Genomic DNA, 115,343 nt, shown 5'->3' with positions numbered 1-115,343 from the left:
AACGGTCCGGGTCGAGGCCCGCCGCGAGCAGCTGGGCGGCGGCGAGCCGGGTGTTGGCCCGCAGCTCCGCCGGGTCCTGCGGGATCGTGATCGCGTGCAGGTCCACAACCATGTAGAACGCGTCGTGGGACTCCTGGAGCGCCACCCACTGGCGGACGGCGCCCAGGTAGTTGCCGAGGTGGAACGAGCCTGCGGTGGGCTGGATTCCGGAGAGCACACGGGGACGATCAGAGGCCATACCCACCATTCTCTCAGAGGGCGGGCTCCGCCTGGAACGGGTGGCCGGGCGGGGGTGCGGGACCCGCTCCCCCGCCGCCATCGGGCCCCGGGTCAGCCCAGGTCGATCTCCGGGTAGAGGGGGAAGCCCGCCACCAGGTCGGTGGCCCTCCGGGAGATCTCGTCCGCGATCTTCGGGTCCAGCACGTGGGCGGCCTTGGAGGGGGCGCCGGACTTCGTGGTGCCCGACTCCGTGGTGGTCAGGACGCGGTCGATCAGGGCCGCCACCTCGTCCATCTCGGCCGTGCCCAGGCCACGGGTGGTGAGCGCCGGGGTGCCGATACGGATGCCGGAGGTGTACCAGGCGCCGTTCGGGTCGGCGGGGATGGCGTTGCGGTTGGTGACGATGCCCGACTCCAGCAGGGCCGCTTCCGCCTGCCGACCGGTGAGGCCGTAGGAGGTGGCCACGTCGATCAGGTTGAGGTGGTTGTCGGTGCCGCCGGTGACCAGGGTGGCTCCGCGCCGCGTCAGGCCTTCGGCGAGGGCGCGGGAGTTGTCGACGATCCGCTGGGCGTAGTCGCGGAAGGCGGGCCGGCGGGCCTCGGCGAGGGCGACCGCCTTCGCCGCCATCACGTGCGGGAGCGGGCCGCCCAGCACCATCGGGCAGCCGCGGTCGACCTGGTCCTTGAGGGAGTCGTCGCACAGGACCATGCCGCCGCGCGGGCCGCGCAGCGACTTGTGGGTGGTCGTCGTCACGATCTGGGCGTGCGGGACCGGGTCGAAGTCGCCGGTGAGGACCTTGCCCGCGACCAGGCCCGCGAAGTGCGCCATGTCGACCATGAGGGTCGCGCCGGTCTCGTCGGCGATCTCGCGCATGATCCGGAAGTTCACCAGACGCGGGTAGGCGGAGTAGCCGGCCACGATGATCAGCGGCTTGAAGTCCCGGGCCGAGGCGCGCAGGGCGTCGTAGTCGATCAGGCCGGTGGCCGGGTCGGTGCCGTAGGAGCGCTGGTCGAACATCTTGCCGCTGATGTTGGGCCGGAAGCCGTGGGTGAGGTGGCCGCCCGCGTCCAGGGACATGCCGAGCATCCGCTGGTTGCCGAAGGCCCGGCGCAGCTCGGCCCAGTCGGCGTCGGAGAGGTCGTTGACCTGGCGGGCGCCGGCCTTCTCCAGGGCGGGCACCTCCACGCGCTGGGCGAGTACGGCCCAGAAGGCGACGAGGTTGGCGTCGATACCGGAGTGCGGCTGGACGTAGGCGTGACGCGCGCCGAACAGCTCACGGGCGTGCTCGGCGGCGAGCGACTCGACGGTGTCGACGTTGCGGCAGCCCGCGTAGAAGCGGCGGCCGACGGTGCCCTCGGCGTACTTGTCGCTGAACCAGTTGCCCATGGCCAGGAGGGTGGCCGGGGAGGCGTAGTTCTCGGAGGCGATCAGCTTGAGCATCTCGCGCTGGTCGTGCAGTTCCTGGCCGATCGCGTCGGCCACGCGGGGCTCGACGGCTCGGATCACGTCGAGGGCGGCGCGGGCGGCGGTGGACTCGGCGGAGACGGGCGCGGAGCCTGCGGGGGTGGTGGGATTCTCGGGCATCGGGACCTCCGGACGTGGCGTATGGCGTACGGCGTACTCGGTTGGCCCAGGCGCACGGCACTGTTTCCCGCACGAGCCGCTCCCCGATGGTCGGTCCCATCCCAGCGCGCCAGTCACGGCCCATCGGCCAGCCTACCGGCCGGGCCGTACGGCGCGGGCCGTACGTCCGCCATGCGGGCGGGGGCCCGCGCCCTCGCCCGCACGGCCCGAGGACCCCTAAAGGATCACGTGGGGCAGGAAGCGGGCGTACGCGTCGGTGATCAGGCCCGAGGACTCCCGGATGCCGAGTCCGGCGGCCTCGTCCCCGACGACCCAGGCGCCGAGGACGACGTGGTTGCCGTCGAAGACGGGCAGCGGGGCGAGCTGCTGGTAGCAGCTCGGTTCGGTGGGTGCGGCGGGCGGTGAGCCGGGTGGGTGGACGGTGACGCCCGCGCCCTCCCGGCCCAGCAGGGGCTTGGCGACGTAGCCGGTGGTGGCGGCCAGGTCGCGCGGACCGTCCAGGTGGGCGGGGAGCAGGTTGGGGTGTCCGGGGTACAGCTCCCAGAGGATCGCCAGCAGGGCCTTGTTGCTGAGCAGCATCTTCCAGGCGGGCTCGATCCACAGGGTGCTGCCGGTGCCGCCGCCGTTGTCGAGGGTGTCGAGGACGTGGTCCGCGAAGGCGTCGGTGGTGAGCCATTCCCAGGGATAGAGCTTGAAGATGCTGCGGATGAAGCGGAGTTCGTTGTCCACGAAGCGGCCGGACAGGGTGTCCCAGCCGATCTCCTCCATGGAGATCCAGCCGGTGGCCAGGCCGGCCTGCTCGGCGGTCTCCTTGAGGTAGGCGACCGTCATCAGGTCCTCGCCCAGCTCGTCCACGGAGGAGTGCGCGAAGTACAGGGGGCCGGGCGGGAGGAGGCCGGCCTGTTTCCGCCAGGCGTCGACGAGGCGTTCGTGGAGGGAGTTCCACTGGTCGGCGCCGGGGAAGCGTTCCTCCATCCAGAACCACTGGGGCGAGGCGGCCTCGACCAGGGAGGTGGGGGTGTCGGCGTTGTACTCCAGGAGCTTGGCCGGGCCGGTGCCGTCGTACCGGAGGTCGAAGCGGCCGTAGACGGAGGGGAGTTCGGCGCGGCGGTGCCATGCCTCGGTGACGGCGGCGGCGACCCGCGGGTCGGTGATGCCGAGGTCGGCGAGGCGGCCCTCGGTGACCATGTGCCCGGCCGCCGCGAGGCACATGCGGTGCAGTTCCTCGACGGTCTCCTCCAGCGCCTCGACCTCGGCGAGCGTGAAGGAGTAGTAGGCGCTCTCGTCCCAGTAGGGGCGCAGGGAGCCGTCGGGGTGGCGGGTGAGCGGGTAGATCAGCCCCTGCTCCTCGACCGTCCGCTGCCAGTTGGGGCGCGGGGTGATCGTGCGGCGTTCCATGTCCGCGGTCCGCCTCAGCCGCCGGAGCTGCCGTGGCCGCCGCCGAAGCCGCCGCGGTGGACTCCGCCGCTGCCGGACGAGGAGCCGCCGGAGCCCTTGCCGGGCTTGGTGAAGGAGCCGCCGTCGACCCAGCCGCGCTTCTTCTTGCCGCCGTAGTACCAGTCGCCGTCGACCGCGGTGACGGAGTCGCAGTTCTTGCCGGAGACCACCTTGTAGCCCTTGGTGACCCGGTAACTGTCGCGGTCGACGCAGCGCTTGTCCGGGGAGTCGGACGAGCAGGCGGTGAGGGTGGCGGCGAGGAGGCCCATCCCACCGAGGACGACCGTCCCGGAGCGGAGTCGTTTGCGTGTGTCTGTCATGTTCCATTCCCCCGTTGATCGTGTGCGCAGGCAAACAGGTTAGCGAGCCCCTGGCTCCCGCCCTCACCTAGAGTCACTTCGTGCTCTTCGGAATGGTTTGCGCGCTCGGCGCGGCGATCTGCTTCGGTACGGCGACGGTGCTGCAGGCGGTGGCCGCCCGGCAGGCGCTCGGAACCGGTCCGGGCGGGGAGGCCGCGCTGCTGCTGCGGGCGTTGCGGCAGTGGCGCTATCTGGCCGGGCTGGCACTGGACGGGCTGGGCTTCGTGTTCCAGGTCGCGGCGCTGCGCTCGATCCCGATCTACGCGGTCGGCGCGGCGCTCGCGTCCAGCCTCGCGGTGACGGCGGTGGTGGCGGCGCGGCTGCTGCGGGTCCGGCTGACCGGCCTGGAGTGGGGCGCGGTCGGGGTGGTGTGCGCCGGGCTCGCCATGTTGGGCCTCGCCGCCGGCCCTGAGGGCGACCGGACCGGCTCGACGACGCTGAGGTACGCGATGCTCGGGACGGCCGTGGTGGTGCTGCTGCTCGGCCTGGTCGGCGGGAAGCTGTCCGGCCGCCGGCGGGCGCTGCTGCTCGGCCTGGGCGCCGGGTTCGGCTTCGGCGTGGTCGAGGTGTCGGTACGGCTGATCGACTCCCTCCACCCGTCCGCACTGCTCACCAACCCGGCGACGTACGCTCTCCTGCTCGGCGGGGGCGCCGCGTTCCTCCTGCTGACGACAGCCCTGCAACAGGGCTCGGTGACGACGGCCACCGCCGGGATGGTCATCGGCGAAACGGTCGGCCCGGCGGCGGTCGGAGTGGTGTGGCTCGGCGACCACACCCGCGAGGGACTCGCCTGGCTGGCGGTACTGGGATTCGCGGTGGCCGTGGCGGGAGCCCTGACACTGGCCCGGTTCGGGGAGGCACCGGAGGAGACGGCGTAGACGCCTCTGTCGGTGTCGGTGCCGTCGTGCCCACCAGGAAGCCGTACTGGCGCTGGCACGCCTCGGTGACCTGCGGGCTCTGCCGGGCCTGCTGACAGCTTTGGACAGCGACGCCGACGCCTGGCGCGCCTTGCAGGTCGCCGATTGTCTGCGCCCGGCGGCCGGCGAACTGGTGCCGAGGCTGTCCCGGCGCCTCGCCGACGCCGACCTCTCGAAACAGTGGCCCGAGTCGAGCGTCGGCACCCTGGTGTCCACCCTGGGCCGACTGGGCGACCCGGCCGCCGTACCCGTGATCGTCGAGACCGTCGCCACCGCCGTCCGGCACGAGCAGTGGCATACCGCGGCTTCCGCTCTGGAGGCGCTCGCCTCCTTCGGGACCGCGGCCGCCTCCGCCCTGGAGGTGGTACGGCCTCTGGCCGACACGGAGGACGGCCGTCTCCGCATGCCGCTACGACCGCCCTCTGGGCACTCGAACCCGATGCGGACAATGTCGTGCCGCGGCTGAACGGCCTGCTCGACAGCCACCGGCACCACGAGGCGGCCGACCTGCTCGGCCGGATCGGCCCGCCTGCCGCCATGGCGCTGCCGCGCCTCCGGGAGATGCTGGCTGCCGGGTACGAGTGGACAAGGGTCCACGCCGCGACCGCCCTGTGGGACATCGGCGGCGAAGCGGAGGCCGTCGTCGTACAGACGCTGCTGGCCGCCTGGGAGACGAACGACGCGACCTCGAACCACGCCCTGGCCTGCCTGAACCGCGTGGGGCCGACCGCCGCCCTGCCCTCCCCCGCATTCGGAGGGAACTCGCACTGCCCCGACGCAGCGGTCGCTTCAGAAGCATCGCCCACGACGAAGAACTGCAGGGCACCTGCCACGCCGTCGTGGCCCGCCTCACCCGAGTCGGCGGATGACTCGCTCCGCCTTCAGGGATTGAGATCCAGAACGCGGACCGGTTCGCCGGTCCAACGGCCGGGAGCGGTGGTGGCGATGACGGCGCCGTCGGGACGGTCCGGGGTGGGCTGCGCGGCGTGCTGAGCATGTGCGGCGGCCCAGGAGTTCTGCTGGGCCACGGCCAGGACCGCGGGCAGGTCGAGGTCCAGGACGGTGATGCCGGGCAGAGCGACGAGGTGCTCCGCCGTACCGGGCCGGGAACGATCGGCTTCGACGAGCGCGCAGGCCGGGGCGTAGAGATACCAGCCGGCCTCCACGTGGGCGCGGTGGATCAACCGGGAAGCAAGGACGTTGCCCTGCCCCGCCGCGGTCATGGCGGTGTCGTCCAGAACGATGTGCATCGTGTCGCTCACGGGGCCGCCGCCCGGGCCAGTCGCCGATCGAGCTCGCTGTCGAGGTCCCGCTCCTGCGCCGGGGTCGGAGCGTAGCCGGTCCACTCCTTGAGGGCGGCGCGGGCCTGCTCGGCCCGTTCGGCCCGCTCAACGGGGGTGAGGAGGGTTTCCGCCAGCCGGGCCAGGTAAGCGCGCAGCGACATCCCCTCGGCTGCCGCTATGGCAGCGAGCCGGTCCCGGGCTTCCTCGGGGATGCGAACGTTGGCGTCGGACATCAGCGTGCTCCTCTCCACCCCTTCAGGGTACGGGTACGTACCCGCACCCATGCGTGACTCGGTGAAAAGAGCGGCGAAGAAGGCAGGGTCGGCTCAGGGCAGTACGCGGCACAGTGCCTCAAGCGCTCCGGCCCACGCGTGGTCGGGTGGGGTGCCGTAGCCGACGACCAGGGCGTCCAGGGGGTCGGTGACGGCGGCTTCGTGACGGAGGGCGGAGAGGCCGTGCAGGGCCAGGCCCTGCCAGGCGGCCGCCTGGATCACCGACTGTTCGGTGCCCGGCGGCAGGCGCAGTACGGCGTGCAGCCCGGCCGCGATGCCGGTGGCGCGGACCTCGGGCGCGCGGGCGGCGAGCGCCGCGACCAGGGCGTCACGGCGGCGCCGGTAGCGCAGCCGGGCGGCACGCACATGACGGTCGTACGCCCCGGAGGTCAGGAACTCCGCCAGGGTCAGCTGGTCCAGCACCCCGCAGTTGTCGACCTGGCCCTTGGCCGCCGCGCACTCCTCCACCAGGGCGGGCGGCAGCACCATCCAGGCCAGCCGCAACCCGGGGGCCAGGGACTTGCTGGCGGTGCCCAGATACACCACGTGGTCCGGGTCCAGGCCCTGGAGCGCGCCCACGGGCTGGCGGTCGTAGCGGAACTCGCCGTCGTAGTCGTCCTCCAGGACCAGTCCGCCGGTGCGCCGCGCCCACTCCACGACGGCGGCCCGCCGGCCGGACCGCAGGGCCGTGCCCATCGGGAACTGGTGGGAGGGTGTGATGAGCGCGGCCTGAGCGCCCGCCAGTTCCCGGGTGTCCGTGCCGAGTTCGTCGTACGGCAGCGGCCGGGTTCCCAGTCCGGCGGCCGTGAGCAGTTCCCAGTGGCGCGGGAGGCCGTACGACTCCACCGCGACCGTACGCGCGCCGCGTGCCCGGAGCACCGGGCCCAGGATGCGCAGCCCCTGCGAGAAGCCCGCGCACACCAGGACGCCGTCGGGGTGGGTGCGTACGCCCCGGGCACGGGAGAGGTATCCGGCGAGGGCGGCGCGCAGTTCGGGGCGGCCGCGCGGGTCGCCGTAGCCGAAGGCGTCGGAGGGGGCGCCGGTGACCGCGCGGCGGGCCGCCCTGAGCCACTCCGCACGGGGGAAGGAGGCGAGGTCGGGGGTACCGGGGACCAGGTTGTGGGTGGGGCGGCCGGGCTCGCGGCGGCGGGGGGCCGTGCCGGTGGGCGGTACGACCGGGCGCTCGGCGACCAGGGTGCCCGAGCCCTGCCGGGCGGTGAGCCAGCCCTCGGCGACCAGGTCCCCGTAGGCCTCGGCCACCGTGTTGCGGGCGATGCCGAGGTCGGCGGCGAGGGTGCGGGAGGAGGGCAGGCGGGTGCCGGGGGCGAGGCGTCCGGTACGGACCGCGTCCCGCAGCGCGTCGGTCAGCCCCCGGCGGAGCCCGCCCGCGCCGGTGGGTTCGAGGTGCAGGTCGACGCCGAAAGTGGCCCAGGATTTCGCCATGTAAATGGACCATACTCCTGGGCTGCCTGCTCCGTAGAGTCGAGGACATGAGCAACGAACCGAACGAGACGAACGACCCGACCGATGTCCAGTACGCCCCGGAGGTCCCTCCCCGTCTGCACTGGGCCGAGCACGCCCCGGGCGTCTACAAGGCCATGATCCACCTGGAGACCGCCGTCCGGCGCGGACTGGACGACCCCAAGCTGTACGAGCTGGTGAAGATCCGTGCATCGCAGCTCAACCGCTGCGCGTTCTGTCTCGACATGCACACCAAGGACGCCCTGGCGGGCGGCGAGAGCGTCGAGCGGATCATGCAGCTCAGCGCTTGGGAGGAGTCCCGGCACTTCTACACGGAGCGGGAACTCGCCGCGATCGAGCTGACCGAGGCGGTCACCGTCCTGACCGACGGGTTCGTCCCCGACGAGGTCTACGACCACGCCGCCAAGCACTTCGACGAGGCCGAGCTGTCCCATCTGATCGCCGCGATCATGATGATCAACGCATGGAACCGCTTCGGCGTGACCACCAGGATGGCTCCGGGGCACTACCAGCCGGGGCAGCACGGCTGACGCCGGACGCACCCCCACCGCTCAAAAAAGCCCCGCCACTCGGAGACGTGCAGTGGCGGGGCTCGGTCGTGCGCGGTGTCAGACGGTGCCGAAGCCTCCGGCCTTGACGCTCGCCACGAAGGAGGCGAAGGAGGCGGCCGGGAAGGCCAGCACCGGGCCGGTCCGGTGCTTGGAGTCGCGGAGGGGGACCATTCCGCGCGTGGCGACGAGGTTCACGGCGACCTCGACGCAGTCGCCGCCGTTGTTGCTGTACGAGGACGTGAACCAACGCGGGGTTTCGGTCGTCACGGAAGGTGCCCTTTCATAACTGGCTGATCATGGCCACGGACGCGGTATGCGACAGCGCCTCGGCCTGCAGCTGATGATAGGCCGTCAAGACGGGCACTACAGAAGCGGTTTCGCGATCAAGGTGTCCTTGAGTTTGGGCTTCGGCATAACACATCACGGACCGGTCAGACATCGTCAGCAAGTTGACAGGCAAGTCAAAGGGGCGACGTTCGGCTATGTCGAAGGGTGCCACTTGGAGCATGGTGTTCGGGCGGGCGGCGAACCTCACGAGTTCCTCGAGTTGGGCGGCCATAACCTCGGAACCGCCGACCGGTCGGCGGATGCAGCTCTCGTCCAGCACCACGAACACCATGGGCGGGCGGGCGCGTTCCAACGCGCTCTGGCGCTCCGCGAGGAAGGCGAGGCGCTCATCGGCGTGTTCGGGCGTGATGGCACCCCGCTGCACAGCGCTGTTGGCCAAAGCCCGTGCGTACTCAGGCGTCTGCAACAGCCCCGGGACGATCCCGATCTGGAACAGCCGGATCTCGACCGCCCGCCCCTCATACCCCACGTACTCCGGAAACCCCTCCAACAGCACGCCGTGGCGGAGCTCGCGCCACTGCCGTTCCAGGGACTCCGAGGTTTCGGCAATGCCGAAGATCTGATCGGCCTTGCGCGAGAACGGGAGGGTCGGCGGTTTGCGGCCAGTTTCGACAGCGGAAATGTGCTGACTGGAATACTCCATGCGCAGCGCCACGTCTTCCTGGGTCCACCCCCGCCCCTCACGCAGTCTGCGCAGATGCGCTCCGTATGCCGCTTGCGGGCTGGACTCCGGGGTCAGCTCTTTGCGGTTCACCACGGCTCGTCCTTCGAATCCGGCTAGTTGAAGGGAATTTGAGCGTAGGTCACGCTGAAGCTGCTTGGTAGCGGAATGGCTACGGAGAGGAGCGGCGAGTGACAAATGCGAACAGCTGTCCGGAAGTGCAGGAGCCCCCGGACCTACCCACCGTCGGAACGCTCCTCGTGGACAGACATGACCGGCTCGGCGAGTTCCGGGGCATGGCCTTCGGCTTCTGGTTCCTGCGCCCCATCACCGGCGGCGTCGAATGGTCCGTCGCCCCCGAGGACGTACGGCCGGCCACCCCCGAACAGCGCCTGCACGCCGAGACCGCCCGCGCGAACGCGCGTAGCCGGGGCGAGCTGCTGTGAACCGGAAGTTCGGCCGGTAACGGGGCACGGACTGCTTCACTCCGGGCAGTCGGCCGCGAAGCCGTTGCCCGGGAGATCGACGGCCACCGAACGGTGGCCCAGGAGCCCGAGTTCGGCCTGGAGCGGTGCGTAAGTGAAGGAGTTCGCGAACGCTCCGTGGACCAGTACGAACGTCGGTTCCATCCTTCTCCCTCTGTTCCCTCTGTCGATCAAGCTCAGGTCGGCCAACCCTTCCGCACCGGCGAGCGGCCCACCACTCACTTCTTCACCGTGTCCCCCCGGGGCATGCGCCCCACGCAACGGCGCCCGAGAACACGGGAAGAGCACGAAACGGTCAAGAAAACCCCGGCCGGTGACGGGCTGTTCGTCCCCCACGGTCCAGCGACCAGCACGGATACCCCGGGCGAGGCGGTTTGCCGTTCGCATGTGAACTTTGCGTGCGCATTGCGTACGCATAAGGTGTCCTTGCGCATGGCCGGTGCATGACTAGTCCGTGTCCGCGCGCGTCAATCAGCGACCGGGGGAACAACGTCGCTAACGGGGAGAAGGTGCGTCGTCATGTCGTCGCACCTGGTGTCAGGGCGTTTCAAGCAGCAGTAGCCATCGGCCGTACGGCTCGCCGGAGTCCGGCTTGCCGCAGTCCGGCTCGCCGCCGACGGCGACGTGCCTCACCCCTTCCTGCTCTTCGGCCGTTCTCCCGGCACGCGCCCACACTTGCACGATGAAAGGGATGCTCCTTGCGTTCCAAACCATGGTTCCGCATACCCGGATCCCGGGGATCCGGCGGCAGAGCGGGAAAGTTCACCACCTCCGTCACTTCCGTGGCCGCGCTGGCCGTACTGGCCGGCCTGGCGGTGCAGCCCGGTGCGTCGCCGTTGCGCAGTGAGCCGGTGAGTGACTCGTATCCCTGGTACGAGGACACGGCGGCCGAGCAGTTGCGGCAGGACCAGTGCCTGATGGCCGATGTGCTGCGGCTGGGTGGTTCGTCGATGGCGGCGACCGCCAAGGACGGTCTGAACCAGACTCCGGAGAAGCTGCATGTCGCGGCGAACCGTGAGCACTGGGAGCAGACGCCGCTGGCTGTCGCCTACCAGTCGGACAAGGACGCGGCGGGCAAGGAGAGCGCCGCGCTGTCGGCGTTGCAGGAGTCCTGGAAGAAGCCGCTCGACGGCCTGGCGACGCCGGGCGGGTTCACCGAGACCGGGTTCCACTGGCCGCCGAGCGGGGAGCAGTCGTTCCATGCGCAGACCGGTCTGACGGGGTGGATCTCCGACCGGTACTGGAAGTCCGACGGCGACTTCTACAAGGATGCGACTCCGGCGGCCGACGCGAAGATGCTCGCGGCCGTGGACCAGGTCGGCAATCCCCTGTACGGGAAGGATCCTGATCCGTCGGGTACGACGCAGCAGGAGTGGAACCGGGCGCTGGCCGAGCGCGCGGCGTTCGAGTGGATGCACGGCGTTCCGAGTGCGAACCCGGGCGCGGATGACGCCCGGATCTTCCTGGCCTCGGGCGGTTTCCCGCGCAGCGCCCCGCAGCCGGGCACGCCGGAGTACCGGATCGCGGTGGAGGACGTGAAGTCCCGTTTCGCCGCGTGTGGTTGGCGCGACCCGCTGGACCCGGACGGTGTGCTGGGTGACATCACCTCGGCCGCGGCCGGTGAGTGGCAGCAGGAGGTGTCCTCGCAGGCCGTCCAGCGCAACCAGATCCTGGACGCGAACAAGACCGCGGTGGACGCGCTGACGGCGGGCACGAAGGCGCTGGGCGAGATGCTCGGGCACTCCTGGGTCGCCGACCACGCCACCCGCTGGCAGGACTACTGGACGGCGGGCGGTCTCGGCTACATCGGCGACGCCCCGCTGACCATCCAGATCCCCGGCGCCTCGGGCAAGTGCCTCGACGTGGAGGGCGGCGGCACGGCCAACGGCACCCCCGTCCAGGTCTACACGTGCAACGACGGCGCTGCCCAGCAGTGGCAGCTGCGCGGCTCCTACGACGGCGGCTACGCGCTGGCCAACATCAAGTCGCAGAAGTGCCTGGACGTGTCGGGCGGCAACAGCGCCGACGGGACGAAGATCCAGATCTGGAGCTGCTCCGGCTCCAAGAACCAGCAGTGGGACTTCGACGTCCGTGCCGCGAGTGAACTGCGCAACGCGGCCACGAACAAGTGCCTGAATCTGCCGTCGTTCGACAACAGCAAGAACGCCACGCTGCTGACCTGCAACAACGCGTCCGCGCAGAAGCTGCGCATCGTGCCCAAGGGGCACACCGGTGACGGCAAGCCGAGTTACCCGACCGCGGCGCAGTTCACCAAGGCGAAGTCCAGTGTCGCTGCGGCGCAGACCGGTTCCGCCGCCAAGCTGGCCGTGATCAAGGCGCAGCTGGCCGTGGCCCAGAAGGCCGCGACCGGTTCGGACGCCGCGCTGCAGTCGGCTTACGGTATTGCGGACGCCAACGGTGCGCCCAGGGGCCGGGGTCTGCTGGTGGGTCAGCAGAAGGCTCAGGTCACCAACGGTGCGGTCGCGGCGCTCACCGCGTTGGTGAAGGCGGGTGAGACCGCTCAGGCGGCCACCCGTGCCTCCGCGGGTGACAGTGCGACGATCGCGCAGCGGGCTCTCGCTCAGGCGGCGCAGGCCAAGGCGGAGTTCCGCAAGGAGGCCGCGAAGACGGCGGAGTGGCAGGCGAAGTCCGCTGCTGACGCGGCGAAGGTGCACCGGGACAACGCGAAGAAGGCCAAGGAGCTCGCGGAGGCCAAGCTCACCGAGGCGCTGAAGGCGGAGGGTGATGCGAAGGCGGCTGCCGCCGACGCGCACGCCAAGCGGCTGACCGCGGAGGCCGAGGCGCTGACGGCCAAGTCCGAGATGGAGACGGCCGCCGCGAAGCAGGCCGAGGCCGCCCAGCACAAGACCAACGCACAGGCCGAGGCCACCAAGGCCAGTGAGGCCAAGGGCCGCGCCGAGAGCGCGGAGAAGACCGCCGAGGACCGGCGCGACGACGCGGTCAAGGCCAGCAACCACGCCCGGGACATGCGCGACGACGCCTGGGACGCCAAGCAGAAAGCCGACGCCAAACGGGCCAAGGCCGACGCCAAGACCGCCTACGCCGACTCCCTGGACTCCCACGAAGGCGCCGACGCCGCCCGTGCGGCAGCGAACGACGCGGACAAGGCAGCCGACGACGCGGAGACCGCGGCGGGCAAGGCGCGTTCCGAGGCGGATGCCGCCACCCAGGCCGCGGCCGAGGCCGACGCGGCAGCCACCCGCGCCGAAGCCGCGGCCAAGCGCGCCCGCGCCGCTTCGGATGCCGCGCAGGCGGACAAGCTGAAGGCCGACGCCGCGGTACGGACCGCGACAGCCGCGGTCGCCGACGCCATCAAGGCATCCCAGGACGCCTCCACCGAGGCCAACGCGGCGGTCAAGCTCGCCGACGAGGCCGAAGCACACGCCAAGAACGCCAGGACCCAGGCCAACGCCGCCCAGGCCGAAGCCACCAAGGCCCTCGCCGCGTCCGCGAAGGCCGCCGGTTTCGCGCACGTCACCGCACAGGCCGCCGTCGACGCGGGCAAGGCAGCCGAACAGGTCGCCGCGCCCGCCAACGACGCCATCCAGCTCGGTTCTCCCTACGTCGACACCGACTCCGCCGCCGGCCTGGTCGTGCTGACCGGACAGGCGTCGAAGTCGATCGCCGACCAGCAGCAGGCCGTCGCCGACGCGCACGCCAAGAACGCCGCCGCCGAGGCGCAAGCCGCGAAGAACCTCGCCGACCAGGCACAAGGTGATGCCAAGGAGGCCTACCAGCACGCGGCGAACGCCGCCCAGTACGCCGCCGACGCCCGCACCTACTCCAAGGAAGCCCTCGGCTACGCCGCCGACGCCGCAACCGCAGCCTCCAAGGCATCCGCCTCACTGGCCCGCACCATCGAGTACGACCAGCAGGCCACCGAAGACGCCGCAGCCGCCGACCGAGCGGCCGGAAACGCCGAAGGCTACGCCACCCAGGCCCGCGCCTCCGCCGACCAGGCCGAACTCGACGCCCAAGCCGCCCGCGCCGCGGCCTCCCAGGCCGAACAGGACGCCAAGGACGCCCGCGCCGCCGCCACCCGCGCCGACGCCGCCGCGACCGAAGCCGAACAAGCCGCCAAGGACGCCGACAAGTACGCCAAGGAAGCCCAACAAGCCGCCACGGAGACCCAGAACAAGAAAAACGGGCAGCAGATCCAGACGGGCACCATCCTCGACGCGGCCGGCCACATCGACAACGTGTTCTACGTGGTCGACCACTACGAGAACGTCGGCGAGCCGAAAACCCTGTCCAAGACGTCGGCGTGCGACGACTGGAAGAGCAACATCGTCTACACGGGCGACTGCACCATCACCGCGAGAATCACCTACAAGGCGATCCTCGACCTCTACCTGTGCACCACGAAGGACCTCAACCCGGCGTACAACATCTGCGCCACCGCTGACGCGGTCTACCTCGGCCAGCAGCCGTCCGAGGAGATGACCAAGGACGTCACCCACACCATCACGATCGCGGAATTCAACGCGAACATCGACCCGATCGACATCCTCTTCGGCAGCTGGATCGACTGCGGCAAGAAGATCGGTTCGATGCTCAAGATCTCGGGCAGCGGAGGAAACTGGGGCGGCTGCGGCTGGGCCGCCTTCGACGTCGCCACCCTGTTCGCGGGCAAAATCGTCCGGCCGATCGCCGAGGCGGTCGAAGCGGTCCACGCGGCCCTGATCTCCGGCATCAAAGTCGCCGACGCGCTGAAGGCGCTGCGCACGCTGCGCATCGACGCAGACGCGTTGGCGGGTATCGAGCGGTCGGCACGTCTCTCCGAGGAGTTCCGCGCCGCCTGCGAGACCAACAGCTTCCCCGGCACCACCGAGGTGCTCATGGCGGACGGCTCACGCCGCCCCATCAGCCAGGTGGGGGTGGGGGACCGTCTCGCGGCCATGGATCCGGCCACCGGCCGGCTGCAGACGCAGCAGGTGACCGACACGTTCAAACACGACACCCAGCGGCTGGTGGACATCACTGTCGCCGGCGGGGGCAAGCTGGCCAGCACCGCCGGCCACAGGTTCTATGTGGTGGACCGCGGGTGGACGCTGGTCTCCGACCTGCACGTCGGCGACCGGCTGCGCACACCGGACGGCTCCGTCCACCCGGTGACCGCCCTCCTCGACCGCTCGGGCCTGACTCCGCGTACGGTCTACGACCTCACCGTCGACGACCTGCACACGTTCTTCGTGCTCGCGGGCGCCACTCCGATCCTTGTCCACAACTGCAAGGTCGCCCTGGGGTGGCAGAACAACGGGAAGCTCGACGCGTGGGCCCGGCTCGCCGGGAACAAGTTCACCACCTTCTCCCTTGTACCCCCGGCGCATTTCGCTGCGATGGCGAGGCAGGCCATCCGCGACCCGAATGTGGCGTTGCACGTCAACATGACGGGACTGGAACTGAAGGGATCCTTCCTGGACGCTGCCAAGCGCGGCCTGAAGGGTGGCGAAACCGGGGCATACGCCACAGACTACGAGATGTCCTTGATCGCGAGAGCCGTCGCCAACGGTCAACGCACATGGGATTCGGTGAGGTTCTATTTCCCGACAGGCTCCGACGGTGCCATGGAATTCAGGAAACTAGACATGCCAGATCTGTCAGAGTTGGGGAAACTTGATCCTGTGGAGAAGACCAGTATGTTCGACTACTGCAACTGCTGAGGAACCCGAGGAAACATGGACCCTCACCGGAAGGACCTGTACCCGGACGTGACCGCCTCGGGTGGCCTCGGACCTGCCATGCGGGAGGCAGCACAGCTGCGCGAGTGCGACACCGGGGTGGCGCCGTGGGCCGTTGACGTCGTCTGCATCGAGACGACGAGGGGTTATCTGTCGGTCCGTCCCGCGACCGAGGAACGCCTTTTCCGGTTGAGTGTCGGCATTCCCGATTTCGACTGGGAGATCGGCTCCACGGGCGACCTCGGACTGCTTGTGGAAGCGGTCGCCGCATGGCGGGAGGGCATGCCGTTCGACGAACTGGCGGAGAGATTCGGGTTCATGGAGCTCGACGCATTCGCCGGGGCGCTCGAACGCGGAGAGCCCGCCTCTTCGCAGTGGGCCGAACTCCTGTCGGCCGACTTCCACCGGCGTCAATGGAACCTCCTGCGCCGCCTACACGCCGACGAGGTGTTGCGGGACATGTTCCCGACCATCACGCACGGTGCCGTTCGTCTTCGTGTGGATGCGATGGACTCAACGAGCCGTCAGGTTCTGGTGTATGAGGTGAGCAGGGAGCTCTACGAGGTCCTGCGCGTAGGGGTGCCCGGAGCCGCCTGGACCGAGGTGCCGAGCGGTGGTCTGATCGCCTGCCTGCGAGCTGCCTTGAACGAAGAGTGATCTCGACGGATCGATGAGATCGAGCCCCGCCGGACGGTCCCCGGCGGGGCTTCTTCGTGCGCGGCGAGAGAACCCGGCGGGCGATGAACGGACGTTGTTAAGGTCGGCTGATGTTCTCTCTCCGTGAGCCCGCGTTCTTCACCCGTCTGCGTGGGGCGGGTCGGGTCCTCGTGGCGGGGGCGGGGGGAGGCTTCGACGTGTATGCGGGGCTTCCGCTCGCGCTCGCGCTGCGGTCGGCCGGTGTCGAGGTGCATCTGGCGAGCTTGTCCTTTTCCGAGTTGCACGGGCTGGACCTGGACTCCTGGGTCGCGGAGGACGTCGCCGCCGTACGTCCGGACACCCCGCTGCGGGGCGACTACTTCCCCGAGCGGTCACTTGCCCGCTGGCTCCGTTCCCAGGAGCTGCCCGACACCGTGTACGCCTTCCCCCGCACGGGTGTCGAGCCGTTGCGAGCCGCTTACCGGACGCTGCTGGAGCACCTCGGCGGCGTGGACGCGGTCGTGCTGGTGGACGGCGGGACCGACATCCTGATGCGTGGGGACGAGCACGGCCTGGGCACTCCGGAGGAGGACATGGCCAGTCTGGCGGCCGTTGCCGGACTGGACGAGGTCGAGCACCGGCTCGTGGCCTGTCTGGGGTTCGGAGTGGACGCGTATCACGGCGTGAACCACTCTCTGGTGCTTGAGAACCTCGCCGCCCTGGACCGAGCCGGAGGCTCTCTGGGAACGTTCGCGCTTTCCCGTGAGAGCGTCGAGGGCGCCGCCTATCTCGATGCGGTGGCCCACGCCCAGCGCTGTCACGCGAGCCGTCCGAGCATCGTGCACGGGTCCGTCGAGGCCGCCGTGCGGGGGGAGTTCGGCGACGTGCGGTTCACCGACCGCACCCGCGGCAGCGAGTTGTTCGTGAACCCGCTGATGGCGCTGTACTTCTGTGTCGACCTGCCCGTCCTGGCGCGCGCGAACCTCTACCTCGACCGGCTGGAGGGCACGGTTCTGATGCGTCAGATCAGCTCGGTCATCTCCAGGTTCCACGAGGAGCTGCCCCGGCATCGGCCGCCCCGGGCCTATCCGCACTGAGGGATGCCAGTACGTCCTCGGCCCCCACGAGGTTTCTCGTGGGGGCCAAGGACGTGTTCGGGTTCGGGTCACCGCCCGGTCAGGAAAGCCACGGCTTCCACTTCGACTCGTTGGCGTCCACCCACTTCTTCGCCGCGTCCTGCGGACTCATCTTCTCGTCGGCGATCATCAGGGAGACCTCGTTCTGGTCCTCCGTCGTCCACTTGAACTTCTTCAGGAAGGACGCCGCCTTGCCGCCGGTCTTCGCGAAGTCCGTGTTGAGGTACTTCTGCAGCGGGGTCTTCGGATAGGCGCAGGTGATCTTCTTCGGGTCCGCGTCGCAGCCGTCCTTGTACGGCGGCAGCTTCACCTCGGTCATCGGGACCTTCTTGAACAGCCACTGGGGTGAGTACCAGTAGGTCAGGAAGGGCTTCTTCTCCTTGGCGAACTGGCGGATCTGGGTGATCTGGGCCGCCTCGGAACCGGAGAAGACCACCTGGTAGTCCAGCTTCAGGTTCTCCACCAGGGCCTTGTCGTTGGTGACGTAGGACGGGGAGCCGTCCAGGAGCTGGCCCTTGCCGCCGCTCTCCGCGGTGCCGAAGAGGGAGGAGTACTTGTTGAGGTTCTTCCAGTCGGTGATGTCCGGGTGCTGCTCGGCCAGGTAGGTCGGGACGAACCAGCCGATGTGGCCGGTCACTCCGAGGTCGCCGCCCCGCGCGATCGTCTTCTTGTCGGTGACGTACCGCTTCTCCTGGTCGGGGTGGCCCCAGTCCTCCAGGATCGCGTCGACGCGGCCCTGGCTCAGGGCGTCCCAGGCGGGGATCTCGTCCACCTGGACGGTGTCGACGCGGTAGCCGAGCTTGTGCTCCAGGAGGTACTGGGCGACGGCCACGTTGGACTGCGCGCCCACCCAGGACTGCTTGGACAGGGTGACCGTCTTCGCGCCCTGGGCGTTGGCGAAGGGCGACGCCTGCTTGGTCATGTCGGCCGCGCCGCAGCCGGTGGCCAGGGTCAGGACGGCCGCGGCGGCGGTCACGGTGATCTTCGTACGACGCATGTTCAGGCTCCCTTCTTCCCTCGGCGTTCCGTCGGCTGCGTCACCCGGTCGAGCATCAGGCCGAGGCAGACGATCGCGGCGCCGGCGACCAGGCCGGTCGCCAGGTCGCCCTGGGCGAGGCCGAAGGTGACGTCGTAGCCGAGGGCGCCGCCGCCGACCAGGCCGCCGATGACGACGACGGCCAGGACCAGGACCACGCCCTGGTTGACCGCGAGCAGCAGTGCCGGGCGGGCGAGCGGCAGCTGGACCTGCCAGAGCTGCTGCCGGCCGGTCGCGCCGAGCGAGCGGGCCGACTCCAGCGCGGCCGGGTCGACCTGACGCAGGCCCTGCGCGGTGATGCGTACGACGGCCGGGAGGGCGTACACCACGGCCGCGGCGACGGCCGGGGCGCGGCCGACGCCGAACAGGGCGACGACCGGGATCAGGTACACGAACTGCGGCATCGTCTGGAAGACGTCCAGGACCGGACGCAGGGCCCGCTCGAAGCGGTCGCTGCGGGCGGCGGCGATACCGGTCGCGAATCCGATGACGAGGGTGACGGCGACGGCCGCGAGCACCTGGGAAAGGGTGTCCAGGGACGGCTTCCACACGCCGAGCACGCCGATGGCGGCCATGGCGAGGACGGCGGTCAGGGCGGTGCGCCAGGTGCCGATCACCCAGGCCAGGGCGGCGACGATCAGCAGGACCGCCCACCAGGGCAGCCACTGCAGGCCGTCGCGGACGGGGTCCAGGACCCAGGTGGTGAAGTGACCCGCCCAGTCCGCGGTGCCGCCGATGTAGGGCACGCCGGAGTAGAGGTGGGCGGTCATCCAGTCGACGGCGCGGTTGACCGGTTCGGCGATGTTCAGGGTCCAGCCGGAGGGCCAGTCGAGGCGGCCGGCGAATCGCGCGGCCAGGGCGGCGGCGACGGTGGCGAGCGCGCCGTAGGCCCAGGGGCGCAGGTCGCGGTGGCCCTCGCCGAGTCCTTCGCCGGCCGCGCCGGTGACCCGGTCGAGGACGACGGCGAGCAGCACGATCGGGATGCCCGCGGTGAGCGCCGAGCCGACGTCGACCGAGGCGAGCGCCTGGTACACGCGGTCGCCGAGGCCGCCGGCGCCGATCATCGAGGCGATGACGGCCATCGACAGCGCCATCATGATCGTCTGGTTGAGGCCGAGCAGCAGTTCCTTGCGGGCCAGCGGGATGCGGGCGGTGAGCAGGCGCTGGCGTCCGGTGGCGCCGAGGGAGTCGACGGCCTCCAGGACCTCGGGGTCGGCGCCGCGCAGGCCGAGCGCGGTGAGGCGGGCCATGGGCGGGGCGGCGTAGACGACGGTGGCGAGGACGGCCGCGGGGACGCCGATGCCGAAGACCAGGACGACGGGCAGCAGGTAGGCGAAGGCCGGGAGCACCTGCATGGTGTCCAGGACCGGGCGCAGGGCGCGGTCCACGCGGGCGGAGAGGCCCGCGCCGAGGCCCAGCAGGACGCCCACGGCGACCGAGATGAGGACGGCCACGACCATCAGCGCGAGGGTCTGCATCGTCGGCACCCACATGCCGAGCAGGCCGCAGGCGAGGAACGCGGCGACGGTGCCCAGTGCGAGACGGGCTCCGGCCGCCCGCCAGGCGACGAGGGCGCCGAAGGCGGTGACACCGGCCCAGCCCGCCGCGAGCAGCGTCAGGTAGACGACCCGTACGGACAGTACGACCGCGTTGCTGATGTAGCCGAAGAAGTACAGGAACAGCGGGTGGCTGTCCCGGTGGTCGATGATCCAGTCACCGGTGCTGGTGAGCGGCCCGGACACGTCGACCGTCAGGGCGTGCGGCCAGCTCCCGCTGGCCCAGCGGGAGCTGGCGAGGGGGACGAGGACGGCCGCGGCGAGCGCGAGCATCAGCAGCTTGCGGGTGGCCGGGTGGCGCAGGAAGGCGGGCATCGCGAGGCGCGGCGCGGTGGTGGTGACGCTGGCCATTCACGCCACCTCCTTCAGCTGCTCCGTTCCAGCCACTACATCGAGCAGCCGCTGGTGGTCCACCACCCCGACGCATGTGCCGTTCTCGACGACGCAGGCGGGCTTGCCGCCGAGGCTGACGGTCCGGATGGCGTCGGCGACGACCGTGTTCGGCGGCAGGGCGCCGGGGTGGTCCGAGCCGCCGCAGTCGCCGCGCCGCATCACCTTGCCGACGGTGATGACCTGTTCACGCGGCACGTCACGGACGAACTCGCGGACGTAGTCGTCGGCCGGGGAGCCGACGATCTCCTCGGGGGTGCCGAGCTGGACGACGCGACCGTCGCGCATGAGGGCGATGCGGTCGCCGAGCTTGAGGGCCTCGGACAGGTCGTGGGTGATGAAGACCATGGTGCGGCCCTCTTCCCGGTGCAGCCGGATGACCTCTTCCTGCATGTCGCGCCGGATCAGCGGGTCGAGGGCGCTGAACGGCTCGTCGAAGAGCAGGACCTCGGGGTCGACGGCGAGGGCGCGGGCGAGGCCGACGCGCTGGCGCTGACCGCCGGAGAGCTGGCTGGGGCGGCGCTTCTCCATGCCTTCCAGGCCGACCTTGGCGACGATCTCCTGGGCCCGCTCGCGGCGTTCGGACTTGCCGACGCCCTGGATCTCCAGGCCGTACGCCACGTTGTCGAGGACGGTGCGGTGCGGCAGGAGGCCGAAGTGCTGGAAGACCATGGCGGCGCGGTGGCGGCGCAGTTCGCGCAGCCGGGCGCGGTCCATGGCGCGGACGTCCTCGCCGTCGATGACTATGTCGCCCGCGGTCGGCTCGATCAGCCGGGTCAGACAGCGCACGAGCGTGGACTTGCCTGAGCCGGACAGGCCCATGACGACGAAGACCTCGCCCTTGCGGACGTCGAAGGAGACGTCCCGGACGGCGGCGGTGCAGCCGGTGCGGGAGCGCAGTTCGGCGGGGTCGAGGGCGGACAGCTCCGGGTCGCCGGGTATGCGGTCGGCCTTTGGGCCGAAGACCTTCCAGAGGCCGTCGACGGAGAAGACGGGCGTGCCGTCGGTGGGCGGCTTACGGGTGGGGACAGTGAGAGCCATCAGGCCTCACCTCCGATCATTTCGGCGGCCTTCTCACCGACCATGAGGACCCCGATCATGGGGTTCACAGCGGGCATGGTGGGGAAGACCGAGGCGTCGGCGATCCGGATACCGGTGAGGCCACGGATCTTCAGCTCCGGGTCGACAACGGCGAGTTGGTCGTCGGCGGCGCCCATCCTGCAGGTGCCGGCCGGGTGGTAGACGGTGTGCGCGACCTTGCGGGCGTACTCGCTCAGCTCTTCGTCACTGGTGATGTCGGGGCCGGGGCATACCTCGCGCTTGAGCCATCCGGCGAGCGGCTGGGTCTGGGCGATCCGGCGGGCGATGCGAATGCCGTCCACGAGGGTGCGGCCGTCGTAGTCGTCCTCGTCGGTGAAGTAGCGGAAGTCCAGTGCGGGCTTGACCTCGGGGTCGGCGCTGGTGAGGTAGAGGCGGCCGCGGCTCTTCGGCTTGGGGATGTTCGGGGTCATCGACACGCCGTGCTCGGGGCGTTCGTAGCCGAGACGCTCCGGGTTGTCGGTGAAGGGGACCTGGTAGAAGTGGAACATCAGGTCCGGGCCCGCCGATTCGGGGTCGCGGCGGACGAAGAGGCCCGCGTCGGAGTCCATCGCGGAGTTCTCCGGGATGGGTCCGTCGGTCTCCCAGACGATCACCGACTCGGGGTGGTCGAGCAGGTTCTCGCCGACGCCCGGCAGGTCGGCGACGACGGGAATGCCGAGCCGCTCCAGGTCGGCCTTCGGGCCGATGCCTGAGTGCATCAGCAGCCGCGGCGAGTCGACCGCGCCCGCGCACAGCAGGACTTCGCGGCGGGCCTGCACGAGGGTCTCCTCGCCGTCCTTCGCACGCACCCGGACGCCCCGGACGCGCGTGCCGTCCAGCTCCAGCTTGTACGCCCAGGTCTCCAGAAGGATCGACAGGTTGGGGCGCTCGTCCATGACCGGGTGGAGGTAGGCCACCGAGGCCGACGAGCGCTTGTTGTTCTCGGGGTGGTAGGCGAGGTCGAAGAATCCGACGCCGTCCGTGAACGGCTTCTTGTTGAAGCCCTCGACGCGCGGGACGCCGAGTGCGCCCTGGGCGGCGTCCACGAAGTCCCGGGCGATGGCGTTCCGGTCCTTCTCGTCCACGGCGACGATGTTGTTCAGCAGCCGTGCGTAGTACGCCTCCATCGGCACCGCGCCCCACCCCTTGGCGCCGGCCTTCTCCCACTCGTCCCAGTCGGACGGCAGCGGCTTGAAGGAGATGAGGGTGTTGTGCGAGGAGCAACCGCCGAGGACGCGGGCGCGGCTGTGCCGGATGTGGGAGTTGCCGCGTGGCTGCTCGGTGGTCGGGTAGTCGTAGTCGAGCTCTCCGCCGAGCAGGCCCATCCAACGGCGCAGGGTGAGGACGTCGTCGCGGTCCACGTCACTGGGGCCGCCCTCGATGACGGCGACCGTGACGTCGGGGTCCTCGGTGAGCCGGGAGGCGATGACGGAGCCCGCGGTGCCGCCGCCGATGACGACGTAGTCGTACAGGTTCGGGTTCTCGAAGGTGTCGGACATGGGGGTACTTGCTCCAGAAAGCTCGGGGAAGCCTCGGGGGGGAGTGAAGCCTGGGGGTGAAGCCTGGGGAAGCTCCGGGGAGCCTGGGGGGAAGCTCCGGGGAGGGGGCGGGGGTCAGCCCCCGAACCAGCGCACCGGCTTCGGTGCCAGGTTCTGGTACACGTGCTTGGTCTCGCGGTACTCGGCGAGGCCGGCGGGGCCCAGTTCGCGGCCCACGCCGCTCTTGCCGAAGCCGCCCCACTCCGCCTGCGGGAGGTAGGGGTGGAAGTCGTTGATCCAGACGGTGCCGTGCCGCAGCCGTCCGGCGACGCGCCGGGCGCAGCCCGGGTCGGTGGTCCAGACGGCGCCGGCGAGGCCGTACTCGGTGTCGTTGGCGAGGAACACGGCCTCGTCCTCGGTGCGGAAGGTCTCGACGGTGAGGACGGGTCCGAAGACCTCCTCGCGTACGGCCTTCATCTCCCGGTGGCAGCCGTCGAGGACGGTCGGCTCGTAGAAGTAGCCGGACTCGGGGCGGGTGGCGTCGGGCTCGGGCCGCTTGCCGCCGCAGCGCAGCAGGGCGCCGTCGGCGAGGGCGGAGGCGACGTAGCCCTCGGTCTTGGCGCGCTGCTGCTCGGAGACGAGCGGGCCGCACTCCACGCCGGGCTCGGTGCCCCGGCCGAGGCGGATCCGGGCGGCGCGGCGGGCGAGTTCGGTGACGAACCGCTCGCGGACGGACTCCTCGATGATGAGCCGGCCGCCCGCCGAGCAGACCTGGCCGCTGTGGATGAACGCGGCGTTGATCGCCTGGTCGACGGCGGTGTCGAAGCCCTCTTCGGTGGCGCAGGCGTCGGCGAAGACGATGTTGGGGTTCTTGCCGCCGAGTTCGAGGGCGACCTTCTTCACGCTGGGGGCCGCGGCCTGCGCGACCTTGACGCCGCTGATCAGGCCGCCGGTGAAGGAGACCAGGTCGACGTCGGGGTGGTCGGCGAGGCGGGCGCCGACCGTGTGGCCCGGGCCGGTGACGATGTTGGCGACACCGGCGGGCAGTCCGGCCTCGATCAGCAGGTCGATCAGGGCGATCGTGGTCAGCGGGGTGATCTCGCTGGGCTTGATCACGAAGGTGTTCCCGGCGGCCAGCGCCGGGGCGATCTTCCAACTCGCCTGGAGCAGCGGATAGTTCCAGGGGGTGATCAGGGCGCAGACGCCGACGGGTTCGTGCACGACGACGCTGTGCACGTCGGGCGAGCCCGCGTCCACGACCCGGCCGGGGGCCTCGCCGGCGACGAGGTCGGCGAAGTAGCGGAAGGCGTCGGCGACACAGTCGATGTCGACGCGGCCCTCTTCGAGGGTCTTGCCCGCGTCCCGGCTCTCCAGCAGGCCGAGCTCCTCGCGGTCGCGGGTGAGGAGGTCGGCGACCCGACGGAGCAGCGCGGCCCGTTCGGCGACCGGCGTGCGGGGCCAGTCCCCGGCGTCGAAGGCACGGCGGGCGGCGGCGATCGCCCGCTCCGCGTCCTTCTCGTCACCCTCGGCAACCACGGCGAAGGGCTGGGCGTCCGCCGGGTCGAGGATCTCGCGCGTGGCTCCGGAGACCGCCGCCAGCCATTCCCCGCCGGCATGAATGGTCGCCGTCGCCTGTCGTTCCGTTCTGTCCGCCATGTCAGGTGTTGCCTTCCGTTTCCGTTCGAGTCCCCTCGGTCACCAGCATGTGGCCGTCGGGGACGGAGCCCGCCTGCCCCCAAGTTCGGATTGCATGCGCAATGAGGGGCGGAAAGTGCTGCGGGTCACTGAAGATACGGACAAAGCGGGAGGAACGTCTGGATGAGAGTACGGTCGGTCACCTGTGTGTCACCGCGCAGCGGCCCCCGGCTCCCAGGTCTGCCACCCCATGACGAGGTCCCGCACGCACCCCCGCAGCCAGGCGTGCGCCGGGTCCGCGTCGTGTCGGGGGTGCCAGGCCAGGCTCAGGGTGAGGACGGGCAGGAGCAGCGGGATCTCGAAGGTGGCAAGGCCCAGGGCGGAAGCCAGCGGGGCGCCCCAGGCGCTGACCATGCCGATGAGGTCGGTGTCGCGGAGCACGAAGAGCGACGCCGGAAAGGTGCCGATCGAACCCACCACCCGGCGCTTCAGGCCGAGTTCGGCCAGAGCCGCGTCGACCGGGCCGTGCAGCCTGCCGCGTCGCGAGACGGTGAGGTGATCGCCCGCCGCGGCGAACCGCTCGGGGGTCAGCTCCCCGGTGAGCAGGGGGTGCCCGGGCCGTACGGCGCCGATCATCCGGTCCTCGCGCAGCGGCTCCACCCGCACCTCGGGGGCGGTCGTGTCGAGCACGCCGACCTCCAGGTCCGCGGTGCCCTGGCGCAGGTGGGGCAGGTCCACGTGGCTCTCGGTGAGGAAGCGCAGCCGGATGCCGGGCGCCTCCTCGGCGGCACGGGCGAGCAGGGCGGCGCCGAGGGTCGCGGCGATCGAGTCGTTGCCGAGGACGGTGAACGTCCGGACGACGGTCCGCAGATCCGCGTCCCGGCCCGGCGCGAACAGGGCGCGGGCCCGCTCCACCACCGCGCTCACCTCGGCCCGCACGGCCAGCGCGTGCGGAGTGGGCACCATCTGCCGACCGGCCCGGACCAGCACGGGGTCACCGAGGGCCTTGCGGATCCGGCCGAGGGTGCGGCTCATCGCCGGTTCGGACAGGTGCAGGCGGCGGGCGGCGCCCTGGACGCTCTGCTCCTCCAGGAGCACGTCCAGGGCGACCAGCAGATTCAGGTCGAGGCCGGTGGATTGCGTCATGCGCAATTGTCCCTTGTGGAAGTTGCACTGGAAAGCAGGTCGGTGCCGAGCCTACGGTGAGGACACATCCCACTCCATCCAGCTCCCGGGAGGAGCCGTGCCCTCGCACGCCCTGAAGCGCGCGACCCTGCTGACCCTGTGCGCCTGTGTCCTGGTCGCACAGAGCATGGTCGCCGCCATCAATCTCCTCATCCCCGAACTGATCGCCTCGTCCCTGCACCCCTCGCACACCGAGATGCTGTGGACGGTCGACGCCTATGTCATCGCCTTCGCCGGACTGCTCGTCCCGGCCGGAGCGCTCGGCGACCGGTACGGCCGCAAGGGCGCCCTGCTCGCCGGTCTCGCCCTGTTCGCCACGGGCGCCGCCACCAGCGCGCTCGCCTCCGGGCCCGCCGTGCTGATCGCCGGCCGCGGCCTGTCCGGCGCCGGAGCGGCACTGATCACCCCGGCCACCCTGTCGATCCTGATGCACCTGACCGGCCCCGAGTCCCGGGCCCGCACCATGGCCGCCTGGACCCTGGCCCTCGGCCTGGGCGGAGCGGCTGGCAACCTGGGCGGCGGTCTGGTCGGCCAGTACCTGTCCTGGCGTGCGCTGTTCGCGGCGATGGTCCCGCTGGCCGCACTGCTGGCCCTCGCGGTGGCCGTCACCACCCCGCGCACGGAGCGTTCCACCCGCAGCAACCTGGACCCGCTCGGCACACTGCTGCTCACCTCGGGCCTGGTCGCGGTCCTCTTCGGCATCATCGAGGGCCCGGCGTACGGCTGGACCTCCCCGCGCATCCTCGGCTCGTTCACGGCGGGGGCTTTGCTGACCGCACTCTTCACCGCGCACGCCCTGCGCTCGCCCAAGCCCCTGTTCGACCCGCGCGTCTTCGCCTCGGCCCGGCTGCGCTCCGCCACCCTCGGCACGGCCACCGGGTTCTTCGGCCTGTTCTCCCTCTTCTACGTCAACTCGCAGTACCTGCAAGGCGTGAAGGGCTACGGCGCCGCCCTCACCGGCGTCGCGATCATGCCGCTGACGGTGGGCATGGCGCTGGTCCCGAGGTTCGCCGCCCGCTGGGCCAACCACCCGCGCCCGGTCATCGGTACCGGTCTCGGCCTGATCGGCGCCGGACTGCTCGGCACGTCCACCATCGACGCGTCCACGCCTTACTGGGCGTACGCCTGCTGGCTGCTGGTCATCTCCGCCGGCACCGGGCTGTCCATGCCCGCCCTGACCCTCGGCGTGGTCAACTCCCTCCCGCCGCACCAGGCGGGCCTCGGCTCCGGCCTCGGCACCACGGCCCGGGAAACCGGCGCGGCCCTGGGCGTCGCGGTCACCGGTACCGTGCTGTCCGCCCACACCGACCTCACCTCGGGCATGGGCCCGGCCCTGCGCACGGTCGCCCTGACCGTGCTGGCCTCGACGGCTCTGGTGATCGCCGGATACGGCGGCCGCAAGAGTGCCCGCCGCGCCGCGGGCACCGCGGACGTCGAGCGCGCCGAGGGCGCCGCGCCGTCGGGTACACGGCCGGCCGACGCGCTGCGGTGAGTCCCCGGCACCGCCGCTGCGGCGCAAACGGGCGCGGGCCCCGTACCGGAGGAGATCCGGTACGGGGCCCGCGCGGGCGTCGTATGACGAAGGCTCAGATGAGGCCGAGGGCGCGGACCGCGTCGCGCTCCTCCGCCAGCTCCTGGACGGACGCGTCGATGCGGGCGCGGGAGAACTCGTTGATGTCCAGGCCCTGGACGATCTCGTACCTGCCGTCCTTGCAGATGACCGGGAAGGAGGAGATCAGGCCCTGCGGGACGCCGTAGGAGCCGTCCGACGGGATGCCCATGGACGTCCAGTCGCCCTCGGCGGTGCCGTTGACCCAGGTGTGGACGTGGTCGATCGCGGCGTTGGCGGCGGAGGCCGCGGAGGAGGCGCCACGGGCCTCGATGATGGCGGCGCCGCGCTTGGCGACGGTCGGGATGAAGTCCTCGGCCAGCCACTTCTCGTCGTTCACGACCTCGGCGGCGTTCTTGCCGGCGACCGTGGCGTGGAAGATGTCCGGGTACTGGGTGGCGGAGTGGTTGCCCCAGATGGTCAGGCGCTTGATGTCGTCGACCGTCGTACCCGTCTTCTTCGCGAGCTGGGTCAGCGCGCGGTTGTGGTCCAGGCGGGTCATCGCGGTGAAGCGCTCGGCCGGTACGTCCGGGGCGGCGGCCTGGGCGATCAGGGCGTTGGTGTTGGCCGGGTTGCCGACGACCAGGACCTTGATGTCGTCCGCGGCGTTGTCGTTGATGGCCTTGCCCTGCGGCTTGAAGATGCCGCCGTTGGCCGAGAGGAGGTCACCGCGCTCCATGCCCTTGGTGCGCGGGCGGGCGCCCACGAGGAGGGCCACGTTGGCGCCGTCGAACGCGACGTTGGGGTCGTCCGAGATGTCGATGCCCTGGAGCAGCGGGAACGCGCAGTCGTCCAGCTCCATCGCCGTGCCCTCGGCGGCCTTCAGTGCCGGGGTGATCTCCAGCAGACGCAGCTTGACCGGCACGTCCGCGCCGAGCAGCTGGCCGGAGGCGATGCGGAAGAGCAGGGCGTAACCGATCTGGCCGGCCGCGCCGGTGACGGTGACGTTCACGGGAGTGCGGGTCATGGCGTTCTCCGTATGACAGCTGGCGGTGGGGCGTCCCTGCCCCGGGCAGATGATCGATCTCTTGATGCCAAGAGATCGATCCAGCGGTCAGGCTATCGCGCATCCGGCATGCGAGACGTCCGGGGTCATGTGGCCCGTCCCACAGAGTGACACAAGAAGGCGGCCGCCCGTCCGGGAGAGGTGGGACGAGAGCGGCCGCCGTCTTGGGGGTACCGGTTTCCGGACTCCCGTGGGGGTGACTTTCGCCTGCCCGGGACCCGGCGAGTCATGCACATCTCGTGGAGTCGTATTTTCGTTCGACCGCCGACGGGTGGTCACCGGGTGCACCCGGTCGCGCCGGACGCGAGCGTCACGCATGCCCTTGCCTCGCCCGCGTCGCGCACGGCCACCATCGGGGTGTACGCGATGGTGTCACCGGCGGCCGTGATGTCGCCGCTCCGCTCGACCCGGCCCACGGTGACCGTGACCCGGTCACCCCGGGCACCCCCGGTGATCCGCGCCCAGGCCGCGCCGCAGGGTTCGCTGTAACGGACTTCGAGCACGGTGGTGCCGACGCCGGCGGTCCTGACGGTGGTCACCAGGTCGCCGCCGCTGCACCCCGTGCTCTCCGCGTCCTTGCCGGTACAGCCGGCGCCCGCGCACTTGGCCCCGGCGCCCCCGGCGACCCCGGCGGGCAGGGCGGCACGGCTCGCGGAGGGCGAGGGCGCCTTTTGATCGTCGGCGCCGTTGCGCTTTCCGCCGTCGGCGCCGCCGGTGAGGAAGAGGAGGACGGCGGTCACGAGGGCCACGCCTGCGGCGACCGCGAGAAGCACGGGCGTCCGCCGCTTGCGTCCGCCCCGGCCGGACTCGCCGGGGGCGCCAGGGCCGTTGGGGCTGCCGGGGGCGCCGGAGGCGGCGCGTGGCCGGGAGACCCGGATGGCGTCCATGGTCGTGTCACGGTGCGCCTCCTCCCGGCTCCAGGCGCGTTCGGCACGTTCCCACAGGGTCGTCAGCCGGACGGGGTCGGTGCCGGTGGCCTCGGCGAGCGCGACGACGGCACCCTTGGGTGCGAGGAGCCGACCGCCGAGACAGCGCTCCCAGGACGTACCGCTGTAGCCGGTGCAGTCGGCCAGCGCGGCGACGCTCAGCCCACCGCGGTCCACGAGCCGCCGCAGCTCGTTCGTCAACTCCGCGAGCTGCGGATCGAGTTCATCGGGCAAGGCCTTCCAACGAGGCATCGGATCCCCCTCTTTCACGTCCTTCACGCGAAGGCTACGACCCCGGCCACCGCGATCAGGACGAGCACGAGGAGCAGCAGAACCGCGGAGAGCAGCAGCCGCCCGGACGACCGGGGCGGTGGTTCCTCGACCGGCCGCTCCCACCACGGGACCGTGGGGTCGTCCTCGTACCGCTCGGCACCGGCGGCCCCTTCGGGGCGGTCGGGTGCCACCGCCGGGCGGGGCCAGGCCTGGACGGCGAGCTCCCAGCGCACGGTATGCCGTTCCGCGTCCGGGCCGCCCACCCCGGCCACCCGGCACAGGGCGGCGACGGCCTGCCTGGGCGGCGGCTGGACGGCGTTGAGGTAACGCTGCCAGGAGGACTTGCTGTACGCCGTGCGGGCGCCCAGCGCGACCAGGCTGAGGCCGGTACGGTCCTTGAGGAGCCGCAGCTGCTCGACGAAGTGCCGTACCTCCGACGGTAGTTCGTCCGGCAGCGGCTGCCAGCCGCTCATCACGCACCTCCACGGCCTGCCTCGGCTCTACGGCTCGTCGGCTCTTCGGTCGGGTTCCCCCGTCGTTCCCTGCGAGGGACGACGGGGGACGGCCGGGCGGTTCCCGGGCTGTGCCGGACAACGGCCGGACGGCGGAAGCGTCACCTCCCCGACACGGCCGCATAAAAGCGTTGAACAGACCGTTCCTGTTACAGGAAGGTTGGTCGTGGCGGCGGTCCGCCCCGGCTCGGGGGTGGGGGCGGCCCGCCGTTCCCGCGGTCCCTGTTGGCCGGCGCTACTTCACCGTGAAGTGCAGTACGCCCTTGAGGAACGGGATCTCCAGCCAGGGCTTGGGCTGGGCGGTCATCGCCAGCAGAACGATCGCGAGGCCCAGCACTCCGTACGTGACGATGTCCGTGAACCGGGAACGTACGGCGAGCATGCCGACGCGGGGCAGCGCCCAGCGCATCACCGCGCCGGCCAGCAGGGCGGCCCCGATCAGCAGGGTGCCGAACCGGAACACGTCGAGGGCGGTCACCAGCAGGCCGACTCCGACCGCCGAGAGCACGACGAGCAGCGGCCACTGGCGGGCGGGCGCGGGGGCGTCGCCCGGCGCGGCCCGGCCACCGCCCTCGGGGCGCGCCGTGTCCCGCGTGAACAGCGGAAAACGGCGCGTGGTCCGCCTCGGGTGCCCCTCGGCGTCGGGAGCACTGATGGCGTCGATGACCGTCGGCTCATCGCTCGCCGGCTCATCGCCCGTGGGCACATCGTCCGTTGGTTCACCGGCCGCGGGCTCATCGGCCGTCGGCTCACCGTCTCTCGGCTCGTCGTCCGTGGGCACACCGCTCGTCGGCTCACCGACTCTCGGCCCACCGGCCGTGGGCACGTCGCCCGTTGGCTCACCAGCCGCGGGCACACCAGCCGTGGGCACACCGCCCGTCGACTCACTCGCCGCCGGCTCATCGCTCGTCGGCCCACCGGTCACTCGCTCACCGGCCGTTGCCTCATCGCCCGTTGGCACACCGCTCATCGGCTCACCGCGCGTTGGCTCACCGGCCGTCGGCCCGCCGCCACTCGGCCCGCCGCCACTCGGCCCGCCGTCCCTCGGCTCACCGCCTGTCAGCTCGCCGCCCCTCGGCTCACCGCCCGTCGACCCGTCGCCCGTCGGCCCGCCGTCCGTCGTGGGCGGGGGCGGTGTGGGGCGGTTGTCCTCAGCCGGCACTGCGCTCCGCCGCCTCGACCACGTTGACGAGCAGCTGGGCACGGGTCATCGGGCCCACGCCGCCGGGGTTCGGGGAGATCCAGCCGGCCACCTCCGCGACGCCGGGGTGGACGTCGCCCACGATCTTGCCCTCGGCGCTGCGCGAGACACCGACGTCGAGCACGGCGGCGCCCGGCTTGACGTCCTCGGGCCGGATCAGATGGGCGGAACCGGCGGCCGCGACGATGATGTCCGCGCGCTTGAGGTGGGCGGAGAGGTCACGGGTGCCGGTGTGGCACTGGGTCACGGTGGCGTTCTCGCTGCGCCGGGTGAGCAGCAGCGGCATCGGGCGGCCGATGGTGACACCGCGGCCGACGACCACGACTTCGGCGCCCTTGATCTCGACGCCGTGGCGGCGCAGCAGAGTCAGCACACCGTTGGGGGTGCAGGGCAGCGGGGCGGGCTCGTTCAGGACCAGGCGGCCGAGGTTCATCGGGTGCAGACCGTCGGCGTCCTTCGCCGGGTCCATCAGTTCGAGGATGCGGTTCTCGTCGATGCCCTTGGGCAGCGGCAGCTGGACGATGTAACCGGTGCAGGCGGGGTCCTCGTTCAGCTCGCGGACGATCGCCTCGATCTCCTCCTGCGTCGCCGTGGCCGGCAGCGTGCGCTGAATGGAGGCGATGCCGACCTCCGCGCAGTCACGGTGCTTGCCTGCGACGTACTTCTGGCTGCCGGGGTCGTCCCCGACCAGGATCGTGCCGAGGCCGGGCGTGACGCCCTTCTCCTTCAGCGCCGCCACACGGGCGGTCAGATCGGACTTGATCTCGGCTGCGGTGGCCTTGCCATCGAGAATCTGGGCGGTCATGGCCCCATCTTCCCGGATGACGCGCCCCTGGTTCCAATCCGGGTGCCCCCACGCCCCCGACCGACGATGTTGCTCTTGCACAACGCCTTGCGAATGCGGCTGGACAAGTAGGAGTGACCTAAAGAACGATGAGAGGACAGTGCCGCGGGCAGTGCCGGGGGGACGGACCGCATCTGTAGAACTCTCCTCCGATCCGTGCCTCGCGTCGTCCCCGCACTCGGACATCGGAGGAAAGACCGCCATGAGTTTCGGCGACCCGAACAACCCCTACGGCCCGCCGCAGGGCCAGCAGCCCGGATACCCGCCCCCGCCGCCGCCCCAGCCCGGCTACGGCTACCCGGCGGCTCCGCAGGGCCAGCCCGGCGTCCCGCCGCAGGGCTACGGCTACCCGCAGGCGCCGGGCTACGCCGCCTACCCCGGCGGCAACGCGCTGCCGCAGACCATGCCGGGTCTGATGATGACGTCGCGTGTCCTGCTCTTCATCGTCGGGGGCACGCAGATCCTCATCGGCATCTTGGCGATCCTCGGTGCCGCGACGATCAACGACGCGTCCAACGCGGGCGAGGACACCTTCGGCAACAACGGCTTCTCCGACATCGGGCACGCGAGCGCCGGCATCGCTCTCGTCTTCGCGCTGCTGTTCCTCGGCCTCGCCGCGCTGTCGATCACGCTGGGCGTCAAGTTCTCCCGTGGCGGCCAGGGGATCCGCATCACCACGATGATCTACGGCATTCTCGGCGCCCTCGTCGGCGTCTTCATCCTGATCGGCGCGGCGGGCGCCAACTCGTCGGCGGCGCTGGTCTGGGCACTCCTGTGGATCGGCTTCGGCGGCGTCATGGCCGCGTCCATGATCGCTCCGTCGGGCTCGGCCTGGTTCAACCGCCCGCGGTACTGAACCGACGCACGACCGCACGACGCACGAGGGCCGTGTCCCCCCACCGGTTGGCGGGAGACACGGCCCTCGTGCGTTTCGGGGTCCCTTGCGGGGGGCCGGCTCAGTGGAAGAAGTGCCGCGTCCCCGTGAAGTACATCGTCACGCCCGCCTTCTTCGCGGCCTCCACGACCTGTTCGTCGCGGACCGAACCGCCGGGCTGCACCACGGCCTTGACCCCGGCCGCGGTCAGGATCTCCAGCCCGTCCGGGAAGGGGAAGAACGCGTCGGAGGCGGCGTAGGAGCCCTGTGCGCGCTCGGCACCGGCCCGTTCGACGGCGAGCTTGGCGGAGTCGACGCGGTTGACCTGGCCCATGCCGACGCCGACCGAGGCGCCGTCCTTGGCGAGCAGGATGGCGTTGGACTTCACGGCCCGGCAGGCCCGCCAGGCGAAGGCGAGGTCGTTCAGCTCCTGCGGGGACAGCGCCTCGCCGGTGGCGAGGGTCCAGTTGGCCGGGTCGTCGCCGTCGGCCTGCAGCCGGTCGGTCTCCTGGAGCAGTACGCCGCCGTCGATGGCCTTGACCTCGACGGGGTCGGCGGGGGCGCCCGAGGCCTTCAGCACCCGGATGTTCTTCTTCTTGGCGAGAGCCTCCAGCGCGCCGTCCTCGTAGTCGGGCGCGACGATGACCTCGGTGAAGATCTCGGCGACCTGCTCGGCGAGCTCCCTGCTGACCGGCCGGTTGACGGCGATGACCCCGCCGAACGCGGACAACGGGTCGCAGGCGTGGGCCTTGCGGTGCGCCTCGGCGACGTCGGCGCCGACCGCGATCCCGCAGGGGTTGGCGTGCTTGATGATCGCGACGCAGGGCTCGTCGTGGTCGTACGCGGCACGGCGGGCGGCGTCCGTGTCCGTGTAGTTGTTGTACGACATCTCCTTGCCGTGCAGCTGCTCGGCACGGGCGAGACCGCTGCCGCCGGGCGCCACGTACAGGGCGGCGGGCTGGTGCGGGTTCTCGCCGTAGCGCAGGGTGTTCTCGCGCTCCCAGGTGGCGCCGAGGAAGTCGGGGAACGGGGACTCGTCGACCGGCGCGTAGGAGGAGGCGAACCAGGAGGCCACCGCGACGTCGTAGGCGGCCGTGTGCTGGAACGCCTCGGCGGCGAGCCGCTTGCGGGCGGTCAGGTCGAAGCCGCCGGCCCGGACCGCGGCGAGCACGTCGGCATAGCGGGCGGGGCTGGTGACCACGGCCACCGACGGGTGGTTCTTGGCGGCGGCGCGGACCATCGACGGGCCGCCGATGTCGATCTGCTCCACGCACTCGTCGGGCGAGGCACCGGAGGCGACGGTCTCACGGAACGGGTAGAGGTTGACGACGACCAGGTCGAACGGCTCGACGCCCAGCTCCGCGAGCTGCGCGCGGTGGCTTTCGAGACGCAGGTCGGCGAGGATGCCCGCGTGCACCCGGGGGTGCAGGGTCTTGACCCGGCCGTCCAGGCACTCGGGGAAGCCGGTCAGCTCCTCGACCTTGGTGACCGGGACGCCGGCGGCGGCGATCCGGGCGGCGGTGGACCCGGTGGAGACGAGCTCGACACCGGCTTCGCGCAGTCCGCGGGCCAGTTCCTCGAGCCCGGTCTTGTCATAGACGCTGACGAGCGCGCGACGGATGGGCCGCTGGGTGCCCTCGGCGGTGGCGGTCACTGGATAACTACCTTTCGTCCCTCAATGCGATGGCCGTTGCGGGCGAGCCGCCCCACGACCTCGACGAGCAGCCTGCGCTCGACGTCCTTGATGCGCTCGTGCAGAGCGCTCTCGTCGTCCTCGTCCCGGATCTCCACCACGCCCTGCGCGATGATCGGCCCGGTGTCGACGCCGTCGTCGACGAAGTGGACGGTGCAGCCGGTGACCTTGGCGCCGTACGCGAGCGCGTCCCGCACACCGTGCGCACCGGGAAAGCTGGGGAGGAGAGCGGGATGGGTGTTGACGAACCTGCCGCCGAACCGCGCGAGGAACTCCTTCCCCACGATCTTCATGAACCCGGCGGAGACGATCAGGTCGGGCTCGTGGGCGGCGACGGCCTCGGCGAGGGCGGCGTCCCACTCCTCGCGGGTGCCGTAGTCCTTGACCTTCCGCACGAAGACCGGCAGCCCGGCGCGCTCGGCCCGCGCCAGCCCCTCGATGCCGTCGCGGTCGGCGCCCACGGCGACGATCTCCGCGCCGTAGGCCTCGGTTCCGGTGCGCGCGATCTCGTCGAGCAGCGCCTGAAGGTTGGTGCCGGATCCGGAGACCAGCACGACAAGGCGCTTGGCCACGGGCTTGGCGGCCACGGCGGGGCCCTTTCTCGGGGGAGCGTCGGTACGGCGGCCGGCCCCGTACGCGGTTTGTGCGTTCGTACGAGTGCTTCGCGCCCCGGAATACGGGGAAGTCTACGAAGCAGCCGGCCGGCAGCAACGATACCGGCACACCGGAAGGCCCCCGCGGGACGGGTGGGTGGCCGGAAGGTAGCGTCAGGGGAGGGAGCGGGCCCGGGAACGCGGCGGCGGTATCGCGCGTTCATCCGGTGACGCTCACGCCGTACGGACGCACCACACTCACCCGCACCACACTCACCAAGGGGAAGACGCTCACTTGATGCCGGACCGCAGCCCGCGACTTCTCACGTTCCCCCCGTTCTCGGCGCAGGGAGAGGAGCGTGGCACCGTGCTGCTGCGCGAGCGGCCGTCCTCGCCGCCCGACGCTCCCTCGGGACGGGAGAGCGGCCAGGGTGACGGACAGGGCGGGGCACCGCAGGACGACAACCCGTTCGCGCCACCGCCGGAGGGCACTCCGGACAGCCCGTGGCAGCCGCGCCGCCCCTCCGGCTCCGGCTCCGGCTCCGGCTCCGGCAGCCAGTGGAGCGACCAACAGCCGGGCCGTTCGCCCGACGGTTTCGGCGAGCGCCCGCGCGGCGGCCCCGAGGGTCCGGGCGGCCCCGGCACCGGTCCGGGGATGCGCTGGGACCCGACGGACCCGGTCCAGCGCCGGGCGCGCTACGCGCTGCTGAGCGGCATATGGGGCTTCTTCTTCGCGATCTTCGGCTGGCCGTACGTGGCCCTGCTGCTCGGCGCCCTCGCCCTGTACTGGGGCGGCAGCGCCCTGCGCGGCAGACCCCGCACGGCGGCCGGCCAGGACTCCCGGACCCAGGACCGGTCCGGTCGTCCCCAGACCACGGCGGCCATCAGCGGTCTGGTCACCGGAGGCGTGGCGCTCGCCCTGGTCGGTGCGACGTTCACGGCCCAGCTGGTCTACCGCGACTACTACACCTGCGTGGACGACGCCCTGACCAGCCAGGCCGAGCACTCCTGCGACCAGCTGCTGCCGAAGGAGCTGCGCACGGTTCTGGGCAACGACAGCTGACGCGTCACAGCGAGTCCGGGGCGTCCGGAGCGTCCGGGGGTTCCTGGGACTCCGGGGGCTCCGGGGGCTCCGGGGACTCCGGGGGCTCCGGCAGGTCCACGGGGGCGGAAGCCTCACGCAGGGCCGCCCAGCGGGCCTCGCGGCTCGCGTCGTCGTGCCAGGGCGGCGCCGGCGTGCCGTCGAGGGGCAGGAAGTCGTAGGGCTCCTCCGCGTACGACGGGTACGACGCGTGTGGCGTGTACGGCGTGTACGACTCCGTGGTGTACGCGTCGTACGACCCGAAGAGGTGCGGCTTCGCGGCGCCGCCGCTCATGGGCGTCGGCGTGGACTGCGCCGGTACACCCGCGAGGGGCACCGGTCCCGCCTTCGCCCCGCGGCGCCAGGTGCCCCGCAGCCGCCAGGCCCGCAGCACCAGCGCCACCGGTACGGCCACCGCCGCCGTCCAGGCGGCCGCGGCGGCCCCCGTCCGCCACCACACCGGACCGAACTGGGCCAGCGCGGCACGGCCGAGCGGGCCGCCCGCCAGTTCGGCCAGCACCGCGCACACGATGCCGCACACCAGCGCCGCCGCCCCCGCCACCGCGGCGGTCCACCAGAAGGACCACACCCGCACCCAGCGCCGCCGCCCGGCCCTCCACCGGGCCCTCCGGCCGACGGGTTCCGGCCCGTCACCCGGCTCCGCCCGGCGTACCGCCGCCGCGACCGTGAACCAGGCGATCGTCAGCCCGGCGGCCCCGGGCACCGCGCCGACCGCCCAGTTCAGCGGGCCGCCGGGGCCCGCGGCCGGGATCGCCGCCAGCAGCGGGAACGGCGGCAGCAGCGGTGCCGGATCCGAGGACAGCGGAGACACCAGATGCCCGGCGCCGAGCAGAAACCCGGGGCCGAGGGCGTACGCCGCCGCCCACACGGCCGCGTTCGGCGCCAGTGAGGCACACAGCAGCAGTACGGCGAACCGCCCGGACCAGCCCTCCGTCAGCTGGCCGAAGGCGTCCCGGGCCATCCCGCCGTGCCCCGCCAGGGACACCGAGAGCAGCAGCGCCCCGCCCCCGACGAGCGCCACGGCGCCCGCGCCGCCCGCCCGGACGGCCGTGCCGAGGCGGCCGCGGTCCTCCGCCGCGGGAGCCGACCCGGGCAGTGGCCCCGGGCCGTCCGGTGGGAGCCCGGGAAGGCGGCCGTACGCCGTCCACACCCCGGCACCGGCCGCGCTCGCGGCGACCAGCGGCAGACACAGCGCCACCCATCCCCACGAGGGCCGCACCTCGCCCCCGGACGCGTACAGCGCGGCTGCGCAGCCGACGGTGAGGTAGCCGAGGACCATGCCCGCCCAGACGGTCCGTGCGGCGACCGGCGGGGCGCCGTCGGCGTCGGCGGGCAGCTCCACCGCGTCGCGCGCCGCCCGGTACAGCAGCACGGTGGGCACGGCCAGCAGCAGCAGCGGGGTGACGCCCACGGGCGCCGGGGGTCCGTTGAGGGTCTCGGTGCGCACCAGCTCGACCCCGTGCGCCAGCAGCCACAGGGCGCCCGCGATGTGCAGCGCGCCGCCCGGCCCGCTGTCGGGGTAGGGCGAGCTGACCCACAGCAGTATGACGATCGCGGCGAACGAGCCGAGCCCGAGCCCGGCCGCGAGCGCGCCCCCGACGACGCTCGCGGCGAGACCCGGGGACCGGTCCCGCATCCGGGTGAACAGGGGGGTGAACAGGGACGTGAGCTGAGGCGGCAACGACGGTCGGTGAGCGGTCAGTCGGATCACGGCCCTCATGGTCCCAACGACACGCGCTTTCCGGGCGTAACGGGCGAACCTCCGTAGTGTCGCTCAATATATGGTTATGTACTTTTCTGCGCGAGGGGGTGCCCAGTGACGTCGAGCCCAGGGAGCCCGCTGCCACCGCCCGAGAAGCACCGACGCCCGCGCAGGCACCGGTCGCTGACGTCGGCTCAGAACACTGGGAACAAGGTGACGGTGCCTCAGTCGGGGGAACCACGGGCCGGAGCACCCGGCCTGACGCCCGCACAGGCCTTCGACGCCCTGTACGCGTACTGCTCCCCCGCCCTCGTACGGCAGACATACCTGCTCACCGGCCGGCGCGAGCTGGCCCGCGAGTCGGTGGAACACGCCTTCCAGCTCGCCTGGCAGCGGTGGCCCGAGGTGGCCCGGGACCGTGACCCGGCGGGCTGGGTGCGGGCCACGGCGTACGAGTACGCGCTCTCACCCTGGCACCGGTTCCGCCGCCGTCACCGCTACCCCGACCCGCCGCCCGCCGACCCCGCCGACCGCGCGCTGCTCCAGGCTCTGCTGGACCTCCCGCCGGTCTACCGCCGCACGCTCGTCCTGTACGACGGCGTCGGGCTGGGCCTGCCGGAGACGGCGGCGGAGACCGAGGCGAGCACACCCGCCGCCGCGAACCGGGTCACGCACGCGCGCGCCGAGCTCGCCGCGCGCGTACCCAGCCTGTCGGACCCGGCCGCGCTGCACCGGCGGCTGACCGAACTCGCCTCCACGGAACGCCTGCGGCCGACGGGGTCGACGACGGTGCGGACGGTCGGCGAACGCCGGACCCGGCTGTGGACCCAGGCCGCCATCGCCTTCACCGTCACCATCATCGGCGCGACCACGCTCACCCTGCGCACCGCACCGACCCGGTACGAGCCACCGCTCTCCCCGGCCCAGGCGATCCAGGGAGTCCCCCCGAAGCCCGCGCTGGGCCCCCTGTCGAGCACCGAGCAGAGACTGCGGGCGAAACTGCAGAAGGCATCGGAACAAGGCCCGGAGAGGCTGCTGCCGCTACCGGGGTGAACCACCACGTCGACCGGCAGGCGGAAGGGCCCGCACCCTCACGGGGGCGGGCCCTTCCGGCTCGGGTGCCGGGGTCAGCCGGCGAGCACCTCGCGGGCGAGCTTCGCCGTCTCGGTCGGCGTCTTGCCGACCTTGACGCCCGCGGCCTCCAGCGCCTCCTGCTTCGCCTGGGCGGTGCCCGACGAACCGGAGACGATGGCGCCGGCGTGGCCCATGGTCTTGCCCTCGGGGGCGGTGAAGCCCGCGACGTAGCCGACGACCGGCTTGGTCACGTTCTCCTTGATGAACGCGGCCGCGCGCTCCTCGGCGTCGCCACCGATCTCACCGATCATCACGATCAGGTCGGTGTCGGGGTCGTCCTGGAACGCGGCCAGGGCGTCGATGTGCGTGGTACCGATGATCGGGTCGCCACCGATGCCGACGGCCGTGGAGAAGCCGATGTCACGCAGCTCGTACATCATCTGGTAGGTCAGCGTGCCGGACTTCGACACCAGACCGATACGGCCCGGCTTGGTGATGTCGCCCGGGATGATGCCGACGTTCGACTGACCCGGGGTGATGATGCCGGGGCAGTTCGGGCCGATGATGCGGGTCTTGTTGCCCTTCTTGCCGGCGTACGCCCAGAAGGACGCCGTGTCGTGCACCGCGATGCCCTCGGTGATCACGACGGCCAGCGGGATCTCGGCGTCGATGGCCTCGACGACCGCGTCCTTCGTGAACTTCTCCGGCACGAAGATGACGGAGACGTTGGCGCCGGTCTTCTCGATGGCCTCGGCGACGGTCCCGAACACGGGTACCTCGGTGCCGTCGAAGTCCACGGTCTGCCCCGCCTTGCGCGGGTTCACGCCGCCCACGACGTGCGTGCCGTCGCCCAGCATGAGCTTGGTGTGCTTCATGCCCGTGGCGCCGGTCATGCCCTGGACGATGACCTTGCTGTCCTTGTTGAGCCAGATAGCCATGGTGGTTGAGTCCTCGTCCTTGTGCTTACTTGGCGGCGGCCAGCTCGGCGGCCTTCGCGGCCGCGCCGTCCATGGTGTCGACGCGCTGCACCAGGGGGTGGGCGGCGTCGGTGAGGATCTTGCGGCCCAGCTCGGCGTTGTTGCCGTCGAGGCGGACGACGAGCGGCTTCTCGACCTTCTCGCCACGGTCCTCGAGGAGCTTCAGGGCCTGGACGATGCCGTTGGCGACCTCGTCACAGGCGGTGATGCCACCGAAGACGTTCACGAACACGGACTTGACGTCCGGGTCGCCGAGGATGATCTCCAGACCGTTCGCCATGACCTGGGCGGAGGCGCCGCCACCGATGTCCAGGAAGTTGGCGGGCTTGACGCCACCGTGGTTCTCACCGGCGTACGCGACGACGTCCAGGGTGCTCATGACGAGACCCGCGCCGTTGCCGATGATGCCGACCTCGCCGTCGAGCTTGACGTAGTTCAGGCCCTTGGCCTTGGCGGCCGCCTCGAGCGGGTTGGCGGCGTCCTTGTCGTGCAGTTCCTCGTACTCGGGGTGGCGGAACTCGGCGTTCTCGTCGAGCGACACCTTGCCGTCGAGGGCGATGACGTCACCGGAGGCGACCTTCGCGAGCGGGTTGACCTCGACCAGGAGGGCGTCCGACTTGATGAAGGTGTCCCACAGGGTGACCAGGACGTGCGCGACCTTGTCGGCGACCTCGGCCGGGAAGTTGGCGGCGGCGACGATCTCGCGGGCCTTGGCCTCGTCCACACCGTCGATCGGGTCGATCGGCGTCTTGGCGACGGCCTCGGGGCGGGTGGCCGCCACCTCCTCGATCTCCACGCCGCCCTCGACGGAGGCGATGGAGAGGAAGGTGCGGTTGGCACGGTCGAGGAGGAAGGAGACGTAGTACTCCTCGACGATCTCCGGAGCGGTCTCGGCGATCATCACCTTGTGGACCGTGTGGCCCTTGATGTCCATGCCGAGAATGTCCGTCGCGCGGGCGACGGCCTCGTCCGGGGTGGCGGCCAGCTTGACGCCACCGGCCTTGCCTCGACCACCGACCTTCACCTGGGCCTTGACGACCGACTTGCCGCCCAGCCGCTCGGTGATCTCGCGCGCCGCCTCAGGCGTGTCGATGACTTCACCGGCCAGCACCGGTACACCGTGCTTGGCGAAGAGGTCCCTCGCCTGGTACTCGAACAGGTCCACGCGCTTCCGTCCCTATCAGTGATCTCGCGGTTCGTTGGATGCGTGGGCGTGCCGCGAAGGGCAACGTGACGTCCGCAGTGTCACTAGGGGGGCGCACACGGTGTCCGAGCGCGCGGCATGTCCGTCCGGCAGGTTATCGCCGGTTGCCGGGGGTCCCTAAATCGAGGGTCACACCCGAGCGGTGATACCTGTCACATAATGCCGGATTTTCTGGCACCGCGTGCCGGAACGATGAGGCCTCACCGGGCTGGGGTTGGCCCGGTGAGGCCTCTGAAACGGCCCCGAGGGGCCTCGGCCGCCCGGACCCCACCCCAATGGGGACCGGACGGCTCACCTTCCGTGAGGTCTCGCCCGGACGCACCGACGGCATTCGGCCGTCCGCGACCCTCGGCCCCACGGAGTCGATCGGGACGGTCACTGACCGGGAAGGACAAGAACCCCCCACCACCCGTCCCCGACCCCCCACGGCTGATCGTCGACGACCACCCGCCCCCACCACACCATTCGGGTCATCGGAGGGGACCAGACGGTCCGCCGGGGCGGTGGGAAGACCGGCGGGGGCGGATGAAACGCCCGGGGCGGTGACTGGGCGGGGTGCCCGGGGGGACGCCGGCGTGCGGCGTGCGGGTCGGCGTGAAGGTCGCCGGGCGCCCGGGGTCGTGCGTGTGAGTCTTCGTGGGCCGGGGCAGGGCGGCGCCCCGCGGGTCCGTGCGGGGATCCTGGACGGCTGCCCGGAGCGACCCGTCCGTCAGCAGCTCGCCCGGAGCGGCCCGCGCCGCCGATACCGCTGGTGACGCGCCCTCCGCCTGGTGCGCCCGCTGGAGCCCGAGGGCGAGGAGGGTGCCCGCCAGGAGCGTAGGGCGCAGCGCACGCCGTCCGGCCGCCGTATGCGGCACATGCGCGGCGGTACCGGACAGGGCTGCTGGCCAGATCAAGAAGGGAGGGGTCCTCACCTGCGGCGGAACGACCGGCGATGGGCACGGGACGGGCGTGCCCGATCCTCGCACGGCACGCCCGAGGTTGCGCAAGCCCCGCGTTACCGATGGGCGCTCATATCCCTTTTCCGCCCGGCCTCATACGCTCTCCGGTACCGGCAGCGGGCGCTTCTCGATCGCCGCGGCCATCACCTCCGGGAACAGGTCCGGCGTACACGCGAAGGCGGGCGCACCCAGAGCGGCGAGCGCGGCCGCGTGCTCCCGGTCGTAGGCGGGCGCCCCCTCGTCGGACAGCGCGAGCAGCGCGACGAACTGCACCCCGGCCCCCTTCATCGCCGCGACCCGCTTCAGCATCTCGTCGCGGATGCCTCCCTCGTAGAGGTCGCTGATCAGCACCACCACCGTCTCGGCGGGCCGGGTGATCTGCGACTGGCAGTAGGCGAGCGCCCGGTTGATGTCCGTGCCGCCGCCGAGCTGCGTACCGAAGAGGACGTCAACGGGGTCGTCCAGCTGGTCGGTGAGGTCGGCCACGGCCGTGTCGAAGACGACGAGTCGCGTGCTGATCGTCCGCATGGACGCGAGCACCGCCCCGAACACCGACGCGTACACCACCGACGCCGCCATGGACCCGGACTGGTCTATACAGAGGATGACCTCCTTCTTCACGGACTGGGCGGCCCGCCCGTATCCGATGAGCCGTTCCGGCACGATGGTGCGGTGCTCGGGCAGGTAGTGCTTGAGGTTGGCCGCGATGGTGCGGTTCCAGTCGATGTCGTGGTGGCGCGGCCGGCTGATGCGGGCGCTGCGGTCGAGGGCGCCGGTGAGGGTGGCCCGGGTCCGCGTGGCGAGCCGCTTCTCCAGGTCCTCGACGACCTTGCGCACGACCGCGCGCGCCGTCTCCTTGGTGGTCTCCGGCATCGCCTTGTTGAGCGAGAGCAGTGTGCCGACCAGATGCACGTCGGCCTCCACCGCCTCCAGCATCTCCGGTTCGAGGAGCAGCGAGGCCAGCCCGAGCCGGTCGATGGCGTCCCGCTGCATGATCTGGACGACGGAGGAGGGGAAGTAGCTCCGGATGTCTCCGAGCCAGCGGGCCACGGACGGCGCCGACGCGCCGAGTCCGGCCGCGCGGTCCCGTCCCGTCCGCGGTCTGTCCGGCTTTCCGTAGAGCGCGGACAGCGCCCGGTCCATCTCGGCGTCCCGCCCGGTCAGTGCCTGGCCGGTGCCGTCGGCCGCCTCGCCACCGAGCACGAGACGCCAGCGCCGCAGCCGCTCCTGGACCCCCTCCACCCCGTCCACCGCCGACACCCCTTCCGCCGCCTCGATCCGTCCTGCCGACGCCACCCGTCCTGCCGACGCCACCCGTTCGACCGTCATGTGCCCACGCCCGCCAGGCAGTCGTCCACGCGGTCGTCCACGTCGTCCAGCCCGAGCAGCAGCCGCACCAGCGGTACGACGGCGTCCGCACGCCCGGTGTCCGGTTCCGCGCCGAAACCGGGCGGCCCGCCCGCCTTGCCCAGGGCGTTCCCCCGCTCTCCCGGCGTGCGCCGCACCAGCTCCCCGAGCGTTCTGCGCACCCCCGGCTCATACGCCGAGAAAGTCCGTCGCAGCAGCGGCAGTACGTCCGTGAACGCCTCCGCCGGCACGCCGGTCAGCCAGGCGTCCACCAGGGCGAGCAGCCGCTCGTCGTGCACGAGCAGCATCCCGCCCCCGCCGCCGACGAATCCGTCGATCCACGCGGCGGCGTCGGGCGGCGGCGTCCCGGCGGACAGTACGAGCCCCATCAACCGGGCCGCCTCGTTTGGCTCCAGCTCCCCTTCGTCCAGCAGCAGCCGGACGGCCCGGCCCCGGACAGCCCCGGGCACGGTGTCCCGCCGGGACAGGACACCGAGTACCGAGCGCCAACGGGTACGGAGGTGGCCGTCCGTGGCGGATGCCTCGCTCAGCAGCGCGACCGCTCCGTGCACCTCGTCCACATGGCGCCGTATCTCCTCGGCCGCGTCCCGGTCCAGGCCGACGCAGGCCGGGGGCAGGCCGACGAAGATCCGCTCGGCGAGCCCCGCCGCGACCTCGGCGAGGGCTCGGGTGTCGGTGCCGCGTACGTCGCCGTAGCGCAGGGAGCGGACCAGGGCGGGCAGGGCCTGGGCGAGGTGTCCGACGTCCGCGTCGAGAGCCGCGCGGTCGGCGAGCACCCGCATCACCACGGGCAGGGCGTCCGGCAGTTCGGCGAGCAGGCAGTGCTCGGCGAGCGCGGTGACCTCGGTGAGCGCGGAGGCGGCGACGGCGTCCGCCTCGGCCTTGGCGGTCGCGGCACCGGTCACCGTCGTACCCCACACTCCCGCCTCGGCGACCCGCACCGACAGCTCCGGCTCCCAGCGCAGCCGCCAGGTCTCCCGGAACGTGCCGGTGCTGCCGCGGGAGCCCGCCGGTTCGCCCCAGCCGATGCCGAGCAGCCGCAGCCGGTGCAGCAGTCTGCTCCGCCCTGCGTCGGTCTCTCCCCGCAGGTCGAGTTCCAGCTCCCGCTCCAGTGCCTCCGGCTTGAGCCGTAGGGCGCGCTGGAGGCGGGTCAGGTCGCGCTGCAAAGGCACCGCGGGTGCCGTGTCGGGCACTTCGCCCAGTACGTCCCCGACCACCAGCCGGTCGTGCACGAGCGCCAGCGGCACGTCCGAGCCGTCGCACATCACCGCGCGCACGGCGTCGGTGGTCTCGCTCAGCCCGGCCAGGGGGCGGCCCCGCATCGAGGCGAGCGTCTCCGCGAGCCGTACCGCCTCGATGACATGGGCCGAGGACACCATCCGGTCCTCCTCGCGCAGCAGCCCGGCGACCTTGGTCAGCCATCGCTCGACCGGCCGGTCCGGCACGTCGTACAGATGGCCGTACCAGCCCGGTGAGTCGATGCCCGCGCCGTATCCGCCGGCCCGGGACAGTCTGCGGTGGGTCCACGGCACCCAGGTCATGTCGACCTTGGTCCTGGGCAGTCCCTTCAGCAGGGCGCGGTCGGCCGCCACGGCGGCCTTCCGCCGCAGCGCGGGCACATGCCACGCCCCGCACACCACGGCCACGGCGTCCCCCGCCTCCTTGCGCGCCGCCCGGAGTTGGAGCCGCATGTACGCCTCCCGCACGAGGTCCCGGGTGTGCCCGCCGTCGCCGTACTTCTCCCTCAGCGCCCCCATGGCCTCCTCCACGGCGGCGAACGGCGCGAACACGTCCCGCTCGCGGCCCCCCCGGTGCTCGACGACGTCCTCCCACCAGCGCTCGGGGTCGTCGTGACCGGCGGCCTCGGCGAGCGCGGCGAGCGGGTCGACCCGGACGTCGCGTTCCTCTCCCCTCTTTTCTCCCCTCGTTCCTCCCCTCTCTTCTCCTTCTCCTTCTCCTTCTCCTTCTCCTTCTGCTTCTCCTTCTGCTTCGCTCTTCTCCTGCTCCTCCGTCCCCCACGCCAGCGTGTGCGCGGCCGGCAGGTCGATGAAGCGGGCCGGGATCCCGTGCTCCAGGGCCCAGCGGATCGCCACCCACTCGGGGGAGAACTCGGCGAGCGGCCAGAACGCCGAACGGCCCGGCTCGTCCACGGCGTGTGCGAGGAGGGCGACCGGAGGACGCATGTCCTGGTCGGCGGCCAGCGGGATGATCGCGTCGGCCTCGGGCGGCCCCTCGATCAGGACGGTGGCCGGCCGGGCGGCGTCCAGCGCGGCCCGCACGGCCCGCGCCGACCCGGGGCCATGGTGACGCACTCCGAGCAGCAAGGGTGCGGAGCCGGGCGCCCGCTCCGTCTCGGTGCCGCTCACCCGCTCACCTCCCGGCAGGCCCGGTAGAAGTCCTGCCAGCCGTCCCGCTCGCGAACAACCGTCTCCAGGTACTCCCGCCAGACGACCCGGTCGGCGGCCGGGTCCCGGACGACGGCGCCGAGGATGCCCGCGGCGGTGTCGGAGGGGCGCAGCACGCCGTCGCCGAAGTGGGCGGCCAGCGCGAGGCCGCCCGTGACCACGGAGATCGCCTCGGCCGTGGACAGCGTGCCGCTCGGTGACTTCACCTTCGTACGGCCGTCGGTGGTGACGCCGTCACGCAGTTCGCGGAAGACGGTGACGACACGGCGGATCTCGTCGATGCCGGCGGGCACGGCCGGCAGTTCGAGGGACCGGCCGAGCTGGCCGACGCGGCGCGAGACGATGTCGACCTCGGCCTCGGGACTCTCCGGCAGGGGCAGCACCACGGTGTTGAAGCGTCGGCGCAGGGCGCTGGACAGCTCGTTGACCCCGCGGTCGCGGTCGTTGGCCGTGGCGATGAGGTTGAAGCCGCGGACCGCCTGCACCTCCTGGCCGAGCTCCGGTATCGGCAGGGTCTTCTCGGACAGGATCGTGATCAGCGTGTCCTGCACGTCGGCCGGGATACGGGTCAGCTCCTCCACACGTGCCGTCATGCCCTCCGCCATGGCCCGCATGACCGGGCTGGGCACGAGCGCGTCACGGCTCGGGCCGTGGGCGAGCAGCCGGGCGTAGTTCCAGCCGTAGCGGATCGCCTCCTCCGGGGTGCCGGCCGTGCCCTGCACCAGCAGCGTGGAGTCACCGCTGACCGCGGCGGCGAGGTGTTCCGACACCCAGGTCTTGGCCGTGCCAGGCACGCCGAGCAGGAGCAGCGCGCGGTCGGTGGCGAGGGTGGTGACCGCGACCTCGACCGTGCGACGCGGGCCCACGTATTTCGGCGTGATCACCGTGCCGTCGGGGAGAGTGCCGCCGAGCAGGTACGTCGCCACCGCCCACGGCGACAGCTTCCAGCGGGTCGGGCGTGGGCGGTCGTCGTGGGCGGCCAGCGCGGCGAGTTCGGTCGCGAAGGCGTCCTCGGCGTGCGGCCGCAGTGCCTCGGCCGGCTCCTTCTCACGGTCCTCGACGGACATCGGTTCCACGGACCCAGTGGTCGCAGTCATGGCTGAGGCCCCCTCCAGCTCTGCCGGTTTCGGTCTGTCACCAACCATGCACCCCACCACTGACAATCGGCCCCGACCTGCGAAAACGCTGCTCCGAGGCCGATTGTCAGTGGTGGGGCCTACCGTCGCAGACATGACTCAGCAGGGGGTGCGCTGGACCGCGGACCAGGTGCTGGCACTGGCGCCTGACGCCGCGTCACGCAAGGCGGGAAGCAAACTCGGCGCGGCCGGGCCGTGGTCCGAGGCGGGAAGTTCCGACGAGGGGACGGTGTGGGGACTGTGCAAGGGCAGTGGCAGCAGGCCGTATCAGACGGTCGTCGACATCGCGGACGCGTCCGGACCCGCGTACAAGTGCACGTGTCCGAGCCGTAAGTTCCCGTGCAAGCACGCGATCGGACTGCTGCTGCTGTGGGCGGGCGGCGACGGCGCGGTGCCGCCGGGCCGGGCGCCGGACTGGGCCGGGCAGTGGATGGCGGGCCGCAGGCAGCGTGCGGAGGGGAAACGGACGGCGGGCGAAGGGGGTTCCGCCGGACCCGCCGATCCCGAGGCGGCCCGGCGGCGGGCGGAGCGCCGCACCGAGCGGGTCACCGCGGGGGCGACGGAGCTGGAGCAGCGGCTGGCCGACCTGCTGCGCGGCGGCCTGGCCTCGGCGGAGCAGTCGGGGTATGCGCTGTGGGAGGAGACGGCGGCCCGCATGGTCGACGCGCAGGCGCCGGGGCTGGCGGCGCGGGTGCGGGAGCTGGGGGCGATCCCGGGGTCGGGACCGGGCTGGCCGGTGCGGCTGCTGGAGGAGTGCGCGCTGCTGCACCTCCTCGACCAGGGCTGGCTGCGCCGCGAGCGGCTCCCGGACGGCCTCGCCGCGACCGTGCGGTCCCGCGTGGGACTGCCCGCCCCGGCGGACGGGCCGCCGGTGCGCGACCGCTGGCTGGTGCTGGCGCAGTACGACACGGTGGACGCGAGACTGACGACCCGCCGGATCTGGCTGTACGGCGCCGAGTCGGACCGCACCTGTCAGCTCCTCTCCTACGGCGCGGCGGGCCGGGCGCCCGAGCTGGCGTTGCCGGTCGGCCTGGCCCTGGAGGCGGAGGTGTCCGCCTACGCCGGGTCGGGCCGGCCGCGGGTGGCGCTGGGCGAGCGGTTCGCGCCGCCCGCGGCCGCCTCGATACGGCCGCCGGGGGTGACGACGGCGCAGGCCGCCGCCCAGTACGGCGAGGCGCTCGGGGCGGACCCCTGGCTGGACTCGGTCCCGGTGACGCTGGACCGGGTCATACCCGCCCCGGACGGCGATTCGTGGCAACTGGCCGACGCCGACGCGGACTCGGCGCTGCCACTCAGCCCGTCCGCCCGCACCCACCCGGGGCTGTGGCGGCTGGCCGCCCTGTCCGGCGGCTCCCCCGTCTCGGTCTTCGGGGAGTGCGGCCACCGCGGCTTCACCCCGCTGGCGGCCTGGCCCGAGGGGCCGGGGGCGGTGGTGCCGCTGTGCTGAGCGGCCCGGGCACACGGTTCGACCGACACGGACCCGCACAGCAACCCGAACGGGCACCCGCATGGGGACCCGCACAGGGACCCGCATGGCGGCATGGGGCGACATGGAAATGGAAGGGGCCTTGGATGGACGGCAACTCGGCCACGGGCACGGCCGTTTCCTGGGAGGAGCTGGTCACCGCGGCGCTCCTGGGCACGGACCGGCGGCCCCTCGCGGGCGGCGGCCCGGGGCGGCGGGCCGCGCCGCTGGCGCTGCTGGACGCGGCGGCCGTTGAGACCGTGCGGCGCCGGGCGGGGCTGCGTCCGGCGCGGGCGGCGAAACGCCCGGATCAGGCCGCCGAGGATGCGCGTCCCCCGCTGCCCGCCGCCGCGGCGCGCAGGCTCGCGATGCTGCTGGCCGACCGTCCGGGCGCGGGCGGCGGACGCCGGGGGGCCGCCCCGGACCTGATGGAGCTGCTGCCGCAGTGGCTCGCGGCGGCCAACGCGCACGGGTTCGCCGCACCGCCCCAGCTCCTGCCCACGCTGCTGGACGCGGCCCGTGGGCGGACGGATCTGCGGCCGGCGGCGCTGGCGTTCGCCGGGCCACGGGCCCTGTGGCTGGCCCGGCTGAACCCGGACTGGCGGTTCGCGCTGCGCACCGCTCAGGCCGGCGCGGCGGCGCTGCCGGACCTCGACGACGAGACCGCGGGCGACGAGCTGCGGCGGCGCTGGCAGGAGGGTCTGTTCGCCGAGCGGGTCGCGCTCCTCGCCGAGCTGCGGTCGCGCAGCTCCTCGGCGGCCCGCGAACTGCTGGCCGCGACCTGGGCGACGGAGCGGGCTGAGGACCGGCTGATGTTCCTCGACTCGCTGCGCGCGAGCCTCTCCGCCGACGACGAGCCCTTCCTGGAGCAGGCGTTGGGCGACAGAAGCCGCAATGTGCGGTCGACGGCCGCGGAGTTGCTGTCCGCGCTGCCCGGCTCCGCGCTCGCCGCCCGGATGGCGGTGCGGGCCGGGGCCTGTGTCGCGGTCGACCACACCGGGGCCGGTCCGGCGATCGCCGTGGAAGCGCCGCTTGAGTGCGATACGAGGATGGAGAGAGACGGTGTCGTGGCCAAACCTCCTTCGGGCAGAGGGGAGCGATCGTGGTGGTTGGGCCAGTTGGTGGAGGCGGCGCCGCTCGGCACATGGACGCAGCGGCTCGGCGGTCGTACGCCGCGGGAGATCGTGGCGCTGCCGGTCGCGGACGACTGGCAGGGCGAACTGCACGCGGCGTGGTGCCGTGCCGCCGTGCGGCAGCGCGACCCCGAATGGGCCCATGCGCTGCTCGGGGCACCTTCGGCCCCCGAGGCCGGCGGCCCGGGGGCGGTTTCCCTGGCCGAGCGGGCCAAGCTGCTGGGCGAGCTGGACACCGAGGAACGGGCCCTGTGGGTTGCCGGTTTCATCGCGACGCACGGCCTGTCGGAGGCGTTCCAGCTGCTCGGTGTGTGCGCGGTGCCGTGGGCCGCGCCGCTTGGGCGGGCGGTGGTGGACGCCCTCGACATCGCCCGGGAGGCGGGGAGTTACCCGTGGAGCTTCAGTGGCGTGATGGGGCTCGCCGAGCGCTGCCTGGACCCGGTGGAGGCTTCGCGGCTGGACGGACTGCCGGCGACGCGGGACGAGCGGGAGGACGCGGCGCCGGGAGCCGGAGGGTACTGGGCGGAGGCGTTCCAGCGGCTCGTGACCACCTTGCGGCTGCGCGCCGCCATGGCCGACGAGCTGGGGGCCCTGCCGGCGGCGGGTTCACCCGGGCCGCGCTGACCCTCCCCGGAGGGTCGCGGAACACCGGCCGGGCATCGGGGGTGTCAGGCCCCGGTGGGCTGGCGGACGTTCTCCCGGACCCACTCCACGATCGACGTCGTGGTCGCCCCGGGTGTGAAGATCTCGGCGACGCCCTTCTCCTTGAGCGGCGGGATGTCCTCCTCGGGGATGATGCCGCCGCCGAAGACCAGGATGTCCGCGGCGTCGCGCTCCTTGAGGAGTTCGATGACCTTCGCGAACAGGGTGTTGTGGGCGCCGGAGAGGATGGAGAGGCCGATCGCGTCGGCGTCCTCCTGGATGGCCGTGTCGACGATCTGCTCCGGAGTCTGGTGGAGGCCGGTGTAGATGACCTCCATACCGGCGTCGCGCAGCGCCCGCGCGATGACCTTGGCCCCGCGATCGTGGCCGTCGAGCCCCGGCTTGGCCACCACCACGCGGATCGGAACGGCTGCCACACCCATCACTGCCTCCATGAAGCGACTACATCCATCCGTACCGAGAAGTACCGCACAATCCGCGCGTTCCGCCACCCGTCGCGAAGTGAACGAACGTTATCTCCAGCATCCCTCAACCGGCAGTTTCACGGCGCCGACCGAGGGGGAAATCACACGGTGGGACACGTTCGGGAGTCACGGCGTGGTCCACGTCATGAGGGCACACGGGGGACGGAGCCGTCGTTCCGTGTGCTGACAGGAGGACGGCCGTGAAGGTCACCAGAGCCCTTGAACCTCTCGTTCCGCTCTACCAGGCCTTCTTGCCGGGCAGGCTCGCCGGACTCTCCATGGCGCTGGTCAAGGCGACCGTCCTGGAGGTCGCGATCCTCGCGGGGCATCTCGCCCTCTACCCGACCGGCATCACACAGGAGCGCCACGAGCCGGCCCGTCCGGCGCCCCTGCCGGACCACACCGCGCAGCTGCCGGCCGCGCCCAGCCCTCCGATCGTCCTGCTGCACGGCTTCATCGACAACCGCTCGGTCTTCGTGATGTTGCGCCGCAACCTCGTCCAGCACGGCAGGCAGCGCATCGAGTCGCTCAACTACTCGCCGCTGACCCGTGACATCCGCGCGGCGGCCGAGCTGCTCGGCCGGCACATCGAGCAGGTCTGCGAGCGCACCGGCAGTCCCGAGGTCGACATCGTGGGGCACAGCCTCGGCGGACTGATCGCGCGCTACTACGTACAGCGGCTGGGCGGCGACGCCCGCGTTCGCACACTGGTCACGCTGGGCACCCCGCACTCCGGCACCCGGGTCGTCCCGCTCGCGGACGCGCATCCGATCGTGCGCCAGTTGCGTCCCGGTTCGGATGTGATCGAGGAGCTGGCGCTGCCCGCACCGGGCTGCCGTACTCAGTTCTTCTGCTTCTGGAGCGAGATGGACGCTCTGATGGACCGGCCGGAGACGGCCTGCATCGACCATCCCGACCTGATGGCCCAGAACATCCAGGTGGTGGGGATCGGGCATCTGGCACTGCCCGTTCACCCGGCCGTCGCGGCCGGGATCCGCCAGGCCCTCGACTCCGAGCGGCCGGACGTGGCGGTGGCCAGTCCCGCCGAGGGCCTGACCGTGGCGTAAAAAGGGTCCAAAGTTACATAACAGGCATCGCCGGGTGGCTCAACTGCCGCCCGGCAGTGCTGGTTCGGGGGGATTCGGAGGGACGCGGCGGGCGCCCCGATGTCGAACAATCTTCGAACGCAAGGCCAAGGCCAGGTCCAGAGGCCCCCGAAACACGGCCGAATGCCCTTTTCCTGCACCCACGAAACCAGCAGAAGATTGTCCCGCCCGTCTACCGCCGGGTACAGTCGCCGCACTGCTCTGCCAGCCCCTGTCGTCGAGGCGAAAGAGAAGTTGGTGAACGACCGTCACCCGTCGGGGACCATGACCACCCCGACTCCGGCTTCCGATGCCACTGCGGCGCCCTACGCGTCGTACGGCGGCCAGGAAGCCCAGTACGGCGACTTCACCACGTACGGCGGCTACGACACCAGCCATTTTCCGTCCGGCGCGCACGCGGGCGAGGCTCGGTTCGACGCCGAACCGCACTCCTACGCCGAATCGCACTTCCAGGCCGACCCGCTCTTCGGCAGCCTGCCGGGCGAGGGGCACACCACCGGCGCGTACGACGCCAGCCAGTGGCAGACCGGCGACCACCACACCCCGCTCCACGACCCGTACGCGGCCCAGCACCACGCCGCCTACGACACCGGCGCCTACGACACCACCGCCTGGACGGTCCCCCGGCAGGCCGCGGGCCCCGAGACCGGCGGCCAGTGGGACGCGAACGCCTGGCTCCAGCCCGAGCAGCATCCCGCCGGCGCGGATCCGACGCAGCAGTGGGAGTGGGGTACGCAGGCCTTCGAGCAGCCCTTCGACACGGGCGCGTACGACGCCACGCAGTGGAACACCGACGGCGCCGCCGCCACCGCCGAGCCCGGGCAGCCGGCCGAGTCCTACGACGACCCGTACCGGGACACCGCCTATGCGGACACCGGCTACCCGGACGCCGACTACGCGGACCCGGCCTACGCGGACACCGCCTTTCAGGACACCGCCCTTCAGGACTCCCCTTACGAGGAGCCGGACCTGGAGCCGGGCGGATTGGCCGACACGGGTGAATTGCCCGCAGTAACACCACTGCTCGAAGACCAGGAAGAGGTCACCCCGGTCCCCCGCGCGGGCTCCCGCAGCGCGGCGCGCTCCCGTCGCCGCGCGCCCGCCAGGCGCTCCGCGCTGCTGACCGTCGCGGTGCCCTCGGCCTGCGTGATGGGCGTCGCCGGGATCGCCGCCGCCTCCGTGGGCAGCCTGACCGACAGCGGCACTGAGACCAGCGCGGCCGCGGCGGAGACGAAGTCGGTGAAACCGTCCGCCGCCAACACCAAGCTGGACACCCAGCTGGAGAGCCTCTCCGCCGGAGCCGGTGACTTCGCCGACCGGGCGAGCCGTACGCAGGAGCGCATCGACCTCAAGGCCCAGCAGGCCGCGGAGAAGCGGAAGGCTGCCGAGGAGGCGGCCCGCAAGGAGCGGCTGCGCCCCAAGTTCCTGCTTCCCGTCACCCAGAAGGGGCTCAGCGCCTACTTCGGCCAGGCGGGCGTGAACTGGATGTCCGTGCACACGGGCATCGACTTCCCCGTCTCCTACGGCACGTCGGTGCGGGCCGCGACCGACGGCACCGTGCGCACCCAGTGGAACAGCGCCTACGGCAACATGCTGATCCTCACCGCGAAGGACGGCACGGAGACCTGGTACTGCCACCTCTCCCGCTACCGGGTCCCCTCCGGGACGTCCGTCAAGGCCGGCGATCCGATCGCCTACTCCGGGAACTCGGGCAACTCGACCGGCCCCCACCTGCACTTCGAGGTCCGGCCGGCCGGGGGATCGGCGATAGACCCGCTGCCGTGGCTGCGCAGCCACGGACTCGACCCGACGTAGTAGCCGTCGGGCCCGGTCCGCCGCGGCCTGCTACAGCTTCTCCACCGGCGCGTACCGCAGCAGCAGCCGCTTCGGCTTGGCTTCCCCGAAGTCGATCGTCGCCTCGGCGTTCACACCCGTACCCTTCACCGCGACCACCGAGCCGAGCCCGAACTGGTCGTGCGTCACCCGGTCCCCGACGGCCAGGGACACCACCGGCTTCTCCGAGGTCCGGCGCGTGGCGAACCCGGAGGCACCCGACGCCGACGAACGCGAGCGGGACGAGGACAGCGAGGCCGCCACACCAGCCGCGGGCCCGGAGGACACCGGCGCCATCGCCCCGGTCCGCTTCCACTCCAGATGGGCGGGCGGGATCTCCTCCAGGAAACGCGAGGGCGGGTTGTACGAGGGCTGCCCCCAGGCGCTGCGCAGCGTGGAGCGGGTCAGGTAGAGGCGCTCGCGCGCGCGGGTGATGCCCACGTATGCCAGGCGCCGCTCCTCCTCCAGTTCCTTGGTCTGGCCGAGGGCGCGCATGTGCGGGAAGACGCCGTCCTCCATACCGGTCAGGAAGACGACCGGGAACTCCAGCCCCTTGGCGGTGTGCAGGGTCATCAGCGTGATGACACCGTCGCCGTCCTCCTCGTCGGGGATCTGGTCGGAGTCGGCGACCAGGGCGACCCGCTCCAGGAAGTCGGCGAGCGTACCGTTCTCCTCGTCACCGCGCTCCTGCTCGAACTCCAGGGCCACGGAGGCGAGTTCCTGAAGGTTCTCGATGCGGGTCTCGTCCTGCGGGTCGGTCGAGTTCTGCAACTCGGAGACATATCCGGTGCGTTCGTAGATCGCCTGGAGGACGGTGGCCGGCCCCGCGCCGGACTCCGCGACCGTGCGCAGCTCCTCCATCAGCGTGTTGAACCGCTTGACCGCGTTGGTGGAGCGCGCGGCCATGCCGTACGCCTCGTCGACGCGCCTGAGCGCCTGCGGGAAGCTGATCTTCTCGCGCTGGGCGAGGGCGTCGATCATGGCTTCGGCGCGGTCCCCGATGCCGCGCTTGGGCACGTTGAGGATCCGGCGCAGCGGGACGGAGTCCTCCGGGTTGGCGAGCACCCGCAGGTAGGCGAGGACGTCCCGGACCTCCTTGCGCTCGTAGAAGCGGACACCGCCGACGACCTTGTAGGGCAGGCCGACGCGGATGAAGATCTCCTCGAAGACACGGGACTGGGCGTTGGTGCGGTAGAAGACCGCGACGTCACCCGCCTTCGCGTCGCCCGCGTCGGTGAGACGGTCTATCTCTTCGGCGACGAACTGGGCCTCGTCGTGCTCGGTGTCGGCGACATAGCCGGTGATGCGCGCGCCCGCTCCCGCGTTGGTCCACAGGTTCTTCGGGCGGCGGGACTCGTTGCGCTCGATGACCGCGTTGGCGGCGGACAGGATGGTCTGGGTGGAGCGGTAGTTCTGCTCCAGCAGGATCGTCGTCGCGTCCGGGTAGTCCTCCTCGAACTGGAGGATGTTGCGGATGGTCGCACCGCGGAAGGCGTAGATCGACTGGTCCGCGTCACCCACGACGCACAGTTCGGCGGGCGGCAGGTCGGGCTCGCCCGGGGGGACGTCCTCGGCGTGCGCGCCGGTGCCGACGAGCTCGCGGACCAGCGTGTACTGGGCGTGGTTGGTGTCCTGGTACTCGTCCACCAGGACGTGCCGGAAGCGGCGGCGGTAGTGCTCGGCGACGTCCGGGAAGGCGCGCAGCAGGTTGACCGTCGTCATGATCAGGTCGTCGAAGTCGAGGGCGTTGGCCTCGCGCAGCCGTGACTGGTAGAGGGCGTAGGCCTGGGCGAGGGTCTTCTCGAAGCCGTCGGTCGCCCGGGCGGCGAAGTCCTCCTCGTCGATCAGCTCGTTCTTCAGGTTGCTGATCTTGGCGCTGAAGGACTTGGGCGGAAAGCGCTTGGGGTCGAGGTCCAGGTCGCGGCAGACCAGGGCCATCAGGCGCTTGCTGTCGGCGGCGTCGTAGATCGAGAACGACGAGGTGAAGCCGAGTTTCTTGCTCTCGCGGCGCAGGATGCGCACGCAGGCGCTGTGGAAGGTCATCACCCACATCGCGTTGGCACGCGGGCCGACGAGCTGCTCGACGCGCTCCTTCATCTCGCCCGCGGCCTTGTTGGTGAAGGTGATCGCGAGGATCTGGCCCGGGTGCACGTGCCGCTCGCCGAGCAGATGGGCGATGCGGTGGGTGAGCACCCGGGTCTTGCCGGAGCCGGCGCCGGCCACGATGAGCAGCGGGGAACCGGCGTGCACCACGGCCGCGCGCTGGTTCTCGTTGAGCCCCTCCAGGAGCGCTGCGGCGTCGATCGGCGGACGCGGTGCGCCGTCGCGGTAGTACGCCTCCCGGTCCGGCGGCACGTCGAACTTCCCGCCGAACAGATCGTCCGGAACCTGCTCCGGAGCGTAGTCGTCCTCGGGCGGTGGCGGGGGCTCCTCCGCGTGGCCGCGCGGGGCTTGGAGGTTCGCCAGGAAGCTGTCGTCAAAGAGGCTGCTCATCGCTCTCCGAGTCTAGGGGGCCCCACCGACAGCGCGCTGCCGGTCCTGGACACCCCGTTGCCTCACGCTCCGGAGACGTGCCATCACATGAACGGAACTCCGGAAACCGGTCACGGAAATGTATCGGACATATCCCTCGCCAACCTTCACATGAGCCACACGAGTTGGTTACCGTCACGGACAGGCCGTACGACCTCTACCGGTGAACCTCGCCGGGCCGTACGGCCTCCGCCGAGTCCGGAGTGCCACCGCGTGGCAGCCGGAGCCGGGGACCCACCGAACCTCTGGGGTGAATCGGCCCAGTCCCGCACGGGGCACGGCCGTAGGGCAACCCTTCCGAAACACCCGCCCGAACCCGACAGCTAACCCGGTAGGCGGAGCATGGAAGGAGTCGCCTCTTTTGGCGTCGCACCGCAAGTCACGCGCCGTCGGCACCCATGCCACCGGCCCGGCCACCACGGCCCCCGCCCCGGTGGCCGTACTCTCCCGGACCCCCGGGGCCGCCCCCTCCGACGACGGAGCCGGGCCGAGCGCCGCGGAGATCGAGAGGAAGATCGACGACCTGTACCGCCGTAGGACCGCGCCGGTGGCCGAGAAGCACGACCCGGTCAGGGAGCGGTCCGGCAGGCCGCGGGCGCGCGACGCCGCGCCGGAGACGGCCGCCGTCATGCTCGCGGACTTTCCGCAGGACCACTTCGGCCCGGCCAGGCTGATGGGCCGGCTGAACGCGCGCCAGGCCGTGCGGAAGAGGCAGGAGGTCGTCCCGGGCCCCGAAGCCCCGGCCGAGCCCGCGCCGCCGCGGCACGAGCTGCCGGACCAGGAGGACCTGAAGGACGCCAAGACCGCCGTGCAGCTGAAGCTCTCCGCGGCTCGCGTGCTGCTGTCGGAGCGGCTGACCGCGCTGCGGAGCGTCCCCACCGACGGCCCTGTCGCCCTCCCCGCCGACGTCACTGCCGCCATCCTCGGCGACGTCACTGCCGCCATCGGCGTCGACGGCTCCATACCCTCGGCAGCCTCGTTCGCCACCAGGGCCGAGCAGGCGGTGGCCTTCGCCCGCGCGCAGATCGGCAAGCCGTACGTCTGGGGTGCGGCCGGTCCCGGCTCGTACGACGGCCCGGGCCTCACCCAGGCGGCCTGGAAGACGGCCGGCGTCGAGCTGCCGCGCGACTCCCGTCTCCAGGCGGTCTGGGGCGCACCGCTCTCCCTGGCCGACGCCCGGCCGGGTGATCTGGTGTTCTTCTACGACGACTGCACCCACGTCGGCGTCTACATCGGCAACGGCACGATGATCCACGCCCCGAAACCGGGCGCCTGTGTGCGCGAGGAGTCGGTGCGCTACGACGGCGAGACGATCATCCACCGGGTGGTACGCCCCGCCTGAGCGGCCGAGGGGAAGGAAGCGGGACGGTCAGGTCCAGAGCACGGCGATGAAGATGTTGGCCGTGGTCAGCAGGCCCACCAGGCCGAAGAGGCGCTTGTCGACCTGTTCGTCGTCCCGCTTCACGTAGACGAGCCCGAGGATCACGATCAGCAGGGCCAGCTTCACGCCGATCTTGATGTTGTTGACGTGCTGGTCGTCGGCCTGGTTGAGGCCGACCAGGATCACTCCGGTGACCAGCATGGTGAGCGCGCCGTGCAGCATCGCCGGGACGAAGCGGGCGGTGCCACGGCCCATCGCCTTCATCTGGGTGAGGAAACCGCCGAGGAGTGCGGCGATGCCGATGATGTGCAGGCCGACGAAGAGATGGATGAGTACGTCCATGGCTCCGGAGCCTAGTCAGGATGCGGACCCGTCCTCGGCACCGCCCCCCACACAGAGACGCGTCCCATAGCACTCCCGCCCGCGCTCCCGACCCGAAACCGGCGCTTCGGTCACCACGCTGCTCGAAGCCGGTGTCGCCGACCCGGATCGCGATCACATGTGGTCACCACGGCGCCCGAATGGGCCACTTCCGCACAGCTGTTACCGGGCCGACACCGTCCGGTTTAGCGTCCTCCACCAGGTGACCGGCTCCCCACCGCCGTCCAGAACCAGGGGCGGCAGTCGGCCACCACCGCCGAGAAGGGTCCGGCGGCGGCTCGCTCCCCCTGTGCGGGCCGCCGCCGGACCCGCGAAACAGCTCGGCCGTGAGAAAGGACGTGACGGCCCAGGTGGCAGCGCACCGCAAGCCCCGGCAGCGTTCGCTGGGCGGCAGCACCGCCCGCACCGCGGCGACCCTCGCCCTGGCGGGCGCGGCCACCGCGACCGCCTTCGACGGCACCGGGCACGCCGCACCGCAGCTGACCTCGGCACAGGTCAAGGCGCGGGTCGACAAGCTGTACCAGGAGGCCGAGGCCGCCACCGAGAAGTACAACGGCGCCAAGGAGAAGGCCGACGCGACGGAACGGCGGCTCAGCGTGCTGCGCGACGAGGCGGCCCGCGGCGAGGAGCGGCTCAACACGGCGCGGGACACGCTGGGTACGGTGGCGGCCGCCCAGTACCGCAGCGGCGGTTTCGACCCCGTGGTGCGGCTGATGCTCTCCGGCGACCCCGACCGGTATCTGCGGGGCGCCACCTTCGCCGACCTGGCGGCCGACCGGCAGTCCCGGGCCGTGGCCCGGGTGCACAGTCAGCTCCGGGAGATCGAGCAGCTGCGTGGCGCCGCCCGGGTGCAGCTGGTGTCGCTCAGGTCCCGACAGGCGGAGCTGAAGCGGGAGAAGAGGACGGTCACCGGGAAGCTGGCCGAGGCGAGGGAGCTGCTGTCCCGGCTCACACCGCGTGAGCAGAGCCTGATCACGGCATACGACGGGACGGGCGCCACCGCGGCCCGCGGCTCCAGGTCGGCGTCCCCCGACGCACGCGATCCGCTCACGCCCCCCGGCTCCGTCACGGCCCCCGACTCCCGTGCCGCGGCCGCCGTCGCCTACGCCTACCGCAAGCTCGGCAGCCCCTATGTGTGGGGCGCGACCGGCCCCGACGCCTTCGACTGCTCGGGCCTCGCCCAGGCCGCGTACCGCTCCGCCGGGCTCTCCCTCCCCCGCACGACCTACGCCCAGATCAACGCGGGCCGGCGCGTCTCCCGCTCCGAACTGCGCCCCGGGGACCTGGTGTTCTTCTACTCGGGGATCAGCCACGTCGGCATCTACGTCGGCAACGGCCGGATGATCCACGCCCCGAACCCGTCGGCGCCGGTGCGTCTGGCCCCGATCGACCAGATGCCGTTCGCGGGGGCGACGCGGGTGGCCTGAGCGTCACACCAGCCGTCGTGCCGTGGCCCACCGGGTGAGTTCGTGACGGTTGGACAGCTGGAGCTTGCGCAGTACCGCCGAGACATGGGACTCGACCGTCTTCACCGAGATGAACAGCTGCTTGGCGATCTCCTTGTAGGCGTACCCACGGGCGATCAGGCGCAGTACCTCGCGTTCGCGTTGGGTGAGGCGGTCCAGGTCCTCGTCGACCGGCGGGGCGTCGGTGGAGGCGAAGGCGTCCAGTACGAACCCGGCCAGGCGCGGGGAGAAGACGGCGTCGCCCTCCTGGACCCGGAAGACGGAGTCCACCAGGTCGGTGCCCGTGATCGTCTTCGTCACGTAGCCGCGCGCGCCGCCGCGGATGACGCCGATGACGTCCTCCGCCGCGTCGGAGACGGACAGCGCAAGGAAGCGGACGGGCCGCTCGGCGTCGGCCGCCAACGCGGCGCAGCGGCGCAGCACTTCCACACCGCCGCCGCCCGGGAGGTGGACGTCGAGGAGGACCACCTCGGGCCGGGTCGCGGTGATCACCGTGACGGCCTGGTCGACGTCGGCGGCCTCGCCGACGACCTCGACGCCGGTCTCCTCGGTCCGGCCGATCTCGGCCTGGACGCCCGTGCGGAACATCCGGTGGTCGTCCACGAGGACCACCCGTACCCGGCGTTCGGCCGCGCCGCCCTCCGCCGCTTCCGCCGTGCCGTTCGCCTCGGTCGGGTCGCTCATGACGTCTTCTCCACCCTCTCCATCTCCAGCTCGACCTCCGTACCGCCGTCGGGCACGGCTCTCAGTCTTGCCGTACCGCCGTTGCGTTCCATACGGCCGATGATCGATTCTCTGACGCCCATACGGTCGGCCGGGATCGCGTCGAGGTCGAAGCCCGGCCCGCGGTCCCGGACGGACACGAAGACCGTCCTTCCCTCCACCTCGGCGTAGACCTGCACGGCGCCGCCCTCGCCACCGTACTTGGCGGCGTTCACCATCGCCTCGCGCGCGGCCTGCATCTGTGCCGTGAGCCGTTCGTCGAGGGGGCAGTCGCCGACCACGACGACCTCGATGGGGACGCCGTGCTTGTCCTCGACCTCGGCGGCGCTGCGCTTGACCGCGTCGGCGAGGGTGACCGGTTCCTCGTCCTCGTCCTTGCCGGTGCCCTCGGGTTTGTAGAGCCAGGCGCGCAGGTCCCGCTCCTGGGCCCGGGCGAGACGGCGCACCTCGTTCGCGTTCTCCGCGTTGCGCTGGATCAGGGTGAGGGTGTGCAGCACGGAGTCGTGGACGTGGGCGGCGACCTCGGCCCGTTCCTGGGCGCGGATGCGCATCAGGCGCTCCTCGGAGAGGTCCTGGGTCATCCGGACCAGATAGGGCCCGGCGAGGAGGGTTATGCCGACGAGCACCGCGAGGGCTGCCTGGAGGACCGCGCCGAGGTGGGAGGGGGAGCCGCGGAGCACGAAGATGCCGGAGACGCCGGCGGTGACGAGCAGGACACCGCCGACCGCGCGCAGCAGTGTGAGGGTGCGACGGCGGCGGCCGACCTCGACCCAGCGGGCCCGGCGGGCGTTGTCCGCCTGGCGCCAGACCAGGGCGACGCCCGCACCGACGAGAACGGCCGGCAGCAGATACGCCTTGGCCCCGTTGCCCAGGTTGACGCTGCTCACGAAGACCATGGCCACGACGACCATGAGGAGCAGCGCGACGATCTGGCCCCGGTCCGGCTTACGGGTCACGAGTCTTCGGCGGCCGTCCGGCGAGGTCTCGGTGCTGACCAGGGACGGCGGCTTCTGGTCACCGACCCCGCCGACGCCGAGCGGCACGAAGAACCAGAACGCGGCGTACAGCAGGGCTCCGAGTCCGTCGGCCAGGAACAGGCCGGCGAACACCAGGCGCACCCAGATCACGGGCAGCCCGAGGTGCCCGGCGAGGCCCCGCGCCACGCCCCCGAGCCAGCGGCCGTCGCTGCTGCGGTAGAGCTTGCGCGGTGGCCGCGGGTCTTCGAGGGGCGCTGCTGCGGCTTCCGGCATGCCACCGATGGTCACACGGCGGCGGTTTCGGGGGCATCAGGGGCGGCCCCCTAGACTCCCCTGATCTTCGGACTCCGCCGATCTTCCGATCTTCGGACTCCGTCGATCTTCGTGGCTCTCCCGGCGATCGTGCCCGGCTGCTCGCGATCGCCGGCCCTCTCAGGGCCGATATCAGGGTTCACCCAGGGTCAACCCGGCTGCCGTCCCGACACCGCGGCCGTCACCATGGACCCATGACGGATCACGAGCACGCCGCGACGGCCGCGGTGTCCCCCAGGTTCCGGCGCGACCGGCGCCACAGGATGGTCGGGGGCGTGTGCGCCGGGCTGGGCCGGCACACGGACATGGATCCCGTGATCTACCGGATCACCCTCGCGGTGCTCGCCGTGGCCGGCGGAATCGGCCTCATCTTCTACGGTTTCGCCTGGCTCTTCGTGCCGTACGCCGACGACGAGGAGAACGAGGTCCGCAAGCTGCTGACCGGCCGGGTCGACGGGCAGGCCCTGACCGCCGTGCTGTTCGCGCTGGTCGGCTGCGGGGTGTTCCTGACGATGCTGAGAAACGGCGGGGTGCTGGCCTTCGCCTTCGTGCTGTCCCAGCTGCTGATCGGCGCGGGCTACTGGTCGCGGCGGCGTGGCGCCCCCGGCCCCGACCCGCTGGCGGCGCAGGCGGTGGCCGACGCGCCGCCGGAGGCCCAGGCGCCTCCGGTCCCCGCCTCCTACCCGTCCTGGTGGCGCGACCCCATCGTCAAGGACGGCACACACGTGGGCGGCACCGGCTATCTGTGGGGGCCGGGCGACTCGGGTGACCGGGACGTCGCGGCGGCCGTCGGCACCGGCCGCGGCGCCTCTCCCGGCGAGCGTACGGAACCGCGCGCCGCACCCGCGCGGCCGCGTGGTCCGCGCTGGATCGGCGGCTGGGTCTTTCTGCTCGCGCTGCTGGCCGGCGGCCTGGGCACCGGCCTGATGTGGCACGGGCATCCGCTGGGTACCAGCTTGCAGGCCGGTCTGGCCTGCGCGCTCCTCGTCTTCGGTCTCGGGATCGGCGTCAGCGCCGTCCTGGGGCGCACGGGTGCGGGGTCGGTGGTCCTCGCGATCGTCACGGCGGTGCTGCTCGCCGGTGCCTCGGCTCTGCCCAAGGACATCACCGCGCACTGGATACGCACCTCGTGGGAGCCGGTCTCCGCGGCGGACGTGCGGTCGTCGTACCGCCTCGGCACCGGCGAGGGCACCCTGGACCTGACCGGGGTGAGGGTCGCCGACGGCCGGACCGTGACGACGGAGGCGGACGTGGGTGCGGGCAGGCTGCGGGTGATCGTGCCGGCGGACGTGACCGTGCGGCTGAGCATCGATGTGGGGGTCGGGGACATCCAGTTGCCCGGTGACGACAAGCACGACGTGGATGTGGCGCCGGGCAGACACAAGGACGTGACGCTGTCACCGGCCTCGGGCAGCAAGAAGGCGGGCACGTTGGACATCGGTGTGAGAGTCGGAGTGGGACAGGCGGAGGTGCGTCGTGCTGCGTCATGAATTCCAGCCGGGAAGGCTGGTCGCCGGTCTCTTCCTCACGGCGACGGGCGGCGCCTTCGCCGGTGACGCGCTCGGAGCGTGGGACACACCGTGGTTCGCGGTCGTGCCGCTCGTCGCGGGCGGTCTGTTCCTGGCCGTGGCGACGGGGGTCCTGGTACGCCGCGTCCGTGGTCGGCGGCAGTCCCTGAAGACCTGACCGCCTGCTGAGGACCTGGCGCGGCTAGAGACCCGACCGCTGTCGTCGCCTCGCGCGCAGCAGCGCGTCCAGGGAAAGGTAGGGGGTGCCGGCGAGGACCAGCGGCAGCCAGGCCATCAGGTAGGCGAGATCGTTGCCGTAGTAGTAGGGCGTGGAGGCCCAGCTCACCGTCAGCCACAGGCTGAGGGAGATCAGTGCGCCGCCGAGTGCGGCGAGGCGGCCGAACAGGCCGGCCAGGATGCCGATGCCCACGGCCAACTCGCCGAGGGCGATGGCGCAGCCGAAGCCGACGGGGCTCTTCAGGGCCAGGTCCACCAGGGCCGGGATGGCGGAGGAGTCGCGGACGGCGCGCATGGTGTCGCCGATCGAGCCGGTGCCCGCCGACTTCAGGAAGGCGCTGTCGGTCAGCTTGTCCACGCCCGCGTAGATGAAGGTGACACCGAGGAAGACGCGTAGCGGAAGGAGGGCGTAACGGGTGGCGGTGTCCCGCCAGTCGCCATCGGAGGCGGAGATGTACGTGTCCGTACGGATACGGTGAGTCATCGTTCCCAGCCGCCTCTCGCCCGCGTGCCCAGACCCTCGACAGTCCATACGTACAGCAATCCGGTCCCGCTCAATCGTCTCGCGGTCTTTTTCTGTCAGCTGAGCAGATCGGGTTCGCTGCGGCTGATGTCCTGCCACAGCGGCTGGTAGTTGATCCAGGCCACCAGGTCGCCGCCGAGCTGTTCGCGGGTCGCCACGGCCGGCTTGTGGTCGATGAGGAGGGGCCGGCCGGCCGCCTTCGCCAGCAGCTGCACCTGGCAGGACCGCTCCATCGACAGAAACCACCAGGCCGCCGCGTCCACCGAGTCGCCGACCGTCAGGAGGCCGTGGTTGCGCAGCACGAGCGCCTTTCCGGAGCCGAGCGCGGCCGCGATCCGGCGGCCCTCCTCGGCGTCGACGGCGACGCCCGTGTAGGCGTCGTAGACGGCGTGGTCCTCGTAGAAGGCGCAGCTCTCCTGGCTGATGGGGTCGAGCAGTTCACCGAGCGCGGACAGGGCGCGGCCGTGCACCGAGTGGCAGTGGGCGACGGCGACGACGTCGGGGCGTGCGGCGTGCACCTGGGCGTGCGCGGTGAACGCCGCCTGGTTGACGTGGTAGCGGCCCTCGATCACCTGCCCGTCCTGGTTGGCCAGTACGAGGTCGCTGACGGTGACGTGCCGGAAGGGCATCCCGAACGGGTTCACCCAGAAGCAGTCGGAGAACTCCGGGTCGCGTGCGGTGATGTGCCCCGACACCCCGTCCTCGAATCCGGACCGCCCGAAGATCCGGAGGGCGCCCGCCAGGCGTTCCTTGCGGTGCCGGCGTTCGTCCTCGACCGAGTCGTGCATCGGCGGCATCGCGAACCGCAGCTGGTCGGTGGGCAGCGGCAGAGGCGGGGTGGGCCGTTGCATAGGTCCTCCTGCACGGGGTTTTGCTGTACGAGGCGGAAGTTACCGCCGGTCAGCACAGGAGAACAGGGCTGGGAGAAGACTGATCCCCGCGAACTGGCCGGACGACGGACAGGGAAAAACAGAAAGAGACGGGAAAAGACAGGAAGAGGTGGAACCGCGTGAGCCGTTCCACCTCTCCTCTGCCGAACCGACGGAGTCAGCGCGCACCCGTCAAGCGAGCGCGGCGCCGACGCTCACTCCCACTCGATGGTGCCCGGCGGCTTCGAGGTCACGTCCAGAACGACGCGGTTGACGTCGCGGACCTCGTTGGTGATGCGGGTCGAGATGCGGGCGAGCACCTCGTACGGCAGGCGCGACCAGTCGGCGGTCATCGCGTCCTCGGAGGAGACCGGGCGCAGCACGATGGGGTGGCCGTAGGTGCGGCCGTCGCCCTGGACGCCGACGCTGCGGACGTCGGCGAGCAGGACCACCGGGCACTGCCAGATGTCCCGGTCGAGACCGGCCGCCGTCAGCTCCTCGCGGGCGATGGCGTCGGCGTCGCGGAGCAGGTCCAGACGCTCCTTGGTGACCTCGCCGACGATGCGGATGCCGAGGCCGGGGCCGGGGAAGGGCTGGCGCTGGACGATCTCCTCGGGCAGGCCGAGTTCCTGACCGACCATCCGGACCTCGTCCTTGAAGAGCTGGCGGAGCGGCTCGACGAGCCGGAACTCCAGGTCCTCGGGGAGGCCGCCCACGTTGTGGTGGGACTTGATGTTGGCGGTGCCGGTGCCACCGCCGGACTCGACCACGTCGGGGTAGAGCGTGCCCTGCACGAGGAACTCGACCGCCGGGCCCGCGTCGGCGATGATCTCGGCCTGCGCCTGCTCGAAGACGCGGATGAACTCCCGGCCGATGATCTTCCGCTTCTCCTCCGGGTCGGAGACGCCCTTGAGGGCGGTCAGGAAGCGCTCCTCCGCGTCCACGACCTTCAGCTGCACGCCGGTCGCGGCCACGAAGTCCTTCTCGACCTGCTCGGTCTCGCCCTTGCGCATGAGGCCGTGGTCGACGTACACGCAGGTCAGCTGGGAGCCGATGGCCTTCTGGACGAGGGCCGCGGCCACGGCGGAGTCGACGCCGCCGGACAGGCCGCAGATGGCGCGCTTGTCGCCGACCTGCTCGCGGATCAGGGCGACCTGCTCCTCGATCACGTTGCCCGTGGTCCAGGTCGGGGACAGGCCGGCGCCGCGGTAGAGGAAGTGCTCCAGGACCTGCTGGCCGTGCGTGGAGTGCATGACCTCGGGGTGGTACTGGACGCCGTAGAGCTTCTTCTCGTCGTTCTCGAAGGCGGCGACCGGGACGACGTCCGTGGACGCGGTCACGGTGAAGCCCTCGGGGGCGGCGGAGCAGGCGTCGCCGTGCGACATCCACACGTGCTGCTCGGCCGGGGTGCCTTCGAACAGGGTGGACGACACCTTGGAGACGTGCAGGTCGGTGCGGCCGTACTCGCGGGCGCCGGTGTTGTCGACGGTGCCGCCGAGGGCCAGCGCCATCAGCTGGAAGCCGTAGCACATGCCGAAGACGGGAACGCCGGCCTCGAAGAGCGCGCGGTCGAGGCTCGGGGCGCCCTCCTCGTACACGGACGAGGGGCCGCCGGAGAGGATGATCGCCGCGGGGTTCTTGGCGAGCATCTCGGCGACCGGCATGGTGCTCGGCACGATCTCGCTGTAGACCCGCGCCTCGCGGACGCGACGGGCGATGAGCTGGGCGTACTGCGCGCCGAAGTCGACGACCAGGACGGTGTCGGGGGTGGCGGCAGCGGGAGTCGCTGATGACACGGGGTGCCTTCCGGCGGATCTGGGCGGGGGTCTGTGGTGTCGATTCTAGCGGGGCGGCCGTGGGGGTCCTCCCGAGTGCTCCCTCTGCTCCCTGTGCGCCCGTGGCATACTTGCCGCCATGCTCGCGCAGACGACCTTCCTCTTTACCTATGGCAACCGGCCCGCCGGATGCCATGGTCGTGCTGCTTGAGCTGACAGCCGAGCGACTTCCCAGGCGCCCCGGGCCGACAAGGCCCGGGGCGTCTGGCGTTTTCCGGGTCCGTCGTCCCGGGGCACCGCCCACCGACAGGAGCCCCAGACATGAGCGTCATCCCCGAGACCGTCCTTCCCGAGACCGTCGTCGCCGAGACCCCCGAGGCCGTTGATGTGATCACCGGTGCGCGTGAGCGCATCGACGCGCTGGACGACCGGATCATCGGGCTGATCCAGGAGCGGGTGGCCGTGTCCGCGGTGATCCAGGAGGCCCGGATCTCCTCCGGAGGGCGGCGGGTCAGCCTGTCCCGGGAGATGGAGATCCTCGGCCACTACCGGGACGCGCTGGGCAGGCCGGGGACGGCGCTCGCCATGACCATGCTGGAACTGTCCCGTGGTCGCATCTGAGTTCGGGCCCGCACTCACCCGTACGGCGCGTGACCGGGGCACGCGCGGCTTCGTTGGTCCCGGTGTCCGTGCCAGCCAGGGGCGGGCCCGAAAGAACCACGCGTGGCTCGCTGGAGCGATGAGGCGTGCGGATCATGCCGCACGCCGTGGGACCTCGTTCCAGACCGGTGACCGGACGGCAGGGGACAGCAGCCCGGTCATTCAAGAGATCGGCCGGCTCCGGGGACGCCCGGGGCCGACCGGCGGAAAACAGCACAGCTGAAGAGCGCGCGGCGCACTCCCCCGGCGCCGCTCCCCCGGGCACCGACGCTGCCCTGACGTCGGTGCTGACGGAGAAGGGCCCTGCGGCTCCGTCCCGCGGGGCCCTTCGCACACCCTCATGTCCCTGTCCCGGTCGCTGTCCTTCCCCGCTCTCCCCAGCCTCGCCCGCCCTCCCGCGTCCCGTCCCCTCGGCCTCCCTTCACTGCGACGGAGCGGACGGCTCCTTCGGCGGCACCGCCGGTATCCCCAGGAACGGCAGCCGCAGCGCGCCGAAGGCGTCCGCCGGGACCGCCGGGGTGCCCGGTTCCACCGGCTTCAGCCGCTCGTACACCGCCCCCTGCTCCGGACGTGTGTCCGCCTCGCCGTTGTTGGGCCAGTACGACATCGCCCGCTCGGCCTGCGCGGTGATGGTGAGCGAGGGGTTGACGCCCAGGTTCGCGGACACGGCGGAGCCGTCGACGACCGAGATGCCGGGGTGGCCGTACAGCCGGTGGTACGGGTCGATCACACCGGTCTCGCGCGAGTCGCCGATGGGGCAGCCGCCGAGGAAGTGGGCGGTGGCCGGGGTACCGGTCAGCTCGCCGATGTTGCTGCCCGGGAAGCCGTTGATCTCCGCGGCCAGTTCGGTGGCCGCCTCCGAGGCCACCTTGATCTGCGTCGGGTTGGGCGTGCCGTGGCCCTGGCGGGCGGTGAGCATGCCCTTGCCGACACCCTTCGGCTTCAGGTAGGTCGTCAGCGAGTTGTCCAGCGACTGCATCACCAGGCCGATGATGGTCCGCTCGGACCAGCGGATCTTGGAGAAGGCCCGGGCGGTCAGCACCGGGTGCCGGGTCGCGTTCCGCAGCCAGGCCAGGACCCGGGAAGAGTTCTCGGTGTAGGGGATCTGGTAGATCGACATGAAGCCCATGGCGTTCGAGCCCTTGCCGTAGCGGACCGGCTCGATGTGTGTGTCCGCGTCCGGATGGACCGACGAGGTGATCGCCACGCCCCGGGTGAAGTCGACCTTCGGTGTGCCGTGGAGCTTGCGGTAGCGGCGGTCGCTGGTCTGCGCGCCGACCAGTCCCTCGGAGTTGGTGCGGGTCAGCACGCCCAGCCGGTCGGAGAGGTGCGGCAGCCTGCCGGTCGCCTTCATCCGGTGCAGCAGGGTCTGGGTGCCGTAGGTGCCGGCGGCGAGGACGACCCGCCGGGCGGTGAAGGTCCGCCCCTTGCCCTTGCGCCGCTGGTCCGTCGGGAGGGTGGCGATCGCGTACCCGCCGCGCGAGTCGTCGGTGACGGACACGACGGTCGTCATGGGATGGACGACCGCGCCCGCCTTCTGGGCGAGGTAGAGGTAGTTCTCGTTCAGGGTGTTCTTGGCACCGTGCCGGCAGCCCGTCATGCACTCACCGCACTCGGTGCACGCCTTGCGCGACGGTCCCGCCCCGCCGAAGTACGGGTCGGCGACCTCCTCGCCGGGACGCGCCTTCGCCTTGCCGTCCGCGTCCTCGCCGTCCCCGAAGAACACTCCGACCGGCGCCATGTGGAAGGTGTCGCCCACGCCCATCCGCTGCGCCGCCGCCTTCAGATGCACGTCGGACGGGGTCATGGTCGGGTTGAGCCGTACGCCGAGCATGCGCCGCGCCTGGTCGTAGTACGGCTTCAGCTCCTCCTGCCAGTCGGTGATGTCCCGCCACTGGGGGTCGTCGAAGAACGCCTTCGGCGGTACGTAGAGGGTGTTGGCGTAGTTGAGCGAGCCGCCGCCCACACCGGCGCCCGCCAGCACCATCACGTTGCCCATCAGGTGGATGCGCTGGATGCCGTACATGCCGAGCTTCGGGGCCCAGAGGTAGTTCTTCAGGTCCCACGAGGTCTTCGGGAGCATGTCGCGGGTGAAGCGCCGTCCGGCCTCCAGCACGCCCACCCGGTAGCCCTTCTCGGTCAGCCGCAGTGCCGTGACCGAGCCTCCGAAGCCGGAGCCGACGACGATGACGTCGTAGTCGTAGGCCGAGCCGGATTCTTGCGACATGTGCTCTCCTCGTTGAGAACTGAGGGTGTTGCCCCTGCTGTTTACCGGAACCTGAACGCCTTCATCAGCCGCAGACTGCGGCTCATGAACTGCACGTACTTCTCGTCGTCCATGCCGAGCGACGGGGCCATCGGCATCAGCCGCTGCTGGGCGACCGTCTGGGCCTCGGTGAACTTGAGGATGCCCTCGGAACCGTGCCGACGGCCGAGACCGGAGTCCTTCATGCCGCCCATCGGCGACTGGACGCTGCCGTAGGCGGGCGCGTAACCCTCGTTGACGTTCACCGTGCCGGTGCGCAGCCGGGCCGCAACGGCTCGTCCGCGCGCGGCGTTCCGCGTCCAGACCGACGAGTTGAGGCCGTACGGGGTGGCGTTGGCCGCCTCGATCACCTCGTCGTCGGACGTGAAGCGGTAGATGGAGACGACCGGCCCGAAGGTCTCCTCCGCGCATACGGCCATCGGTGCCTCGACGCCGTCCAGGATGGTCGGCTCGAAGAAGTAGGGGCCGATGTCGGGGCGGGCGACGCCGCCGGCGACCACCGTGGCGCCCTTGGCGACGGCCTCCTCCACATGCCGCTTGACCGTCTCCAGCTGCCGCTCGCCGACCAGCGAGCCCATGTCGGCGCCGTACGCCAGGGACCGGCCGAGCCGCATGGCCTTCGTGCGGGCGGCGAAGCGCTCCAGGAAGACGTCGGCGATGGAATCGTGGACGTAGAGCCGCTCGATGGAGATGCAGAGCTGGCCGGCGGACGAGAAGCAGGCGCGGACCGCGCCGGCGGCTGCCTTCTCGATGTCGGCGTCGTCCAGGACCAGCATGGCATTCTTGCCGCCGAGTTCGAGGGAGACGCCGACCAGACGGGCGGCGGCGCCCTGGGCGACCTCGCGGCCCGTGCGGGTGGAGCCGGTGAAGGAGACGTAGTCGGCGTGCTTGACGACCTCCGGGCCCACCACGGGTCCGTCACCGATCACGACCTGGAAGACATCGGCCGGGAGCCCCGCCTCTATGAGCAGGTCGCGGGCCCACAGGGCGGTCAGGCAGGTCTCGGTGTCGGGCTTCATGACGACGGCGTTGCCCGCGACGAAGGCGGGCAGGGCGTCGCCGACGGAGAGTTCGAGGGGGTAGTTCCAGGGGGCGATCTGGCCGACGACACCGCGCGGGTGGCGCAGTTCGGTCACCTTGGTGAGCACCGGTACGGCACCGGTGTGCCGCTTGGGCCGCAGATAGGCGTGCGCCCTGCGGCCGTAGTGCCGGGCGGCGACGGCGACGGCGAGGACCTCCTCGGAGGCGTGCAGCCGGGCCTTGCCGGTCTCCAGCTGGATGAGGTCGAGCACCTCGGCCTGGCGTTCGAGGATCAGGTCGTGGAAGCGCAGGAACACGGCGGCCCGCTCCCGTACCGGGCGCTGCGCCCAGACGGCCTGCGCGGCGCGGGCGGCTTCGTAGGCCCTGAGGACGTCCTCGGGGGTGGACTCGGGCAGGTCCGCCAGCTTCTCGCCGGTGAAGGGGGTGTGGTTGGCGGTACGGCCGGAGCCGACCACGCCCTTGACGAGCTGCGCGACCAGCTCCGGGGTGACCACGTCGGCAGCGGTGCGGGCGCCTGCGGGGGCGGGGGCGAGAGGGTTCGTGCCGGTCGGTTCCGTGACCTGCTCCGGTGCCTTCGAGTCCGTCATGAGCGGCAGGGTATGCCGGAGTGACGCGTTTGGGTACCCGCCGGTAACGAGGATTCACCGGGCACACACATCACGCCAGTGATCACTGGCAGCAAACGCCCTGATCAGGGCTTGTATGGCGGCGATCGGCCGACGATCAGTCCGCTTCGGGTTTTTTCGGCAGGAGCAGTCCGAGCGCGGCGAGGAGCGGGCGGCGCGGGTGGGGTGCGGGGGCCACGGCCGGCTGTACGGCTTCGGGAGGATGCGTGACGTCGGGAGGGCGTACGGCGTCGGAGGGGCGACGTATGACGTCGGAGGGACGCACGGCTTCGACGGGGCGCGCGGCTTCGGCGGAACGTACGGCCTCGGCAGGGCGAGCGGCTTCGGGAGTGGGCTGGAGGCCGGTGGACTGGGGACCGGTGGACTGGGGACCGGCGATCTCCTCCAGGGCGCGCGCCACCTCCTCCCCGTCCGGCCGTGCCTCGGGTTCCGTCGCCAGGAGCCGGGCGAGCAGCGTCCCGAAGGGGCCGGTGGGCTCGTGCGGGGCCATGGCCGCCCGGAGCAGCGCGCCGAGGGACCAGAGGTCGGAGGCCGGACCGGCGCCGCGCCCGGACAGCAGCTCGGGGGCGGCGAAACCGGTGTGGTCGCCGTGCCCCATTCCGAAGCCGGTGAGCACAACGCGGGCGGTACCGGATTCGAGGAGGACGTTTCCGGGCCTGACGTCACGGTGCACGATGCCGACGGCGTGCGCGGCGCGCAGCGCGCCGAGGACTGCGAGCCCGACCCGTGCGGCCTCCGCCGGTGCGAAGGGCCCGCGCTCCAGGACCGTGCGGAGCTGCTCCCCGCGCACCAACTCCATGACGGTCCAGGGCCGTCCGTCCTCCACGAGGACCTCGTGGATGCCGACGGCGGCGGGATGGCGGACCCGGGAGGCGGCGCGGGCCTCGTGCAGCAGCCGGTGGACGCCGCGCCGGTGGTCCTCGCTCAACGGGTCACCGGCCGGGCGGAGTTCTCTGACTGCGACGTCCCGTTTACCGGTCTCGTCGCGGGCCCGCCACACGGTGCCCGCCGAACCGGAGCCGATGCGCTCCGTCAGCCGGTAACGCCCGCCGAGCAGACGTCCGTCGGGCGTGTGTTCACCGTCTTCGCTCATGCCCCATGAGTACCGCGCGCACCGGACTCTTGTCGAAGCGGGCGCTCAGGGGCAGTTGGTGTCGCGGTGGCCGGCGGGTCTACGACCGCGCGAACGTGTCGATCGCGACGTCGAAGTACTCCCGTGCCTCCCGCACTTTCCCGACCGGTGCCGACACCCACACGTCGTACAGCTGCCCGGCCTCCTCCCAGCAGAGGTCGTAGGTGTGCCGGGGGCCCTCCGTCGTGGTGTAGCCGTTCCAGGTGAACTCCCAGAGCGCGGCGGCGTGTCCGGCGTGCGTGGTCGGCGTGACCCGGCCGTCGTGGTAGCCGGGGTTCGTGCCGGGGCCCTCGGCGGCCGCTCGCCGCATCACGGCCTCCGGGCCGCCCTTGACGGGGTCGGACACCTTGATGCCGAGGCGGAAGGCTCCGTCCGGCGACATGTAGAAGATCCGCTCGCCGCGCGGCCGGCGCACGAACTCCTCCGGCACGGCCAGGGAGAAGCCCGCCGGGTCCCGTGCGACGTGGTACCCCGAGGGTGCCGTGCGGGAGCCGGACGCGCTGGGCTCGACGGGGGACGTGGACCGGTCGTCGCCGGGCGTGGCCGTCGTACCGGCCTGCCCGTGCGGGGCCGAACTCGTCGGCGTAGCGGCTGATGTGCGCGGTGCCGAGCTGGCCGGGGTTCTGCCGCCGTGCCCGCCGCCTCCCTTGAGCAGCAGCGCCGCCGCCGACACGCCCGCGCCGGCCATCGCGGCCACCAGCAGGGCCGCCACCAGCACACCTCGCGTGGAGCGCCGGGCCCGCGGTTCCCCGGCGGAGGGCATCGACGCCGGGCGCGGCACATCGCGCTGGGTCGGCGTGTAGGGCAGCGCCCGCGCCTTCTGCGTACGGTGCCTGGTCGCGGTACGCGGGGTGTGGCCCGTCTCCAGGAACACCCGCAGCATCCGCTCCGCCTCGGCGGCGTCCAGCCGCCGGTCCGGATCACGTTCCAGCAGGCCCCGTACGACGGGCAGCAGCGGCTCGGCCTGCGCGGGCGGGCGGATCTCGGCGGCGACGACGGCGTGCAGGATGCCGCCGAGCGAGTCGCGCCGGAACGGCGACTCACCGCTCAGCGCCGTGCACAGCAGGGCCCCGAGCGACCACAGGTCGGACTCCGGTCCGGTCCTGGTCCCGGCCATCCGCTCGGGGGCCGTGTACTCGGGCGAGCCCACGAAGGAGCCGGTCTCGGTGAGCGTGGTGGCGCCCGCGACCTGCGCGATACCGAAGTCGGTGAGGACGACCCGGTCGGTGCCGGACTCGATCAGCACGTTCGCGGGCTTGATGTCCCGGTGCAGGACCCCGGCCTCGTGCGCGGTGCGCAACGCGCTCAGCAGGGCGATTCCGATCCGGGCGGCGTCGGCGGCGTCGACCGGGCCGTCCGCCGAGATGCGGTCGGCGAGCGAGCCGCCGTCGATCAGCTCCATGACCAGGTACGGCCGCTCGTCCTCCTCCACGACGTCATGCACCACGATGATGTGCGGGTGCCGCAGCTGTGCCACCGCGCGGGCCTCGCGCAGGGTGCCGTCACGCCGGCGCCGGGCGTCGTCGTCCGCGAGGGAGTCGTCCTGCGTGAGCTCCTTGACCGCCACCCGCCGGCCCAGCAACTGGTCGGTCGCCCGCCATACGATGCCCATTCCGCCGCGGCCGAGCCGGGCCTCCAGGCGGTACCGGCCCGCGATCACACGGAAGTCGTCCCCCTCGGTCCCCATGCGGCCCATCATGCCTCACCCGACGCGCCCCCTCCGGGGCCGTGTCCGGCCAAGCACGGTCAGCCCTGGCCGGGCTGCCAGCTCTGGAGCACCCACTTGAACTGCTGGCTGGCCTTGGCCCAGTCCTTGGCCGGGGACGACATGTAGATCGCGTACTCGGTGCCCTCCCGGGAGAAGTACGTCTCCTCGATCGCGCGACGCGGCCCGGCGAGGTAGACGGAGTCCTTCGCCAGTGCCGTCCAGGTGTACTCCCACAGCGCGCCCCTGCAGTCGCGGTAGGTGTTCCTCTCTATGTTCACCGTCTTGTAGTCGACCAGCCGATGGAGCTGCTGCGCCAGGTCCTGCTGGTGCCGGTAGGGGTCGACGAAGTCCGGTGAGATGTCGATGGAGACACGGAGGAAGTGCTTGCCGTCGTCCGGTGTGTAGTCGACCTGCTGAAGGTCGCGGTCGCCGCCCGGGTCGCCCGTGGATTCGACCAGCTTGCGCTTCCAGCCCTTGGGCAGGGAGATCTCGAAGCCCAGCGGGTCGGAGCGGACCTGCCAGTCGTCGGGGACCGAGCCGTCCGGGGCCGGGGTACCGGTGGGAGTGTGCGTCGGCTTCGGCGTGGTGCCGGATCCGGCGGAGCCGCCTTTGCCGGACGGCTGGTCCGACTGCCACTTCTGGTAGACCACCGCGGCACCGGCGCCCAGCACGGCGGCGAAGGCGACCACCAGCGCGAGCGTACGCAGCCGACGGCGCCGGGAGCGGGCGGGCGCCGGGGACGCGGCCGGGGTGCCGGGTTCCGGTGCGACCGTGGTCGGTGTGGTGGGTGTGGTCTGCGCGGTTGGCGGGAAGTGCGCGGAGGCCGTCCCCGAGTTGTACGCGGATCCCTGTCCGTCGTACGCGGCGCCCTGCCCCGACGCCTGCTCGGACCACGACTGCGGACCGGAACCGTGATGCCGCGTCGGCACATACGCCTGCGCCGAGCTGGGACGGCGGCCCTCCGCCGCCTCCGCGAGCATCCGCTCGGCCTCCTCCGCGCCCGGCCGCTCGGCCGGATCCTTGCGGAGCAGGGCCGTGATGACGGGTTCGAGCGGGCCGCCGTGCCCGAGTTCGGCGGGCTCCTCCTCGACGACCGCCTGCATGGTGCCGATCGGGGAGGTACGGCGGAACGGCGAGCGTCCCTCGACCGCGGTGTAGAGCGTGGCGCCGAGCGCCCACAGGTCGGAGGACGGGCCCGGGTCGTGGCCGCGCACCCGCTCGGGGGCGAGATAGTCGACCGAGCCGACGACCTCTCCCGTGCGGGTGATGGTGGTGTCGCCCTCGATCTGCGCGATGCCGAAGTCGGTGAGCAGCACCCGGCCGTCCTGGCCGAGCAGCACGTTGCCCGGCTTGATGTCACGGTGCAGCACACCGGCGGTGTGCGCGGCGCGCAGCGCCCGCAGCACCCACAGACCGATCCGGGCCGCCTCGCGCGGCTCGATCCGCCCCTGTTCCTTGACCGCGTCGGCGAGCGAGTTGCCCTCGACGAGCTCCATCACGATCCACGGGCGGCCGTCGTGCTCCAGCACGTCGTGCACGGTGACCACGGCGGAGTGGTTGATGCGCGCGGCCGCCCGGGCCTCGGCCCGGGTGCGGGCCAGGAGGACGCCCCGGTCGCTGTCGGACACGTAGAGCGCGGCGGTCAACTCCTTGATGGCGACTGCCCGGTGCAGCACCTCGTCGTGGGCGCGCCACACCCTGCCCATGCCGCCGCTGCCGATGGATTCGGCAAGCCGGTAGCGGCCCGCGATGAGCAGGCCCTGCATCTGATTCACGTTGCCCCGCAATGCTCTTGACAGGGCCAGACTAAGGACCGATGTCCTTGCATGGAACAAGCGGGGTCCCAAGGAGACCGCACTGTGACGGTTTTCGCTTCTCTGTCGAGGAGGCAACCAAAGTGATACTTATGCTCAACCAGCGTATGTGTACGTGGCCGAGGCCTGCTCGTACAGTCGTGTCACCTCGTCCCGTTCCGCCTCCGGACCGCGCACCTGCACCACGTGGTACCGGCCGTCGACGAGGATCGCGAGATTGCGGACGTACAGGTCGCGGCCCTGGGCGTCGGTCCAGGTGAACTGCCCCTCCGCCATGTGCCGCCCGCCCACCTCGATGGTCTTGAAGCCGGTACCCGTGGTCCAGGTGGACGCCCGGTAGGGCTGGAGCTCGCTCTCTTTGTCCTGCTGGTAGACCATGGGGTCGCTGCCGTACTTCGACGCTCTGTCACGTCCCGGTACGACGATCAGCTCGAAGTCCCCGTTTCCGTACACCACCTGTCCGAGCCCGTTCCTGGGTGTGCGGTGCCAGTCCTTGGCGACGGCGATCCGGAAGCCCTCGGGGTCGTCGCGCAGGACGAACCCGGCGGGGACGGCGGGGCCGGTGGTGGTGGCGGGTCCGGTGCCGCCCCGGGTCCCGGCCGACGAGGCCGGGGCGGAGGAGCCGTCCGGCTCACGTCTGCTCGGCCCGGAGGAGGCGTCGCTCCTGCCGGGCGCCTGGCCGGTCGCTCCGGCGGCACCTGTCCGATCGCTCCCGGCCGCGCCGTCGCCGCCCGTCTTCGGCATGAACAGCATGGCGTAGGCGATCGCGCCCGCCAGCAGGAGCAGGATCAGCAGCAGGAGGGTGCGGCCCAGGTTGCGCGGGGACCGGGCCTCCTGCCTGGCCCGCTTGTGCCGCCCGTGTGCGCTGGTCGCGGGCAGCCCGGCACGCCTCCTGCGTACCAGTTCGCCGCGGCGCCGCACGATCGGCAGCCGGTGCGGGTCGGCGGGCGGCGCGGCGATCACATGCACACCGACCTCCGGCTCGGGTGCGGAGCGCACCAGCGAGCGCAGCCAGCCGCGCAGCTCCTCGAACTCCGGGCGCTCGGTGGGGTCCTGGCGCAGCAGCGACTCCACGACGGGCCTGAGCGGTCCGCACTCCTCGGCGAAGGCGGGCGGCTCCGCGCACACCAGCTGGACCAGTTCGGCGGTCGACTCCTCCGGATACGGGGCGTGTCCCTGTACGGCCCTGAAGAGCAGGGCGCCGAGGGCCCACAGGTCGGTCGCCGGTCCGATGGGCGCCGCGAGCTGCCAGTTCTCGTGCACCGGGCCGGCCTGCTCCGGGGCCCAGCGCTCGGTGACCGGTCCCACCACGGTCATCCGGACCTGCCGGGCGCGCTCCGCGGCGAGCGCGGTGGCCGGTCCGCGCGGGGCGGCGCCGACGGCGGCCGGCTCGTCCCAGCCCGCGGGCGGGCGGGTCGCGGGGGCGGTCTCCGCGCCCGTGCGGGAGACGGGGACACGGCCCGGCTGCGGCGGCCGGGCGGGGGCGGGAAGCGTGCCGTCGGAGCCCGCCGGGGCGGTACCGGGGGCGGAGGTGTGCGGAAGTGCGGCCCCTTGGCCCGCGCCGGGGGCGGTTCGGGGCGTGGCGCCGTGCCACGGGTCCGCGCGCACGCCGTAGGGGTCGGCGCTCCGGCCGGGCGGTGCGGTGCCCGGTCCGGTGGCGTACGGCGGTGCCGGGGCATCGGTGCCGCCCTCGGCGGGCGGGCGGGCGCCGGGCAGCGCGACCCGGCCGTTCTGCTGGGCCTCGTGCACCCGGGCTGCCGCCCGGGCGCCCGCGCGGTAGGCGGCGATCGCCCCGGCCCGTGCCGCCCTGATGTCGCCGCCGCTCTCCGCCGCCCGGCGGGCGGGCTCAGCGGACGTCCCGGCCCCGCCGGGGCCGTCCGCACCGGCCTCCGGCAGGCCGCCGGCCGCCCGCGCCCGGATCGCGGCGCGCCTGGCGGCCTCGGGATCCACCGCCCCGGGTGCGCCCGTGCCGCCGCTCGCCGGACGCTCCTGGGAGCTCTCCTGCTCCGGCACCGGGTCGTACCCGCACAGCGCCTCCTCCGCCGCGCCGACCGCGAGGCCGGTGAGCATCACCCGGCCGTCGTCGCAGACGAGGACCGTGCGGGCGGTGATGTTGCGGTGCACCCAGCCGTGCGCGTGGAGCACGCGCAGCGCGGTGAGGACGTCGGAGGCGACCTCGGCCGCCCGGTAGGGCGTCAGCGGCTTCTCGGCGAGCAGCGCGGCCAGCGGGCGCGCGGCCACCAATTCGCTGACGATCCACAGCGAGCCGCCCTCGGCGAACACGTCGAAGACCTGGTCGAGTCTTGGGTGGTCGGGCACCCGGGCCGTGGCCTGCGCGGCCTCCACGGCCCTGCGCACCGCCGGGTCGGTGGGCCGCCGGGTGGCCGCCCGGGCCGTGGGCGGCCGCCGCGTGCCGCGGTCACGCGCCGTGAATCCCTCGGGGAGGCCGTCCGCGTCCAGCACCTCGGCCTCGACGACCTCCGGCAACGGCACCTGCCGTACCAGGACTTCCTGTCCGCTGTAGGTGTCGAAGGCCCGGGTCTCGGTGAGTTCGTACTCGTCGGAGGGAGGCAGCGGCAGGCGGTAGCGGTCGGCGAGCACCCGGCCCGCATAGTCGTCCACAGTGCCTCCCCCGGCCGCCCGGTCGGTCAAGTCCGTTCGTTTTGCGACCCGTTCCGCACCCGGAGCCAAATGCGTACGGTCCTCAACTACTCACGATACGTGCCATGGGCATCTCGCAATGAGGGATGCGGGATTCTCTCGAACCCCGGCCCCCCTGAACCGCGCGGGTCACGACGCGGGCCGGAAGGACTCCGTCAGCGTCCTCCAGGTGTCCTGTCGCAGTTCGCCGTCCCATCCCGAGGACTTCGCGGTGTACATCAGCGCGTAGCCGGTGTGCTCGTTGACGACGAATCCTCGGTCGATCGTGCGATAGCCGATGCCGTTCTCGACATACGTGAACTCCCAGTCGGCCGTGTTCCAGCCTCGGTAGTCCACAGCCGCTATCCGGATCTTCCGGTACGCGTCGTGCCTTATGTAGTGCTCCTGCTCATTCCAGTCCGCCACCGGGTCGTCCTTGGGCGTGCTGGTCCAGGCGACGAGCAGCTTCTGCCCGTCGGGCCCGGTGAACCGGTCGCCGGCCTCGCCGCTGGACACGTACTTCCAGCCCTTGGGCAGCCCGATCGAATACCCCTGGCTGCCCTGGTGGGTCGACACCGCAGGAGCGCTGCCGCCGGAGCCCGACGCACCCGTGCCACCGCCGTCACCCTTGCTCGCGCTGCCCGTCGACGCGGCCCCGGTGCCGTCCGCGGAACCCGCCGAACCCGCCGAACCCGCCGTGCCGTTGCCGTTGCCGTCCGAGCCGGTGCCCTTGCCCTTGTCCTTGCCGCCGTCGTCCTCCTTGGTGGAGGCGCTCGACCCGGCGCTGACGGCCGGCTTGCCGCCGCCCTTCGCGCCCTCGGAGTTGCCCCCGCCACCGCCGCCGAGCGTGAGGGCCAGCACGGTGCCGATCACCGCGAGCACCACCACCACCGCGATGACGACCAGCGTGCGCTTCGGCACCACATCGGTCAGCGGCGCCCGCGGCGCCGACCGCGGCGGCAGGTCCGGCGGAGGCACCACGGGCCAGCCGGAGCTCGCCCGCCCCCCCTCGGACTTCCCCCCGCCCGGTGTCGCGGCCGGGGAGGCCGACCCCGCCGGGGAACCGGTCCCGGCGGTGGAAGCGGTCCCGGCCACCGACGCGGAGCCCGCGCTCCCGGCGGCCCTCCCGCTCGAACCCGACCCGCCGGAACCACCGGAACCGCCGGAAGCAGAAGCCCCGGACGCGCCCGAACCACTGACACCACGATCCGGGGTCGGCGTCCCCGCCGTGCTCGCCCCCGCTGCCGCCCCGCCGCCGGTCTTCGTCCGCGCGACGGCCGCCGAGGTGGCGGCCCCGGCCGCCTTGCGCATGGAACGCAGCGCCCCGCGCAGCTTCTCCCCGGCCTCCTCGACCCGCTTGGCACCAGCACCGGTTCCGGCACCGCCCGAACCGCCGTCGCCCGAACCGCCCTTGCGCCCCGGCGCGTCCGGCCGGGGCGGCAGCGGGACGACCCGCGTCGCGTCCGCCGACTCCGGCTCGGGCGCGTGGATCACCGCGTTGAGCAGGGTTCTGGCCCCTGCGTCGTCGAGACGTTTGGCGGGATCCTTGTCGAGCAGTCCGTAGATGACGTCCCGGAGCGGGCCCGCGTTCTTGGGCTCCTCCAGCGGCTCGGTCATCACCGCGGTCAGCGTGGCGATCGCCGAACCCTTGTCGTAGGGCGGAACGCCCTCGACCGACGCGTACAGCAGTCCGCCGAGCGACCACAGGTCGGCCGCCGGCCCCGGCTTGTGCCCACGGGCCCGCTCCGGGGAGATGTAGGAGGGGGCACCGACGAGCATGCCGGTGGAGGTGATCGACGGGTCGCCCTCGACCTGGGCGATACCGAAGTCGGTGAGCACGACCCGGCCGTCCTCGGCGATCAGCACGTTGGACGGCTTCACGTCACGGTGCAGAATGCCCTCGCGGTGCGCGGAGCGCAGCACGTCGAGGATGGCGAGCCCGACCTCGGCGGCGCGCCTGGGCTTCAGCAGTCCGTCCTCGCGGATGGCCTCGGCGAGCGACTTGCCCTCGACGAGTTCCATCACGATCCAGGGCCGGTCGTCCTCCTCGACCACGTCGAAGACCGTCACCGCGCTGTTGTTCCGGATCCTCGCGATGGCCTTCGCCTCGCGGAGGGTGCGGGTGATGAGGCGGCGCTTCTCGTCGTCGTCGATGTTCGTTGGGAACCGCAGTTCCTTGACGGCAACCGTCCTACCGAGGGTCTCGTCCTCGGCGCGCCACACCGTGCCCATGCCGCCACGCCCGAGCACGTCTCCCAGCCGGTACCGCCCGGCGAGAAGACGCTCGCTCTTGTCCTGACGAGTGTCCTGACGAGATGTCCCCGCCCGCTCCGCCTCCGACATGCGTCCCCTCATGCAACCCGCCCTGACAGAGCCTCCATTGTCTCTCACCCGACAAGTGCCCGACGCCCAGGGTGCCCGTCACCCCACGTACGGAACCATGCACTCCGGGGGACCTTCCGGAGCGCCCCCGCGGACAGTTTTCGGCCGTTTCGACGGCCCTTGCCCTGCTCGACGGCGGACCGTCGGCCCCGAACCCGCGCCGCTCGCGGCCGAATTCCGTCCTCACACCTCTCACACCGGGTGGAACGAGCCGTTTCCGAACAGAGATCCCGACTTCCTACACCCATTCGGGAGGAGTCGGCCGACGGCCGACCGGTGTGTTCACAGCGGCACGATGTCCGGCGCGCCCAGGCGGGCCGCGTCCGCCGTCAGGTCGTCGGGCTGCAACTGCGACTCCCGCTCGGCCTCCACCCGCTTCTCGTAGTGCTCGATCTCGCGTTCGATCTGGTCCTTGTCCCAGCCGAGGACGGGCGCCATCAGCTCGGCGGCCTCCCGGGCGCTGCGGGTTCCCCGGTCGAACGTCTCGATGGAGATGCGCGTGCGGCGGGTCAGCACGTCGTCCAGGTGCCGCGCGCCCTCGTGCGAGGCGGCGTAGACGACCTCGGCGCGCAGGTAGTCGTCGGCCGCGTGGAGCGGCTCACCGAGGGACGGGTCGGCGACGATGAGGTCGAGGATCTCCTCCGCCATCGAGCCGAACCGGTTCAGCAGGTGTTCCACGCGCACCACGTGCAGTCCGGTCCGGGCCGCGATCCGCGCCCGCGCGTTCCACAGCGCCCGGTAGCCCTCCGCGCCCAGCAGCGGGACGTCCTCGGTGACGCATTCGGCGACCCGCATGTCGAGGCCGTGCACCGCCTCGTCGACGGCGTCCTTGGCCATCACCCGGTACGTCGTGTACTTGCCACCCGCGACGACCACGAGGCCCGGTGCCGGATGCGCCACGGTGTGCTCGCGCGACAGCTTGCTGGTGGCGTCGGACTCGCCGGCCAACAGCGGGCGCAGTCCCGCGTACACACCCTGGACGTCGTCGCGGGACAGGGGCACCGCGAGCACCGAGTTCACGTGTTCCAGCACGTAGTCGATGTCCGCGCTGGAGGCGGCGGGGTGGGCCTTGTCCAGGTCCCAGTCGGTGTCGGTGGTGCCGACGATCCAGTGACGGCCCCACGGGATGACGAACAGGACGGATTTCTCGGTACGCAGGATCAGGCCGGTCGAGGAGTTGATGCGGTCCTTGGGGACGACCAGGTGGACGCCCTTGGAGGCGCGGACGTGGAACTGTCCCCGCTCGCCCACCATCGCCTGGGTGTCGTCGGTCCAGACGCCGGTGGCGTTGACGATCTGCTTGGCGCGCACCTCGTACTCGCCGCCGCCCTCCACGTCCTGGACCCGGGCGCCGACGACCCGTTCGCCCTCGCGCAGGAACCCGGTCACCCGGGCGCGGTTGGCCGTCTTGGCGCCGTACGACGCGGCCGTGCGCACCAGGGTCGCCACATAGCGGGCGTCGTCCATCTGGGCGTCGTAGTACTGCAACGCGCCCACCAGGGCGTCCTTGCGCAGGGCGGGGGCGACGCGCAGGGCGTGACGGCGGCTCAGGTGGCGGTGCATCGGCAGGCCGCGGCCGTGGCCGCGGGCCATCGACATGGTGTCGTAGAGCGCGACGCCCGATCCGGCGTACAGGCGCTCCCAGCCCTTGTGCTGGAGCGGGTAGAGGAAGGGGACGGGCTTGACCAGGTGGGGCGCCAGGCGCTCCAGCAGCAGGCCGCGTTCCTTCAGGGCCTCGCGGACGAGGGCGAAGTCGAGCATCTCCAGATAGCGCAGTCCGCCGTGGATCAGCTTGCTCGATCGGCTGGACGTGCCTGACGCCCAGTCACGGGCCTCGACCAGTCCGGTGGACAGGCCGCGTGTCACCGCGTCCAGCGCGGTGCCCGCGCCGACCACTCCGGCGCCCACGACCAGGATGTCCAGCTCGCGCTCGGCCATGGCCGCCAGTGACTCGGCGCGCTGCACCGGGCCCAGTGTCGCTGTCCTCACCGCTGCCTCCCGCTGTCGATCGATTCACGTCGGTCGCGTCGGTCGCGTCGGCCTCACCCGGTGGGCGAAGCCCGGTCATCTCTCCCCTGCCCAAATTCTGACGGGCATGCCCGGCTTCAGCCACCACTCGCGCCCCGGCCTGTGGACAACGGGCCCCGTACCCCCTTCGGGACCCGGAAGACCCGGAAGACACAAGAAAGACAATCCCACATAACGGTCATATTTACTCCTACTGTGACATTGCGGTCGCTCGTCCTGTCCACAGGGCTTGCGCACCTGTCCCACTTCGGTTACTGGGAAGGACGGCACACGCCATGCCCGCAGACCTCGCCGTCATCGGACTCGGTCCCTCCGGCCTGCCCCTGGCCCAGGCCGCCGTGGCCGCAGGCATCTCCACGCTCGGCTACGCCACCGGCCCCGGGGGCGCCTCACTCAGCCCCGCCGCCCTGCGCCGGATGCTCTCGGGGGGCTTCCGGCCGGCCACCGACCCCGCGGACCTGAGCCGGGTGCGCACCGCGGTGATCTGCGCGCCGACACCGCGCGGTGCGGACGGCTGCCCCGACCTGGGGCAGGTGGAGGCGGCCGCCCGCACCCTGGCCGAGCGGATGCGCCCGCACACCACGGTGATCCTGGAGTCCCCGGTGCAGCCGGGCACCACCGAGGAGTTCCTCCGCCCCCTGCTGGAGGACGGCTCGGGGCTGCGGGCGGGCCGCGACTTCCACCTCGCCTACTCGCCGAGCCGCCTCGACCCCGGCAACCGCGACCTCACCCCGGCCGGCACACCCAGGGTCATCGGCGGCCTCACTCCGGCCTGCACCGAGTCGGCTGCCGCCTTCTACGCACGGCTCACCGACAAGGTCGTACGGGCGCGGGGGCTCCGTGAGGCGGAGACGGTACAGCTCCTGGAGACCAACTACCGGCATGTGAACATCGCGCTCGTCAACGAGATGGCCGTCCTCTGCCACGACCTCGGCGTCGACCTGTGGGACGTGATCCGCTGCGCGGAGACGAAGCCGTTCGGCTTCCAGGCGTTCCGGCCGGGGCCCGGCGTCGGCGGCCACGGCGTCCCACAGGACCTGGCCGGCCGCGCGGGGGGCGCGCTGCGCATGGTGGAGCTGGCCCAGCAGGTCAACAGCCGCATGCCCCAGTACGTCGTCCAGCGCGCCGCCGCCCTGCTCAACGAGCACGGGAAGTCGGCCCGCGGCGCGCGCGTACTGCTGCTGGGCGTCACCTACAAGGCCGATCTGGCCGACCTCCAGGGCACCCCCGCCGAGGAAATCGCGGTCCGGCTGATGCAACTGGGCGCTTGCGTCAGCTACAACGACCCGCACGTGGGCTCCTGGACCGTCCTCGACCGGCCGGTCCCGCGCGCGGACTCCCTCTACGAGGCGGCGGCCGACGCCGACCTGACGATCCTGCTCCAGCCGCACCGGACGTACGACCTCCAGGGCCTGTCGGTGAAGGCCCAACTGCTCCTGGACACCAGGGGCGCGACGCCCACGGGGGCCGCGCACCGGCTCTGAGGCGTTAATTCCGGGGGGCTCTGTCAGTGGCGCCTGTTAATCTCCCTCAGTCGTCGCACAGGTGTGCGCGCCACTTCGTTCAGCCATCCCGTTTTCCCGCCGGCCCGGCCGGCCGGTCCGTCGTGTCCCGTGGGGGGATTCCTGTCATGAGCCAGTCAGCTCCGCCGCCGCAGCCCGAGCAGGTGGGCGCCGCGCAGCCCGCGCAGCCCGCGCAGCCCACGCAGCCCTTCCAGCCGACGCCCCCGGTGTCGCCGTACATCGCGCAGCCCGGCGCCATGCCGCCGCCGATGCCGGCCGCGCCGCGCAAGAACAACGTGGCCGTCGGCCTGATCACGGCCGTCGTCGCCGCCGCCGTCGTCGCCGCGCTCTACGGCGTCGTCATCGGCGCCACCAAGCACGAGATCGGCTACGCGGCGGTCGGCGTCGGCTTCGTCATCGGCCTCGCGGCCGGCCGGTTCGGCGGCCAGAACCCCGCCCTCCCCGTCGTCAGCGCCGTCCTCGCGCTGGGCTCCGTCTACCTCGGCCAGCTGATCGGCGAGGCCGTGATCGGCGCCGACCTCCTCAACGTGGGCTTCAACGAGCTGTTCTTCCAGCACTTCGACATCGTCCAGGAGGCCTGGAAGCAGGACGCCGACCCGCTCACCTTCCTGTTCTTCGGCCTCGCCGCGTTCGCCGCGTTCTCGGGCGCCAAGAAGGCCGCGGCCTGACCGGGCCCGGCGCAGGAACACCCGAGGGGCCCGTCCACCGATGCGGACGGGCCCCTCGTGGCGTCGTACGGACTACCGCTTGTGCTGGCTGTCCGCCACCGTGACCTCGACCCGCTGGAACTCCTTGAGCTCGCTGTAGCCCGTGGTGGCCATGGCGCGGCGCAGGGCACCGAAGAAGTTCATCGAGCCGTCCGGGGTGTGGGACGGGCCGGTGAGGATCTCCTCGATGGTGCCGACCGTGCCGAGGTCGACCTTCTTGCCGCGCGGCAGCTCCTCGTTGACCGCTTCCATGCCCCAGTGGTGACCCTTGCCGGGCACGTCCGTCGCACGGGCCAGCGGGGAGCCCATCATCACCGAGTCGGCACCGCAGGCGATCGCCTTGGGCAGGTCACCGGACCAGCCGACACCGCCGTCCGCGATCACGTGCACATAGCGGCCGCCGGACTCGTCCATGTAGTCACGGCGGGCCGCGGCGACGTCGGCCACCGCGGTGGCCATCGGGACCTGGATGCCCAGCACGTTGCGGGTGGTGTGCGCGGCGCCGCCGCCGAAGCCCACCAGGACACCGGCCGCGCCGGTGCGCATCAGGTGCAGGGCGGCCGTGTAGGTGGCGCAGCCACCGACGATCACGGGCACGTCCAGCTCGTAGATGAACTGCTTCAGGTTGAGCGGCTCGTGCGAGGACGACACGTGCTCCGCGGAGACCGTCGTACCGCGGATGACGAAGATGTCCACACCCGCGTCCACGACCGCCTTGGAGAACTGCGCCGTGCGCTGCGGGGAGAGCGCGGCCGCCGTGACCACGCCGGAGTCCCGCACCTCCTTGATGCGCGCGCCGATCAGCTCCTCCTTGATGGGCGCCGCGTAGATCTCCTGGAGGCGGCGGGTCGCGGCCTCGGGCGGCAGCGCGGCGATCTCGTCGAGCAGCGGCTGCGGGTCCTCGTGCCGCGTCCACAGGCCCTCGAGGTTGAGCACACCCAGGCCGCCGAGCTCGCCGATGCGGATCGCGGTGGCCGGGGAGACGACCGAGTCCATGGGGGCCGCCAGGAACGGCAGCTCGAACCGGTAGGCATCGATCTGCCAGGCGATCGAGACCTCCTTCGGGTCCCGCGTACGGCGGCTGGGGACGACGGCGATGTCGTCGAAGGCATACGCCCGGCGGCCGCGCTTGCCGCGCCCGATCTCGATCTCAGTCACGTCTGTGGCCTTTCCCTCTGCGTTTCAGCGCCTTCAAGTATCGCCGACGGGTACGACAAGGGCGGCCCCGGATGGTCCGGGGCCGCCCCTTCACGGCTTCACGCGCGCGGATGTCATCGCTTGCTGCTGTAGTTGGGCGCCTCGACGGTCATCTGAATGTCGTGCGGGTGGCTCTCCTTGAGGCCCGCCGACGTGATCCGAACGAACCGGCCGTTCGTCTGGAGCTCCGGAACCGTCCTGCCGCCGACGTAGAACATCGACTGCCGCAGGCCGCCGACCAGCTGGTGGACGACCGAGCCCAGCGGGCCCCGGTACGGAACCTGGCCCTCGATGCCCTCGGGGATCAGCTGCTCGTCGGAGGCGACGCCCTCCTGGAAGTAGCGGTCCTTGGAGAACGACCTGCGGTCGCCGCGGGACTGCATGGCACCCAGCGAGCCCATGCCGCGGTACGACTTGAACTGCTTGCCGTTGATGAACAGCAGCTCGCCCGGCGACTCCTCGCAGCCCGCGAGCAGCGAGCCCAGCATCACCGTGTCGGCGCCCGCGACCAGGGCCTTGGCGATGTCGCCGGAGTACTGGAGACCACCGTCGCCGATGACCGGGACACCGGCCTCCTTGGCGGCGAGGGCGGCCTCGTAGATGGCGGTGACCTGGGGCACGCCGACGCCGGCCACCACTCGGGTCGTACAGATGGAACCGGGGCCCACGCCGACCTTGATGCCGTCGGCGCCCGCGTCGACCAGGGCTTTCGCGCCGTCGCGCGTGGCGATGTTGCCGCCGATGACGTCGATGCCGGATGAGTTGGACTTGATCTTGGCGATCATGTCGCCGACGAGGCGGGAGTGGCCGTGCGCGGTGTCCACGACGATGAAGTCGACCCCCGCCTCGATCAGGGCCTGGGCACGCTCCAGCGAGTCACCGGCCACGCCGACCGCCGCGCCGACCAGCAGCCGGCCCTCGGCGTCCTTGGCGGCGTTCGGGTACTGCTCGGCCTTGACGAAGTCCTTGACCGTGATCAGACCCTTGAGCACACCCCGGTCGTCGACCAGCGGCAGCTTCTCGATCTTGTGCTTGCGCAGCAGCTCCATGGCCTCGGGGCCGGAGATGCCCACCTTGCCGGTGACCAGCGGCATCGGCGTCATGACCTCGTGGACGCGGCGCGTGCGGTCGTTCTCGAAGGCCATGTCGCGGTTGGTGACGATGCCCAGGAGCTTCTTGTCGCCGTCCGTCACCGGAACGCCGCTGATGCGGAACTTGGCGCACAGGGCGTCGGCCTCGGCGAGCGTGGCCTCGGGGTGAACCGTGATGGGGTCCGCGACCATGCCGGACTCGGAGCGCTTCACCAGGTCGACCTGGTTGGCCTGGTCCTCGATGGACAGGTTGCGGTGCAGCACGCCGACGCCGCCCTGGCGGGCCATCGCGATCGCCATGCGCGACTCGGTGACCTTGTCCATGGCGGCGGACAGCAGCGGGATGTTGACCCGCACGTTCTTGGAGACGTACGAGGCGGTGTCGATCTCGTCGGGCGCCATGTCCGACGCGCCCGGCAGCAGCAGCACGTCGTCGTAGGTCAGCCCGAGTGTCGCGAATTTTCCGGGCACTCCGTCGACGTTGGCAGTCATGACACCTTCCCCAAATGGCCTTGATCGGTGCGGATGTCCATGCTAACGGGAAGCACGGGTCGCTCATTCCACGGTGGAGAGTGACTTCGGGCTTCGTATGTTCGTACGGAAATCTCCCGGTGGTTCGCGTTCGCCGAGCCTACTGCTCGGCCAGCGCCCGCAGCCGGCTCAGCGCCCGGTGCTGGGCCACCCGAACCGCCCCGGGTGACATTCCCAACATCTGCCCCGTCTCCTCCGCGGTCAAGCCCACCGCGATACGCAGCAGCAGGAGTTCGCGCTGGTTCTCCGGCAGGTTTGCCAGCAGCTTCTTCGCCCACTCCGCGTCGCTGCTGAGCAGCGCACGCTCCTCGGGGCCGAGGGAGTCGTCCGCGCGCTCCGGCATCTCGTCCGAGGGGATGGCCGTGGAACCCGGGTGGCGCATCGCGGCCCGCTGGAGGTCGGCGACCTTGTGCGAGGCGATGGCGAAGACGAACGCCTCGAAGGGGCGGCCCGTGTCGCGGTAGCGGGGCAGTGCGAGCAGGACCGCGACGCACACCTCCTGGGCGAGGTCCTCGACGAAGTGGCGCGCGTCGCCGGGCAGCCGGCTCAGCCGGGTGCGGCAGTAGCGCAGCGCCAACGGGTGGACGCGGGCGAGCAGGTCGTGCGTGGCCTGGGCGTCTCCGTCCACGGCGCGATGCACGAGGGCACCGATCACCCCCTGGGCCGTGCCCGCCTCGTCGTCGCGCATCGGTCCATGGTGCCCTGCGGCCGTCCGGTCCGTCGCATTCTGCTCGTGGTTGTGCACCGAAGCGTTATGAGCAAGTGCGCCGGCACTCATTCCCCGCGCCCTCCCCTTCCGCTCGACCGACTCGTCCCCGAGAGACTCCACAACTCAAGGATGCGGCATCCGCGGCGAAACGAGCGTCGGTCGCCCGCGTGGCCGCCGCCACGCACCCCACGCGCACGCCGTGCCCATCCGCTCGACCGGACTCCCGGAACCGCGCCCGGACACCGTGCCGCCCGTCCGCCCGGTCCGGTGGCTCGCAGGCCTCCCACCCGGGCCGCGCCCAGAATCCCGGCGGGTCCGCAGCCCTGTTGCCCCGACGGGCCCGACCGGCCCGGTGGGTCTCCGAGCCGTACGTCGCGACGGGCACCGCGTCCCCCACCCGAGCCGTGCCTTCGCTCCAACTGTGGCGGGTATCGCATCCCGGAGCGCCGGCGCGGTCCGCCACAAGGCTCCCTGTGCACCCATGCCACCACCCTCCGCACGGACAGGGACCTCGTCCGGCCGAACGACCGGAACTCGTCCCGGTGTACGAGGGATCCACCACCGCGCCGGGCCGGGCAGGCCTCCCGGCCCCGCCCGCTTCTGGCGGGCGGGGAGTACCGGACGGGCTCGGTCCTCGGTCCTAACGGACCAGTCCCCAACGGAAGCCGAGGGCCACCGCGTGGGCGCGGTCCGAGGCGCCGAGCTTCTTGAACAGGCGCCGGGCGTGGGTCTTGACGGTGTCCTCGGACAGGAACAGCTCACGGCCGATCTCCGCGTTGGAGCGGCCGTGGCTCATGCCCTCCAGCACCTGGATCTCACGCGCGGTGAGGGTGGGTGCGGCGCCCATCTCGGCCGAGCGCAGCCGGCGCGGGGCGAGACGCCAGGTCGGGTCGGCGAGGGCCTGTGTCACGGTGGCCCGCAGTTCGGCGCGCGAGGCGTCCTTGTGCAGATAGCCACGGGCGCCGGCCGCGACCGCGAGGGCCACGCCGTCGAGGTCCTCGGCGACAGTGAGCATGATGATGCGCGCGCCGGGGTCCGCGGACAGCAGTCGGCGTACGGTCTCGACGCCGCCCAGTCCGGGCATGCGCACGTCCATCAGGATCAAGTCCGAGCGGTCGGCACCCCAGCGGCGGAGGACTTCCTCGCCGTTGGCCGCCGTCGTCACACGCTCGACGCCGGGCACGGTCGCGACCGCGCGGCGGAGCGCCTCTCGGGCAAGCGGGGAGTCGTCGCAGACGAGGACGGATGTCATGGCCGCCCTCCGCAGCTGATGCGCGTCACCTTGAGCCTCCAGGCTGGTACGGAATCGTCACCTGTGCGGTCGACCGCCTCGGACGCCTGCCCGAGCGCTTGTGTTTTCAACCGCCTCCGCACTCTCAACGACGGTCACTCGAAAGAGTTACGGGGTCGGCTGCCGTCTTCGGCACTCTACGTGAGGGGGCGGACACGGTGCAGACATGCCCGTCGGACTCTCGACTTTTCACCACAACCTATGCCCCGTTTAGACCATTTTCTTCCCGTTTCACGGTGTCTGGGGCTAGATTCGCAATGAGTCATATTTTCATCTTCTTAGACCGGAGATGTACGGTCGTTGGCACCGTATCCGCCCAGAACGGCTACAAGGGGTCACGTAATGGCAGATTTCTCCCGCCTTCCCGGACCGAACGCGGACTTGTGGGACTGGCAGCTCCTGGCCGCCTGCCGTGGGGTCGACAGCTCCCTCTTCTTCCATCCGGAGGGCGAACGCGGTGCGGCACGGAGCGCTCGCGAGAACTCGGCCAAGGAGGTCTGCATGAGGTGCCCGGTCCGTGCCGAGTGCGCAGCGCACGCGCTGGCGGTCCGCGAGCCGTACGGCGTGTGGGGCGGCCTGACCGAGGATGAGCGCGAGGAGCTCATGGGGCGGGCGCGGAACCGGCTCGTGTCGGCTTCCACGTCCAGCGGGGACACCGCCCAGGACAACTGAAGGAACGTTTCTTCGACTGCCGCACGCGCATCTGCGCGGGCGCACGTACGCGTGCGCTCGCGCCGTACGTCACTGCCTGCGCGTCGCCCGCGCCAGCTGCTCCAGCGTGGCCGCGACCGCCGGAACCTGGGCCAGGTCGGGCAGGGTGAGGGCGACGATCTCCCGCCGCACCGCCGGCTCCAGCGCCACCGCACGGGCACTTCGGGGTCGCACGGACTCGATCGCCAGCTGGGGCAGGACGGCGACGCCCAGTCCGGCGCCCACCAGGCCGGCCACCGCCGGGTAGTCGTCGGTGGCGAAGTCGATGCGGGGTGTGAAACCGGCGGCCTCGCAGACCTCCACCAGCTGGCTGCGGCAACGCGGGCAGCCCGCGATCCAGGGCTCGTCGGCCAGTTCCCCGATGGCCACGGACGCCGCGCGCGCGAGCCGGTGGCATTCCGGGACCAGGGCGACCAGGCGGTCGGTGAGCAGCGGCCGTACGACCAGGTCGTCCCACTCCTCGGCGCCCGCCGCTCCCTCGTACCGGAAGGCGAGGGCAACGTCGCAGTCGCCCTCGCGCAGCAGTTCCACGGACCTCGGCGGCTCGGCCTCCTCCAGGGAGACGCGAGTGCCCGGGTGCGCGGCGCGCAGGGCCGCGAGGGCGGTCGGGACAAGGGTGGAGCTGCCGCTGGGGAAGGAGACCAGCCGGACCCGGCCCGCGCGCAGTCCGGCGATCGCGGCGACCTCCTCCTCGGCGGCGGTGAGCCCGGCGAGGATCCCGGAGGCGTGCCGGACGAGGGCCTCACCGGCCTGGGTCAGTCGCATCTCGCGCCCACCGCGAACCAGCAGCGGGGTGCCGACGGAGGACTCCAGCGCCTTCATCTGCTGACTGACGGCGGGCTGGGTGCAGCCCAGCTCGCGCCCCGCCGCCGAGAAGGAGCCGGTGGCGGCGACGGCGCGCAGGATGCGGAGATGACGTGCCTCGATCACCCTCCGATCATAAGGCCCCCTTGGGTGGGCGGTCCAAAATCACGGTGCCACTTTGGGACGGTCGGCCTCCGGCCCTTCCGGCCGCTCAGATCGTCCGGGGTCCGGGCGTCCGGCTGCCCGGGTCCGGCGCTCTGCGGTTCGGGTTCGCCGGAGCGCCGGGAAGTGCGGTGCGGGTTACTAGTCTTGGTGCATGACAACGGCTCTGATTACGGGATCGACCGCGGGAATCGGTGCCGCGTTCGCGCGGCGGCTGGCGGCTGACGGGCACAACCTCGTGCTGGTGGCGCGCGACACCAAACGGCTGCGCGAGCAGGCGACCGAGTTGCACGACCGGCACGGCATCGAGGCCGAGGTGCTGACCGCCGATCTGGCCGAGGACGCCGGAATCGAGTCGGTCGCCGCCCGTCTCGCGGACCGCCGGAACCCGGTCGACCTGCTGATCAACAACGCGGGCTTCGGCAACAAGGGCCATTATCTCGACGTCCCGATGACCGACGAGCTGCGGATGCTCAAGGTGCACTGCGAGGCGGTGCTGCGGCTGACGTCGGCGGCGGCGGAGGCGATGCGCGAGCGCGGTCGCGGCGGGGTCGTGAACGTGGCGTCCGTGGCCGCGTTCGTCCCCCGGGGCACGTACGGGGCGTCGAAGGCGTGGGTCGTGCAGTTCACGCAGGGGGCGGCGCGGGATCTGGCCGGTACCGGCGTCCGTCTGATGGCCCTGTGCCCCGGGTTCGTACGCACGGAGTTCCATGAGCGGGCCGGCATGGGCACGGAGAACATCCCGGGCTGGATGTGGCTGGACGCGGACAAGCTGGTCGAGACGGCGCTGGCCGACCTGGCGCGCGGCAAGTCGCTGTCCGTCCCGGACCCGCGCTACAAGGCGCTGATGGGAGTGGTGAAGGTGGCTCCGCGGGCGCTGCTCGGCGGGATCACCTCGAAGACGGGGCGCAAGTACGGTCCCCAGTGAGGTTTTCACGGTGAGGTTCTCACGAGCCGGTTGAACGCGAAGGCCCGGCACCACCTCGGTGCCGGGCCTTACTTGGCGCGTGGGTCAGTGGGAGTGGCCGTGACCGTGGCCGTGGCCCGCCTCGGCCGGCTCCTCTTCCTTCTTCTCGACGACCAGGGTCTCGGTCGTGAGCAGCAGGGAGGCGATGGATGCGGCGTTCTCCAGGGCGGAGCGGGTGACCTTGACCGGGTCGATGACGCCGGCCTTGACCAGGTCGCCGTACTCGCCGGTGGCGGCGTTGTAACCGCTGCCCTTCTCCAGCTCGGCCACCTTGGAGACGATGACGTAGCCCTCGAGGCCGGCGTTCTCGGCGATCCAGCGCAGCGGCTCGACGGCGGCGCGGCGGACGACCGAGACACCGGTGGCCTCGTCGCCGCTCTTGCCGAGGTTGCCCTCCAGCACCTTGACGGCGTGGACCAGAGCGGAGCCACCACCGGAGACGATGCCCTCCTCGACCGCGGCGCGGGTCGCGGAGATGGCGTCCTCCAGACGGTGCTTCTTCTCCTTCAGCTCCACCTCGGTGGCGGCGCCGACCTTGATCACGCACACGCCGCCGGCCAGCTTCGCGAGGCGCTCCTGGAGCTTCTCACGGTCCCAGTCGGAGTCGGTGTTCTCGATCTCGGCCTTGATCTGCGCGACGCGACCGTGCACGTCCTCGGTCTTGCCGGCACCGTCGACGAGCGTGGTGTCGTCCTTGGTGACGGTGACACGACGGGCGGAGCCGAGCACGTCGAGACCGACCTGGTCGATCTTGAGGCCGACCTCCTCGGAGATGACGGTGGCGCCGGTGAGGACGGCCATGTCCTGGAGCATCGCCTTGCGGCGGTCGCCGAAGCCGGGGGCCTTGACGGCGACGGCGTTGAACGTGCCGCGGATCTTGTTGACGACCAGGGTCGACAGGGCCTCGCCCTCGACGTCCTCGGCGATGATCAGCAGCGGCCGGGAGGCGTTGCTCTGGATGATCTTCTCCAGCAGCGGCAGGAGGTCCGCGATGGACGCGATCTTGCCCTGGTGGATGAGGATGTACGGGTCGTCGAGGATGGCCTCCATGCGCTCCTGGTCCGTCACGAAGTACGGCGACAGGTAGCCCTTGTCGAAGGCCATGCCCTCGGTGAAGTCCAGCTCCAGGCCGAAGGTGTTGGACTCCTCGACGGTGATCACACCGTCCTTGCCCACCTTGTCCATGGCCTCGGCGATGAGCTCGCCGACCTGCTGGTCCTGGGCGGACAGCGCGGCGACGGCGGCGATGTCGGACTTCTCGTCGATCGGGCGGGCCGAGGCGAGCAGGTCGTCGGAGACGGCCTTGACCGCGGCGTCGATGCCCTTCTTCAGGGCGGCCGGAGAGGCGCCGGCGGCGACGTTCTTCAGGCCCTCGCGGACGAGCGCCTGGGCCAGCACGGTGGCGGTGGTCGTACCGTCACCCGCGATGTCGTTGGTCTTGGTCGCCACCTCCTTCACCAGCTGGGCACCGAGGTTCTCGAACGGGTCCTCGACCTCGACCTCGCGGGCGATGGTGACGCCGTCGTTGGTGATGGTGGGAGCGCCGAACTTCTTGTCGATGACGACGTTGCGGCCGCGGGGGCCGATCGTCACCTTGACCGTGTCGGCAAGCTTGTTGACGCCGCGCTCCAGGGCGCGACGGGCGTCCTCGTCGAACTTCAGGATCTTCGCCATGACAGCGTGAGCCCTTTCGGAAATCTCGGGTGAAAGAACAACTGCGCCCCGGGCGCCCGGCTACTTGTCGGTGGCGGGGGCCAGGGGCGCAGCTAAAGCAACGAAGTGTGCTTCGTGGTGAATTACTTCTCGACGATCGCGAGCACGTCGCGGGCCGAGAGGACGAGGTACTCCTCGTTGTTGTACTTCACCTCGGTGCCGCCGTACTTGCTGTAGAGAACGATGTCGCCGACGCTGACGTCGAGCTCGACACGCTTGCCGTCCTCGACGCGGCCCGGACCAACAGCCAGGACGACGCCCTCCTGGGGCTTCTCCTTGGCGGTGTCAGGGATGACCAGGCCCGAAGCCGTGGTCTGCTCGGCGTCGAGCGGCTGGACCACGATGCGGTCCTCGAGCGGCTTGATGGCAACCTTGGAGCTGGCGGTCGTCACGATCCGACCTCCCCCTTCGGAGATCTCACGGGGTTAACTGTCTGAGGTGGCGACCAGGTGGATCCGTCGTCGCGGGTGCCGGACCTGCCCGTCGCGTTGTTGGCACTCTCCAGTGGGGAGTGCCAGAGCCGAGACTATGACCGCGGTTAGCACTCGGTCAAGCGGAGTGCCAATTGCCTGCGGCGCGGCGCGGAAAATTCGACCCCCTCATCGGCACCTCATCGACCCCGCGTCCGGCCCCTCATCGGCCCGCAAGTCGCCTACGCGTCGCCTGCGCGGCCCCGCCCTCTCACAGGTAGTCCTCAAGGCGTCCCACCGTCAGCCCCCGGGACTGGGCGCGGCGCAGGAGGCTGGCCGTGCGTTCGTGGAGGGTGGGGGCGGTGGGGGTGTCCGAGCCGATCAGGACGATGTCGCCGGGGCGCAGCTGTGCGGGGCCGTGGGTGTAGGTGAGGTCGTCGGCGGTCGTCGCCGCCCGCCAGAGGACCACCGCGGAGACACCGCAGTCGGCGGCCGCGCGCAGGGTGGTCCTGTCGTATCCGCCGTCGGGTGGGCGGAGCAGGCGGGGGCGGTGGCCGAGCCGGTTCGCCAGTCTGTCCTGCTGCTCGCAGATCTGGGCGCGCTGTTCGGCGAACGGCCGGCCCCGCAGCGGGGTGTGGTCGAGGGTGAGGTTCTGGACGGCGGCACCGGCCGAGCGGAGCCCGGCGAGGCGGGCGTCCCCCGGGGTCCGGCCGCCGTCGGTGAGGAACATGCTGACCGGGAGCCGCAGTTCGCGGACCATGTCGACGAACCGGGGGTCGTGCTCGGCGGCGTCGTCGTAGGTGAGGAAGACGACCCGGTCGTGGGTGCGGACGCGGTCGAGGACCGGGGGCGGCGACGGGCCGTCGGAGTGGACCGCCGCGGGGGTCGCGGAGCGGGCCGGGGGCCTGGGGGCCGGGGCCAGGGGAGCCTTGAGGCCCCAGCGGCGGGCCGTCTGCTCCGCCGTCCGGTGGCGCGGCCGCACCTTCTGGGCCGCCTTCTTGCCCAGCCGTTCGATGGGGTCGACGGACTGGGCGCAGCCGGTGAGGGGGGACAGGACCGCCGCGGTGAGCACGGTCGCCGTCAGCGCCCCGCACCACCGGCTCCGCCGCGGCCGCGTCACAGGTAGTCCTCCAGGCGTGCCACCGCGTATCCCTCGCGGGTGACCGTGTCCAGGAACCGGCGCATGTCGTCGATCATCGTGCCGTCCCAGTCCTCGCGGCCCCGGAAGTGGGTGAGCACGATGTCGCCGGGGTGCAGGCTCCGGTCCCACTCGCGGTACTCCCAGTGGTCGACGAAGACCTCCTCGTCCCAGATCGGCGCGTACTTGATCCCGCAGGACTTGGCGGCGCGCAGCGTGTCGCCGTTGTAGTTGCCGTAGGGCGGGCGGAAGACGGTCGGGGCCTTGCCGAACCGCTCCTTCATGATCTGCTGCATGCCGCAGATCTCCTCCCGCTGCTCCTCGTAGGACAGGCCGGGCAGATAGGGGTGGTTGAGGGTGTGGTTGTTCAGGGTGACGCCCTCGGCCTGCATCTGCCTGAAGTAGCCGTAGTCGTCCTTGACCAGGTAGTTGCTGAGGAAGGCGGTGTACGGGACCCTCAGGTCTCTCATCATGCGCAGGAACGCGGGGTCCTTCTCGTAGCCGTCGTCGATGGTCAGGAAGACGACCTTCTGCCGGGTGGGGATGGTGGTGAACACCGGCGGCAGGCCGTCCTCCACCTGGCCGTCGACCTCGAAGCCTTCACGAGCGGTGATCCGCGGTTTGCGGGCCGGAGGGGGCGGGGGTGTGAGGGGGGCCGTGTCCAGTCCCCAGTGCCGGGCGGCCGCCACGACGGCGGCACGCTCGGCCTTCAGACGGGTGGCGTAGGAGGCCAGGGCCCGGGCGGGGGCCGCCTGGAGGTTCGGCGCGCCCGGAGCGGGCCGCACTCCGCGCCCGGCCGGTCCGCCGCACCCGGAGATTCCGACGGTGACGACGGCGAGCGCGGCGACGCCTGCGCGGAAGCCGGCCCGTTTGGCCGCGACAAATGCACTATTTTTGTCATTTTGTAGGACTGCTCGCATGTTGCCGGATCCTTGCAGGCCCCGCCGCCGAACCCGGGCAGGCACCGCCGCCGGAAGCGGTCCATCCACCGACTGGCCCACAATGATCCGGTGAACGACCCGGTGAACGATCTGCTCTCCTTCCGCTCCCTGCTCGCCCCCGAGGGCCGCGCCCTCCTGCACGAGGTGCGCGACACGGCCCCCGCCGACGAGCTCGCCGTCGCCACCCGGTTGCGCCGCGAGCACCCCGCCGAACTGGTGTCGGCGGCCCTCGGCCAGGCCAGGCTGCGGCAGCGGGCGGTGGCGAAGTTCGGGACCGAGGACGCCGGGCGGATGTTCTTCACCCCGAACGGCGTCGAGCAGTCGACGCGGACGAGCGTGGCGGCGTACCGCGCGGACCGCCTTCGCGAACGGGGCGTACGCTCCGTCGCCGACCTGTGCTGCGGCATCGGCGGCGACGCCGTCGCCCTCGCGCGGGCCGGCATCCGGGTGCTGGCCGTGGACCGGGATCCGCTGACGGCGGCGGTGGCGCGGGCGAACGCCGACGCGCTCGGCCTCGCGGAGCTGATCGAGGTACGCGAGGCGGATGTGACGGAGGTGGACGTGTCCGCGTACGACGCCGTCTTCGTCGACCCGGCGCGGCGCGGCGGCCGCGGCCGTATCTTCGACCCGGAGGCGTACTCTCCCCCGCTGTCCTGGGCCGTGGCCACCGCGTCCAGGGCCCCGCACGCCGCGCTGAAGATCGCGCCGGGCATCCCGCACGAGGCCGTCCCGGCCGACGCCGAGGCCGAGTGGATCTCCGACGGCGGTGATGTGAAGGAGGCGGTGCTGTGGTTCGGGGCCGGGGTCCGGCCCGGCGCGGTACGGGCCACGCTGCTGCCGGGGCCGCGGTCACTGCTCGGGCGGGGGCTCCCGGATCCCGGGGTGCGGCCCGTGGGGCGCTATCTGTACGAGCCGGACGGCGCCGTCATCCGGGCGCATCTGGTCGCGGAGGTGGCCGAGTCGCTCGACGGCGGGCTGGTCGACGAGACCATCGCCTACGTCACGGCGGACGAACTGCGGCCGACCCCGTACGCGTCGGCCTATCTGATCACCGATCAGCTCCCCTTCAACCTGAAGAAGCTGAAGGCGCTGCTGCGCGAGCGTGAGGTCGGCACGCTGACCGTGAAGAAGCGCGGCTCGGCCGTCGAGCCGGAGGAGCTGCGGCGCAAGGTCAAGCCGCAGGGGCCCAACTCGGCGACGGTGTTCCTCACCCGCGTCGCGGGCGCGCCGACGATGCTGATCGGGGCGCCCGCGGACCGCTGACGGCGACGCTCACCCCGGCGGCAGTTCCCGCACCCGGGCCGCCAGCAGCTCACGCTCCCGCTCGTTGCGGGCGAGCCCGGCGGCCCGTGCGAACTGTGCGCGTGCCTCCGCCGTACGCCCGAGGCGGGCCAGCAGATCGCCGCGGACGCTGGGCAGCAGGTGGTAGTCGCGCAGGGCCGGGTCTGCGGCCACGGCGTCCACGATCGCCAGGGCCGGTCCGGGTCCCTCGGCCATCGAGACGGCCACCGCGCGGTTGAGTTCGACGATCGGGGACGGGACTCGGGCGGCGAGCAGGGCGTAGAGGGTCGCGATGGCCGCCCAGTCGGTCCGCGCGTACGAGTGGGCGTGCGCGTGGCAGGCGGCGATCGTCGCCTGAAGGGCGTACGGGCCGGGGGCGCCCTCGGCCACGGCGTCGGCGTGGGCGAGGGCCTCGATGCCGCGGGCGATGAGCATGCGGTTCCAGCGGCGCCGGTCCTGGTCCCTGAGGAGGACCGGGGCACCGTCGGGGCCGGTGCGGGCGGCGGTGCGCGAGGCCTGGAACTCCAGCAGCGAGGTGAGCGCGTGCACCTCCGGTTCCTTCGGCATGAGGGCGGCGAGGACACGGGCCAGCCGCAGCGCGTCCTCGCACAGCGCGGGACGCAGCCAGTCGTCGCCGGCCGTGGCCGCGTATCCCTCGTTGAAGATCAGGTAGATGACGTCCAGCACGGAGCCGAGGCGGGCCGCGCGGTCGGGGCCGTACGGGACCTCGAAGGCCACGTTCCGCGCCGCCAGCGTCCGCTTCGCGCGGACGATCCGCTGGGCGACCGTCGGTTCCGGGACGAGGAAGGCGCGGGCGATCTCGGCCGTCGTCAGACCGCCCAGCAGACGCAGGGTGAGCGCGGTGCGGGCCTCGGCGGACAGCACCGGGTGGCAGGCGGTGAAGACCAGCCGGAGCAGGTCGTCGTCGATGTCCTGCGGGTCGGCGGGCTCCGGCGGCGGGGCCGTGGTGTCGAGGTCCCGGCCGATCTCCGCCAGCTTGCGGGCGTAGCTCTCCCGGCGGCGGACCAGGTCGACGGCGCGATGACGGGCCGTGGCCATGAGCCAGGCGCCCGGATTGCCGGGGACTCCGTCCCGGGGCCACTGCTCAAGGGCCGCGACCAGGGCGTCCTGGGCCAGCTCCTCCGCGATGCCGACGTCCCGGACGATGCGCGCGACACCGGCGATGATGCGGGGCGACTCCAGCCGGAACACGGTCTCGATCGCGTGCTCGGCCGCGGGCTGCCCGGCGGGCTGATGTTCCACAGCCCACCATGCAACACCCCACACCGGGCTCGCGCCAAGGAACGCCCGGGTGACCGGGCCGGTCGGCCCGATCGGTCCGGTCAGTCCTCGGCGATCTCCCGCACCTCGCAGGTGACCGTCCAGTGCTCCTCGTGCACCTTGAGGAACCGCTTGGTCCACTCCAGGGCCTCGGCCATGTCCTTGCACTGCATGAGCGCGTAGCCGCCGACGACCTCCTTGGACTCGGTGAACGGCCCGTCCGTGACGGTCAGCTCGCCGCCCTCCCAGCGCACCCGGGCGCCCTGGGCGGAGGGGGTCAGCCCGGCGGTGTCGAGCATGACGCCGGCCTTGGTGATCTCCTCGATCAGCTCGCCCATCCGACGCATCAGCTCCGGGCTGGGACCTTCGGCGGGGGCGGTGGACTCGTCGATCCGCACGAGCGACAGATAGCGGGGCATGGTGACTCCTTCGTCCGGCCGGAGGCGGGGTCTTCCCCCCGCCTCTCACCCATGCGTCGAACGGGAGACCGCCGGATCGACACGCCCCCGGAAAAATCTCCGGAGGTCTTTCCGGACCCCCGGTCAGCCCACCGACTCGAACCGCCACCGGTGCACCGCCCGGGTCACCAGGTCGCCGGGCGGCTCGGGCAGTTCCGGCAGGTCCGCTTCGTAGGCGGCGTCCCACCAGGTGATGACCAGCACCCGGTCCTGAGGGGCACGGAAGGTCTCGCGGCGCAGGGGGGTGGCAGGCAGCGGCCGGGACCTGGCCCAGGCCAGGAGTTCCTCGCCCCGGTCCTGTGCCGCCCGCGCCTCCCACATCAGGGCGACCGTCACGAGTAGAGGTTCTCCCCGCTCACCTCGTGCACGTGGTCGTGGGAGTGGGTGTGGGAGTGGCCCGGCACGTGGGGGTCGGTCACCGGCAGGGAGGAGTCCGCGGACAGGTCCCAGTCGGACGCCGACCGCCCGCGCGCCACCATCTCGGCGCCCAGGGCGGCGACCATCGCGCCGTTGTCCGTGCACAGCTTGGGGCGCGGCACGCGCAGCCGGATGCCCGCCGCCTCGCAGCGCTCCTGGGCCAGGGCCCGCAGCCGGGAGTTGGCGGCCACGCCGCCGCCGATCATCAGATGGTCGACACCCTCGTCCTTGCAGGCGCGCACCGCCTTGCGGGTCAGCACGTCCACGACCGCCTCCTGGAAGGACGCCGCCACATCGCGCACCGGCACCTCCTCGCCCGCCGCCCGCCTGGCCTCGATCCAGCGGGCCACGGCCGTCTTGAGACCGGAGAAGGAGAAGTCGTAGGCGGGGTCACGCGGACCGGTCAGACCGCGCGGGAACGCGATCGCCCCGGGGTCGCCCTCACGGGCGTAGCGGTCGATGACCGGGCCGCCCGGGAAGCCCAGGTTCAGCACCCGCGCGATCTTGTCGAAGGCCTCGCCCGCCGCGTCGTCGATGGTGGAGCCCATCGGGCGGACGTCGGAGGTGATGTCCGTGGACAGCAGCAGCGAGGAGTGGCCGCCGCTCACCAGCAGGGCCATGGTCGGCTCCGGCAGCGCGCCGTGCTCCAGCTGGTCCACACAGATGTGCGAGGCGAGGTGATTCACCCCGTAGAGGGGCTTGCCCAGCGCGTAGGCGTACGCCTTCGCCGCCGAGACGCCGACCAGGAGCGCGCCCGCGAGGCCCGGGCCCGCCGTCACGGCGATGCCGTCCAGGTCCCGCGCGCTGACCCCGGCTTCCTTGAGCGCCCGGTCGATGGTGGGGACCATCGCCTCGAGGTGCGCCCTGGAGGCCACCTCGGGCACCACGCCGCCGAAGCGGGCGTGCTCGTCGACGCTGGAGGCGATGGCGTCGGCCAGCAGGGTGGTGCCCCGGACGATGCCGACACCGGTCTCGTCGCACGACGTCTCGATCCCGAGGACCAGCGGTTCGTCAGTCATTCTTGTCGGTTCCTTGTACGGCTTGTACGGAGGTCTCACCCGCGGCGGAGCCGCTGTCGGATGCGCCGGATGCGCCGGGTGCGTCGGAATCAGCGGTCAGTCGCATGACCAGCGCGTCGACGTTCCCCGGCTGGTAGTAGCCGCGGCGGAATCCGATGGGCTCGAAGCCGTGGCGCTCGTAGAGTTTCTGCGCCCGGACGTTGTCGACACGGCATTCGAGCATCACCTCGGTGCACTCGAAGGCGCTCGCCGCGCGCAGCAGATCGGTCAGCAGCAGGCCGCCCAGGCCCGTGCCCTGTGTGTCGCGGGCGACGGCGATGGTCTGGATGTCGGCCAGTTCGCCCTGGGCGACCAGGCCCGCGTAACCGACGATCCGGTCGCCCGCGACGGCGACGACGTAACGGCGGCTGGCCTCCGGGCCGCGGGCGTGGGCCAGTTCGGACCAGAACATGCCGCGCGACCAGGCGTCCTCGGGGAAGAGGTCCTTCTCCAGTTCGAGGACGGGATCGATGTCCCACCAGCGCATCTCGCGCAGCCGGGGGTTCACTGGTTCGGTGTCGGTCACTTGGGGGTGACCACCTTGTAGTTCTTGGGGACCTGGGCGTCGGGGCGGCGCAGGTACAGCGGCCGGGGTGCCGGGAGTTCCTCTCCGGCGGCCAGCCGTTCGGCGGCCAGGGAGGCGAGGCCGGCGGCGGAGACGTGCTCGGGCCCGTGGACGTTCGGGAAGGTGTCGGGGTAGAGGAGCGCGCCCGCGCCCACGGCGGGCAGGTCCGCGACCCGGTCGGCGATGTCGGCGGGGCGGTCGACCGCCGGGTCGGTGAGCCGGGTGCGCGAGTCGGCGAACTCGGCCCAGTAGACCTCCTTGCGTCGGGCGTCGGTCGCCACGACGAAGGGGCCCTTCTCGATGTCGGAGGCGTAGGCGAGGGCGTCCAGGGTGCACACGCCGTGCACGGGGACGCCGAGCGCGAGCCCGAAGGTGTCCGCGGTCATCAGGCCGACGCGCAGCCCCGTGTAGGGGCCGGGGCCGATGCCGACGGCGATCGCGGTGACGGCGTCCAGCTTCAGACCGGCCTCGGCGAGCACGCGGTCCACGGCCGGCAGCAGCAGCTCACCGTGCCGGCGCGCGTCCACCTGGGACGACGAGGCGATGACGGCCTCGCCGTCGTGCAGCGCGACGGTGACGGCGGGGGTGGCGGTATCCAGAGCGAGCAAGAGCACGCGAACAGCCTACGGCTCCCGCGCCGTTCGCACGGCCGCCCGGGAAGGGCGGTCACCGACTGCTACCGTCGGAACGAAGTACGACATATGACGCGAGGCAGGGGTGGCGCACGTGGCAGCGACCAGCGCGGGAATCGTGGCCGGGCTCACCGCGGCGGCCGTCGTGACGGTCGGGATCCTCGCCTACCAGGCGTCCGCCACCGCACCGCCCGGTCTCGCCGGCCACCCCTCGTCGAGCGCCTCGCCCGCGCCGGCCGCGTCCAAGGCGCCCCGGGACCGGAGGCATCCCACCGCACTGCCCGCCGGCTCCGGCGCGGGTGAACGGGTCGTGTACTCGCTGGACGACGACAGGGTGTGGCTGGTCACCGCGAACGGCCGGGTACGGCGCACGTTCCAGGTGACCCCCGGCGTTGTCGACCCGCTCATCGGCTCGTACCAGGTGACGTCACGCTCGCACGGGGTCACCGGCAGCGACGGCGTCCCGGTCGAGCACGTCGTGCGCTTCACCAGCGTGGACGACGTGGTGATCGGCTTCAGCGCGGCCAAGGACGACAACTCCACGCCGGACCCCGACCCGATGGCGAAGACGGGCGGCATCCGGGAGTCGCGGCCGGACGGGGACGAGATGTGGAAGTTCGCGACGATCGGGGTGCCGGTCGTGGTGATCCGCTGAAACGCTCCCGCAGCGGGTTCTACGGATTCGACGGCGCATGCGGCGGCGGCGTCACGCGGCCGCGCGTTCCTCCCGCACCGGTCCGGCGGTCTTCGGCTCGGGCTCGCGCGGCGGACTGGAGACCGCGGCGGCGGCCGCGCACGAGGCCAGCAGTTCGCGCATGGGCACCCCGGCGAGCGGTCGGGGCGGGGGCTGCACCCTGGGCTGAGAAGTGGACACGGACGCCTCCTGACGAGCGGGGGCGGGCGTGGTTAGGTAGACCTAACCACCGACTGAGTACCATGTGACCACGCCTGCCGGGGCAAGCGCAACATCTTGCCGACGGCTTGTCGGAATCTTCATGCGCGCAGGCGGTTCGCGCTCAGACGGAGAGCCCCGCGAGGTCCACGTCCGCCCACCGCGGCCCGAGGCCGGTGAGGGTCACATGCCGTACCTCGTCGGTGGTGTCGCCGACCGCGCGGTGGATCGTCACCTGGAGGCGGTCGTCGGTCAGTTCCTCGACCTTGCCCTCGCCCCACTCCACCACGATCACCGAGTCGGACAGCGAGACGTCGAGGTCCAGGTCCTCCATCTCGTCCAGACCGCCGGACAGCCGGTAGGCGTCCACATGCACGAGCGGCGGGCCGTCGCCCAGGGACGGGTGCACCCGGGCGATCACGAAGGTCGGCGAGGTGACCGCGCCCCGCACCCCGAGCCCCTCGCCGAGCCCGCGGGTGAGCGTCGTCTTGCCCGCGCCGAGTTCGCCGCTGAGCATCACGAGGTCGCCCGGCCGCAGCAGCCCGGCCAGGCGGCGGCCCAGCTCCCGCATCTGCTCGGGAGCCTTGACGATCAGTTGGGTGTCAGCCGGGTCGTGCGGCGCTGCTGGTGCTTCCATAGCCACTTACCGTAGCTCCTGCGGGAACGGCACCCGCGCGGGTGAGCAGGTCCGCGAGCCGGTCGGTCACCGCTTCCGGGTGCTCCAGCATCACCAGGTGACCGGCGTCCGGTACGAGGACCAGCTCCGCGTCGGGCAGCACATCCGCGATGACCTCGCTGTGCTCGCTCGGCGTGACCAGGTCCTGGACCCCGGCCAGCACCAGGACGGGCATGTCGGTGAAGTAGGCCAGGGCCTCGGTCTTGTCGTGGTCGGAGAAGGCCGGGTAGAACTCGGCGACCACGTCGATCGGGGTGGACTCGATCATCCGTTCCGCGAACCGCTCGACCGCCGGGTCCACGTCCCGCGTCGCGAACGAGTACTTCTTGATGACCCCGGCGAACAGGTCCGCGGTGGCCCGCCGCCCCTTCTCCACCAGCGCCGCCTGCTGGCCGAGCGCCTTCAGCACCCCGGGCAGCACCCGGCGCACCGCGTTCACACCCGCGAGGGGCAGCCCGAAGTTGACCTCGCCGAGCCGCCCGGACGAGGTACCGACGAGAGCCGTGGCGACGACCCGGTCCCGGATCAGCTCGGGATACTGCGCGGCCAGCGCCATCACCGTCATGCCGCCCATGGAGTGGCCGACGAGCGCGATGGGCCCCTCCGGTACGGCCGCGTCGATGACCGCCTTCAGGTCCTGGCCGAGCTGGTCGATGGTGACCGGCACACCGCCGCCGTCCCGGTTCTGGGAGACGCCCCGCCCGGAACGGCCGTGGCTGCGCTGGTCCCAGTGCACGGTCCGCACCACACCGCGCAGCGCCGCCCGTTGGAAGTGCCAGGAGTCCTGGCTGAGGCAGTAGCCGTGGCTGAACACCACGGTGACCGGCGCGGGCGCCTTGCGGCCGAACAGCCTGCGCCGCCGGGGCGCCGGGCCGCCCTCGGGCTCGACGTCGTCGACCTCGTAGTACAGCTCGGTGCCGTCATCGGCGTACGCCTTGCCGGGGGTGCCGCGCAGCGCGCCGTACGGCCCGGTCGAGTCCAGGGCCAGCCGGGCCCTGCGGCGCATGCCGCGGCCCACCGTCATCCGCTCGATCGCGACACCGGCGGCCGCGCCCGCGGCGAGCACGCCTATCGCGGTGCCCGCGACACCGGTCACCCTGCGCCAGCTCCCGGCCGCCGCGGCGGCGGACACGGCGGCCACAGCGGCGACGTCCGCGACGGTCTCCGCACTGCTCTCGCTCACGTACCGCTCCTCTTCGCTGTGGTTCGCCGTGGTTCGCCGTACCGCAGTTCGTTGGTGGTGCCGGTGGTGCCGGTGGTGCCGGTGGTGCTGGTGCCACCGAGGCGCGGGTGCCCGGTGTTTACAGATGTATCCCATGTGTCGCCCGGTGGCGGCCGCCCGCGCGGGTCACCCGTGTTGCCCGTGCCGCCGGCCCTGCTCGTCCTGCTGGTTCTGCTCGTTCTGCTGGTCCCGCTCGTCCTGATCCCCGTTCACATAGACGCGCGGGACGCGTGTTCCGATCCGGGTGACGATTTCGTACGCGATCGTGCCCGAGGCCTGGGCCCAGTCCTCGGCGGTGGGTTCCCCGCGGTCGCCGGGCCCGAACAGCACCGCCTCGGCGCCGACCTCGAGTTCGTCCCCGCCGAGGTCGACCACGAACTGGTCCATCGCGACCCGTCCCGCGACCGTGCGCCACTTGCCGCCGACCAGGACCGGGCCGGTCCCGGAGGCGTGCCGTGGGATGCCGTCCGCGTAGCCGACGGGCACCAGGCCGAGGGTCGTCTCCCCCGCGGTGACGTAGTGATGCCCGTAACTGACGCCGTGACCCCCCGGCACGTGCTTCACCAGGGCGAGGGACGCCGACAGCGTCATCACCGGGCGCAGGCCGAAGTCGCCGGGGGTGCCGAGCTCCGGGCTGGGCGAGACGCCGTACAGGGCGATGCCGGTCCGCACGAGGTCGAAGTGGGCCTCGGGGAGGGTGAGGGTGGCGGGCGAGTTCGCGATGTGCCGCACCTCGGGGCGTACGCCGCGCTCCTCGGCGTACGCCAGCATCTCCCGGAACAGGGCGATCTGGGCGGCGATGGAGGGGTGCCCTGGTTCGTCGGCACAGGCGAAGTGGGACCACAGCCCGGTGACCCGGACGAGCCCGGCCCGCTCGGCGTCCAGTGCGGCGCCGACCAGCTCGGCCCAGTCGGCGCCGGGCTGGCAGCCGCCCCGCCCGAGCCCCGTGTCGGCCTTGAGCTGCACGCGCGCGGGACGGCCGGCCGCGCGGGCTCCGTCGACGGCCTCCCGGAGAGCCCACATCGCGCTGACCGACACGTCCACGTCGGCCTCGACGGCCTCCCGCCAGGGGCCGCCCGGGGTCCACAGCCAGCACATGACCCGCACGTCCGACGGCAGCCCGGCGTCGGCGCGCAGCGCGAGCGCCTCCTCGGGCGTGGCCGTACCGACCCAGGTGGCCCCCGCCTCGACGGCCGCCCGGGCACACGGCACCGCGCCGTGGCCGTACGCGTCGGACTTCACCACGGCCATCAGGGCCGCATCCGGCGCGAGGGCACGCAGGGCGCGCACGTTGGCCCGCAGGGCGGCCAGGTCGATCTCGGCGCGGGCGCGCAGGGGCGCGGTCGGGGCAGGTGCTGTCTTACTCATGGCGCCCCCAGTGTCTCAGAGCCCCCTCACGCGCCCGGGTCGCAGGCCCCACGAGTCCACGCGGGTGGGCCACCGGAGTGGCGTCCGTGCTCACTTCAGCTCACCTTTCACCGCACCCCGCGCACGCTCCGGCCGTCACTCCCGTACGTCGCGCCATGCCTCCGGGATCGCCTCCGCCAACTCGTGTGCCGCGACCGGCGCGCCGTCCGCCGCGTAGCGTCCCGCCAGGCCGTGCAGATACGCCGCGACGCTCCCCGCGTCCAGTGCGGGCAGTCCGGCTGCCAGCAGCGAGCCCGCGAGGCCGGACAGCACGTCGCCGCTTCCCGCCGTGGCCAGCCACGGGGTGCCCGTCGCGTTCACCCGCACGGCGCCGCCCGCCGGGTCGGCGACCAGGGTGGTCGATCCCTTCAGGAGCACGGTGGCACGGTACCGGGAGGAGAGTTCACGGACCGCTGCCAGCCGGCCGGCCTCGACCTCCTCGCGGGCGACGCCGAGCAGGGCCGCGGCCTCACCTGCGTGCGGGGTCATGAGGGTCGGTGCGGTGCGCCGTCGTACCGCGTCGCGGTCGGCGAGGCGCAGCCCGTCGGCGTCGACCAGCACGGGTACGTCCGTCTCCAGCACCTGGGCGACGGCGGCCGCATCGTCCCCGGCGCCCGGCCCGGTGACCCAGGCCTGTACGCGCCCCGCCCGGGCGGGCCCCCGGTCGGAGACCAGCGTCTCGGGAAAACGGGAGATCACCGCGTCGGCCGCCGGTCCGACGTACCGGACGGCCCCCGCCCCGCCGTGCAGCGCCCCGGCGACGGCGAGTACGGCGGCGCCGGGATACCGCGCGGATCCGGCGGCGATGCCGACCACTCCGCGCCGGTACTTGTCGCTCTCTGCCGCCGGCAACGGCAGCATGCGGGCCACGTCCGCGTGCTGGAGGGCCTCCAGTTCGGGTACGGCGGGCAGTTCGAGTCCGATGCCGACGAGCCGTACGGTTCCGGCGTACCCGCGCGCCGGGTCGATGAGCAGCCCGGGCTTGTGGGCGCCGAACGTCACGGTGAGGTCGGCCCGCAGTACGTCGCCCCGTACCTCGCCGGTGTCCGCCTCGATCCCGCTGGGCAGGTCCACGGCGACGACGACGGCCCGCGACCGCCCGGCGGCGTCGGCCAGCGCGGCCGCCTCCGGCCGCAGCCCGCCCTTTCCGCCGATCCCGACGATGCCGTCCACGACGAGGTCGGCCCGCTCGACGAGCCGCACGGCCGCCCCGGACGACGCCTCGGCCGCCGTACCGCCCGCCGCGCGCAGGGCGGCGAGCCCGCCGGGGTGGGTGCGGCCGGGGGCGAGCAGTACGGCCGTCACCCCGGCGCCGCGCCGCGCGAGCCGGGCCCCGGCGTACAGCGCGTCCCCCCCGTTGTCGCCGCTGCCGACGAGCAGCACGATCCGGCTGCCGTAGACCCGCCCGAGCAGGTCGGCGCAGGCGGCGGCCAGTCCGGCGGCGGCGCGCTGCATCAGCGCGCCCTCCGGAAGCCGGGCCATCAGCTCGCGCTCGGCCGCCCGTACCGTCTCCACGCTGTACGCAGTCCGCATGCGGTCGAGTCTCCCCCGAAAGCCCCCCGGCCCGCACCCGGCCCACGCCCGCGCGGCGCCCGCAGGGTCCGGTCACCCCTCGGCGATCACCACCGCCGAGGCAACTCCCGCGTCATGGCTCAGGGACACGTGCCACGACCGCACGCCCAGCTCGGCGGCGCGTGCCGCCACGGTGCCCCGCACCCGCAGCCGCGGTTGTCCGCTGTCCTCGACGTAGACCTCCACGTCCGTCCAGAGCAGCCCGGCCGGCGCGCCAAGCGCCTTGGCCAGCGCCTCCTTGGCCGCGAACCGTGCCGCGAGCGAGGCGATTCCCCGGCGTTCGCCGCCGGGCAGATACAACTCGCCGTCCACGAACAGCCGGCCGGACAGATTGGGCGTACGGTCCAGGGCCGCCCGGAACCGGTCGATCTCGGCGACGTCGATACCAACCCCGATGATGCTCACCCGCGCACTTTACGACCCACCCGGCGCATCTCCTCGTGTCACGACTCCCTGCTAGCCTGCCGAGGCTCGATCACGTGACGCACACTCACGGCTCACATCCGTGCTGATTCATGCACTCGTCGATCACATTCGCGCATTCCGGGGGATCAGCAGCATGAGCGACCGCGAGAGCGGTGCCATTAAGCCGGCGGCGCCGGTGACCGATCCGTCCGAGGCGCTGCCCGAACTGGCCCCGATGCGCGCCGCGGCCGAGGCCGGTGACTGGGCGGCCACCCGGGACTTCCTCGGCGGCCTCGACTCCGCCGACGACGTCTCCTTCGCCGCCGACGCCCTGGCCGGGGTCACCGGAGCCGAGGAGTACCTGGAGACGGCCGCGCGGGCCCTGCCCGACGATCCGCTGCCGCGGACGCTGCTCGCCGAGCGGTACATCCGCGTCGGCTGGACGATCCGCGGCGGCGCGCACGCCGAGTACGTGTCACGGGATCAGTTCGACCAGTTCCATTCCTGGCTGCGCAGGGCCGAGCAGCTGCTGATCGAGGTGTGCGCGGAGCAACCCGCGTACGTCCCCGCCTGGACCGCCCGGCTGCTGACCGCGCGCGGCCTCGGACTGGGGCAGTCCGAGGCCCGGCGCCGCTACGACCGGTCGGCGGCCCGTCATCAGCACCCCTTCCGCGCGCAGTTGCAGTTCCTCCAGCAGCTCTGCCCCAAGTGGGGCGGGTCGCTGGAGGAGATGCACCGCTTCGCCGGGGAACGCATGGCCGCCGGGCCGGACGGCTCGCCCGCCGGGACCCTGGTCGCCGAGGCGCACGTCGAACACTGGCTGGAGCTGTCCGGCGTCGCGGGCACGGAGTACCTGCGCGACGTCTCGGTCCGCAACAGCCTGCGGCAGGCCGCCCGGGTGTCCGCGCTGCACCCGGACCACCGGCCGGGCCGGCAGCAACTCATCGGCCACGGCACCTTCGCGCTGGCGTTCTCGCTCGGCGGGCATCTCAGGGACGCAGCCCCCCACTTCGCCGCCCTGGGCAACACGGCCGGCACGTCCTCGTGGCGCTACGTGGGCGACTGGCCGAGCCGGTTCGCGGCCTACCGCACGGCCGCGCTCGCGACGTCTGGGGGAGAGACGGACCGATGACCACGTACCACACCACCCCTCTCGACGGCCTGGTCGACCACACCACCGTGCAAGGCGTACCCGTCCTGCACGCCCCCGCGCCGGGCGCCCGCACCGCCGGTCTGCTCTTCCGCGTGGGCCGTGCCGACGAGACCCTGGCCACCTCCGGCATCACCCATCTCGTCGAGCACCTCGCGCTGCACCGGCTGGGCCTGTCCGACGCGCACCACAACGGTGTCACGGCGAACACGTACACGCTCTTCCACGTCACCGGTGAGGAGCACGAGGTCGTCTCCTACCTCAACGGAGTCTGCGCGGCCCTGCGCGATCTGCCGCTGAACCGTCTGGAGACGGAGAAGGAGATACTCCGCACGGAGGCCGCGGGCCGTTCCAGGGGGCCCAACCACCACATGGCGGTGTGGCGTTACGGAGCCCGCGACTACGGCCTGGCCGGTCTCGGCGAACTCGGCACCTGGGGCCTGACCGCCGAACAGGTGAGGCACTGGGCCGAGTCCCGCTTCACCGCGGAGAACGCCATGCTGTGGCTCACCGGCGACCGGGTGCCGGACGGCCTGGACCTCACCCTGCCCGCCGGCAGCCGCATCCCGGCGCCGGTCGCGTCCGACGCACTGCCCCTCACCCCCGCCCACATCCGGGGCGAGGACGGCCACGTGGTCTTCGACGCCGTGCTGCGCCGCTCCACCGCGGCCGCCTTGTTCACCGACGTCCTGGGCCGCGCCCTGTTCCAGGACCTGCGCCAGGAGGGCGGCTACTCGTACACGGCGGAGGCCGACTACACCCCCCGCGACGCCGACTTCGCCACCCTGACCGCGTACGCCGACGCGCTGCCGCAGAAACAGGACGCGGTGGTCGGCGCCTTCGTCGACACACTCGCGCGGATGCGCGCGGGCCGCATCGAGCAGGCCGAACTGGACTCCGCGCGCGGCCGGATGCTCAAGCGCTACGACACCCCCGACCTGGGCGCCGCCCTGCTGCCGTCGTACGCGCTCGGCCTGCTGCTCGGCCACCGGATCCTCTCCCCCGAGCAGCACCGGAAGGAGCTGGCGGCGGTCACGCTCACGGACCTGCGCGAGACCGCCCGCGAGGCGTGGGACAACGGGCTGCTCCAGGTGCCCACCCGGGGCGCCGACTGGGCGGGTTTCGCACCGGCCCCGCAGTACTCCTCCCACGAGGTCACCGGTACCCGGCACGCCTCCCTGGAGAGCGACGACAGCGCGCTGGTCATAGGCGCCGAGGGCGTGAGCCGGTTGCTGCCCGGCGGGCCGGTCACCGTCCGGTACGACACCTGCGTCGCCATGACCACCCGCCCCGACGGGGCACGCGAGCTGACCGGTCCCGACGGCTTCCACGTGGCCGTCGAGCCGACCCTGTACCGGGACGTCACACCCGACCGGATCGCGGTGCTGGACGCCGCCGTCCCCGCCGCGGCCGTCGTCCCGCTGCCCGCCCGTGCCCCGGACCGGATCCCACGGCCGCGCGAGCGCGAGGTGCCCGCACCGCGGATCCAGGAGGCGGCCACGCCCCCGGCACAGCCGCCGACCCTCCGGGACCTGCCCGTCTGGTTCCTGCTCCTGGTGGCGGCGGAGGCGATCTTCGGCCTGGGCGTCCTGTACGCCGCCCTCGACGCGTCCGGCCCCGGCCACCCGGCGTCGCTCTATCTGCGCCGCGCGATCCTCCCCGTCGCCGTGATGATCGCCCTCACCCGGCAGGTGTACCGCCGTTGGGTGAAGGGCGGGCGCCTCTGAGTCCGGGCGGCGCCCGCCGCCGCGGCGGCTACTCCACGGTCACCGACTTCGCCAGGTTCCGCGGCTGGTCCACCTCGTTGCCCCGGGCCGTCGCCAGTTCGCAGGCGAACACCTGGAGGGGCACCGTGGCGACCAGCGGCTGAAGCAGCGTGGGGGTGGCCGGGATGCGGATCAGGTGGTCGGCGTAGGGCACCACCGCCTCGTCGCCCTCCTCCGCGATCACGATCGTGCGCGCGCCCCTGGCCCGGATCTCCTGGATGTTGGAGACGATCTTGTCGTGCAGGACCGAGCGGCCGCGCGGGGACGGGACGACCACCACCACCGGGAGGTCCTCCTCGATCAGCGCGATCGGGCCGTGCTTCAGCTCGCCCGCCGCGAAGCCCTCGGCGTGCATGTAGGCCAGCTCCTTCAGCTTGAGCGCGCCCTCCAGCGCCACCGGGTAGCCCACGTGCCGGCCCAGGAAGAGCACGGTCCGCTTGTCCGCGAGGGACCTGGCCAGCGCCCGTACCGGCTCCATGGTCTCCAGGACCCGCTCGACCTCGCCGGAGATGTGCGACAGGTCCCGGATGACGGCGCCGATCTCGTCGCCCCACTTGGTGCCCCGGACCTGTCCGAGGTAGAGCGCGACCAGGTAGCAGGCGACGAGCTGGGTCAGGAAGGCCTTGGTGGAGGCGACCGCGACCTCGGGACCGGCGTGCGTGTACAGCACCGCGTCGGACTCGCGCGGAATGGTGGAGCCGTTGGTGTTGCAGATCGCGAGCACCCTGGACCCCTGCTCGCGGGCGTGCCTGAGCGCCATCAGGGTGTCCATGGTCTCGCCGGACTGCGAGATGGCGATGACCAGGCTGCGCGAGTCGAGGATGGGGTCCCGGTAGCGGAACTCGCTGGCCAGCTCGACCTCGCAGGGGATGCGGGTCCAGTGCTCGATGGCGTACTTGGCGATCAGCCCGGCGTGGAAGGCCGTACCGCACGCGACGATCACGACCTTGTCCACCTCGCGCAGTTCGGCGGCGCTGATGCGGACCTCGTCCAGGGTCAGCGAGCCTTCCGCGTCGATCCGGCCCAGCAGGGTGTCGGCGACCGCCTTGGGCTGCTCGGCGATCTCCTTGAGCATGAAGTAGTCGTAGCCGCCCTTCTCCGCCGCCGACGCGTCCCAGTCGATGCGGAAGGAGCGCACCTCGGCGGGGCGGCCGTCGAAGCCGGTGACGGTCACGCCGTCCCGGCGCAGCTCCACCACCTGGTCCTGGCCCAGTTCCATGGCCGACCTGGTGTGCTCGATGAACGCGGAGACGTCGGAGGCGAGGAAGGCCTCGCCCTCTCCGACGCCGACCACCAGCGGGGAGTTGCGGCGCGCGCCGACCACCACGTCCGGGTCGTCGGCGTGCACCGCGACCAGCGTGAACGCGCCCTCCAGCCGCCGGCACACCAGCCGCATCGCCTCGGCGAGGTCGGCGGCCACGGAGAACTCCTCGGCGAGCAGGTGGGCGACCACCTCGGTGTCGGTCTCGGAGGCCAGGTCGTGCCCGCGCTCGGCCAGCTCGGCCCGCAGCAGCGCGAAGTTCTCGATGATCCCGTTGTGCACGACGGCGACCCGGCCCGCGTTGTCGAGGTGCGGGTGAGCGTTCGCGTCGGTCGGGCCGCCGTGTGTGGCCCAGCGGGTGTGTCCGATGCCGGTCGTGCCGCTGGGCAGCGGACGCTCGACGAGTTCCTTCTCCAGGTTGACGAGCTTCCCGGCCTTCTTGGCGGCGGCGAGCCCCCCGTCCGACAGTACGGCGATGCCCCCCGAGTCGTAGCCCCGGTACTCCAGGCGCTTCAGTCCCGCCATCACGACGTCGAGTGCCGACTGCGATCCCACGTATCCCACGATTCCGCACATGACCGGCAGCCTAGGGCCGGGCCGGAGGCGAAAGCAGCCGCCGCGTGCCCGAAATCGGAAATTCCCACTGTCGTACGATCACTTACGGCCAGCCCTGACCGACCGTGGCCACGAGCGTCCGTCGATGCCCACCGGAGTCCGAACCGGGGCGAACCGGAGCCGGACCGGGGCGTGACCGACCCCACCCCGCCGTCCCGTTCAAACTCCGTTAACAATGGACTGTGATCTCTCCGGTCTCCTCGATGCCCCGGAGCGCCCACCGGCCACGCCCGGAGGCGACTCCCTACGTCGACCTCACCCGCTCCGAGTGGAGCGCGCTGCGCGACAAGACGCCGCTGCCGCTCACCGCCGAGGAGGTCGAGAAGCTGCGCGGTCTGGGCGATGTCATCGACCTCGACGAGGTGCGCGACATCTACCTGCCGCTGTCCCGCCTGCTCAATCTCTACGTCGGCGCCACCGACGGACTGCGCGGAGCGCTGAACACCTTCCTCGGTGAGAAGGGCTCGCAGTCCGGTACCCCGTTCGTCATAGGGGTGGCCGGGTCGGTGGCGGTCGGCAAGTCGACCGTGGCCCGCCTGCTCCAGGCCCTGCTGTCCCGCTGGCCCGAGCATCCGCGGGTCGAGCTGGTGACCACGGACGGCTTCCTGCTGCCCACCAAGGAGCTGGAGACGCGCGGCCTGATGTCGCGGAAGGGTTTCCCCGAGTCGTACGACCGGCGCGCCCTGACCCGCTTCGTCGCCGACATCAAGGCGGGCAAGGACGAGGTCACGGCACCCGTCTACTCGCACCTGATCTACGACATCGTGCCGGGCCAGAAGCTCACCGTGCGCCGCCCCGACATCCTGATCGTGGAGGGCCTGAACGTCCTCCAGCCCGCCCTGCCCGGCAGCGACGGCCGGACCCGTGTCGGTCTCGCCGACTACTTCGACTTCAGCGTCTACGTCGACGCGAGCCTCGAGGACATCGAGACCTGGTACCTGAACCGGTTCAGGAAGCTGCGCCAGACGGCCTTCCAGGACCCGGACTCGTACTTCCGCAAGTACACGCAGGTGTCCGAGGAGGAGGCCGTCGACTACGCCCGCATGCTGTGGCGGACGATCAACAAGCCGAACCTGGTGGAGAACATCGCTCCCACCCGCGGCCGCGCCGCCCTGGTCGTCCGCAAGGGCGCCGACCACAAGGTGCAGCGACTGCGGCTGCGCAAGCTGTGACGCGTGCATGCTTGTTTGTTAGAAAGGCGCCATGCTGCATCTGCGTCTGATCACCCCGGCCGGTCTCACCGACGGCGTCGTGCGGATCATCGAGGGGACGGTCGGCACCACGCACCTCGTGGTCCTGCCCGGTGCCGCCCGCGACCCGGCGGGGGACGTCGTCATGTGCGACGTGGCGCGCGAGGCGGGCGACGGACTCCTCGCCGACCTGCGGGCGACGGGCCTGGACGAGCAGGGCTCGATCGCCGTCGAGACCATCGACCTGTCGCTGTCCAGGCAGGCCGCCAGGGCCGAGAAGGAGGCGCCCGGCGAGGGCTCGGACGCCGTGCTGTGGGAGCACCTGGAGGACGCGACGCACGAGGAGTCGACGCTGTCGGTCACCTACGTCGCCTTCCTCACCATCGCCACGATGATCGCGGCCTGCGGTGTGGCGCTCGACAACGCGATCCTGATCGTCGGGGCGATGGCGGTGGGACCGGAGTTCGGACCGCTCGCGGGCCTGAGCACCGCCCTGGTCCAGCGCGCCCCGCGGCTCGCCCTGCGCTCGCTGTACGCGCTGCTGGTGGGCTTCGCCGTGGCGTTGCTGCTGACGGTCGGCTTCACCTGCTTCATGGACGCCGTCGGCCTGTTCACCCGGGAGCAACTGGAGGCCGACCGGCCCAACACCGGCTTCATCTACCAGCCGGACGCCTTCTCGTTCGTCGTCGCCGTCCTCGCGGGCATCGCCGGCACCCTGTCGCTCACCTCGGCGAAGTCGGGCGCCCTGGTCGGCGTGGCGATCTCGGTGACCACGGTGCCGGCGGCGGCGAACGCGGCCGTGGCCTGCGCACTCACCGAGTACCGGCAGGCATGGGGGTCGACCGAACAGCTCCTGCTGAACCTGCTGGGCATCGTCCTGGCCGGGACGCTCACCCTGCTCACCCAGAAATGGCTCTGGGCGGCGCAGCGCGAGCGCACCGCGCGCAAAGCCGGGGCGGTGTCGTAAGGGCCGCCCCGGCCATGTCGAGCGCCCTAGGTGTATTGATCACGAGCGTTGTTGACACTGGTGGGTCTTGAACATGGCGAAGACCTCCGATGTGGTGGAGCTGTCTAGGAACACAC

General features: G+C 71.9%; 96 protein-coding genes, 1 pseudogene and 2 riboswitches (1 of these 99 running past the window's edge). Of the genes and pseudogenes, 30 read left to right on the top strand and 67 right to left on the bottom strand.

The features are described from left to right. From trpS to ACIPK3_RS20590, 4 genes are all read right to left on the bottom strand, one after another. Positions 1-238 carry the 5' end (the start) of a tryptophan--tRNA ligase gene (gene trpS, locus ACIPK3_RS20605; RefSeq protein WP_402571581.1) on the bottom strand. Its footprint begins 776 nt before the window's first position, so only the first 238 of its 1,014 coding nucleotides appear in the window; its start codon is at positions 236-238; its stop codon lies off the left edge, out of view. Between the two features lie 92 nt (positions 239-330). Then, positions 331-1,803, bottom strand: a complete 1,473-nt coding sequence (locus ACIPK3_RS20600; protein ID WP_402571579.1) for a glycine hydroxymethyltransferase — start codon at positions 1,801-1,803, stop codon at positions 331-333. 37 nt (positions 1,804-1,840) lie between these two features. Beyond that, a riboswitch (ZMP/ZTP riboswitch) is annotated at positions 1,841-1,930 on the bottom strand. 89 nt (positions 1,931-2,019) lie between these two features. Beyond that, positions 2,020-3,201: a glutathionylspermidine synthase family protein gene (locus tag ACIPK3_RS20595; protein WP_402571577.1), complete on the bottom strand. Its 1,182-nt coding sequence runs from the start codon at positions 3,199-3,201 to the stop codon at positions 2,020-2,022. Positions 3,202-3,215: 14 nt separating this feature from the next. After that, the gene (locus ACIPK3_RS20590) at positions 3,216-3,560 is read right to left on the bottom strand and encodes a hypothetical protein (protein WP_402571575.1); all 345 of its coding nucleotides are present in this window, start codon (positions 3,558-3,560) and stop codon (positions 3,216-3,218) included. A 92-nt stretch (positions 3,561-3,652) separates the two neighbouring features. Here ACIPK3_RS20590 and ACIPK3_RS20585 point away from each other — a divergent pair, with 92 nt between their 5' ends. Together ACIPK3_RS20585 and ACIPK3_RS20580 are read left to right on the top strand one after the other, a co-directional pair. After that, positions 3,653-4,477, top strand: coding sequence for a DMT family transporter (locus tag ACIPK3_RS20585; protein ID WP_402571860.1), 825 nt, complete (start codon positions 3,653-3,655; stop codon positions 4,475-4,477). Between the two features lie 100 nt (positions 4,478-4,577). Next, on the top strand, positions 4,578-4,982 hold the full coding sequence (locus ACIPK3_RS20580; protein WP_402571573.1) for a hypothetical protein: 405 nt from the start codon (positions 4,578-4,580) through the stop codon (positions 4,980-4,982). A gap of 415 nt (positions 4,983-5,397) precedes the next feature. Here ACIPK3_RS20580 and ACIPK3_RS20575 read toward each other — a convergent pair whose 3' ends face one another. The 3 genes from ACIPK3_RS20575 to ACIPK3_RS20565 all read right to left on the bottom strand — a co-directional run bounded on the left by ACIPK3_RS20575 (position 5,398) and on the right by ACIPK3_RS20565 (position 7,514). Next, positions 5,398-5,766, bottom strand: coding sequence for a hypothetical protein (locus tag ACIPK3_RS20575; protein WP_402571858.1), 369 nt, complete (start codon positions 5,764-5,766; stop codon positions 5,398-5,400). Between the two features lie 8 nt (positions 5,767-5,774). Next, positions 5,775-6,032 carry a hypothetical protein gene (locus ACIPK3_RS20570; RefSeq protein WP_402571571.1) on the bottom strand — a complete coding sequence of 86 codons (258 nt, stop codon included), beginning with the start codon at positions 6,030-6,032 and terminating at the stop codon, positions 5,775-5,777. 93 nt (positions 6,033-6,125) lie between these two features. Continuing rightward, positions 6,126-7,514 carry a PLP-dependent aminotransferase family protein gene (locus ACIPK3_RS20565; RefSeq protein WP_402571569.1) on the bottom strand — a complete coding sequence of 463 codons (1,389 nt, stop codon included), beginning with the start codon at positions 7,512-7,514 and terminating at the stop codon, positions 6,126-6,128. A 47-nt stretch (positions 7,515-7,561) separates the two neighbouring features. Between ACIPK3_RS20565 and ACIPK3_RS20560 the strand changes: the two genes are divergently transcribed. Beyond that, positions 7,562-8,083 carry a carboxymuconolactone decarboxylase family protein gene (locus ACIPK3_RS20560; RefSeq protein ID WP_402571567.1) on the top strand — a complete coding sequence of 174 codons (522 nt, stop codon included), beginning with the start codon at positions 7,562-7,564 and terminating at the stop codon, positions 8,081-8,083. A 78-nt stretch (positions 8,084-8,161) separates the two neighbouring features. On the opposite strand, the gene ACIPK3_RS20555 is transcribed toward ACIPK3_RS20560, so the two are convergent. Together ACIPK3_RS20555 and ACIPK3_RS20550 are read right to left on the bottom strand one after the other, a co-directional pair. Then, entirely contained in the window at positions 8,162-8,371 is a 210-nt protein-coding gene (locus ACIPK3_RS20555; protein ID WP_402571566.1) for a DUF397 domain-containing protein, read from the bottom strand. A gap of 13 nt (positions 8,372-8,384) precedes the next feature. Beyond that, complete coding sequence (locus ACIPK3_RS20550) at positions 8,385-9,209, bottom strand: Scr1 family TA system antitoxin-like transcriptional regulator (protein WP_402571564.1); 825 nt, start codon at positions 9,207-9,209, stop codon at positions 8,385-8,387. Positions 9,210-9,373: 164 nt separating this feature from the next. On the opposite strand from ACIPK3_RS20550, the gene ACIPK3_RS20545 reads away from it, so the two are divergent. Continuing rightward, positions 9,374-9,559, top strand: coding sequence for a hypothetical protein (locus tag ACIPK3_RS20545; protein ID WP_402571562.1), 186 nt, complete (start codon positions 9,374-9,376; stop codon positions 9,557-9,559). 42 nt (positions 9,560-9,601) lie between these two features. On the opposite strand, the pseudogene ACIPK3_RS20540 reads toward ACIPK3_RS20545, so the two are convergent. Then, a pseudogene (locus ACIPK3_RS20540) lies at positions 9,602-9,742 on the bottom strand (alpha/beta fold hydrolase); the annotation flags it as partial. Positions 9,743-10,296: 554 nt separating this feature from the next. On the opposite strand from ACIPK3_RS20540, the gene ACIPK3_RS20535 reads away from it, so the two are divergent. The 3 genes from ACIPK3_RS20535 (at position 10,297) to ACIPK3_RS20525 (ending at position 17,033) form a co-directional block, all read left to right on the top strand. Beyond that, positions 10,297-15,282 (top strand): RICIN domain-containing protein, encoded by a 4,986-nt coding sequence (locus ACIPK3_RS20535; protein WP_402571560.1) that lies wholly within the window; start codon positions 10,297-10,299, stop codon positions 15,280-15,282. A gap of 15 nt (positions 15,283-15,297) precedes the next feature. Further along, positions 15,298-15,957, top strand: a complete 660-nt coding sequence (locus tag ACIPK3_RS20530) for a hypothetical protein (RefSeq protein ID WP_402571558.1) — start codon at positions 15,298-15,300, stop codon at positions 15,955-15,957. A 110-nt stretch (positions 15,958-16,067) separates the two neighbouring features. After that, positions 16,068-17,033: a DUF1152 domain-containing protein gene (locus ACIPK3_RS20525; protein WP_402571557.1), complete on the top strand. Its 966-nt coding sequence runs from the start codon at positions 16,068-16,070 to the stop codon at positions 17,031-17,033. 79 nt (positions 17,034-17,112) lie between these two features. Here ACIPK3_RS20525 and ACIPK3_RS20520 read toward each other — a convergent pair whose 3' ends face one another. The 6 genes from ACIPK3_RS20520 to ACIPK3_RS20495 all read right to left on the bottom strand — a co-directional run bounded on the left by ACIPK3_RS20520 (position 17,113) and on the right by ACIPK3_RS20495 (position 25,393). Beyond that, a complete protein-coding gene (locus ACIPK3_RS20520; protein ID WP_402571556.1) occupies positions 17,113-18,069 on the bottom strand; it encodes an ABC transporter substrate-binding protein in 957 nt (318 codons plus the stop codon). Positions 18,070-18,071: 2 nt separating this feature from the next. After that, positions 18,072-20,015 (bottom strand): ABC transporter permease, encoded by a 1,944-nt coding sequence (locus ACIPK3_RS20515; RefSeq protein ID WP_402571555.1) that lies wholly within the window; start codon positions 20,013-20,015, stop codon positions 18,072-18,074. Beyond that, positions 20,016-21,095 (bottom strand): glycine betaine/L-proline ABC transporter ATP-binding protein, encoded by a 1,080-nt coding sequence (locus tag ACIPK3_RS20510; protein WP_402571553.1) that lies wholly within the window; start codon positions 21,093-21,095, stop codon positions 20,016-20,018. It lies immediately after the preceding gene. Continuing rightward, on the bottom strand, positions 21,095-22,633 hold the full coding sequence (locus tag ACIPK3_RS20505) for a GMC family oxidoreductase (RefSeq protein ID WP_402571551.1): 1,539 nt from the start codon (positions 22,631-22,633) through the stop codon (positions 21,095-21,097). Before ACIPK3_RS20505 ends, ACIPK3_RS20510 begins: the two co-directional genes overlap by 1 nt. Positions 22,634-22,747: 114 nt before the next feature. Next, positions 22,748-24,268: an aldehyde dehydrogenase family protein gene (locus tag ACIPK3_RS20500; RefSeq protein WP_402571549.1), complete on the bottom strand. Its 1,521-nt coding sequence runs from the start codon at positions 24,266-24,268 to the stop codon at positions 22,748-22,750. Between the two features lie 189 nt (positions 24,269-24,457). Next, positions 24,458-25,393 carry a LysR family transcriptional regulator gene (locus ACIPK3_RS20495; RefSeq protein ID WP_402571547.1) on the bottom strand — a complete coding sequence of 312 codons (936 nt, stop codon included), beginning with the start codon at positions 25,391-25,393 and terminating at the stop codon, positions 24,458-24,460. Positions 25,394-25,490: 97 nt separating this feature from the next. On the opposite strand from ACIPK3_RS20495, the gene ACIPK3_RS20490 reads away from it, so the two are divergent. After that, complete coding sequence (locus ACIPK3_RS20490) at positions 25,491-26,924, top strand: MFS transporter (RefSeq protein WP_402571545.1); 1,434 nt, start codon at positions 25,491-25,493, stop codon at positions 26,922-26,924. A 94-nt stretch (positions 26,925-27,018) separates the two neighbouring features. Here the strand turns inward: ACIPK3_RS20490 and ACIPK3_RS20485 are convergent, their stop codons facing one another. The 5 genes from ACIPK3_RS20485 to ACIPK3_RS20465 form a co-directional block, all read right to left on the bottom strand. Beyond that, a complete protein-coding gene (locus ACIPK3_RS20485; RefSeq protein WP_402571543.1) occupies positions 27,019-28,008 on the bottom strand; it encodes a malate dehydrogenase in 990 nt (329 codons plus the stop codon). A gap of 314 nt (positions 28,009-28,322) precedes the next feature. Next, positions 28,323-29,225 carry a DUF2690 domain-containing protein gene (locus ACIPK3_RS20480; RefSeq protein WP_402571541.1) on the bottom strand — a complete coding sequence of 301 codons (903 nt, stop codon included), beginning with the start codon at positions 29,223-29,225 and terminating at the stop codon, positions 28,323-28,325. Positions 29,226-29,248: 23 nt separating this feature from the next. Then, a complete protein-coding gene (locus tag ACIPK3_RS20475; RefSeq protein ID WP_402571539.1) occupies positions 29,249-29,719 on the bottom strand; it encodes a helix-turn-helix domain-containing protein in 471 nt (156 codons plus the stop codon). 274 nt (positions 29,720-29,993) lie between these two features. Then, the gene (locus ACIPK3_RS20470; protein ID WP_402571537.1) at positions 29,994-30,464 is read right to left on the bottom strand and encodes a DUF3017 domain-containing protein; all 471 of its coding nucleotides are present in this window, start codon (positions 30,462-30,464) and stop codon (positions 29,994-29,996) included. A 445-nt stretch (positions 30,465-30,909) separates the two neighbouring features. After that, the gene (locus ACIPK3_RS20465; RefSeq protein WP_402571535.1) at positions 30,910-31,764 is read right to left on the bottom strand and encodes a bifunctional methylenetetrahydrofolate dehydrogenase/methenyltetrahydrofolate cyclohydrolase; all 855 of its coding nucleotides are present in this window, start codon (positions 31,762-31,764) and stop codon (positions 30,910-30,912) included. A 241-nt stretch (positions 31,765-32,005) separates the two neighbouring features. Here ACIPK3_RS20465 and ACIPK3_RS20460 point away from each other — a divergent pair, with 241 nt between their 5' ends. Further along, positions 32,006-32,659, top strand: coding sequence for a hypothetical protein (locus ACIPK3_RS20460; RefSeq protein ID WP_402571534.1), 654 nt, complete (start codon positions 32,006-32,008; stop codon positions 32,657-32,659). A gap of 100 nt (positions 32,660-32,759) precedes the next feature. On the opposite strand, the gene purH is transcribed toward ACIPK3_RS20460, so the two are convergent. Together purH and purN are read right to left on the bottom strand one after the other, a co-directional pair. Next, a complete protein-coding gene (purH, locus tag ACIPK3_RS20455) occupies positions 32,760-34,331 on the bottom strand; it encodes a bifunctional phosphoribosylaminoimidazolecarboxamide formyltransferase/IMP cyclohydrolase (protein ID WP_402571532.1) in 1,572 nt (523 codons plus the stop codon). Then, positions 34,328-34,957, bottom strand: coding sequence for a phosphoribosylglycinamide formyltransferase (gene purN / locus ACIPK3_RS20450; protein ID WP_402571531.1), 630 nt, complete (start codon positions 34,955-34,957; stop codon positions 34,328-34,330). The genes purH and purN overlap by 4 nt, the downstream gene beginning before the upstream one ends. Positions 34,958-35,261: 304 nt before the next feature. Between purN and ACIPK3_RS20445 the strand changes: the two genes are divergently transcribed. Then, a complete protein-coding gene (locus tag ACIPK3_RS20445; protein ID WP_402571529.1) occupies positions 35,262-36,026 on the top strand; it encodes a hypothetical protein in 765 nt (254 codons plus the stop codon). Positions 36,027-36,030: 4 nt separating this feature from the next. Here ACIPK3_RS20445 and ACIPK3_RS20440 read toward each other — a convergent pair whose 3' ends face one another. Beyond that, positions 36,031-37,785 (bottom strand): DUF6350 family protein, encoded by a 1,755-nt coding sequence (locus ACIPK3_RS20440; RefSeq protein WP_402571527.1) that lies wholly within the window; start codon positions 37,783-37,785, stop codon positions 36,031-36,033. 96 nt (positions 37,786-37,881) lie between these two features. Here ACIPK3_RS20440 and ACIPK3_RS20435 point away from each other — a divergent pair, with 96 nt between their 5' ends. After that, entirely contained in the window at positions 37,882-38,820 is a 939-nt protein-coding gene (locus ACIPK3_RS20435) for an RNA polymerase subunit sigma-70 (protein ID WP_402571525.1), read from the top strand. Between the two features lie 74 nt (positions 38,821-38,894). Here ACIPK3_RS20435 and sucD read toward each other — a convergent pair whose 3' ends face one another. The 5 genes from sucD to ACIPK3_RS20410 form a co-directional block, all read right to left on the bottom strand. Continuing rightward, positions 38,895-39,779: a succinate--CoA ligase subunit alpha gene (gene sucD, locus ACIPK3_RS20430; RefSeq protein WP_402571523.1), complete on the bottom strand. Its 885-nt coding sequence runs from the start codon at positions 39,777-39,779 to the stop codon at positions 38,895-38,897. Positions 39,780-39,804: 25 nt separating this feature from the next. Continuing rightward, complete coding sequence (sucC, locus tag ACIPK3_RS20425; protein WP_402571521.1) at positions 39,805-40,983, bottom strand: ADP-forming succinate--CoA ligase subunit beta; 1,179 nt, start codon at positions 40,981-40,983, stop codon at positions 39,805-39,807. A gap of 1,073 nt (positions 40,984-42,056) precedes the next feature. Beyond that, positions 42,057-43,292: a VWA domain-containing protein gene (locus ACIPK3_RS20420; protein ID WP_402571519.1), complete on the bottom strand. Its 1,236-nt coding sequence runs from the start codon at positions 43,290-43,292 to the stop codon at positions 42,057-42,059. Further along, the gene (locus ACIPK3_RS20415) at positions 43,289-45,697 is read right to left on the bottom strand and encodes a DUF5682 family protein (RefSeq protein ID WP_402571517.1); all 2,409 of its coding nucleotides are present in this window, start codon (positions 45,695-45,697) and stop codon (positions 43,289-43,291) included. Before ACIPK3_RS20415 ends, ACIPK3_RS20420 begins: the two co-directional genes overlap by 4 nt. Further along, on the bottom strand, positions 45,694-46,833 hold the full coding sequence (locus ACIPK3_RS20410) for an AAA family ATPase (protein ID WP_402571516.1): 1,140 nt from the start codon (positions 46,831-46,833) through the stop codon (positions 45,694-45,696). The genes ACIPK3_RS20415 and ACIPK3_RS20410 overlap by 4 nt, the downstream gene beginning before the upstream one ends. A gap of 133 nt (positions 46,834-46,966) precedes the next feature. Here ACIPK3_RS20410 and ACIPK3_RS20405 point away from each other — a divergent pair, with 133 nt between their 5' ends. Beyond that, complete coding sequence (locus tag ACIPK3_RS20405) at positions 46,967-48,319, top strand: SWIM zinc finger domain-containing protein (RefSeq protein WP_402571514.1); 1,353 nt, start codon at positions 46,967-46,969, stop codon at positions 48,317-48,319. 125 nt (positions 48,320-48,444) lie between these two features. After that, on the top strand, positions 48,445-50,094 hold the full coding sequence (locus ACIPK3_RS20400) for a DUF5691 domain-containing protein (protein WP_402571513.1): 1,650 nt from the start codon (positions 48,445-48,447) through the stop codon (positions 50,092-50,094). Between the two features lie 44 nt (positions 50,095-50,138). Here ACIPK3_RS20400 and ACIPK3_RS20395 read toward each other — a convergent pair whose 3' ends face one another. After that, entirely contained in the window at positions 50,139-50,555 is a 417-nt protein-coding gene (locus ACIPK3_RS20395) for a cobalamin B12-binding domain-containing protein (protein ID WP_402571511.1), read from the bottom strand. Between the two features lie 242 nt (positions 50,556-50,797). Between ACIPK3_RS20395 and ACIPK3_RS20390 the strand changes: the two genes are divergently transcribed. Next, positions 50,798-51,664, top strand: a complete 867-nt coding sequence (locus ACIPK3_RS20390; RefSeq protein ID WP_402571509.1) for an esterase/lipase family protein — start codon at positions 50,798-50,800, stop codon at positions 51,662-51,664. Between the two features lie 162 nt (positions 51,665-51,826). Next, positions 51,827-53,518, top strand: coding sequence for a M23 family metallopeptidase (locus tag ACIPK3_RS20385; RefSeq protein ID WP_402571507.1), 1,692 nt, complete (start codon positions 51,827-51,829; stop codon positions 53,516-53,518). Between the two features lie 30 nt (positions 53,519-53,548). On the opposite strand, the gene pcrA is transcribed toward ACIPK3_RS20385, so the two are convergent. Next, entirely contained in the window at positions 53,549-56,029 is a 2,481-nt protein-coding gene (gene pcrA / locus ACIPK3_RS20380; protein ID WP_402571505.1) for a DNA helicase PcrA, read from the bottom strand. Positions 56,030-56,248: 219 nt separating this feature from the next. After that, a riboswitch (cyclic di-AMP (ydaO/yuaA leader) is annotated at positions 56,249-56,421 on the top strand. Positions 56,422-56,429: 8 nt separating this feature from the next. On the opposite strand from pcrA, the gene ACIPK3_RS20375 reads away from it, so the two are divergent. Next, positions 56,430-57,410, top strand: a complete 981-nt coding sequence (locus tag ACIPK3_RS20375) for a C40 family peptidase (RefSeq protein ID WP_402571503.1) — start codon at positions 56,430-56,432, stop codon at positions 57,408-57,410. Positions 57,411-57,437: 27 nt separating this feature from the next. On the opposite strand, the gene ACIPK3_RS20370 is transcribed toward ACIPK3_RS20375, so the two are convergent. After that, entirely contained in the window at positions 57,438-57,791 is a 354-nt protein-coding gene (locus ACIPK3_RS20370) for a hypothetical protein (protein ID WP_402571501.1), read from the bottom strand. Between the two features lie 389 nt (positions 57,792-58,180). On the opposite strand from ACIPK3_RS20370, the gene ACIPK3_RS20365 reads away from it, so the two are divergent. Further along, positions 58,181-59,257 (top strand): NlpC/P60 family protein, encoded by a 1,077-nt coding sequence (locus tag ACIPK3_RS20365; RefSeq protein WP_402571856.1) that lies wholly within the window; start codon positions 58,181-58,183, stop codon positions 59,255-59,257. 3 nt (positions 59,258-59,260) lie between these two features. Here ACIPK3_RS20365 and ACIPK3_RS20360 read toward each other — a convergent pair whose 3' ends face one another. Beyond that, positions 59,261-59,980: a LuxR C-terminal-related transcriptional regulator gene (locus tag ACIPK3_RS20360; protein ID WP_402571500.1), complete on the bottom strand. Its 720-nt coding sequence runs from the start codon at positions 59,978-59,980 to the stop codon at positions 59,261-59,263. Then, on the bottom strand, positions 59,977-61,269 hold the full coding sequence (locus tag ACIPK3_RS20355; RefSeq protein ID WP_402571498.1) for a PspC domain-containing protein: 1,293 nt from the start codon (positions 61,267-61,269) through the stop codon (positions 59,977-59,979). Before ACIPK3_RS20355 ends, ACIPK3_RS20360 begins: the two co-directional genes overlap by 4 nt. A gap of 233 nt (positions 61,270-61,502) precedes the next feature. Here ACIPK3_RS20355 and ACIPK3_RS20350 point away from each other — a divergent pair, with 233 nt between their 5' ends. After that, positions 61,503-62,798 carry a PspC domain-containing protein gene (locus tag ACIPK3_RS20350; protein ID WP_402571496.1) on the top strand — a complete coding sequence of 432 codons (1,296 nt, stop codon included), beginning with the start codon at positions 61,503-61,505 and terminating at the stop codon, positions 62,796-62,798. Further along, positions 62,785-62,994 (top strand): hypothetical protein, encoded by a 210-nt coding sequence (locus ACIPK3_RS20345; RefSeq protein WP_402571494.1) that lies wholly within the window; start codon positions 62,785-62,787, stop codon positions 62,992-62,994. Before ACIPK3_RS20350 ends, ACIPK3_RS20345 begins: the two co-directional genes overlap by 14 nt. Before the next feature lie 24 nt (positions 62,995-63,018). Here the strand turns inward: ACIPK3_RS20345 and ACIPK3_RS20340 are convergent, their stop codons facing one another. From ACIPK3_RS20340 to guaA, 3 genes are all read right to left on the bottom strand, one after another. Next, positions 63,019-63,537, bottom strand: coding sequence for a DoxX family protein (locus tag ACIPK3_RS20340; RefSeq protein ID WP_402571492.1), 519 nt, complete (start codon positions 63,535-63,537; stop codon positions 63,019-63,021). A gap of 95 nt (positions 63,538-63,632) precedes the next feature. Next, the gene (locus ACIPK3_RS20335; protein ID WP_402571490.1) at positions 63,633-64,427 is read right to left on the bottom strand and encodes a class II aldolase/adducin family protein; all 795 of its coding nucleotides are present in this window, start codon (positions 64,425-64,427) and stop codon (positions 63,633-63,635) included. Positions 64,428-64,660: 233 nt separating this feature from the next. Beyond that, positions 64,661-66,241, bottom strand: coding sequence for a glutamine-hydrolyzing GMP synthase (gene guaA / locus ACIPK3_RS20330; RefSeq protein ID WP_402571488.1), 1,581 nt, complete (start codon positions 66,239-66,241; stop codon positions 64,661-64,663). Between the two features lie 300 nt (positions 66,242-66,541). On the opposite strand from guaA, the gene ACIPK3_RS20325 reads away from it, so the two are divergent. Next, the gene (locus ACIPK3_RS20325; protein ID WP_402571486.1) at positions 66,542-66,841 is read left to right on the top strand and encodes a chorismate mutase; all 300 of its coding nucleotides are present in this window, start codon (positions 66,542-66,544) and stop codon (positions 66,839-66,841) included. Positions 66,842-67,301: 460 nt separating this feature from the next. Here ACIPK3_RS20325 and ACIPK3_RS20320 read toward each other — a convergent pair whose 3' ends face one another. The 8 genes from ACIPK3_RS20320 to ACIPK3_RS20285 all read right to left on the bottom strand — a co-directional run bounded on the left by ACIPK3_RS20320 (position 67,302) and on the right by ACIPK3_RS20285 (position 82,478). Continuing rightward, positions 67,302-69,107, bottom strand: a complete 1,806-nt coding sequence (locus ACIPK3_RS20320) for a GMC family oxidoreductase N-terminal domain-containing protein (RefSeq protein ID WP_402571485.1) — start codon at positions 69,105-69,107, stop codon at positions 67,302-67,304. A 41-nt stretch (positions 69,108-69,148) separates the two neighbouring features. Beyond that, a complete protein-coding gene (locus tag ACIPK3_RS20315) occupies positions 69,149-70,774 on the bottom strand; it encodes a succinic semialdehyde dehydrogenase (protein WP_402571483.1) in 1,626 nt (541 codons plus the stop codon). A gap of 136 nt (positions 70,775-70,910) precedes the next feature. Further along, positions 70,911-71,906, bottom strand: coding sequence for a protein kinase (locus ACIPK3_RS20310; protein WP_402571481.1), 996 nt, complete (start codon positions 71,904-71,906; stop codon positions 70,911-70,913). A gap of 79 nt (positions 71,907-71,985) precedes the next feature. Beyond that, the gene (locus tag ACIPK3_RS20305; RefSeq protein ID WP_402571479.1) at positions 71,986-73,632 is read right to left on the bottom strand and encodes a serine/threonine-protein kinase; all 1,647 of its coding nucleotides are present in this window, start codon (positions 73,630-73,632) and stop codon (positions 71,986-71,988) included. Between the two features lie 59 nt (positions 73,633-73,691). Further along, complete coding sequence (locus ACIPK3_RS20300) at positions 73,692-75,419, bottom strand: serine/threonine-protein kinase (protein ID WP_402571478.1); 1,728 nt, start codon at positions 75,417-75,419, stop codon at positions 73,692-73,694. Between the two features lie 144 nt (positions 75,420-75,563). Further along, positions 75,564-78,089 (bottom strand): protein kinase, encoded by a 2,526-nt coding sequence (locus ACIPK3_RS20295; RefSeq protein ID WP_402571476.1) that lies wholly within the window; start codon positions 78,087-78,089, stop codon positions 75,564-75,566. A gap of 168 nt (positions 78,090-78,257) precedes the next feature. Continuing rightward, positions 78,258-80,450, bottom strand: a complete 2,193-nt coding sequence (locus ACIPK3_RS20290) for a serine/threonine-protein kinase (RefSeq protein WP_402571474.1) — start codon at positions 80,448-80,450, stop codon at positions 78,258-78,260. Between the two features lie 321 nt (positions 80,451-80,771). Next, on the bottom strand, positions 80,772-82,478 hold the full coding sequence (locus ACIPK3_RS20285) for a glycerol-3-phosphate dehydrogenase/oxidase (RefSeq protein ID WP_402571472.1): 1,707 nt from the start codon (positions 82,476-82,478) through the stop codon (positions 80,772-80,774). Positions 82,479-82,792: 314 nt separating this feature from the next. Here ACIPK3_RS20285 and ACIPK3_RS20280 point away from each other — a divergent pair, with 314 nt between their 5' ends. Both ACIPK3_RS20280 and ACIPK3_RS20275 read left to right on the top strand, forming a co-directional pair. After that, a complete protein-coding gene (locus ACIPK3_RS20280) occupies positions 82,793-84,001 on the top strand; it encodes a nucleotide sugar dehydrogenase (protein WP_402571471.1) in 1,209 nt (402 codons plus the stop codon). 146 nt (positions 84,002-84,147) lie between these two features. Continuing rightward, entirely contained in the window at positions 84,148-84,708 is a 561-nt protein-coding gene (locus ACIPK3_RS20275; protein ID WP_402571469.1) for a hypothetical protein, read from the top strand. Positions 84,709-84,780: 72 nt separating this feature from the next. On the opposite strand, the gene ACIPK3_RS20270 is transcribed toward ACIPK3_RS20275, so the two are convergent. The 4 genes from ACIPK3_RS20270 to ACIPK3_RS20255 form a co-directional block, all read right to left on the bottom strand. Then, positions 84,781-85,905, bottom strand: coding sequence for a GuaB3 family IMP dehydrogenase-related protein (locus ACIPK3_RS20270; RefSeq protein ID WP_402571467.1), 1,125 nt, complete (start codon positions 85,903-85,905; stop codon positions 84,781-84,783). A gap of 113 nt (positions 85,906-86,018) precedes the next feature. Continuing rightward, a complete protein-coding gene (guaB, locus tag ACIPK3_RS20265) occupies positions 86,019-87,527 on the bottom strand; it encodes an IMP dehydrogenase (RefSeq protein WP_402571465.1) in 1,509 nt (502 codons plus the stop codon). A gap of 139 nt (positions 87,528-87,666) precedes the next feature. Further along, entirely contained in the window at positions 87,667-88,254 is a 588-nt protein-coding gene (locus ACIPK3_RS20260) for a sigma-70 family RNA polymerase sigma factor (protein ID WP_402571463.1), read from the bottom strand. Positions 88,255-88,915: 661 nt separating this feature from the next. Continuing rightward, complete coding sequence (locus ACIPK3_RS20255; protein ID WP_003948568.1) at positions 88,916-89,527, bottom strand: response regulator transcription factor; 612 nt, start codon at positions 89,525-89,527, stop codon at positions 88,916-88,918. Positions 89,528-89,908: 381 nt separating this feature from the next. Here ACIPK3_RS20255 and ACIPK3_RS20250 point away from each other — a divergent pair, with 381 nt between their 5' ends. After that, a complete protein-coding gene (locus tag ACIPK3_RS20250; RefSeq protein ID WP_402571461.1) occupies positions 89,909-90,238 on the top strand; it encodes a WhiB family transcriptional regulator in 330 nt (109 codons plus the stop codon). 69 nt (positions 90,239-90,307) lie between these two features. Here the strand turns inward: ACIPK3_RS20250 and ACIPK3_RS20245 are convergent, their stop codons facing one another. Continuing rightward, positions 90,308-91,207, bottom strand: coding sequence for a LysR family transcriptional regulator (locus ACIPK3_RS20245; RefSeq protein WP_402571460.1), 900 nt, complete (start codon positions 91,205-91,207; stop codon positions 90,308-90,310). A gap of 190 nt (positions 91,208-91,397) precedes the next feature. On the opposite strand from ACIPK3_RS20245, the gene ACIPK3_RS20240 reads away from it, so the two are divergent. Continuing rightward, positions 91,398-92,171, top strand: coding sequence for an SDR family NAD(P)-dependent oxidoreductase (locus tag ACIPK3_RS20240; protein WP_402571458.1), 774 nt, complete (start codon positions 91,398-91,400; stop codon positions 92,169-92,171). 84 nt (positions 92,172-92,255) lie between these two features. Here the strand turns inward: ACIPK3_RS20240 and groL are convergent, their stop codons facing one another. The 4 genes from groL to ACIPK3_RS20220 all read right to left on the bottom strand — a co-directional run bounded on the left by groL (position 92,256) and on the right by ACIPK3_RS20220 (position 96,391). Then, positions 92,256-93,884 carry a chaperonin GroEL gene (groL, locus tag ACIPK3_RS20235; protein ID WP_402571456.1) on the bottom strand — a complete coding sequence of 543 codons (1,629 nt, stop codon included), beginning with the start codon at positions 93,882-93,884 and terminating at the stop codon, positions 92,256-92,258. A 122-nt stretch (positions 93,885-94,006) separates the two neighbouring features. Then, entirely contained in the window at positions 94,007-94,315 is a 309-nt protein-coding gene (gene groES / locus ACIPK3_RS20230) for a co-chaperone GroES (RefSeq protein ID WP_402571454.1), read from the bottom strand. Positions 94,316-94,604: 289 nt separating this feature from the next. Further along, positions 94,605-95,453 carry a polysaccharide deacetylase family protein gene (locus ACIPK3_RS20225; RefSeq protein ID WP_402571452.1) on the bottom strand — a complete coding sequence of 283 codons (849 nt, stop codon included), beginning with the start codon at positions 95,451-95,453 and terminating at the stop codon, positions 94,605-94,607. Continuing rightward, on the bottom strand, positions 95,450-96,391 hold the full coding sequence (locus tag ACIPK3_RS20220; RefSeq protein ID WP_402571450.1) for a polysaccharide deacetylase family protein: 942 nt from the start codon (positions 96,389-96,391) through the stop codon (positions 95,450-95,452). The genes ACIPK3_RS20225 and ACIPK3_RS20220 overlap by 4 nt, the downstream gene beginning before the upstream one ends. 90 nt (positions 96,392-96,481) lie before the next feature. Here ACIPK3_RS20220 and ACIPK3_RS20215 point away from each other — a divergent pair, with 90 nt between their 5' ends. Then, positions 96,482-97,675: a methyltransferase domain-containing protein gene (locus ACIPK3_RS20215; RefSeq protein ID WP_402571448.1), complete on the top strand. Its 1,194-nt coding sequence runs from the start codon at positions 96,482-96,484 to the stop codon at positions 97,673-97,675. Between the two features lie 9 nt (positions 97,676-97,684). Here the strand turns inward: ACIPK3_RS20215 and ACIPK3_RS20210 are convergent, their stop codons facing one another. The 6 genes from ACIPK3_RS20210 to tsaB all read right to left on the bottom strand — a co-directional run bounded on the left by ACIPK3_RS20210 (position 97,685) and on the right by tsaB (position 102,086). Next, a complete protein-coding gene (locus ACIPK3_RS20210; RefSeq protein WP_402571446.1) occupies positions 97,685-98,956 on the bottom strand; it encodes an RNA polymerase sigma factor in 1,272 nt (423 codons plus the stop codon). A gap of 80 nt (positions 98,957-99,036) precedes the next feature. Then, the gene (locus ACIPK3_RS20205; protein ID WP_402571444.1) at positions 99,037-99,393 is read right to left on the bottom strand and encodes a YciI family protein; all 357 of its coding nucleotides are present in this window, start codon (positions 99,391-99,393) and stop codon (positions 99,037-99,039) included. 123 nt (positions 99,394-99,516) lie between these two features. Then, positions 99,517-99,768: a hypothetical protein gene (locus ACIPK3_RS20200; RefSeq protein WP_402571442.1), complete on the bottom strand. Its 252-nt coding sequence runs from the start codon at positions 99,766-99,768 to the stop codon at positions 99,517-99,519. Next, positions 99,765-100,868 (bottom strand): tRNA (adenosine(37)-N6)-threonylcarbamoyltransferase complex transferase subunit TsaD, encoded by a 1,104-nt coding sequence (gene tsaD / locus ACIPK3_RS20195; RefSeq protein WP_402571440.1) that lies wholly within the window; start codon positions 100,866-100,868, stop codon positions 99,765-99,767. The genes ACIPK3_RS20200 and tsaD overlap by 4 nt, the downstream gene beginning before the upstream one ends. Continuing rightward, entirely contained in the window at positions 100,861-101,394 is a 534-nt protein-coding gene (gene rimI / locus ACIPK3_RS20190; RefSeq protein WP_402571854.1) for a ribosomal protein S18-alanine N-acetyltransferase, read from the bottom strand. Before rimI ends, tsaD begins: the two co-directional genes overlap by 8 nt. Before the next feature lie 35 nt (positions 101,395-101,429). Next, positions 101,430-102,086 carry a tRNA (adenosine(37)-N6)-threonylcarbamoyltransferase complex dimerization subunit type 1 TsaB gene (gene tsaB, locus ACIPK3_RS20185; protein WP_402571438.1) on the bottom strand — a complete coding sequence of 219 codons (657 nt, stop codon included), beginning with the start codon at positions 102,084-102,086 and terminating at the stop codon, positions 101,430-101,432. A 112-nt stretch (positions 102,087-102,198) separates the two neighbouring features. Here tsaB and ACIPK3_RS20180 point away from each other — a divergent pair, with 112 nt between their 5' ends. Then, positions 102,199-102,759: a hypothetical protein gene (locus tag ACIPK3_RS20180; RefSeq protein ID WP_402571437.1), complete on the top strand. Its 561-nt coding sequence runs from the start codon at positions 102,199-102,201 to the stop codon at positions 102,757-102,759. Between the two features lie 51 nt (positions 102,760-102,810). Here the strand turns inward: ACIPK3_RS20180 and ACIPK3_RS20175 are convergent, their stop codons facing one another. The 6 genes from ACIPK3_RS20175 to ACIPK3_RS20150 form a co-directional block, all read right to left on the bottom strand. After that, positions 102,811-102,978, bottom strand: a complete 168-nt coding sequence (locus ACIPK3_RS20175; protein WP_402571436.1) for a hypothetical protein — start codon at positions 102,976-102,978, stop codon at positions 102,811-102,813. Positions 102,979-103,120: 142 nt separating this feature from the next. Beyond that, on the bottom strand, positions 103,121-103,633 hold the full coding sequence (gene tsaE, locus ACIPK3_RS20170; RefSeq protein ID WP_402571434.1) for a tRNA (adenosine(37)-N6)-threonylcarbamoyltransferase complex ATPase subunit type 1 TsaE: 513 nt from the start codon (positions 103,631-103,633) through the stop codon (positions 103,121-103,123). Beyond that, positions 103,599-104,855: an alpha/beta fold hydrolase gene (locus ACIPK3_RS20165; protein WP_402571433.1), complete on the bottom strand. Its 1,257-nt coding sequence runs from the start codon at positions 104,853-104,855 to the stop codon at positions 103,599-103,601. Before ACIPK3_RS20165 ends, tsaE begins: the two co-directional genes overlap by 35 nt. A 165-nt stretch (positions 104,856-105,020) precedes the next feature. Further along, positions 105,021-106,262, bottom strand: a complete 1,242-nt coding sequence (gene alr / locus ACIPK3_RS20160; protein WP_402571432.1) for an alanine racemase — start codon at positions 106,260-106,262, stop codon at positions 105,021-105,023. Positions 106,263-106,397: 135 nt separating this feature from the next. Beyond that, positions 106,398-107,834 (bottom strand): NAD(P)H-hydrate dehydratase, encoded by a 1,437-nt coding sequence (locus ACIPK3_RS20155; protein WP_402571430.1) that lies wholly within the window; start codon positions 107,832-107,834, stop codon positions 106,398-106,400. A 72-nt stretch (positions 107,835-107,906) separates the two neighbouring features. Then, positions 107,907-108,278 carry a holo-ACP synthase gene (locus tag ACIPK3_RS20150; RefSeq protein WP_402571428.1) on the bottom strand — a complete coding sequence of 124 codons (372 nt, stop codon included), beginning with the start codon at positions 108,276-108,278 and terminating at the stop codon, positions 107,907-107,909. Between the two features lie 154 nt (positions 108,279-108,432). Here ACIPK3_RS20150 and ACIPK3_RS20145 point away from each other — a divergent pair, with 154 nt between their 5' ends. Both ACIPK3_RS20145 and ACIPK3_RS20140 read left to right on the top strand, forming a co-directional pair. Then, a complete protein-coding gene (locus tag ACIPK3_RS20145) occupies positions 108,433-109,410 on the top strand; it encodes a hypothetical protein (RefSeq protein ID WP_402571427.1) in 978 nt (325 codons plus the stop codon). Next, entirely contained in the window at positions 109,407-111,155 is a 1,749-nt protein-coding gene (locus ACIPK3_RS20140; RefSeq protein WP_402571425.1) for a M16 family metallopeptidase, read from the top strand. Before ACIPK3_RS20145 ends, ACIPK3_RS20140 begins: the two co-directional genes overlap by 4 nt. Positions 111,156-111,183: 28 nt before the next feature. On the opposite strand, the gene glmS is transcribed toward ACIPK3_RS20140, so the two are convergent. Beyond that, a complete protein-coding gene (glmS, locus tag ACIPK3_RS20135; protein WP_402571423.1) occupies positions 111,184-113,031 on the bottom strand; it encodes a glutamine--fructose-6-phosphate transaminase (isomerizing) in 1,848 nt (615 codons plus the stop codon). A gap of 242 nt (positions 113,032-113,273) precedes the next feature. Here glmS and coaA point away from each other — a divergent pair, with 242 nt between their 5' ends. Then, positions 113,274-114,242 (top strand): type I pantothenate kinase, encoded by a 969-nt coding sequence (coaA, locus tag ACIPK3_RS20130; protein WP_402571852.1) that lies wholly within the window; start codon positions 113,274-113,276, stop codon positions 114,240-114,242. 31 nt (positions 114,243-114,273) lie between these two features. Further along, a complete protein-coding gene (locus tag ACIPK3_RS20125; RefSeq protein ID WP_402571421.1) occupies positions 114,274-115,227 on the top strand; it encodes a DUF389 domain-containing protein in 954 nt (317 codons plus the stop codon). Positions 115,228-115,343: the final 116 nt, after the last annotated feature.

This window comes from Streptomyces sp. NPDC086787 (assembly GCF_044745865.1).
In the GTDB taxonomy this organism is placed as follows: Bacteria; Actinomycetota; Actinomycetes; order Streptomycetales; family Streptomycetaceae; genus Streptomyces.
This window is presented reverse-complemented; position numbering and strand designations above follow the sequence as displayed.

Coding starts and splice junctions, on each gene's coding strand:
- ACIPK3_RS20500 (WP_402571549.1), bottom strand. CDS start 24,268: ATGGCGGACAGAACGGAACGACAGGCGACGGCGACCATTCATGCCGGC.
- ACIPK3_RS20125 (WP_402571421.1), top strand. CDS start 114,274: ATGCTGCATCTGCGTCTGATCACCCCGGCCGGTCTCACCGACGGCGTC.
- ACIPK3_RS20420 (WP_402571519.1), bottom strand. CDS start 43,292: ATGACGGTCGAACGGGTGGCGTCGGCAGGACGGGTGGCGTCGGCAGGA.
- rimI (WP_402571854.1), bottom strand. CDS start 101,394: ATGCGCTGGTGGGACATCGATCCCGTCCTCGAACTGGAGAAGGACCTC.
- ACIPK3_RS20460 (WP_402571534.1), top strand. CDS start 32,006: ATGAGTTTCGGCGACCCGAACAACCCCTACGGCCCGCCGCAGGGCCAG.
- ACIPK3_RS20280 (WP_402571471.1), top strand. CDS start 82,793: ATGCCCGCAGACCTCGCCGTCATCGGACTCGGTCCCTCCGGCCTGCCC.
- ACIPK3_RS20565 (WP_402571569.1), bottom strand. CDS start 7,514: ATGGCGAAATCCTGGGCCACTTTCGGCGTCGACCTGCACCTCGAACCC.
- ACIPK3_RS20205 (WP_402571444.1), bottom strand. CDS start 99,393: ATGCCCCGCTATCTGTCGCTCGTGCGGATCGACGAGTCCACCGCCCCC.
- ACIPK3_RS20370 (WP_402571501.1), bottom strand. CDS start 57,791: ATGGACGTACTCATCCATCTCTTCGTCGGCCTGCACATCATCGGCATC.
- ACIPK3_RS20600 (WP_402571579.1), bottom strand. CDS start 1,803: ATGCCCGAGAATCCCACCACCCCCGCAGGCTCCGCGCCCGTCTCCGCC.
- ACIPK3_RS20250 (WP_402571461.1), top strand. CDS start 89,909: ATGGCAGATTTCTCCCGCCTTCCCGGACCGAACGCGGACTTGTGGGAC.
- pcrA (WP_402571505.1), bottom strand. CDS start 56,029: ATGAGCAGCCTCTTTGACGACAGCTTCCTGGCGAACCTCCAAGCCCCG.
- ACIPK3_RS20140 (WP_402571425.1), top strand. CDS start 109,407: ATGACCACGTACCACACCACCCCTCTCGACGGCCTGGTCGACCACACC.
- ACIPK3_RS20360 (WP_402571500.1), bottom strand. CDS start 59,980: ATGAGCGACCCGACCGAGGCGAACGGCACGGCGGAAGCGGCGGAGGGC.
- ACIPK3_RS20395 (WP_402571511.1), bottom strand. CDS start 50,555: ATGGGTGTGGCAGCCGTTCCGATCCGCGTGGTGGTGGCCAAGCCGGGG.
- ACIPK3_RS20575 (WP_402571858.1), bottom strand. CDS start 5,766: ATGCACATCGTTCTGGACGACACCGCCATGACCGCGGCGGGGCAGGGC.
- glmS (WP_402571423.1), bottom strand. CDS start 113,031: ATGTGCGGAATCGTGGGATACGTGGGATCGCAGTCGGCACTCGACGTC.
- alr (WP_402571432.1), bottom strand. CDS start 106,262: ATGAGTAAGACAGCACCTGCCCCGACCGCGCCCCTGCGCGCCCGCGCC.
- ACIPK3_RS20405 (WP_402571514.1), top strand. CDS start 46,967: ATGACTCAGCAGGGGGTGCGCTGGACCGCGGACCAGGTGCTGGCACTG.
- coaA (WP_402571852.1), top strand. CDS start 113,274: ATGCCCCGGAGCGCCCACCGGCCACGCCCGGAGGCGACTCCCTACGTC.
- ACIPK3_RS20560 (WP_402571567.1), top strand. CDS start 7,562: ATGAGCAACGAACCGAACGAGACGAACGACCCGACCGATGTCCAGTAC.
- ACIPK3_RS20530 (WP_402571558.1), top strand. CDS start 15,298: ATGGACCCTCACCGGAAGGACCTGTACCCGGACGTGACCGCCTCGGGT.
- ACIPK3_RS20410 (WP_402571516.1), bottom strand. CDS start 46,833: ATGACTGCGACCACTGGGTCCGTGGAACCGATGTCCGTCGAGGACCGT.
- ACIPK3_RS20355 (WP_402571498.1), bottom strand. CDS start 61,269: ATGCCGGAAGCCGCAGCAGCGCCCCTCGAAGACCCGCGGCCACCGCGC.
- ACIPK3_RS20525 (WP_402571557.1), top strand. CDS start 16,068: ATGTTCTCTCTCCGTGAGCCCGCGTTCTTCACCCGTCTGCGTGGGGCG.
- tsaD (WP_402571440.1), bottom strand. CDS start 100,868: ATGACTGACGAACCGCTGGTCCTCGGGATCGAGACGTCGTGCGACGAG.
- ACIPK3_RS20510 (WP_402571553.1), bottom strand. CDS start 21,095: ATGGCTCTCACTGTCCCCACCCGTAAGCCGCCCACCGACGGCACGCCC.
- ACIPK3_RS20595 (WP_402571577.1), bottom strand. CDS start 3,201: ATGGAACGCCGCACGATCACCCCGCGCCCCAACTGGCAGCGGACGGTC.
- ACIPK3_RS20475 (WP_402571539.1), bottom strand. CDS start 29,719: ATGAGCGGCTGGCAGCCGCTGCCGGACGAACTACCGTCGGAGGTACGG.
- ACIPK3_RS20585 (WP_402571860.1), top strand. CDS start 3,653: ATGGTTTGCGCGCTCGGCGCGGCGATCTGCTTCGGTACGGCGACGGTG.
- ACIPK3_RS20260 (WP_402571463.1), bottom strand. CDS start 88,254: ATGCGCGACGACGAGGCGGGCACGGCCCAGGGGGTGATCGGTGCCCTC.
- ACIPK3_RS20350 (WP_402571496.1), top strand. CDS start 61,503: ATGACGGATCACGAGCACGCCGCGACGGCCGCGGTGTCCCCCAGGTTC.
- ACIPK3_RS20520 (WP_402571556.1), bottom strand. CDS start 18,069: ATGCGTCGTACGAAGATCACCGTGACCGCCGCCGCGGCCGTCCTGACC.
- ACIPK3_RS20340 (WP_402571492.1), bottom strand. CDS start 63,537: ATGACTCACCGTATCCGTACGGACACGTACATCTCCGCCTCCGATGGC.
- ACIPK3_RS20440 (WP_402571527.1), bottom strand. CDS start 37,785: ATGAGGGCCGTGATCCGACTGACCGCTCACCGACCGTCGTTGCCGCCT.
- ACIPK3_RS20320 (WP_402571485.1), bottom strand. CDS start 69,107: ATGTCGCAAGAATCCGGCTCGGCCTACGACTACGACGTCATCGTCGTC.
- ACIPK3_RS20505 (WP_402571551.1), bottom strand. CDS start 22,633: ATGTCCGACACCTTCGAGAACCCGAACCTGTACGACTACGTCGTCATC.
- tsaE (WP_402571434.1), bottom strand. CDS start 103,633: ATGGAAGCACCAGCAGCGCCGCACGACCCGGCTGACACCCAACTGATC.
- ACIPK3_RS20480 (WP_402571541.1), bottom strand. CDS start 29,225: ATGCCTCGTTGGAAGGCCTTGCCCGATGAACTCGATCCGCAGCTCGCG.
- ACIPK3_RS20305 (WP_402571479.1), bottom strand. CDS start 73,632: ATGGGGACCGAGGGGGACGACTTCCGTGTGATCGCGGGCCGGTACCGC.
- ACIPK3_RS20240 (WP_402571458.1), top strand. CDS start 91,398: ATGACAACGGCTCTGATTACGGGATCGACCGCGGGAATCGGTGCCGCG.
- ACIPK3_RS20145 (WP_402571427.1), top strand. CDS start 108,433: ATGAGCGACCGCGAGAGCGGTGCCATTAAGCCGGCGGCGCCGGTGACC.
- ACIPK3_RS20335 (WP_402571490.1), bottom strand. CDS start 64,427: ATGCAACGGCCCACCCCGCCTCTGCCGCTGCCCACCGACCAGCTGCGG.
- ACIPK3_RS20220 (WP_402571450.1), bottom strand. CDS start 96,391: ATGCGAGCAGTCCTACAAAATGACAAAAATAGTGCATTTGTCGCGGCC.
- ACIPK3_RS20385 (WP_402571507.1), top strand. CDS start 51,827: ATGCCCTTTTCCTGCACCCACGAAACCAGCAGAAGATTGTCCCGCCCG.
- ACIPK3_RS20495 (WP_402571547.1), bottom strand. CDS start 25,393: ATGACGCAATCCACCGGCCTCGACCTGAATCTGCTGGTCGCCCTGGAC.
- groL (WP_402571456.1), bottom strand. CDS start 93,884: ATGGCGAAGATCCTGAAGTTCGACGAGGACGCCCGTCGCGCCCTGGAG.
- guaB (WP_402571465.1), bottom strand. CDS start 87,527: ATGACTGCCAACGTCGACGGAGTGCCCGGAAAATTCGCGACACTCGGG.
- ACIPK3_RS20155 (WP_402571430.1), bottom strand. CDS start 107,834: ATGCGGACTGCGTACAGCGTGGAGACGGTACGGGCGGCCGAGCGCGAG.
- ACIPK3_RS20570 (WP_402571571.1), bottom strand. CDS start 6,032: ATGTCCGACGCCAACGTTCGCATCCCCGAGGAAGCCCGGGACCGGCTC.
- ACIPK3_RS20315 (WP_402571483.1), bottom strand. CDS start 70,774: ATGACGGACTCGAAGGCACCGGAGCAGGTCACGGAACCGACCGGCACG.
- ACIPK3_RS20400 (WP_402571513.1), top strand. CDS start 48,445: ATGGACGGCAACTCGGCCACGGGCACGGCCGTTTCCTGGGAGGAGCTG.
- ACIPK3_RS20590 (WP_402571575.1), bottom strand. CDS start 3,560: ATGACAGACACACGCAAACGACTCCGCTCCGGGACGGTCGTCCTCGGT.
- ACIPK3_RS20445 (WP_402571529.1), top strand. CDS start 35,262: ATGCCGGACCGCAGCCCGCGACTTCTCACGTTCCCCCCGTTCTCGGCG.
- ACIPK3_RS20275 (WP_402571469.1), top strand. CDS start 84,148: ATGAGCCAGTCAGCTCCGCCGCCGCAGCCCGAGCAGGTGGGCGCCGCG.
- sucD (WP_402571523.1), bottom strand. CDS start 39,779: ATGGCTATCTGGCTCAACAAGGACAGCAAGGTCATCGTCCAGGGCATG.
- ACIPK3_RS20465 (WP_402571535.1), bottom strand. CDS start 31,764: ATGACCGCCCAGATTCTCGATGGCAAGGCCACCGCAGCCGAGATCAAG.
- ACIPK3_RS20485 (WP_402571543.1), bottom strand. CDS start 28,008: ATGACCCGCACTCCCGTGAACGTCACCGTCACCGGCGCGGCCGGCCAG.
- ACIPK3_RS20290 (WP_402571474.1), bottom strand. CDS start 80,450: ATGTCGGAGGCGGAGCGGGCGGGGACATCTCGTCAGGACACTCGTCAG.
- ACIPK3_RS20325 (WP_402571486.1), top strand. CDS start 66,542: ATGAGCGTCATCCCCGAGACCGTCCTTCCCGAGACCGTCGTCGCCGAG.
- ACIPK3_RS20515 (WP_402571555.1), bottom strand. CDS start 20,015: ATGGCCAGCGTCACCACCACCGCGCCGCGCCTCGCGATGCCCGCCTTC.
- ACIPK3_RS20300 (WP_402571478.1), bottom strand. CDS start 75,419: ATGCAGGGCCTGCTCATCGCGGGCCGCTACCGGCTTGCCGAATCCATC.
- ACIPK3_RS20255 (WP_003948568.1), bottom strand. CDS start 89,527: ATGACATCCGTCCTCGTCTGCGACGACTCCCCGCTTGCCCGAGAGGCG.
- ACIPK3_RS20310 (WP_402571481.1), bottom strand. CDS start 71,906: ATGAGCGAAGACGGTGAACACACGCCCGACGGACGTCTGCTCGGCGGG.